The sequence below is a fragment of the Bradyrhizobium sp. 142 genome, assembly GCF_023074015.1.
Lineage (GTDB): Bacteria > Pseudomonadota > Alphaproteobacteria > Rhizobiales > Xanthobacteraceae > Bradyrhizobium.
The window spans coordinates 1-113,567 of the sequence record NZ_JADPKQ010000036.1 but is presented as its reverse complement, the minus strand read 5'-3'; the positions used below and the strand labels follow the sequence as shown (position 1 = coordinate 113,567).

General features: G+C 62.7%; 102 protein-coding genes and 5 pseudogenes (1 of these 107 running past the window's edge). 55 read left to right on the top strand and 52 right to left on the bottom strand.

Annotated features, from left to right (window positions below):
* The 6 genes in view from IVA82_RS03915 to IVA82_RS03890 are tightly spaced (at most 25 nt apart) and all read right to left on the bottom strand, a layout consistent with a single transcriptional unit that may run on beyond the window.
* Positions 1 to 193, bottom strand: partial view of a nucleoside deaminase gene (locus tag IVA82_RS03915; protein ID WP_247384791.1) — the 5' end (the start) only. Its footprint begins 293 nt before the window's first position; 193 of the gene's 486 nt are visible here — the first part of the coding sequence; it begins with the start codon at positions 191 to 193; its stop codon lies beyond the left edge, outside the window.
* Between the two features lie 13 nt (positions 194 to 206).
* Positions 207 to 1,739 carry an ABC transporter ATP-binding protein gene (locus tag IVA82_RS03910; protein WP_247384790.1) on the bottom strand — a complete coding sequence of 511 codons (1,533 nt, stop codon included), beginning with the start codon at positions 1,737 to 1,739 and terminating at the stop codon, positions 207 to 209.
* On the bottom strand, positions 1,736 to 2,419 hold the full coding sequence (locus IVA82_RS03905; RefSeq protein WP_247384788.1) for an isochorismatase family cysteine hydrolase: 684 nt from the start codon (positions 2,417 to 2,419) through the stop codon (positions 1,736 to 1,738). The genes IVA82_RS03910 and IVA82_RS03905 overlap by 4 nt, the downstream gene beginning before the upstream one ends.
* Before the next feature lie 25 nt (positions 2,420 to 2,444).
* Entirely contained in the window at positions 2,445 to 3,371 is a 927-nt protein-coding gene (locus IVA82_RS03900) for an ABC transporter permease (RefSeq protein ID WP_247384786.1), read from the bottom strand.
* A gap of 1 nt (position 3,372) precedes the next feature.
* Positions 3,373 to 4,485 carry an ABC transporter permease gene (locus tag IVA82_RS03895; protein WP_247384785.1) on the bottom strand — a complete coding sequence of 371 codons (1,113 nt, stop codon included), beginning with the start codon at positions 4,483 to 4,485 and terminating at the stop codon, positions 3,373 to 3,375.
* Positions 4,482 to 5,591, bottom strand: coding sequence for a BMP family ABC transporter substrate-binding protein (locus IVA82_RS03890; protein ID WP_247384783.1), 1,110 nt, complete (start codon positions 5,589 to 5,591; stop codon positions 4,482 to 4,484). The genes IVA82_RS03895 and IVA82_RS03890 overlap by 4 nt, the downstream gene beginning before the upstream one ends.
* A gap of 380 nt (positions 5,592 to 5,971) precedes the next feature.
* On the opposite strand from IVA82_RS03890, the gene IVA82_RS03885 reads away from it, so the two are divergent.
* On the top strand, positions 5,972 to 7,240 hold the full coding sequence (locus IVA82_RS03885; RefSeq protein ID WP_247384781.1) for an allantoate amidohydrolase: 1,269 nt from the start codon (positions 5,972 to 5,974) through the stop codon (positions 7,238 to 7,240).
* Positions 7,241 to 7,348: 108 nt separating this feature from the next.
* Complete coding sequence (locus tag IVA82_RS03880) at positions 7,349 to 8,722, top strand: hypothetical protein (protein ID WP_247384779.1); 1,374 nt, start codon at positions 7,349 to 7,351, stop codon at positions 8,720 to 8,722.
* 7 nt (positions 8,723 to 8,729) lie between these two features.
* On the opposite strand, the gene IVA82_RS03875 is transcribed toward IVA82_RS03880, so the two are convergent.
* A complete protein-coding gene (locus IVA82_RS03875) occupies positions 8,730 to 10,049 on the bottom strand; it encodes a dicarboxylate/amino acid:cation symporter (RefSeq protein ID WP_247384777.1) in 1,320 nt (439 codons plus the stop codon).
* A gap of 82 nt (positions 10,050 to 10,131) precedes the next feature.
* A complete protein-coding gene (locus IVA82_RS03870; protein WP_247384775.1) occupies positions 10,132 to 11,145 on the bottom strand; it encodes a formamidase in 1,014 nt (337 codons plus the stop codon).
* A 311-nt stretch (positions 11,146 to 11,456) separates the two neighbouring features.
* On the opposite strand from IVA82_RS03870, the gene IVA82_RS03865 reads away from it, so the two are divergent.
* From IVA82_RS03865 to IVA82_RS03855, 3 genes are read left to right on the top strand one after another with little or no spacing between them, the layout of a single operon-like run.
* Complete coding sequence (locus IVA82_RS03865; protein ID WP_247384773.1) at positions 11,457 to 12,122, top strand: TetR family transcriptional regulator; 666 nt, start codon at positions 11,457 to 11,459, stop codon at positions 12,120 to 12,122.
* 13 nt (positions 12,123 to 12,135) lie between these two features.
* Positions 12,136 to 14,010 carry an adenine deaminase C-terminal domain-containing protein gene (locus IVA82_RS03860; protein WP_247384771.1) on the top strand — a complete coding sequence of 625 codons (1,875 nt, stop codon included), beginning with the start codon at positions 12,136 to 12,138 and terminating at the stop codon, positions 14,008 to 14,010.
* 19 nt (positions 14,011 to 14,029) lie between these two features.
* Positions 14,030 to 15,436: an NCS2 family permease gene (locus IVA82_RS03855; protein ID WP_247384769.1), complete on the top strand. Its 1,407-nt coding sequence runs from the start codon at positions 14,030 to 14,032 to the stop codon at positions 15,434 to 15,436.
* A 23-nt stretch (positions 15,437 to 15,459) separates the two neighbouring features.
* Here IVA82_RS03855 and IVA82_RS03850 read toward each other — a convergent pair whose 3' ends face one another.
* The 4 genes from IVA82_RS03850 to IVA82_RS03835 all read right to left on the bottom strand — a co-directional run bounded on the left by IVA82_RS03850 (position 15,460) and on the right by IVA82_RS03835 (position 18,911).
* Positions 15,460 to 15,681: a hypothetical protein gene (locus tag IVA82_RS03850; RefSeq protein WP_247384767.1), complete on the bottom strand. Its 222-nt coding sequence runs from the start codon at positions 15,679 to 15,681 to the stop codon at positions 15,460 to 15,462.
* A 552-nt stretch (positions 15,682 to 16,233) separates the two neighbouring features.
* Positions 16,234 to 17,610, bottom strand: a complete 1,377-nt coding sequence (locus IVA82_RS03845; protein ID WP_247493164.1) for a VWA domain-containing protein — start codon at positions 17,608 to 17,610, stop codon at positions 16,234 to 16,236.
* A gap of 5 nt (positions 17,611 to 17,615) precedes the next feature.
* Positions 17,616 to 18,563, bottom strand: a complete 948-nt coding sequence (locus IVA82_RS03840; RefSeq protein ID WP_247384764.1) for a MoxR family ATPase — start codon at positions 18,561 to 18,563, stop codon at positions 17,616 to 17,618.
* Positions 18,564 to 18,710: 147 nt separating this feature from the next.
* Positions 18,711 to 18,911 (bottom strand): hypothetical protein, encoded by a 201-nt coding sequence (locus IVA82_RS03835; RefSeq protein WP_247384763.1) that lies wholly within the window; start codon positions 18,909 to 18,911, stop codon positions 18,711 to 18,713.
* A gap of 222 nt (positions 18,912 to 19,133) precedes the next feature.
* On the opposite strand from IVA82_RS03835, the gene IVA82_RS03830 reads away from it, so the two are divergent.
* Complete coding sequence (locus tag IVA82_RS03830) at positions 19,134 to 20,108, top strand: quinone oxidoreductase (protein WP_148738668.1); 975 nt, start codon at positions 19,134 to 19,136, stop codon at positions 20,106 to 20,108.
* Positions 20,109 to 20,145: 37 nt separating this feature from the next.
* Here IVA82_RS03830 and IVA82_RS03825 read toward each other — a convergent pair.
* Positions 20,146 to 20,414, bottom strand: a pseudogene (locus IVA82_RS03825) (hypothetical protein).
* 108 nt (positions 20,415 to 20,522) lie between these two features.
* A complete protein-coding gene (locus IVA82_RS03820; protein WP_247384762.1) occupies positions 20,523 to 21,131 on the bottom strand; it encodes a S24 family peptidase in 609 nt (202 codons plus the stop codon).
* 166 nt (positions 21,132 to 21,297) lie between these two features.
* On the opposite strand from IVA82_RS03820, the gene IVA82_RS03815 reads away from it, so the two are divergent.
* Complete coding sequence (locus IVA82_RS03815) at positions 21,298 to 21,831, top strand: GcrA family cell cycle regulator (protein ID WP_247384761.1); 534 nt, start codon at positions 21,298 to 21,300, stop codon at positions 21,829 to 21,831.
* A 50-nt stretch (positions 21,832 to 21,881) separates the two neighbouring features.
* Positions 21,882 to 22,457 (top strand): hypothetical protein, encoded by a 576-nt coding sequence (locus IVA82_RS03810; RefSeq protein WP_247384760.1) that lies wholly within the window; start codon positions 21,882 to 21,884, stop codon positions 22,455 to 22,457.
* Between the two features lie 42 nt (positions 22,458 to 22,499).
* On the opposite strand, the gene IVA82_RS03805 is transcribed toward IVA82_RS03810, so the two are convergent.
* The gene (locus IVA82_RS03805) at positions 22,500 to 22,856 is read right to left on the bottom strand and encodes a hypothetical protein (protein WP_247384759.1); all 357 of its coding nucleotides are present in this window, start codon (positions 22,854 to 22,856) and stop codon (positions 22,500 to 22,502) included.
* A 688-nt stretch (positions 22,857 to 23,544) separates the two neighbouring features.
* On the opposite strand from IVA82_RS03805, the gene IVA82_RS03800 reads away from it, so the two are divergent.
* Together IVA82_RS03800 and IVA82_RS03795 are read left to right on the top strand one after the other, a co-directional pair.
* Positions 23,545 to 23,730, top strand: coding sequence for a hypothetical protein (locus IVA82_RS03800; RefSeq protein ID WP_148738674.1), 186 nt, complete (start codon positions 23,545 to 23,547; stop codon positions 23,728 to 23,730).
* A 153-nt stretch (positions 23,731 to 23,883) separates the two neighbouring features.
* Positions 23,884 to 24,225 (top strand): phasin, encoded by a 342-nt coding sequence (locus tag IVA82_RS03795; protein WP_148738675.1) that lies wholly within the window; start codon positions 23,884 to 23,886, stop codon positions 24,223 to 24,225.
* Positions 24,226 to 24,422: 197 nt separating this feature from the next.
* Here the strand turns inward: IVA82_RS03795 and IVA82_RS03790 are convergent, their stop codons facing one another.
* The 3 genes and pseudogenes from IVA82_RS03790 to IVA82_RS03780 form a co-directional block, all read right to left on the bottom strand.
* Positions 24,423 to 24,740, bottom strand: coding sequence for a cytochrome c (locus tag IVA82_RS03790; protein WP_247384843.1), 318 nt, complete (start codon positions 24,738 to 24,740; stop codon positions 24,423 to 24,425).
* A gap of 255 nt (positions 24,741 to 24,995) precedes the next feature.
* The gene (locus tag IVA82_RS03785; protein ID WP_247384758.1) at positions 24,996 to 25,826 is read right to left on the bottom strand and encodes an alpha/beta fold hydrolase; all 831 of its coding nucleotides are present in this window, start codon (positions 25,824 to 25,826) and stop codon (positions 24,996 to 24,998) included.
* 151 nt (positions 25,827 to 25,977) lie between these two features.
* Positions 25,978 to 27,775: pseudogene (locus IVA82_RS03780) on the bottom strand (ShlB/FhaC/HecB family hemolysin secretion/activation protein).
* Positions 27,776 to 27,906: 131 nt separating this feature from the next.
* Between IVA82_RS03780 and IVA82_RS03775 the strand changes: the two are divergent.
* Together IVA82_RS03775 and IVA82_RS03770 are read left to right on the top strand one after the other, a co-directional pair.
* Complete coding sequence (locus tag IVA82_RS03775) at positions 27,907 to 29,124, top strand: FecR domain-containing protein (protein WP_247384756.1); 1,218 nt, start codon at positions 27,907 to 27,909, stop codon at positions 29,122 to 29,124.
* Between the two features lie 59 nt (positions 29,125 to 29,183).
* Positions 29,184 to 31,928: an EAL domain-containing protein gene (locus IVA82_RS03770; protein ID WP_247384754.1), complete on the top strand. Its 2,745-nt coding sequence runs from the start codon at positions 29,184 to 29,186 to the stop codon at positions 31,926 to 31,928.
* A 16-nt stretch (positions 31,929 to 31,944) separates the two neighbouring features.
* Here the strand turns inward: IVA82_RS03770 and IVA82_RS03765 are convergent, their stop codons facing one another.
* Positions 31,945 to 32,205, bottom strand: a complete 261-nt coding sequence (locus IVA82_RS03765) for a hypothetical protein (protein ID WP_247384752.1) — start codon at positions 32,203 to 32,205, stop codon at positions 31,945 to 31,947.
* A 286-nt stretch (positions 32,206 to 32,491) separates the two neighbouring features.
* On the opposite strand from IVA82_RS03765, the gene rocF reads away from it, so the two are divergent.
* The 4 genes from rocF (at position 32,492) to IVA82_RS03745 (ending at position 35,834) form a co-directional block, all read left to right on the top strand.
* Entirely contained in the window at positions 32,492 to 33,469 is a 978-nt protein-coding gene (rocF, locus tag IVA82_RS03760) for an arginase (RefSeq protein ID WP_247384750.1), read from the top strand.
* Between the two features lie 167 nt (positions 33,470 to 33,636).
* A complete protein-coding gene (gene soxC / locus IVA82_RS03755; RefSeq protein WP_247384748.1) occupies positions 33,637 to 34,908 on the top strand; it encodes a sulfite dehydrogenase in 1,272 nt (423 codons plus the stop codon).
* The gene (locus IVA82_RS03750; protein WP_247384746.1) at positions 34,895 to 35,437 is read left to right on the top strand and encodes a cytochrome c; all 543 of its coding nucleotides are present in this window, start codon (positions 34,895 to 34,897) and stop codon (positions 35,435 to 35,437) included. Before soxC ends, IVA82_RS03750 begins: the two co-directional genes overlap by 14 nt.
* A 112-nt stretch (positions 35,438 to 35,549) precedes the next feature.
* On the top strand, positions 35,550 to 35,834 hold the full coding sequence (locus IVA82_RS03745; protein WP_247384744.1) for a hypothetical protein: 285 nt from the start codon (positions 35,550 to 35,552) through the stop codon (positions 35,832 to 35,834).
* Between the two features lie 50 nt (positions 35,835 to 35,884).
* Here the strand turns inward: IVA82_RS03745 and IVA82_RS03740 are convergent, their stop codons facing one another.
* The 3 genes from IVA82_RS03740 to IVA82_RS03730 all read right to left on the bottom strand — a co-directional run bounded on the left by IVA82_RS03740 (position 35,885) and on the right by IVA82_RS03730 (position 38,967).
* Positions 35,885 to 37,099: a mandelate racemase/muconate lactonizing enzyme family protein gene (locus tag IVA82_RS03740; protein ID WP_247384742.1), complete on the bottom strand. Its 1,215-nt coding sequence runs from the start codon at positions 37,097 to 37,099 to the stop codon at positions 35,885 to 35,887.
* Between the two features lie 153 nt (positions 37,100 to 37,252).
* Entirely contained in the window at positions 37,253 to 38,554 is a 1,302-nt protein-coding gene (locus IVA82_RS03735) for a divalent metal cation transporter (protein WP_247384741.1), read from the bottom strand.
* A gap of 227 nt (positions 38,555 to 38,781) precedes the next feature.
* On the bottom strand, positions 38,782 to 38,967 hold the full coding sequence (locus IVA82_RS03730; protein ID WP_247384740.1) for a hypothetical protein: 186 nt from the start codon (positions 38,965 to 38,967) through the stop codon (positions 38,782 to 38,784).
* A 289-nt stretch (positions 38,968 to 39,256) separates the two neighbouring features.
* Between IVA82_RS03730 and IVA82_RS03725 the strand changes: the two genes are divergently transcribed.
* A complete protein-coding gene (locus IVA82_RS03725; protein ID WP_247384739.1) occupies positions 39,257 to 39,742 on the top strand; it encodes a hypothetical protein in 486 nt (161 codons plus the stop codon).
* Here the strand turns inward: IVA82_RS03725 and IVA82_RS03720 are convergent.
* Both IVA82_RS03720 and IVA82_RS03715 read right to left on the bottom strand, forming a co-directional pair.
* On the bottom strand, positions 39,673 to 40,683 hold the full coding sequence (locus IVA82_RS03720; RefSeq protein ID WP_247384738.1) for a hypothetical protein: 1,011 nt from the start codon (positions 40,681 to 40,683) through the stop codon (positions 39,673 to 39,675). The two genes, IVA82_RS03725 and IVA82_RS03720, sit on opposite strands and share 70 nt — an antisense overlap.
* 1,334 nt (positions 40,684 to 42,017) lie before the next feature.
* On the bottom strand, positions 42,018 to 43,580 hold the full coding sequence (locus tag IVA82_RS03715) for an FAD-dependent monooxygenase (protein WP_247384737.1): 1,563 nt from the start codon (positions 43,578 to 43,580) through the stop codon (positions 42,018 to 42,020).
* Positions 43,581 to 43,804: 224 nt separating this feature from the next.
* Between IVA82_RS03715 and IVA82_RS03710 the strand changes: the two genes are divergently transcribed.
* From IVA82_RS03710 to IVA82_RS03685, 6 genes are all read left to right on the top strand, one after another.
* Complete coding sequence (locus IVA82_RS03710; protein WP_247493163.1) at positions 43,805 to 44,008, top strand: hypothetical protein; 204 nt, start codon at positions 43,805 to 43,807, stop codon at positions 44,006 to 44,008.
* Positions 44,009 to 44,277: 269 nt separating this feature from the next.
* Entirely contained in the window at positions 44,278 to 44,577 is a 300-nt protein-coding gene (locus tag IVA82_RS03705) for a hypothetical protein (RefSeq protein ID WP_247384842.1), read from the top strand.
* A gap of 80 nt (positions 44,578 to 44,657) precedes the next feature.
* Positions 44,658 to 45,086, top strand: coding sequence for a GNAT family N-acetyltransferase (locus IVA82_RS03700; protein ID WP_247384734.1), 429 nt, complete (start codon positions 44,658 to 44,660; stop codon positions 45,084 to 45,086).
* A gap of 240 nt (positions 45,087 to 45,326) precedes the next feature.
* Positions 45,327 to 46,595, top strand: a complete 1,269-nt coding sequence (locus IVA82_RS03695; protein ID WP_247384732.1) for a CoA transferase — start codon at positions 45,327 to 45,329, stop codon at positions 46,593 to 46,595.
* A 109-nt stretch (positions 46,596 to 46,704) separates the two neighbouring features.
* Positions 46,705 to 47,934, top strand: coding sequence for an acyl-CoA dehydrogenase family protein (locus IVA82_RS03690; protein ID WP_346658727.1), 1,230 nt, complete (start codon positions 46,705 to 46,707; stop codon positions 47,932 to 47,934).
* A gap of 9 nt (positions 47,935 to 47,943) precedes the next feature.
* Positions 47,944 to 48,501, top strand: coding sequence for a flavin reductase family protein (locus IVA82_RS03685; RefSeq protein ID WP_247384730.1), 558 nt, complete (start codon positions 47,944 to 47,946; stop codon positions 48,499 to 48,501).
* Between the two features lie 25 nt (positions 48,502 to 48,526).
* Here IVA82_RS03685 and IVA82_RS03680 read toward each other — a convergent pair whose 3' ends face one another.
* Positions 48,527 to 49,435: an NAD(P)-dependent oxidoreductase gene (locus tag IVA82_RS03680; RefSeq protein WP_247384728.1), complete on the bottom strand. Its 909-nt coding sequence runs from the start codon at positions 49,433 to 49,435 to the stop codon at positions 48,527 to 48,529.
* 179 nt (positions 49,436 to 49,614) lie between these two features.
* On the opposite strand from IVA82_RS03680, the gene IVA82_RS03675 reads away from it, so the two are divergent.
* Both IVA82_RS03675 and ilvD read left to right on the top strand, forming a co-directional pair.
* Positions 49,615 to 50,598 carry an ABC transporter substrate-binding protein gene (locus tag IVA82_RS03675; protein ID WP_247384726.1) on the top strand — a complete coding sequence of 328 codons (984 nt, stop codon included), beginning with the start codon at positions 49,615 to 49,617 and terminating at the stop codon, positions 50,596 to 50,598.
* Between the two features lie 77 nt (positions 50,599 to 50,675).
* Positions 50,676 to 52,370 (top strand): dihydroxy-acid dehydratase, encoded by a 1,695-nt coding sequence (gene ilvD / locus IVA82_RS03670; protein ID WP_247384725.1) that lies wholly within the window; start codon positions 50,676 to 50,678, stop codon positions 52,368 to 52,370.
* A gap of 28 nt (positions 52,371 to 52,398) precedes the next feature.
* On the opposite strand, the gene IVA82_RS03665 is transcribed toward ilvD, so the two are convergent.
* Positions 52,399 to 52,569 carry a hypothetical protein gene (locus tag IVA82_RS03665; RefSeq protein ID WP_247384847.1) on the bottom strand — a complete coding sequence of 57 codons (171 nt, stop codon included), beginning with the start codon at positions 52,567 to 52,569 and terminating at the stop codon, positions 52,399 to 52,401.
* Between IVA82_RS03665 and IVA82_RS03660 the strand changes: the two genes are divergently transcribed.
* From IVA82_RS03660 to IVA82_RS03645, 4 genes are read left to right on the top strand one after another with little or no spacing between them, the layout of a single operon-like run.
* A complete protein-coding gene (locus IVA82_RS03660; protein ID WP_247384724.1) occupies positions 52,496 to 53,341 on the top strand; it encodes an ABC transporter ATP-binding protein in 846 nt (281 codons plus the stop codon). The two genes, IVA82_RS03665 and IVA82_RS03660, sit on opposite strands and share 74 nt — an antisense overlap.
* Positions 53,338 to 54,123, top strand: coding sequence for an ABC transporter permease (locus IVA82_RS03655; RefSeq protein ID WP_247384722.1), 786 nt, complete (start codon positions 53,338 to 53,340; stop codon positions 54,121 to 54,123). Before IVA82_RS03660 ends, IVA82_RS03655 begins: the two co-directional genes overlap by 4 nt.
* Positions 54,120 to 54,887 (top strand): ABC transporter permease subunit, encoded by a 768-nt coding sequence (locus IVA82_RS03650; protein ID WP_247384720.1) that lies wholly within the window; start codon positions 54,120 to 54,122, stop codon positions 54,885 to 54,887. Before IVA82_RS03655 ends, IVA82_RS03650 begins: the two co-directional genes overlap by 4 nt.
* A 38-nt stretch (positions 54,888 to 54,925) precedes the next feature.
* Positions 54,926 to 55,972, top strand: a complete 1,047-nt coding sequence (locus tag IVA82_RS03645; protein WP_247384719.1) for a peptidase M29 — start codon at positions 54,926 to 54,928, stop codon at positions 55,970 to 55,972.
* On the opposite strand, the gene IVA82_RS03640 is transcribed toward IVA82_RS03645, so the two are convergent.
* The 5 genes from IVA82_RS03640 to IVA82_RS03620 are packed head-to-tail and all read right to left on the bottom strand — an operon-like array spanning position 55,969 to position 61,701.
* The gene (locus tag IVA82_RS03640) at positions 55,969 to 56,958 is read right to left on the bottom strand and encodes a 3-hydroxybutyryl-CoA dehydrogenase (RefSeq protein WP_247384718.1); all 990 of its coding nucleotides are present in this window, start codon (positions 56,956 to 56,958) and stop codon (positions 55,969 to 55,971) included. The genes IVA82_RS03645 and IVA82_RS03640 overlap by 4 nt on opposite strands.
* Before the next feature lie 3 nt (positions 56,959 to 56,961).
* A complete protein-coding gene (locus IVA82_RS03635) occupies positions 56,962 to 58,050 on the bottom strand; it encodes an NAD/NADP-dependent octopine/nopaline dehydrogenase family protein (protein ID WP_247384717.1) in 1,089 nt (362 codons plus the stop codon).
* Complete coding sequence (locus IVA82_RS03630) at positions 58,047 to 59,582, bottom strand: long-chain fatty acid--CoA ligase (RefSeq protein WP_247384716.1); 1,536 nt, start codon at positions 59,580 to 59,582, stop codon at positions 58,047 to 58,049. Before IVA82_RS03630 ends, IVA82_RS03635 begins: the two co-directional genes overlap by 4 nt.
* Positions 59,583 to 59,584: 2 nt before the next feature.
* Positions 59,585 to 60,874, bottom strand: coding sequence for an acyl-CoA dehydrogenase family protein (locus tag IVA82_RS03625; protein ID WP_247384715.1), 1,290 nt, complete (start codon positions 60,872 to 60,874; stop codon positions 59,585 to 59,587).
* Positions 60,871 to 61,701, bottom strand: coding sequence for an alpha/beta hydrolase (locus IVA82_RS03620; RefSeq protein WP_247384714.1), 831 nt, complete (start codon positions 61,699 to 61,701; stop codon positions 60,871 to 60,873). Before IVA82_RS03620 ends, IVA82_RS03625 begins: the two co-directional genes overlap by 4 nt.
* Positions 61,702 to 61,894: 193 nt before the next feature.
* Here IVA82_RS03620 and IVA82_RS03615 point away from each other — a divergent pair, with 193 nt between their 5' ends.
* The 4 genes from IVA82_RS03615 (at position 61,895) to IVA82_RS03600 (ending at position 67,289) form a co-directional block, all read left to right on the top strand.
* A complete protein-coding gene (locus IVA82_RS03615) occupies positions 61,895 to 62,656 on the top strand; it encodes an SDR family oxidoreductase (protein ID WP_247384713.1) in 762 nt (253 codons plus the stop codon).
* A 43-nt stretch (positions 62,657 to 62,699) separates the two neighbouring features.
* A complete protein-coding gene (locus tag IVA82_RS03610; RefSeq protein ID WP_247384712.1) occupies positions 62,700 to 63,536 on the top strand; it encodes an enoyl-CoA hydratase family protein in 837 nt (278 codons plus the stop codon).
* A 96-nt stretch (positions 63,537 to 63,632) separates the two neighbouring features.
* Positions 63,633 to 65,984 (top strand): bifunctional salicylyl-CoA 5-hydroxylase/oxidoreductase, encoded by a 2,352-nt coding sequence (locus tag IVA82_RS03605; RefSeq protein WP_247384711.1) that lies wholly within the window; start codon positions 63,633 to 63,635, stop codon positions 65,982 to 65,984.
* 54 nt (positions 65,985 to 66,038) lie between these two features.
* Positions 66,039 to 67,289: a flavin-dependent oxidoreductase gene (locus tag IVA82_RS03600; protein WP_247384710.1), complete on the top strand. Its 1,251-nt coding sequence runs from the start codon at positions 66,039 to 66,041 to the stop codon at positions 67,287 to 67,289.
* Between the two features lie 8 nt (positions 67,290 to 67,297).
* On the opposite strand, the gene IVA82_RS03595 is transcribed toward IVA82_RS03600, so the two are convergent.
* Both IVA82_RS03595 and IVA82_RS03590 read right to left on the bottom strand, forming a co-directional pair.
* Entirely contained in the window at positions 67,298 to 67,753 is a 456-nt protein-coding gene (locus IVA82_RS03595) for a cupin domain-containing protein (RefSeq protein WP_247384709.1), read from the bottom strand.
* Between the two features lie 30 nt (positions 67,754 to 67,783).
* Positions 67,784 to 68,959: an ABC transporter substrate-binding protein gene (locus IVA82_RS03590; RefSeq protein ID WP_247384707.1), complete on the bottom strand. Its 1,176-nt coding sequence runs from the start codon at positions 68,957 to 68,959 to the stop codon at positions 67,784 to 67,786.
* A 247-nt stretch (positions 68,960 to 69,206) separates the two neighbouring features.
* Between IVA82_RS03590 and IVA82_RS03585 the strand changes: the two genes are divergently transcribed.
* From IVA82_RS03585 to IVA82_RS03575, 3 genes are all read left to right on the top strand, one after another.
* On the top strand, positions 69,207 to 69,725 hold the full coding sequence (locus IVA82_RS03585; RefSeq protein ID WP_247384706.1) for a MarR family transcriptional regulator: 519 nt from the start codon (positions 69,207 to 69,209) through the stop codon (positions 69,723 to 69,725).
* Positions 69,726 to 69,870: 145 nt separating this feature from the next.
* The gene (locus tag IVA82_RS03580) at positions 69,871 to 71,562 is read left to right on the top strand and encodes a benzoate-CoA ligase family protein (protein ID WP_247384705.1); all 1,692 of its coding nucleotides are present in this window, start codon (positions 69,871 to 69,873) and stop codon (positions 71,560 to 71,562) included.
* A 15-nt stretch (positions 71,563 to 71,577) separates the two neighbouring features.
* Positions 71,578 to 72,042 carry a RidA family protein gene (locus tag IVA82_RS03575; RefSeq protein WP_187436070.1) on the top strand — a complete coding sequence of 155 codons (465 nt, stop codon included), beginning with the start codon at positions 71,578 to 71,580 and terminating at the stop codon, positions 72,040 to 72,042.
* Between the two features lie 39 nt (positions 72,043 to 72,081).
* Here the strand turns inward: IVA82_RS03575 and IVA82_RS03570 are convergent, their stop codons facing one another.
* On the bottom strand, positions 72,082 to 72,807 hold the full coding sequence (locus IVA82_RS03570; protein WP_247384704.1) for a CBS domain-containing protein: 726 nt from the start codon (positions 72,805 to 72,807) through the stop codon (positions 72,082 to 72,084).
* Between the two features lie 200 nt (positions 72,808 to 73,007).
* On the opposite strand from IVA82_RS03570, the pseudogene IVA82_RS03565 reads away from it, so the two are divergent.
* Positions 73,008 to 74,836, top strand: a pseudogene (locus IVA82_RS03565) (alpha/beta fold hydrolase).
* Here the strand turns inward: IVA82_RS03565 and IVA82_RS03560 are convergent.
* The 3 genes from IVA82_RS03560 to IVA82_RS03550 all read right to left on the bottom strand — a co-directional run bounded on the left by IVA82_RS03560 (position 74,833) and on the right by IVA82_RS03550 (position 78,366).
* Positions 74,833 to 75,717 (bottom strand): CHAD domain-containing protein, encoded by an 885-nt coding sequence (locus tag IVA82_RS03560; protein ID WP_247384703.1) that lies wholly within the window; start codon positions 75,715 to 75,717, stop codon positions 74,833 to 74,835. The pseudogene IVA82_RS03565 and the gene IVA82_RS03560 overlap by 4 nt on opposite strands.
* 116 nt (positions 75,718 to 75,833) lie before the next feature.
* Positions 75,834 to 77,357 (bottom strand): bifunctional aminoglycoside phosphotransferase/ATP-binding protein, encoded by a 1,524-nt coding sequence (locus IVA82_RS03555; RefSeq protein WP_247384702.1) that lies wholly within the window; start codon positions 77,355 to 77,357, stop codon positions 75,834 to 75,836.
* A 25-nt stretch (positions 77,358 to 77,382) separates the two neighbouring features.
* Positions 77,383 to 78,366, bottom strand: a complete 984-nt coding sequence (locus IVA82_RS03550; RefSeq protein ID WP_247384701.1) for a zinc-dependent alcohol dehydrogenase family protein — start codon at positions 78,364 to 78,366, stop codon at positions 77,383 to 77,385.
* 177 nt (positions 78,367 to 78,543) lie between these two features.
* On the opposite strand from IVA82_RS03550, the gene IVA82_RS03545 reads away from it, so the two are divergent.
* Positions 78,544 to 79,383, top strand: coding sequence for a universal stress protein (locus IVA82_RS03545; protein ID WP_247384700.1), 840 nt, complete (start codon positions 78,544 to 78,546; stop codon positions 79,381 to 79,383).
* 70 nt (positions 79,384 to 79,453) lie between these two features.
* Positions 79,454 to 82,147 (top strand): bifunctional acetate--CoA ligase family protein/GNAT family N-acetyltransferase, encoded by a 2,694-nt coding sequence (locus IVA82_RS03540; RefSeq protein ID WP_247384699.1) that lies wholly within the window; start codon positions 79,454 to 79,456, stop codon positions 82,145 to 82,147.
* A 10-nt stretch (positions 82,148 to 82,157) separates the two neighbouring features.
* Here IVA82_RS03540 and IVA82_RS03535 read toward each other — a convergent pair whose 3' ends face one another.
* Positions 82,158 to 82,646, bottom strand: a complete 489-nt coding sequence (locus tag IVA82_RS03535; RefSeq protein ID WP_247384698.1) for a phage holin family protein — start codon at positions 82,644 to 82,646, stop codon at positions 82,158 to 82,160.
* A complete protein-coding gene (locus IVA82_RS03530) occupies positions 82,647 to 82,922 on the bottom strand; it encodes a hypothetical protein (protein ID WP_247384697.1) in 276 nt (91 codons plus the stop codon).
* Positions 82,923 to 83,085: 163 nt separating this feature from the next.
* On the opposite strand from IVA82_RS03530, the gene IVA82_RS03525 reads away from it, so the two are divergent.
* The 3 genes from IVA82_RS03525 to IVA82_RS03515 are packed head-to-tail and all read left to right on the top strand — an operon-like array spanning position 83,086 to position 86,111.
* Entirely contained in the window at positions 83,086 to 84,222 is a 1,137-nt protein-coding gene (locus IVA82_RS03525; RefSeq protein ID WP_247384695.1) for an MlaE family lipid ABC transporter permease subunit, read from the top strand.
* Positions 84,223 to 84,224: 2 nt separating this feature from the next.
* Entirely contained in the window at positions 84,225 to 85,004 is a 780-nt protein-coding gene (locus tag IVA82_RS03520) for an ABC transporter ATP-binding protein (RefSeq protein WP_247384693.1), read from the top strand.
* Positions 85,005 to 85,007: 3 nt separating this feature from the next.
* On the top strand, positions 85,008 to 86,111 hold the full coding sequence (locus IVA82_RS03515; RefSeq protein WP_247384691.1) for an MlaD family protein: 1,104 nt from the start codon (positions 85,008 to 85,010) through the stop codon (positions 86,109 to 86,111).
* 6 nt (positions 86,112 to 86,117) lie between these two features.
* Here IVA82_RS03515 and IVA82_RS03510 read toward each other — a convergent pair whose 3' ends face one another.
* Positions 86,118 to 86,435 (bottom strand): c-type cytochrome, encoded by a 318-nt coding sequence (locus tag IVA82_RS03510; protein ID WP_247384689.1) that lies wholly within the window; start codon positions 86,433 to 86,435, stop codon positions 86,118 to 86,120.
* Between the two features lie 159 nt (positions 86,436 to 86,594).
* Between IVA82_RS03510 and IVA82_RS03505 the strand changes: the two genes are divergently transcribed.
* Together IVA82_RS03505 and IVA82_RS03500 are read left to right on the top strand one after the other, a co-directional pair.
* The gene (locus tag IVA82_RS03505) at positions 86,595 to 87,308 is read left to right on the top strand and encodes a helix-turn-helix domain-containing protein (RefSeq protein WP_247384688.1); all 714 of its coding nucleotides are present in this window, start codon (positions 86,595 to 86,597) and stop codon (positions 87,306 to 87,308) included.
* Positions 87,309 to 87,789: 481 nt separating this feature from the next.
* Complete coding sequence (locus IVA82_RS03500) at positions 87,790 to 88,518, top strand: Crp/Fnr family transcriptional regulator (protein WP_247384686.1); 729 nt, start codon at positions 87,790 to 87,792, stop codon at positions 88,516 to 88,518.
* Positions 88,519 to 88,528: 10 nt separating this feature from the next.
* Here IVA82_RS03500 and IVA82_RS03495 read toward each other — a convergent pair whose 3' ends face one another.
* The gene (locus IVA82_RS03495; protein WP_247384684.1) at positions 88,529 to 89,305 is read right to left on the bottom strand and encodes a cyclase family protein; all 777 of its coding nucleotides are present in this window, start codon (positions 89,303 to 89,305) and stop codon (positions 88,529 to 88,531) included.
* A gap of 695 nt (positions 89,306 to 90,000) precedes the next feature.
* Here IVA82_RS03495 and IVA82_RS03490 point away from each other — a divergent pair.
* The 4 genes from IVA82_RS03490 to IVA82_RS03475 all read left to right on the top strand — a co-directional run bounded on the left by IVA82_RS03490 (position 90,001) and on the right by IVA82_RS03475 (position 93,767).
* The gene (locus IVA82_RS03490; protein ID WP_247384682.1) at positions 90,001 to 90,972 is read left to right on the top strand and encodes a TRAP transporter substrate-binding protein; all 972 of its coding nucleotides are present in this window, start codon (positions 90,001 to 90,003) and stop codon (positions 90,970 to 90,972) included.
* 78 nt (positions 90,973 to 91,050) lie between these two features.
* Complete coding sequence (locus IVA82_RS03485; protein ID WP_148741463.1) at positions 91,051 to 91,599, top strand: TRAP transporter small permease; 549 nt, start codon at positions 91,051 to 91,053, stop codon at positions 91,597 to 91,599.
* Complete coding sequence (locus IVA82_RS03480; RefSeq protein WP_148741462.1) at positions 91,590 to 92,882, top strand: TRAP transporter large permease; 1,293 nt, start codon at positions 91,590 to 91,592, stop codon at positions 92,880 to 92,882. Before IVA82_RS03485 ends, IVA82_RS03480 begins: the two co-directional genes overlap by 10 nt.
* 78 nt (positions 92,883 to 92,960) lie before the next feature.
* Complete coding sequence (locus IVA82_RS03475) at positions 92,961 to 93,767, top strand: SDR family oxidoreductase (RefSeq protein ID WP_247384680.1); 807 nt, start codon at positions 92,961 to 92,963, stop codon at positions 93,765 to 93,767.
* A gap of 15 nt (positions 93,768 to 93,782) precedes the next feature.
* On the opposite strand, the gene IVA82_RS03470 is transcribed toward IVA82_RS03475, so the two are convergent.
* From IVA82_RS03470 to IVA82_RS03450, 5 genes are all read right to left on the bottom strand, one after another.
* A complete protein-coding gene (locus tag IVA82_RS03470; RefSeq protein WP_247384678.1) occupies positions 93,783 to 94,481 on the bottom strand; it encodes a substrate-binding domain-containing protein in 699 nt (232 codons plus the stop codon).
* On the bottom strand, positions 94,478 to 96,607 hold the full coding sequence (locus IVA82_RS03465; RefSeq protein WP_247384677.1) for a molybdopterin cofactor-binding domain-containing protein: 2,130 nt from the start codon (positions 96,605 to 96,607) through the stop codon (positions 94,478 to 94,480). The genes IVA82_RS03470 and IVA82_RS03465 overlap by 4 nt, the downstream gene beginning before the upstream one ends.
* Positions 96,607 to 97,077, bottom strand: a complete 471-nt coding sequence (locus tag IVA82_RS03460) for a (2Fe-2S)-binding protein (RefSeq protein WP_247384676.1) — start codon at positions 97,075 to 97,077, stop codon at positions 96,607 to 96,609. Before IVA82_RS03460 ends, IVA82_RS03465 begins: the two co-directional genes overlap by 1 nt.
* Positions 97,078 to 97,092: 15 nt before the next feature.
* Positions 97,093 to 98,067, bottom strand: coding sequence for a tripartite tricarboxylate transporter substrate binding protein (locus tag IVA82_RS03455; RefSeq protein ID WP_247384675.1), 975 nt, complete (start codon positions 98,065 to 98,067; stop codon positions 97,093 to 97,095).
* 68 nt (positions 98,068 to 98,135) lie between these two features.
* Entirely contained in the window at positions 98,136 to 98,303 is a 168-nt protein-coding gene (locus IVA82_RS03450) for a hypothetical protein (protein WP_247384674.1), read from the bottom strand.
* On the opposite strand from IVA82_RS03450, the gene IVA82_RS03445 reads away from it, so the two are divergent.
* Both IVA82_RS03445 and IVA82_RS03440 read left to right on the top strand, forming a co-directional pair.
* Positions 98,302 to 100,392, top strand: a complete 2,091-nt coding sequence (locus IVA82_RS03445) for a molybdopterin-dependent oxidoreductase (RefSeq protein ID WP_247493162.1) — start codon at positions 98,302 to 98,304, stop codon at positions 100,390 to 100,392. The two genes, IVA82_RS03450 and IVA82_RS03445, sit on opposite strands and share 2 nt — an antisense overlap.
* 149 nt (positions 100,393 to 100,541) lie before the next feature.
* A pseudogene (locus IVA82_RS03440) lies at positions 100,542 to 100,871 on the top strand (enoyl-CoA hydratase-related protein); the annotation flags it as partial.
* A 424-nt stretch (positions 100,872 to 101,295) separates the two neighbouring features.
* Here IVA82_RS03440 and IVA82_RS03435 read toward each other — a convergent pair.
* Positions 101,296 to 101,499: pseudogene (locus IVA82_RS03435) on the bottom strand (transposase); the annotation flags it as partial.
* Between the two features lie 213 nt (positions 101,500 to 101,712).
* Between IVA82_RS03435 and IVA82_RS03430 the strand changes: the two are divergent.
* Entirely contained in the window at positions 101,713 to 101,928 is a 216-nt protein-coding gene (locus tag IVA82_RS03430; RefSeq protein ID WP_247384670.1) for a hypothetical protein, read from the top strand.
* A 27-nt stretch (positions 101,929 to 101,955) separates the two neighbouring features.
* Here IVA82_RS03430 and IVA82_RS03425 read toward each other — a convergent pair whose 3' ends face one another.
* Positions 101,956 to 102,903, bottom strand: a complete 948-nt coding sequence (locus IVA82_RS03425; RefSeq protein ID WP_247384668.1) for a PDZ domain-containing protein — start codon at positions 102,901 to 102,903, stop codon at positions 101,956 to 101,958.
* Between the two features lie 243 nt (positions 102,904 to 103,146).
* Between IVA82_RS03425 and IVA82_RS03420 the strand changes: the two genes are divergently transcribed.
* Positions 103,147 to 103,629, top strand: coding sequence for a DUF992 domain-containing protein (locus IVA82_RS03420; protein ID WP_247384667.1), 483 nt, complete (start codon positions 103,147 to 103,149; stop codon positions 103,627 to 103,629).
* Positions 103,630 to 103,910: 281 nt separating this feature from the next.
* Here IVA82_RS03420 and IVA82_RS03415 read toward each other — a convergent pair whose 3' ends face one another.
* Positions 103,911 to 104,774: an aldo/keto reductase gene (locus IVA82_RS03415; RefSeq protein ID WP_247384665.1), complete on the bottom strand. Its 864-nt coding sequence runs from the start codon at positions 104,772 to 104,774 to the stop codon at positions 103,911 to 103,913.
* A gap of 44 nt (positions 104,775 to 104,818) precedes the next feature.
* Here IVA82_RS03415 and IVA82_RS03410 point away from each other — a divergent pair, with 44 nt between their 5' ends.
* Positions 104,819 to 105,289 (top strand): tyrosine-type recombinase/integrase, encoded by a 471-nt coding sequence (locus IVA82_RS03410; protein WP_346658726.1) that lies wholly within the window; start codon positions 104,819 to 104,821, stop codon positions 105,287 to 105,289.
* Between the two features lie 468 nt (positions 105,290 to 105,757).
* Here IVA82_RS03410 and IVA82_RS03405 read toward each other — a convergent pair whose 3' ends face one another.
* The gene (locus tag IVA82_RS03405) at positions 105,758 to 106,789 is read right to left on the bottom strand and encodes a helix-turn-helix domain-containing protein (RefSeq protein WP_247384664.1); all 1,032 of its coding nucleotides are present in this window, start codon (positions 106,787 to 106,789) and stop codon (positions 105,758 to 105,760) included.
* 390 nt (positions 106,790 to 107,179) lie between these two features.
* Positions 107,180 to 107,563: a hypothetical protein gene (locus IVA82_RS03400; protein WP_247384662.1), complete on the bottom strand. Its 384-nt coding sequence runs from the start codon at positions 107,561 to 107,563 to the stop codon at positions 107,180 to 107,182.
* Positions 107,564 to 108,234: 671 nt separating this feature from the next.
* Between IVA82_RS03400 and IVA82_RS03395 the strand changes: the two genes are divergently transcribed.
* Together IVA82_RS03395 and IVA82_RS03390 are read left to right on the top strand one after the other, a co-directional pair.
* Positions 108,235 to 111,405 carry an autotransporter outer membrane beta-barrel domain-containing protein gene (locus IVA82_RS03395; RefSeq protein ID WP_247384660.1) on the top strand — a complete coding sequence of 1,057 codons (3,171 nt, stop codon included), beginning with the start codon at positions 108,235 to 108,237 and terminating at the stop codon, positions 111,403 to 111,405.
* Between the two features lie 264 nt (positions 111,406 to 111,669).
* A complete protein-coding gene (locus IVA82_RS03390; protein WP_247384659.1) occupies positions 111,670 to 112,404 on the top strand; it encodes a tetratricopeptide repeat protein in 735 nt (244 codons plus the stop codon).
* A 271-nt stretch (positions 112,405 to 112,675) separates the two neighbouring features.
* Here the strand turns inward: IVA82_RS03390 and IVA82_RS03385 are convergent, their stop codons facing one another.
* On the bottom strand, positions 112,676 to 112,885 hold the full coding sequence (locus IVA82_RS03385) for a hypothetical protein (protein ID WP_247493161.1): 210 nt from the start codon (positions 112,883 to 112,885) through the stop codon (positions 112,676 to 112,678).
* Positions 112,886 to 113,567: the final 682 nt, after the last annotated feature.

The window sequence follows — 113,567 nt, the reverse complement described above, 5'->3', positions numbered from 1 at the left end:
TCGCCGCGATGCGTTCGGCATGCGCGGTGCCGTCACGATCCGGCAGGTAACCGTTCTCGGTCTCGATCAGCACCTTGCCGTCCGCGCCGACGACGATGCAGCCGAAGGGATGGTTGCCATGGGTAAGGGAACGGCGGGCGACCGCGAAGGAGAGGCGCAGAAAGCGTTCGTCGCGTTCTGATGGGCCGTTCATCGCCGCTCCGCCGTCAATGTCCCGCCATGTGCCGGCCGACCACGGTGAGATCGGCGTCGCTGGTCGGTGCTTCATGCACGAATTCGCCGTGGAACATCACCAACAGCCGGTCGGAGAGTTCAAGCAGCTCGTCGAGGTCCTCGCTGACCAGCAGCACTGCCGCGCCGCGGTTGCGCGCCGCCATGATCTCGGCATGGATCTGCGCCACCGCCGCAAAGTCAAGACCGAAGCAGGGATTGGCCGCGATCAGCACCTCGACGTCGCCGCCGAGTTCGCGCGCCAGCACGGCGCGCTGGACGTTGCCACCTGACAGCGCCGAGATCGGCGTATCCGGGGTGCGGGTCTTGATCTTGTACTGGCCGATCTTCTTCTTCGCGTCGTCGCGGAACGCACCGCGGTTGAGCCACCAGCCGAGGCTTGCAAAAGGCGCACGATCGAACTCTCGGAAGGCGATGTTGTCGGCGACGCTCATGCCGGCGACACAGGCGTTCTTCAGCGGCTCCTCCGGCAAAAGCGACATCTTGTGGCGGCGCATCTGCGCGCGGGTGGCATGATAAGGGACGCCCGCGACGCGGATCTCGCCGCTGTCGGCCTCGCGCTGGCCGGCCAGTACCTCGACGAGCTGGCGCTGGCCGTTGCCGGAGACGCCGGCGATGCCGACGATCTCGCCGGCACGAACGGTGAGCGAGACGTCATGTACGGCGATGGCTCCGGCGTCGTCGAGCGCGCGCACTTTTGCCAGCTCTAACCTGGTCCGACCTGCTTTGCCGGTGCGTGGCGGCTGCACGGTCAGCTCCTCGGCGCCGATCATGGTGCGTGCCATCGCGTCCGCGGTGAGCTCTGCGACCTTGCCGTGGCCGGCGAGCTTGCCGCGGCGCAGGATGGTGACCTCGTCGGCGAAAGCCATGACCTCGCGGAACTTGTGCGTGATCATCAGGATGGTCAGCTCGCCCCTGACGACCATGTCGCGGAGCATGCCAAGCACCTCGTCGGCTTCCGCGGGCGTGAGCACCGACGTCGGCTCGTCCAGGATCAGGAAGTGGCGCTTCAGATAGAGCTGCTTGAGGATCTCGCACTTCTGCCGCTCGCCGGCCGAGATATCCGAGACCTTTGCGCCGAGCGGCACCTTGAAGGGCATCCGCGCCAAAAATGCATCGAGTTCCTTCATCTCCTTGGACCAGTCCACGACCGCCGGTACGTTGTCGCGCGCCAGCACGAGATTTTCCGCGACCGTCATCGCCGGCACGAGGGTAAAGTGCTGATAGACCATGCCAAGGCCGAGCGCGTGGGCGTCTTTCGGATTGGCGATCGCCTGCTGGCGATCGCCGATGATGATGTCGCCTTCGGTCGCGTGGTAGTAGCCCATGATGCATTTGACCAGGGTCGACTTACCGGCGCCGTTCTCGCCGAGCAGCGCATGGAACGAGCCCGGCCGTACCTTCAGCTCGACATTGTCGAGCGCCAGGAAGTCGCCGAAACGCATGGTCATGGCAATGGCGTTGACGCCGAAGGCACCCGACGGCGGAGGCTGCTCGCCGATGATCACGAAATCGCTCCGATGAAGGCGTCGGAGCTCGAGACCGCGCCGAACACGCCGCCCTGCATCTTAATCATCTTCAGCGCATGCTCGTGATTGCTCTTGTCAGTTGCGCCGCAGCAATCCTGCAAGAGCACGCATTCGAAGCCGCGGTCGTTGGCCTCGCGCATGGTGGTATGGACGCAGACGTCGGTGGTGATGCCGGTCAGCACGATGTTCTCGATGCCGCGCACGCGCAGGATCAGTTCCAGATCGGTGGCGCAGAACGAGCCCTTGCCGGGCTTGTCGATGATGGGCTCGCCGGGCAGCGGCGCGAGCTCCGGGATGATGTCCCAGCCGGGTTCGCCGCGCACCAGGATGCGGCCACAGGGTCCGGGATCGCCGATCCCGGCGCCGATCTGCCGCGAGCGCCAGCGCTTGTTGGCGGGAAGATCGGAGAGATCGGGACGATGGCCCTCGCGGGTATGGATAATGTGATAGCCTTGGCTGCGCGTGGCCGCGAGGAGCTTCCTGATCGGCTCGATCGGGGCCCGCGTCAGCGAGAGGTCATAGCCCATCTTGTCGACATAGCCGCCGATGCCGCAGAAGTCGGTCTGCATGTCGATGATGACGAGCGCCGTGTTCTCGGGGCGAAGGTCGCCGTTGTAGGGCCAGGCGTAGGGCTCGGACTTGATATAGCGCTCGGGCATGGACGACCTCGTTGCGTGCCGCGTGTTACCGTGTGATCGAGAGTTCGGCGGGGGCGCCGGTCAGCGTCCGATTCGGCGAGCAGGTGATGATCATGATCGCCAGCGTCAAGATGTAGGGCGCAGCGTTGAAGAGGTGGTAGCCGGAGGTGACGCCGACCGATTGGAGTGCCGGCCCCAAGGCCGCAGCGCCGCCGAAGGCGAGCGAGGCCCACAGGCACAGCAGGGGATCCCAGCGCGCGAAGATCACGAGCGCCACGGCGGTGATGCCCTGGCCCGAGGACAGACCTTCGTTCCAGCTTCCCGGATAGAACAGCGACAGGAAGGAGCCGCCGATGCCGGCGAGGAAGCCGCCGACCATGGTCGCGCGCAGGCGGATCAGCAGGACTGAATAGCCCATGGCGCGTGCGGCATCCGAGCTTTCGCCAGCGGTACGAATCAGGAGGCCCCAGCGCGTCGTGCGGAAGGCCCAGTACAGGATCGGGGCCAGCGCCACGCCGATCAGGAACATCACATTTATGCGTAGCGCAGCGCGAAGCTGCGGGATATCGCTCCACCATCCGAAATCGATCGCGGGCAGCCGCGGCGCGGTCGGTTCGATCAATGGTTTGCCGAGATAGAAGGCGAGCCCGGTGCCGAACAGCATCAAGGCGATGCCGACGGCAATGTCGTTGACGCGCGGCAGCGAGCAGATGCCGGCATGCAGTGCACCCAGAAGCGCGCCGGCGACGCCGGCGGCGAGCACGCCCAGCCAGGGCGATCCGGTGACGTAGGAAATGCCGTAGGCGCTCATCGCGCCCATCACCAGCGTGCCTTCGAGGCCAAGATTGATGCGGCCCGAGCGCTCGGTGATGCATTCGCCCAGGCTCACGAACAGGAACGGCGTCGAGACGCGAATGGCGCCGCCGAGCACGGCGAGCGGGACGGTCCAGAGCCCGATCGATCCGTCTGCCATCTCAGGATTTCCCCTTCAGGAAGCCGATGCGGCCGTAGAGCGCATCGCTTGCGAGCACGAAGACGAAGATGATGCCCTGAAGCACCAGCACGGAGGCATCTGGCAATCCGAGGCGCCGCTGCAACAGGCCGCCACTGGCGCTGATGCCGCCGAGCAGGATCGCGACAGGAATGATTGCGAGCGGATTTTGCCGCGCCAGGAAAGCAACGAGAATGCCGGTGAAGCCATAGCCTGCGGCGAGGTTGGCGTTGGTGCGGCCCTGCACGGCGGCAACCTCGACCATGCCCGCGAGGCCAGCTGCCCCGCCGGCCAGGAAGCAGATGGTGAGAATGAGCTTGCTGACGCCGAGGCCGACGATCTTCGCGGCGCGAATGTTGCCGCCGGCGACGCGTGCGGCGAATCCGAACACGGTGTGATAGATCAGGATGTAGGCGCCGATCGCGGCGATCAGGCCGAACACGAGGCCCCAATGCACGTCGGTGCCGGGAATCGAGCCGATCATGTTGGCGGCGCCGATCTCGCGCGTCGACGGCTTGTTGAGGCTGGCGGGATCGCGCATCACGCCTTCGACGAGATGGTTGAGGATCGCGAGCGCGATGTAGACGAGCAGCAGGCTCGAGATCGTCTCGTTGACGCCGCGGAACTGACGCAGAGCGCCCGACAGCATGATCCACAGGCCGCCGCCGATGACGCCGGCACAGACCATGGCGATCTGGACGATGAGCGGAGGCATGCCCTGGAGCGCGAGCGCGGCGCTCGTTGCCGTCAGCGCGCCGACCAGAAGCGCGCCTTCGCCGCCGATGATAACCATGCCGAGCTGTGCCGGCAGCGCGGTGCAGAGCGCGGTGAGGATCAATGGGGCTGCGCGCGTCAGTGTGTTCTGCCAGGAGAACCAGGTGCCGAAGGCGCCGTAGTACATGTAAAAATAGAGATCGAGCGGGTTCTTGCCGAACATCGCGACGAAGATACCGAAGACCACGAGCGCGCCGGCCAGCGCCGCGCCCGGGATCAGGATGTATTCGACGGTCGCGCCGTGGCGCTGGAGAAACCCCGGGTCGGCGGCCGGGGCAATTGTCCCGACCGCCTGCGTGGAATCCGCCGCCTCCGATGTCACGAAGTCGCTCCGATCACGCCCTCCGCGAGATAGTCCATCTTCTCGAGCTCGGGATCCTTCTGGCCCCGATCGGTGCCGGCGGCGATCACTGTCTTACCCTTGTTGTCGAGCAGTCCGCCCTTGAAGATGGCGTAGCCCTCCGCGGACAGGAATTTTGCCTTGACGTCGTCGGCATGCTTGCGCGCTTCGGCGGAGACCGCTTCGCCGTAGGGCGAGGTCTTGACGATCTCTTCCTTGAGGCCGCCACGATAGAAGTTCGGGATGCTCTCGCCGGCGGCGATCATCTTGACGAATTTCGGATACAGTGCCTCCCAGTTCCACTCGGCGCCCGTCAGATAAGCCTTCGGCGCAAGCGGCGACTGGTTGGTGTGGTAACCGCAGACGAAGGCGCCGCGGCGCGTCGCGTTCTCGACCATCGTCTTCGGGCCGTCGACATGGCAGGTCAGCACGTCGACGCCCTGGTCGATCAGGCTGTTGGTGGCTTCGGCTTCCTTGACCGGCATCGACCAGTCACCGGTAAAGATCACCTGCGTGGTGGCCTTCGGGTTGGCGAGCTTGGCGCCGAGTGCGAAAGCGTTGATGTTGCGCAGCACTTGCGGGATCGGCTTTGCGGCGACGAAGCCGAGCTTGCCGCTCTTGGAGGTGTAGCCGGCGACGATGCCGGAGATGTACTGGGCTTCGTCGATATAGCCGAAATAGCTGCCGGCGTTCTTCGGGTCCTTGTCGCTCCAGAGGCCGCCGCAGTGCTCGAAGCGCAGCTTCGGAAACTTGCTGGCCATCTTGATCATGTGCGGATTGTAGTAACCGAACGAGGTCGGGAAGAGCAGGGTGGCGCCGTCGAGATTGATCATCGACTCGATGGTCTTCTCGACCGCGTCGGTCTCCGGCACCTTTTCTTCCTCGACCACCTTGATGCCGGGAATCTTCTTCAGCGCCGCGGCGCCCTGCGCGTGCGCCTGGTTGTAACCGTAGTCGTCGCGCGAGCCGACATAGATGAAGCCGATGGTGGTCTCGGCCGCGAAGGCCGGGCGCGCGCCGGCGGCCGCGCCGAGGGTGAGGGCCGCGCCGCCTTGCAACAAATGCCGTCGTGAAATGCCAAAATCCATTGGATGCTCCCTTGGCGGACGAACCGCCTTCATCTCGCGGCTGCGCCGGTCTGGCGGAGCCGGAACACGATGTCGCAAGCTTCGTGCCAGAGGCCATGATTCGTTCATGTCGATATAACATACTGATAAATATCAGGTATTATGTCAGATCGAGTCCTGATCAGGAAATTGGCAGATTAATTTATGGGCAGTATTTTTCGATTGTATGCAATGTACTTGAGCAGGGTGCATGGAGGGTTTGCGCGGTCGGCCGGTCATCGCATTCGTGCTAACCACCCCGTAATTGGGACGGCGCCGGCGGCTTTCGCTGGCACCGAATTTGTATCGATTGTCGCTGGGGCCGCCGCAGCCCCAGCCCCTGAGGATGGAAGCTCGCCGAAATGGGTGTTGGTAACGCCGTTCAGAATGCATCGCTCGGCGAAGAGATCGTAGCTCGGATCAATGAGCTTGGTGAGATCTCGGAAGAAGTCGGCAAGCTGACTCGCATCTATCTCAGCAAGGAATTGCGTCAAGCCGCAGACCTCATGCTGGTCTGGATGCGCCATGCCGGCATGAGCGCGCATCTCGATGCGATCGGCAACGTCTGTGGCCGCTATGAGGGCGAGCGGCCGGGTGCGCCCTGCCTGATGCTTGGCTCGCACTACGACACCGTGCGCGACGCCGGCAAATGGGATGGGCCGCTGGGAGTGATCACCGCAATCGCCTGCGTCGCCGATCTCAACCGCCGCGGCAGGCGCCTGCCGTTCGCGATCGAGGTCATAGGCTTCGCCGACGAAGAAGGGGTGCGGTTCGCCTCGACGCTGCTCGGCAGCCGCGCGGTGGCAGGCACGTTTGATGAGAGCGTCCTGGCAACCCGCGACCGCGACGGCGTCTTGATGCGCGATGCGCTCGTGCTATTTGGCCTCGATCCCGATCATATCGGCGCGGCCGCGCGGGCGCGGCGCGAGTTGCTTGCCTATATTGAGCTGCACATCGAACAGGGACCAGTGCTGGAAGCACAGAACCTGCCCGTCGGCGTGGTCACCGCGATCGCGGGCGCCACGCGGCTTGCCGCACGACTGACCGGCATGGCCGGTCACGCCGGAACGGTGCCGATGGCGCTGCGGCGCGACGCGCTGACCGGCGCGGCCGAATGCATTGGTGCGATCGAGCAGTTTTGCCGGACCGACGAGAGCGGGCTGGTCGGCACCGTCGGTTATATCCACGCCAGGCCCGGCGCGACCAACGTCATTCCCGGTGAGGTGTCGTTCACCATCGACATGCGGGCGCCGACCGATATGCATCGCAAGCGCGCGGTCGCCGATGTCGTCCGCCAGATCGAGGCGATCGCAAAGCGCAGGCAGCTGTCGCTTCAGCTCGACGTCACCCACGAAAACCGCACCGCTCCTTGTGCGCCCTGGCTGAAGGAGCAGATCGCGCGGGCAATCGCTGCGGAGGGCCTTTCCGTATTCGAGCTGCCGAGCGGGGCAGGGCACGACGGCATGGCGATGACCGACATCGCCGATGTCGGCATGATCTTCGTGCGCTGTCGCGGCGGTATCAGCCATCACCCGGACGAGCATGTCGAGCTCGCCGATGCCGATGCCGGTGCACGGGTGCTGCTGCAGGTGATCGAGAATTTCAGGCCGCGGGAGGACCGCGCCACGTGAATTGACGGTCAGAGAGCCCGCAAGTCACCGGCTAGAGATACGAATCGGGCATGTTTAGAATGGTGACCGCCATTATCGGGATCACGAGACATCAGCCGACTTACGCACATGAACAGCGACATCTCTTTTCCGTCACATCGTGAGAACCGGTTTTATCAGGGGACGACCGCGACCTTTGCCGCCAACGCTCTTCAGGCGGTCAATTTTCTCGGCGATCGATTCCTGAGAAAATCGCATCATTCGTTGTCGGCCATCGAGGATCTTTACCGTTACTCGATGGACAGCGCCTTTTCGGTGACTGAGGCTTTCCTCGTCACGGGGGCGCCGCATGCCTCCGCCTATTATCCGCGCGACTTCGCCTGGTTCTATCCCGACGTTCTCGATCCCGAAACCATCATGGATTCGCAGGACGCGGCGCGGCGGGCGCATTTGCTCGAAAGGAGCGTGCGCCTGTTGCTGGAGGCGGTTCGCGCCGACGTCGTCACGACGACCATCGTTCCGGCGGGGCGTGCCCGGTATCTTGGCGTGAATTATTTCTCGCGCCCCTCGGATACGCTGCTCGGCATTCTCGCCGGGCTCCAGCAGATGATATCTGCCGAGGAGAGGGCGTCGTCCCATCTGGCGATGTCACAATGCGCGCATGCGGGCCGTCTGCTGCTGGCCGAACACGGTGTCGACTTGAAGCGGGCGATTTTGCAGCTCGCCAGCGAATTGGAGCCCTTCCATGACGGCGGCATCAGGTATTTGCTTTGCGACGTGAGCCGGCCACGGTCTGCGGCAACGGACACCCGCGCTGAACGCAGGCGCTTTGTCACCAATGCCTGCGTCTACACAACCTTCGTTTGGGGCGTGCAGCTCGGTGTCGTCGACGAGAATGAGCTTAAGTCGCTGCTCGGGCGCGAGCTCTCGCAATACAAGAGGGACCTGCTGCATCTGTTCGGCAAGGGCGGCTATGTCACGCATTCCCTTGATGGCCCAGCGAGTTCTCCGGTGTCCTCGGTTGCGTTGGATTTCGTCAGCGTGCATCGCGGCTTCTGGGATCTGAGTGAGGCAAGCGAACGCACGCTGTTCGCGGCGACGACGGATCTGGTCATCGCCGAACCGCGGTTTCGCATACCCGGAACATCCCACTTCCTGGTGTCGGCGGATAATCCGCGCAACAAAATAATCCACAAGATTGCGGCGCCCGCCTACCAGGGACGATCCTCCTGGCCGACGTTCAACGTCGAGTTTGCCGATCGTATGCTGGACTACGACGAATTCTCGGGGCGCGACATCTACCGGTCCTGCGCCCAAGGGATATTGAAGGACATTCGGACCGCGACCGAAGTCCACGGTGGATATCAGGAATTGTTATCGGAACAAGGCCTGAAATATCGCACCTGGGCCTACAAGGGCGCCGTAGCGCACTCCTGGTTTCCGCGTTTCCTTTCCGTTTGGAGCAGGGCGTTCGGAACGCCCTTGCTGCATTGGGGTGACTGATCCCGCGCTAACCGGCCGTCACGTCGACCAGTTCGCCACCGTCGAGCACTTTGGCTGCCTTGGCGCGGTCGAGGTCACCTTCCCAGGCCGCGACCACCACGGTCGCAACGCAATTGCCGGTGAGGTTGCCGACCGCGCGGGCCATGCCGATGAACCAGTCGACCGACAGCACCAGCACGAGACCGATGGCCGGGATGCTCGGCACGGCGTTGAGCGTCGCGGCCAGAATCACGATTGCCGAACCCGGCACGCCATGCGCGCCCTTCGACGTAATCAGCGATACGCCGAGCACGAGCAGGAGGTCGCCGAAAGACAACGGCGTGTTGGTCGCCTGCGCGATGAATACGACTGCAAGCGTCAGGTAGATCGAGAAGGCGTCGAGATTGAAGGAATAGCCGGTCGGAATCACCAGGCCGACGACGGAGTCCTTCACTCCCATCCGCTCCAGCTTCTTCATGATCTGCGGCAGCACCGCATCGGAGGAGGCGGTCGCGAGCACGATGGTCAGCTCTTCGCGCAGGTAGGCGAGGAACTTGAGGATGTTGATTCCGGCGAGCGCCATCACGCTGCCGAGCACGCCGAGTACGAAGATGCCGACCGAGACATAGAACAGCATCACCAGCGAGACGAGTTGCTTCAGCGAGCCGACGCCGTATTTGCCGACAGTGTAGGCCACCGCGCCGAGCACGCCGAGCGGAGCGATGCGCACGATCAGGCCCATGACGCGGAACAGCACGGTCGAGGCGGCATCGATGATGGACGTGACGAGCTTGCCCTTCTCGCCGCCGACGAGCGCGAGGCCGACGCCGAACAGCACGGCGAAGAACAGGACCTGGAGCACGTCATTGCGCGACAGGGCGTCGAACGAGGTGCTTGGGATCACGTTGAGCAGGAAGGAGCCGATGCCGCCGCCCTGAAGCTTGTGGGCGTTGTCGGCATAGGTGTTGAGCGCCTTGGCATCCAGCGTCGAGGGATCGATGTTCATGCCATGGCCCGGCCCGAAGATGTAGGCCAGGATGAGACCGACCACGAGAGCCACCGTGGTCATCAGCTCGAAATAGACCAGCGCCTTGACGCCGACGCGGCCGACCTTCTTGAGGTCGCCGGCGCCGGCAATGCCGTGCACGACGACGCAGAACACGATGGGCGCCACGATCATCGAAATCAGCTTCAGGAAGGCGTCGCTCAGGATCTTGAGGCTGATGGCGAAGTCTGGCACGGCCACGCCGAGGATGATGCCGAGAATGAGCGCGGCTAGAACCTGGACGAACAGCGAGGTGTAAAGCGGCTTGCGCTCGGCGGCCGGGGCCGCAGCAATGGTCGACATGGTGACTCCCCGTTTTCACGCGTCTTAGACGCCAAAGAGCAACAACCGTGCCAGATTGTCGCGGATCCCGGCCGAAAATGGTCTATTCCGCCGCCTTCGCCGTTTTGCCGAACATCCGGGTCGGTGCCGGGAAGCCACAGGACGTCCCGTCGGTGATCTTGACCTGGTGTTCCCACGGCAGGCGGAAGGTGCCTGCGACCATGTCCTGCATGAACGAATAGGGGCAGTCCATCGCGCCGTCCTTCACCGCGACGTAGCCGCGATGCCAGAGCTGGTAGATGTTGTTCTCGACGCCCCAATTGATGCGAGCCTCGCGCACCAGATCGGGCCGCACCTCGGCGGTGATGATCTCGTCGGCCCGGCCGGTTGTGCCATGTGCCAGCACCGTGCCGTCGAAATTGACGATCATGCCTTCGCCCATGGAATCGAATGAGCCGTCCGACCCGCACATGCAGACGTTTGCCGTTACCATCAGGTTCTGGAACGAATTGGCCTGGTTGGTGAAGCGCCAGGCGTCGCGGATCGGGGCGGTGTAGCCCGCGGTGCGGATCATGATCTCCGCGCCTTTGTAGGCGCATTCGCGAGCCATCTCCGGGAACATGCCGTCGTGGCAGATGATGAGCGCGATCTTCGCGCCCCTCGGGCCCTCGATGACGGGAATACCGACATCGCCCGGCTCCCACGGTTCGACCGGAATCCAGGGGTGCAGTTTTCGGTAGTAGAGCTTGATCTCGCCGTGATCGTCGATGATCAGGCCGGAGTTGTAGGGATTGCCGTGCCGATTGAACTCCATGATGGAGAAACAGCCCCAGATCTTGTTGTCGACGCAGGCCTTCTTGAAGGCCGCGACCTCAGGCCCGTCGAGCCGGCACATGATCTCGGGATTGGTGTCCATCGAGAGCCCGTGCAGCGAATATTCCGGGAAGACCACCAGATCCATGGTGGCGAGATTGCGGCGGGCCTTGCCGACCATCCAGACGATGCGCTCGGTCTGCCGCGCCAGATCGGCCGCGGTCGCGACGTTGGGCAATTGCAACTGCACCAGCCCGATGACGACGCCCTCAGGCGATTTGTTCAAGCCGCCAAGCCCGTTCATGAAGAGCTCCCTTGCTGGATCAAACGCCGGCGACATTGCCGGCGCGATCTATTGGGCGCCAAGCAAATCCGATTTTTGCGGCCGGCAAAAGGTCATTTCTCAGGCGATGAGGCAAGAGCGCGAGCATCGCGCGGGCGGAACATGCCACCGAGTGCGAAGTCGCATCTGCTGTTCCTGATCAATCTCTTGGGAGCCCCGTGGGCCTCTTGAGCGTCCCGTCGTGCCGCCCGCGAACCCCGCACATAATTGAGGCGCGAGGTGCCTCGAATGTCGCCTTGACCCGTCGCGACCGCCGATGTCAGGGTTATGACATGAGTACAGTAAGGCGACACGGCGCAAATCTTCGGGACGAATATGCCGAGTTGACGCGGCAGCGTATCGTTGCGGCCTTCGTCGAAACGCTCGAAGATGATGCCGCCGACGAGGTCTCGATGGCTGCCGTCGCCAGGCGCGCGAAGGTTGCCGAGCGCACCATCTATCGGCACTTCAAGACTCGCGCGGAGCTGTTTGCAGCGGCCGGTGAGTGGATCGAACACAACGTCTTCGGCTACGTTCCCTTTTCCTCGCCGGACCAGCTGCCGGATATCTTTCGCAAGCTCTGCAAGAGCTTCGATCGCCATCCGAATCTTGCGCGTGCAATCGCCATGACGCGGGTCGGCCGCAGCGTGCGGGCCGGCTTTCGGCGGCATCTGATCGACCAGCACAGCAAGGCGATGGCACCTCTGGTGCGGCACCTCAAACCGAAGGAGGTCCGCCAAGCCGAGGCGCTCGCGGCCTATCTCAACAACGTGCTCGCCTGGAGCGCGTTGCGCGAAGACTTCGGCATGTCGAGTGGCGAGATTGCCGATGCGATCGACTGGGCGCTCAGCACGCTCCTGAAGGATATCCGGCAGCGCGATGCGGCTGCGGCAGGGCTGCGTTCCGAACAAGGTGGCAAGCCGCCGCGGAAACGAACCGGAGCGAGAGAGCCGTCATAGGGTGGAGCAGGTCATGACAAACTCGAACGAGATGCCGGACGGCCTCTTGATCAACGCGGCCGATGAGGTTCGCATCCGGCAGGATCTGGTGTTGACGGCGCTCGGTCGCCGCCCGGCCGACCGGAGCTTGCGGGTCGGGCGTTTGCTCGACGTGCACAGCCGCACCTGGAGCGAAGATCAGGAGATCGTGTTCAAGGGCCGAAGGATCGCATGGGTCGGACCGGCCGGAAGCTATCCCGGCGAAGTCAGCGAACGCGTGCATCGTCCCGATCTTGCGGCCGTTCCAGGTTTCGGTGAAGTGCACAAGCATATCGAAAGCTCGCATCTGACGCCAGAATGGGAGGCCGCGCTGGTGCTGCCGCATGGCAATACCTGGACCTGCGAGGCGAGCCACGAATTCTCCAATGTCAACGGCGCACGCAATCTCGAGTTTTGGTTCGAGGCACGCCGTCGCGGATCGCCGCTCAAGATCTTTCCGCAGCCCGGATCGGCGGTGCCGCCCACGGCCTATGAGTGGGGCGGCGGCTGGTATGGTCGCGACGAGCAGGCGAGCTTCATGAGCGCGAGCCTGATGGTCACCGGGCTCGACGAGGTGATGGACTGGCCGGCGGTCTGGAATCCCGACAACCCATCCTACAAGCGGCTATGGGGCATGATCGAAGCCACGTTCGCGGCGCGCGGCGTCGTCGAAGGCCATGGCTCCGGTCTGCGGGACCTGCCATCCATCAACGCCTTTGCCGCGGCCGGGCTCGCCTCCGACCATGAAGTGCAGACGCCCGAGGAGACCTGGGACAAGCTCATCCGCGGTCTCTTCATCGAGTTGCGCGTCTACGCGATGCCTGAAATCGTCGCCTGGCTGCTCGCCAAGGGTTTGCAGGACTGGTCGCAGATCGCATTCACCACCGACGACCGCAGCGCCAGCCATACGCTCGAGCTCGGCGCCAGCGATCACAACGCGCGGATCGCGATCGAGGCTGGTCTGGCGCCGGAAGTCGCGATCCAATGTCTTACCATTAATCCCGCGCGGCACATGCGCATCACCCCGTTCGTCGGCAGCCTCGCCCCGGGGCGTTTTGGCGACGTCGTGCTGCTCTCTGATGTGGCCAAGCTGAGCATCGCCGAAGTCTGGGCCGACGGTGCGCAGGTATCCGAAGGCAAGAACTACCTGAGCAAGGTTCCCGAAATCTCCTGGCCCGATTGGGCGACCAGGACGGTGAATATCAAGCGCGCGATCCAGCCGAAGGACTTCGAGCTATCGGCCGAACCCGGCCGCACCACGATGAAAGCCGCCGTGATCCGCCCGTTCCATTGGCATCCGGAGTTCTACACAATCGAATTGCCGGTGCGTGACGGCGCCGTGCAGCGCGATGAGAGCGAGGCCATCACCAAATTTGCCATCGTCGATCGCTTCTCCGGCGACGGCCGGGTTGCAAAAATGTTCTGGCGCGGCTGCGGACCGTGCACGCCGGAGACCGCGCTTGCCTGCTCGGTCGCGCACGACAAGCATAACATCTGGGTGGTCGGCTCGTCCGACGCCGCGATGGCCAAGGCCGTGAACGCGCTGGTGGAGCGCCAGGGCGGGTGGGCGCTGGTCAGAGAAGGCGAGCTCGTTGCCACCGTGCGGTTCGAGGTTGGCGGATTAATGAGCTGCCGCTCGGCGCAGGCGCTCGATGCCGAGATGCAGGCGCTCTATGCGGAGGGCCGCAAGGTGGACTGGATGTATGAGCCGACCTTCCGGCCGCGCTGGTATCCCGGATTTCCGGAGCGCCTGATGTTCGCGACGCTGACCTGCGCGCCCTGGAGCTGGGTGCTGGTCGCGCCGTGCGAGCAGGCGCCGCTCGGATTTATCAACGTCCAGACCGGCGAAGCACACGCGGTGGTCTGGTGAGGCTGATGGGGAGACGGCGATGAACGAGATGACGCTGCCGCAAACGAATTCCGTAGACGCCGCGCCAAAATCCGTCGGGCCGTCGGGCCCGCAAGGTCCAATCGACCGCCTCTTCGGACTAACTGAGCGCGGCACCACTGTTGGACGCGAGGTGATGGCCGGCGCGACCACATTCGCGGCGATGGCCTATATCATCGCGGTGAACCCGGCGATCATGTCCAATGCCGGGATGGATCGCGCCGATCTCGTCAACGCGACAGCGCTCGCGGCGATCTTCGGTTCGGTATTGATGGGGCTTTGGGCCAACCTGCCGCTCGCCGTTGCGCCCGCGATGGGCTCCAACGTCATCTTCACCTATGTGATCGTCAAGCAGATGGGCATGCCCTGGCAAGGCGCGCTCGCCATGGTCGCCTTTACGGGCGTGCTATTCCTGATCCTCAGCCTGTCGAAGCTGCGCGAGCGCATAGCACGCGACGTTCCCGAAGCGTTGAAGATTGGCATCCAGGCCGCGGTCGGCACCTTGATCGTGTTCATTGCGCTGCGCGGCGCCGGCCTCGTGGTGCAGAACCCCTCGACCTATATCGCCATGGGATCGCTGCGCAGCCCGCCGGTGTTGCTGACGCTCGCAGGTCTGCTGCTTACGCCGGTGCTGGTGGCGCGACGTGTTCCCGGCGGACTCATCTTGTCCATCGCCGTGCTGACCCTGATCGGCTTCTTCGTCCCCGGTGTAAACGGCAAGATGGTAACCTCGATGCCGTCGGCGATCCTGTCATGGCCGCGCTGGCCCACCAGCACCTTCATGGCACTCGATGTCGGCTATCTCATCAGTCACTTCGTCGTGGCGCTGCCATTGCTGTTCTACTTCCTGTGCGCCGAATTCTTCTCGACTCTGGGAACGCTGATCGGGGTGACTGGTGCCGCCAATTTGCGCCGTCCGGATGGCTCGATTCCGAATGCCACCGCCGCTTTCGCTACCGATGCGACGGCATCCATCGTCGGCCCGCTCCTCGGCACATCGGTAGTGACGGCCTACATCGAGTCGATCACGGGCGTGCAGGCGGGGGGTCGCACCGGCCTGACATCGCTGACGGTCGCGGCGTTCTTCTGCCTTGCCTTGTTCTTCTGGCCTGTCTTCATCATCATTCCACCGCAAGCAACCGCACCTGCGCTGGTGCTCGTCGGCGTGCTGATGATGCAGGGCCTCGCCCGCATTGACATGACCGATCTGGCCAACGCCGTGCCCATCGTGCTGACGCTGCTGGTCACCGTGCTGACCAACAATCTCATCAACGGAATGGCGCTCGGGACGTTGAGCTATATCGCACTGGAGGTCTCGATGAGCCGGGGAGGGCGGATTCCTGCCATGGTCTGGGGTCTCGGCGTGGTGTTCATCGCCTATGCGTTCGTGACCGCACAGATATTTTGAGATGTCCGGATGTCGCGAAAAACCTAGGCCGCCAGATCGAGGAGGTGGCAAGATCCCCGCACCAGCACCTTGCGCCCTGTCGACGTCATGACGGGAACGCCGTCCCTGATCGTGACAAGACCGAACTTGACCAGGTCTTCGACGACGTAGGTCTTCGTGAGGCGACCGCGCGGCATAGGATTGCGAAGCGCTTTCAGAACCTCCCATTGGTCCGGCGAAAGATCCAAGTCGACATCGATGTTCATGTTGCCTCAAGATATATGGCCGCTCGCGTGCACCTGTTAACGGCGCTGCGTGAACACCGTGCGACGACATTGAGTCGGGAATTCGATAGCTGTTTAGAAAGGTCTCTTCACAAATTGCCGCACGTTGTTGCGTCACAATAGTTAAGATCCGCAGCGGACGAATATCGTCGGGGTCATCGATCACCAATTGATGATGTTGGCGTGATGCTGCGTCGCAAGGTTCGCGCTGCACGGGCAGTACTGCTGCCCCATCCCGCGCTGCGAGGTGCACAGGAAGGTGGGCAGAGCGTTCAAGGGTCTGTTACGCTGACTCGCGGGGGAATTGGCTTCACGCGGCAGGAGTGGAGTGCATGAACAGGCTGGTCGAAATTCGCAGTCAGGAATTGTTTTGCCGGGAGCGCGCGGCGCTGGATTCGGAGCGACGCGTTTTCTGGCTCGCGCAGGCGGAAGAGTGGGAGCAGCGTGCTCTCGACGAAATCGCGTATCACTTCCGCGAGTGCAACCTTTTTCGGGGGCCGAGCTGGCTGCCGCCTGACGCGAGCCGATCGTCGCCTACTGATAAGTCGCCACGATATCGGACACTGCGCGCTCGAGCTGCTGGGCCGTGGCGCATTGGCGCACCAGGCTGCAAAAGGTCGCGTAGCGCGGCATTTCCGAGTCGCCAAAGCCCCAGGCGAGCCGTCCTTCGGGATTGAGCCAGACCAGCCGTTTCGAGCGCTCGCAGATACGGCGCAAAATGTCGGCGCGCGGGTCGAGGTTGTTGCTGCGGGCATCGCCGAGCACGATTACCGTGGTCTGCGGCGTTAGCGTGTTCATCCACTCCTTCTCGAAATCGACGAGGGAAGAACCATAGTCGGATGAGCCGAAGCCAACCTTGGACATGATCTCGGCCATGGCCTCTTCCGGCGACTTCGATTCCAGGATGTCGCTGACCTCGATCAGATGCGAGGAAAAGGCGAAAGAGCGGACGTCGTCGACCACTTCATGCAGCGAGTGGATCAGGAGCAGGAAAAAATCGGAGACCTGCGCGACCGAGCCCGAGACGTCGCACAACGCCACGATCTTCGGCCGGTCGCGATGCTTGCGCTTCCAGGCCGTGAGAAAGGGGACGCCGCCCCAGGCCGCGTTGCGGCGCAGCGTGCGGCGTACGTCCAGATGGCCGCGGCGCTGACGCTTGCGCGGCTTTGAATAGCGCTCGCGCAGCCGCCGCGCGATCTGGCGGATGAGTGCGCGCATCTCCGCGACCTGACGCCGTTCGATGCGCGCGAGCGGCGCGTTGCGCAAGATCTCGTTGCGGAGGTTTTCGGCCTCTTCGCGGGCATAGAGCGCAAGCCCCTGCGCGACGGTGTCGCGCACGGCCTCGCGCAAGCCCTCGAGCGTGGCGCGGAGGCGCTCGGCCAGTGCCGGGTTGGTCGCGGTCAACTCGTCGAGATCGTCGCGCAGCCGCTGGAGGCCCATGGCGTCGAGGATGCGACTGGAGAAAATGCCGCGTTGTGTAGAGTAGCGGATGTCGGACAGGGACGCCGCGCCGGCGGCGCTGGCGATCGCGGCCGCGATCGCATTGCGGTCCTGCGAAAGCAGCATCTGCGCAAGCGGACCCAGTCCTTCGGACGGCTGATTCGCGCCCGCATCGCTGGTTGCACCCGAGGAGCGAGATTGAGCCGCTTCCTGCGGAGTGTCGTCATTGTTGGCCTCAGGCTGCTCTTGTCGTGGCTCAGGCTGGCTGAAGAACAGATCAAAACACTCGCCAAGCGCAAGCTTCTCATCTTGCGACTTGGCGAGGGTCAGAAGGAGGGTGTCGCGAAGAATGGCGCGATCGGACAAGCCGACCTCTGCGACCGCACGCATCGCATCGATGCTTTCAGCAGGCGAGACATGCACGCCGGCGCCGCGCGCCGCCCGAAAGAAACGATGGATATTCTCGCGCATCGGAGTCAACCGAAGACGTTGGATCGTGCTGCCTTGGCAATGAAGGTCGTGATCTGGGGCTGAGCCGCTTCGATGTCGGCCTCGTATTTCAGGAGCACATTTAGCGTGTCCTTGACCATCTCGGTGTCGAGCTCGGAAGCCTGAAGCAGCACCAGGACGCGCGCCCAATCGATGGTCTCGCTGACCGAGGGCAACTTCTTCAGATCCAGCGAGCGGATTTCGTGGATGAAGCCGACCATCTGCCTGCGCAGCGTCTGCGAGATGCCAGGCACGCGGCTTTCGACGATGCGCTCCTCCAGCCGCTGCTCGGGGAAGCCGATATGCAGATGCAGACAGCGCCGCTTCAAGGCGTCGCCGAGATCGCGCTCGCTGTTGGAGGTAAGGATCACCGTCGGCGGCGTGATCGCGAAGACCGTGCCGAACTCAGGGATCGTGACCTGGAAGTCCGAGAGGATCTCGAGCAGCAGCGATTCGAATTCAGCGTCGGACTTGTCGATCTCGTCGATCAGCAGCACACAGCCGCCGGGATGCTCGAGCGCCTGAAGCAGCGGCCTCGGCTCGACGAACTCCTTGGAGAAGAATACGTCGCCGAAATCGTGGAGCTGTTCGAGCGCGGCATGCAGCGTCTGTGCGCCACCAAGGACTTCGCCGAGCTTGTCCTTGAGGATTTGGGTATAGAGGAGCTGCTTGGCGTATTTCCACTCGTAGAGCGCCTTGGCCTCGTCGAGACCCTCATAGCATTGCAGCCGGATCATCTTCTTGCCGCGCCAGGCGGCGACCGCCTTGGCAAGTTCGGTCTTGCCGACGCCCGCGGGACCCTCGACCAGGATCGGCTTCTCGATCTGGTGCGACAAATAGACGGCGGTCGCGATCTGCCGGCTGGCGATATAGCCCTGCGCGGCGAGGCCGCTCTCCACTGCCTCGATCGCGGTCGAGGCCTTCTGTTCAGCCACGAAAGGGCGCTCCCAAAGGTCTTGCTTGAGGCTTGTTCTGCCTGCGTTCCGGGCAAAGAACAAGCCTCGTTTAGGAGGCAGCAGACCCGTGCGAACGGTGATTTTTCCGCTTCGCGCAAATACTTGCGCGATTGGCCGATCGTACGATCAGTGCCGCGACAGCTCGCGCTTTCGGATCGTCTGCCTGACCTCGGTACCGCAATCGGCGCATTCATAGACGAAGTCGATCTTGGCAAGGCTCCAGTGCGGCTCGACCTCGCGCACATACATCGGCAGGAACCCCATGCAGGTGGGGCAAATCACAGGCGCGATTTCGATATCCTGATGATGCTGTACATAAGCTGGCATCTCGGCTCTCCTTCGCAGGCGACTACCAAACCCCGTGCAAAGGTTACTGCCGGTCGCGCCGGCCTCGTCATCAACTCTTTCGAACAGAGGCGGAACGGCGGAGATTTGCGGTTAGCTGTGACATTCTTGTTACGGCTCTGGACTGTAACGGGCAGACCAAATGCCTATTTCACCTGCAGATCCGGTTCTCGGACCTCACTGCAACGAAAAGGGAGCAACCCCATGACACATGCCATTCGCTTTCACACGACCGGCGGCCCTGAAGTTCTGGTCTGGGAGGAGGTCAGTGTCGGCAAGCCCGGACCCGGTGAAGCGCGTATCCGCCACACTGCCGTCGGTCTCAACTTCGTCGACATCTACAACCGCTCGGGTCTATATCCTGCGCAACTGCCGAGTGGTCTTGGCAGCGAGGCGGCCGGCGTCGTCGAGGAAATCGGACCCGGTGTTACCGATCTGAAGCCGGGCGATCGCGTCGCCTACGGCGCCTCACCGCTCGGCGCCTATTCGGAGGCGCGGCTGATTCCTGCCGACCGGCTGTTGAAGCTGCCCGATGGTGTCGACGACAAGACCGCGGCAGCGATGATGCTGAAGGGCCTCACCACGCAGTATCTGATCCGGCAGACCTATCGGGTGAAGGCCGGCGACACCATTCTGCTCCACGCTGCAGCCGGCGGCGTCGGCTTGATCCTGAGCCAGTGGGCCAAACATCTCGGCGCGACCGTGATCGGCACCGTCAGCAATGACGAGAAGGCGAAGCTCGCCAAGGCGCATGGTTGCGACCACGTCATCATCTACACCCGTGAGGATTTCGTAAAACGCGTCGACGAGATCACCGGAGGCAAGAAGGTGCCGGTGGTTTATGATTCCGTCGGCAAGGACACCTTCCTGAAATCGCTGGATTGCCTCGCGCCGCTCGGCGTCGCTGCATTGTTCGGCGCGTCCTCCGGCGCCGTCGAGCCGCTCAATCTCGGCCTGCTTGCCCAGAAGGGCTCGCTCTACGTCACGCGCCCGACGCTGTTCACTTACGCCGCCAAGCGCGAGAGCCTGGTCGCGATGGCAGGCGAACTGTTCGACGTCGTCAAGTCGGGCGCTGTCAAGATCGAGGTGCGTCAGACCTATCCGTTGAAGGACGCCGCCAAGGCGCACGCCGATCTCGCCGCGCGCAAGACCACGGGATCGACCGTTCTCACGGTGTAGTCTCCGGCCGGACAGTGACGTGGGCCGTAGGCCTGCGTCACGTTCGTTCGTGCTTGCGCAGGTCGCGGGCGTGATCGCGGCGGATCGCCTGGAGGTCGACTTCGTCAGGCGGGATTTGGGGAAGGGCGGCCTCGGTCAGGATTGCTTCGGTCACGTCCTCGACCGATTGGTCCACGATCTCGTGAATGAAAGAGATGTTTCGATACTCACCCGAGGTGACGCAGGAGGCGACCTCGCGTCGGGTGATTTCGGGATCGACGACCGCTTCGCGGCCACGCCGCCGAGCATCACGACGAAATATTGCATGGAATGGCCCTACCGCGGCCCAAGTGGTCCGGGTCGCGATAGCGTATTTCCGAAAATCATAATTTAGTCAAGCGCGATTGCCAAAAATCGGAAATTCGCACCAGGCGCCTACTTGCTCTTCTTGCGGGGGCGCGCCGACTTGGCGCGCAGACGCTCGAGCTGACCCTTGGGCATCGACAGGCAGATCTCGCCGACCCAGTCCAGCTTGACGCCGACGATCGGCTTGGCATTGAAACTGGTGAGGTTGACGACGGAGGGAGTTTTGCCGCGCTCGATGGTTTTCAGGTAGCGTTCCCCAGTCTTCAATCGCACCGCTGCCTCTTCGCCGTAGAAGCTCGACAGCGGATGGCGCTGGTCCTTATAGACCACGATTACGTCGCCGTTCTCGTATTTGGGCAGCATCGAATCGCCGACGATCTCGAAGGCGACGGTCTCTTCCATGATGGGGAAGGGCAGCGCGATGTCGCCGAGTCCCTCAGGAGGAACCTGTTCATAATCCGGCTCGATCACCGCGCCGGCGCCGACCCGGCCCATGATCGGCGCCAGATTCAGCTCGAGGTATTCCATAATCGGAATAATTTCCGACGCCTTCACCAGGCGTTCGCCGCCGAGGATTTCCGACACCGCGCCCGGCCGCACGCCCATGGCGGCCGCGAGGCCGCCCTTGCTCTTGCCCGTCTTCTCCAGGCCCCGTTCGATCATTGCAACGTCCAACATGGTGATTTCCTTGATGCCGTGGTCTTGCCTCTTGTAATCCGAAATTCGGAATTGATGCAATTATGAATATCAGAATTTTCGATTGACTTTTGTTTCGGAATACCGGAATGTATGTTCCGCCACCCGACCGCGTGGGTCAACATGTGGCGCATCACGGGACAGCAGCATGGAACCGGGCCATTGGTCGTCGGAGCACTCCGACGCGCTTCGCGACTATTTTCTCAAAGGAATGTCCTATGCGGAGATCGGAAGACAGATTAACGCAAGGTTTGGAACGGCTTACTCACGCAATGCGGTGGTCGGCCGCGCCAAGCGGCTCGGACTCGCGGCGCCAGCACGGATGACCAGTCCGTCAATCGTTCCGTCCTTGCTCGGTGAGGCCTGTCTGCTTTCCCCGGGACGTCAGAGGTTGCCATATCTGAACCTGCCGCCGAAATCGGCACTAAAGCCGGCCGCGCCGGTCAAGTTGCGCTGTGTTGGCGTGCAGCCGCGCCTGATCTCTCTGGTTCAACTCGAACCAGGCGAGTGCCGCTATCCCTATGGCGGCGACAGGGATGGGGAGGAGATCATCTTCTGCGGTCATCCACTCCAGCCGGGCTCCAGTTATTGCGCGCCCCATCTCCGCCTGACTCGCCGGCCCGCAACCGGCTCCGCGCGCAACGCGGCTCCTGTCGTGCTGAGGCTCGTTTCCGCTGCCTGACGGGCGGCCGCAGCCGGTTCAATCGTCGATTTTCTGCAAGGAGTATTCGAGTGGGACGTGTTCGACGCAATAGTTCCTACAAGTTGGCCAAGATCTACGACCGCCGGTCGCGTGAGCTGCCGTTCAATGGCGAGGTGGCCGAAATCGAGGTCGACGATCCCATGGCGCTCGATTCCGGCGACAGGATCGTCGCTCTGCGTTCCATCCGCAGCGATCCGCTTGGCCGGCTGCATTCACACCATCAGATCGACGAGGTGCAATACCGAGGTGGCCGGGCGTTCCAGAGCGACTGGGAGAGGGCGGAACGGGGGCCTCAGGCGGTGGATCCGACCCGCGAATATGTCGATGGCGCGCGCACGCGGGAGCCTGTCACCGAAAGCCAGCGCCAGGCGGTGCTGCGGCTGAACCGGATCGAGCGCGAGCTCGGCACCGATGGTGCCGCGCTTGTGCACGACGTGCTGGTGCTGGGCCTGACGATGGACCAGATCGGACAGCGCCGCGCCGTCCGCACCCAGCGCTGGAGGGACTATTTTGCGCGGCGCTTTCGCGAATGCCTCGACCGGCTGGCTCTGATCTACGGTTTTGCAACAGAAGCCACGGGGCAGCGCCCCGAGCCGCATCGATAATGTGGGCGCCGGCGGCTTTCGCCGCTGGCGCGCCGCCGTTCGCTACGGATGCGGGACGATCTGGTAGGGCGTCGTATAGGGCTCGACGCGGAGCGAGGCGTTGGCGAGAAGCCCTATCCTGGCGGTCGGCGCCTGCTGCAATTCGCCGTTCGCGCCCCGATGCACGTTGTATTGCCAGACGGTGAGATCCCCCTTCTGCGCCAGTGCGTGCGCCACCCCGCTCGCGTCATTGCCGCCGAGCGCCTGAAGTTCCTCCGCTGACAGTCCGATGATGATCTCGTCTTTGATGGTAACGATCTTGAAGAGGTTCATCTTGGTCTCCTGCGCCCATGCGCCTGGTATCGAGAAGGTGAGAAGCGCGAGTGCGGCGCCCTTGATGAGATCGCAGCGAGAAAGCATGCCGTCGTCCTTTGGTGCTGACACGCGCCTGATTCGAGATCAGCCATGGCAGCGTGGTTTGCGTGGCCGTTCGCAACTGCTTGGTCGCTCGATCTTGAACAACGGTTCATCGGCGGAAACGCAATCGACGTGATGCAGAGGGCAGACAAGAAAGTCGATCCCAACGCGCTCGCCGCTTCGATCGGCTTCGGTGGCCCCCGGTCAAGACGCTAGAGACTAGCTGCGGGATCGATATTCGCTTTAGTCGGCGATACAACCGCTGAGATCGGACTCAACAATCGCGTGTATACCCTGACGAAACAATAGTCCGCGTCTGCCAACCTCCGTTCACCCTGGAAAACAGACGAAACGCCGTGTCGATTGGCAATCAAGCCGGCGTACGGGATTATGCAGCCTCTTGACGCAGGTGGGTGACGGCGCTCCATATTCCTGTTATCCGGAATCGCCGTGTTGCAGTGCAGATGACGCATCGCTACGCGGGCGGTTGGGCTTGCCGAAGTGGTTGTTCCTTGTCATAGTTGCAACCTATCGGGTCGAGCCGTCGCCCGGATGTGCAGTTCAGCGTGCTAACCCGCAGGTGCCCTGGCCGAGAGTTCGTCGTCGCCATGGCGCTCGATTATGGCGTTCGGTTCTCGAGCGAGGGCCTCTAGATCAGATCGAGAAAGCCGATCCTTGTCATGGGTGCGAGATGAAGAACATCGAATTCGCGGCTGAACTGCACCTCAAGCTCGGCGCGCCTGCGAGCAGCACCGTCGAAAGTCTGCGGCTGATGCGGGCATTTCTGAAGCTAGCGCCTCGGCAACGTTTCGAAGTCATCAAACTCGTCGAAGACCTCGCGACTGACGAATCGCTCCCCGAATATCCCCTGTCGTGAGGCCGAGGCGGCCGGCCGGCGTCATATTGCTCTCCCGAGCGTTGGCCCTGCCGCACTGCCGTCGGCCCGGTTGCGCCTGCCGCCTGGTCTGACGCGCTGGAAGCCAGCACGGCAAATGTGATAGTCAGTTGGAAAAAAGGGAGGAGAGCGACCATGATCGAACCGAAGCTGGAAGTTCCGGCCGAACTGCGCGACCTGGCCGAGAAGACGATCGACCAAGCAGAAAGGGCATTCGGCATGTTTTTCGATGCCGCCACCAAATCGATGACGTCGGTTCCGGGGACGGGCACGGAAGTATCGAAACAGGCGCTCGCTTTTACCGAGCAGAACATGAAGGCGGCGTTCGAGCACGCCCGCAAGCTCGTTCACGCGACCGACCTTCAGGAAGCCATGCGGATCCAATCCGAATTCCTGCGCAGCCAGTTCACCAATGCCGGGGATCACATGCGCCAGATGACCGGCAACTTCATGCAACCGGGCAAAGGCAAGTCCTGACTATCGCGCAGTTGCGTCTGCTCACAAATTGGTCTTGCGCGGCGGCAAGAGGCGCATTTCAATCCCGGTGCAGGTCCATGATGGGCCACCGGATGAGTCTCATTCGCCGTCCATCATCCTTTCTGCTGATCCCTGTCGGTTCAACCGGCAGGGATTTGCATGTTGCGGAGTGAACGCCGCGATTGACCGGCGCGATGCTAACGCAGCGATCCGATATAGGCTGCGATGTCGCTGGCTTCGGTCCGGCTCAGGGGAAAGTTCGGCATCTTCGGATGCGGATCGAGCAGGAAGAAAGCGAGCCTCTCTGGACTAAAGTCTGGTCTGCGCGCAACTGACGCGAAGGAGGGCACGTCTGCGCTGGCTTGGCTCTGGCCGTTCGTCACGACGTGGCAGCTTGCGCACCAGCGTTTGGCAAGGTCGCCGCCATGATCGCCATTGGCGGCGGATGCCACCGAACCGCCGGGGGTTGATGCCACGACGAGAAGCAGACAAATTTGCCTCAAATGCTGGTGCATCAGGCAGCCCTTACGCATTTGCCTGCGGCTGCTCATCCGCAGCACGATCCCGGAAATTGCGAGAGATCGATGCGAGCGATGATCGACCGCAGCAGTCGGCGAGCGGAGCGATACAGATGACGGACGGGCCCCGCTCTCCTTGCTGCGGGCAGGCCAAGGCTTTCGGTATGGTCCGGCACGTGTCTCTCCGACGTTGTGCGGACAGCCTATCGCACTGGGATCGAAGAGGCCTTGATCTGGCGCAAGGCAGCCGGACTAGTAATCGCCGGGATTCATGATCATCGGGCTTCTCGTATCGGCAGGCGCGAGCGAGCTGCTTGCACTGTCGCGTAAAAAGCGGTCGAGCGTCGCCTGGATCTTCTCCTTGACCGAGTCGGGGCCGCGGTCGCTCATCTCGGTATGATGTGCGCCGGTATGGACGATGTCGATGCCTCGCGCCTTGGCTTCTTCCGGCGTCGGCAGCACGCCGGGATCGGTGACGAAATGCGGATCTTTCGAACGGAACGACAAAATCTTCATCTTATCGCTGACCACGAAAGGCACCCGGAGATTGTCGAGGGTGATCACTTTCGACACCAATTCAGGATGCTGATGGGCGACATACATGGAGACATCGCCGCCGTTGGAATGTCCGACGAGGGTGACGTGGTCGTAATCGGCGTTCTCCTGCCGCCTCTTCAGTTCGCCCAGCACGAAGAGGATGTTGGCCTCGCAGCGGATATAGACCTCGCGCCGGCCGACATATGGCTGACCGACCCGGGTCATCAATGGCGGATCGCTCGGGAGGTCCTGCTGAATGCTGGTGACGAGATAGCCGCGCGCGGCGAGCACGTTGGCGAGGAACGAATACTCGGACGCCCTGACGGTGTTGCCGTTGCTGATGATCGCGAGTGGAAGCTTCCAAAGTCCGAGATTGGCCTTGGTCTCATAGTCGCGCCGCACAGCGACTTCGACCGTGATGGGCCGCTGGCGCGAAGCGTCGAACAGCGTCAAAGTCTCATGGCGGATCGCGAACCGGCTGACGACGAAATATTCGCCGACACCGAGGACGCAAAGAAAAGCCAGAATTGCACACACCCTTTTCATGGGTTCCGTCTCGATCACTTTTGACTGAAGATAGATATTGCAGACCTGTAGATCGAGCGATCGTGAGCAGAGTACGGGATTTAATTTAGGCAAGTCTGTGAAAAGGGTCCCAAAAGGGCCGCATGGGGATGCGCCGGCGAAGGCTGCGCGGCTAGAGACCCCCGGTCTTGCCGCGCTCAGGGCAGAGCCGGAAGGCGCTCGAGAGCGTAAACAGGAAGCGCGGGCTGCGGCGCTCATTGTCCGGCGCCCGGTAGCTCAAGGGGACGGCGACGCCGAAATCGGCCTGGAGGTCATCCCACAGGAACAGCCGCGCGCCGACCCCGGCCGATGTCAACGACAGGCCATCGCTGAGGCGGTACCCGTCGTTCCAGACGGCGCCGGCGTCGCCGAAAGCATAGAGCTGATAGCCGCTCCAATAGCGGAAACTGAGCTCTCTGGTCGAAGCGCAGTTCGAGCGACCCGGCAAGACCATTGTCGCCGCTGATCTCGGCCGCGCCATAGCCCCGGCCGAAGGCCGCACCACCCAGGTAGAACTGCTGTGAGATGAACAGCGGGCGCGACGCGGTCTGGCTTGCCGCGGAGATCTTGAGTGACCAGGTATCGTCGAGTGTCTGGTAGCGCGTGAACCAGAAGTTCAGCACCGAGAAGTTCGACGAAGCGCCGTCGCGCGACAGAAGGTCGTCGTAAAAATGGGAGGCGCCGAAGATGTCGAGGCCCTGCCGATAGATCAGCGTCGCGTAGCTGGTGCCGCCGAAACGGTCCTGGAGCCGATAATCGGCGCCCAGGCTCGCGAACCTGATGTGGTCATTGTACCAGGGCCCATAGATGTCGCGTTCGGACACATTGCTGAAGGTGGTGGCCGCCGTCAGGATAAGGGACGAGGATTGCGACTGGAGCGGCACGACGCTGGCCCGAAGCTCGAATGCATCTGTTGTCGTGATATCGCTGTCTAGGCGTCGCGCATCCCCCGGCCGGACCTCGCTGTGCAGCAGCGAAGCACCGAGACGCACGCCGTCGACGCCGACAGGGGCGTCATAGGACAGGCGTCCGAAGCGAAGTTGGCGGGGATCGTTCGCGGTCGCTGATAGGTTCACCACCAGTGTGTCACCGGGCGTGAGATAGGAGTTGAAAGCTCCTGTCGCATAACTCTGCCACGGGCCGACCGTCGAGGATCCGAGATTGTCCAGACCGAACGAGGTGAAGATATGCCAGGTCTTCAGAAAGACGGTGAGCCGGAAGCGACCGGTTGCCAGACCGATTTCTTCAAGCGCGGTGTCGGAGATCCGTACACCCGGCCATCCATTGATCAGATAAAGCTGGCGTTCGAGCGTGGCCAGTCGCGATGGACGCTCGGCGAGGACCGGGCCGAGCATCGGCCTAATCCCGAATTGTTCGGCGCCGTCGCCCTTGAGCTCGGTCTCTACGATGGAGCCTTCGATCACCCGGATCTGGACGTGTCCGTTCTGAATGTCCTGCGGCGGGATGATGGCCCGGGTCAGATGGAAACCGGCAGAGCGGTAGAGATCGCTGATGGCGACGGCGATCGCCGCTAGGTCCGCTTGGGAGACCTGTCTTCCGAGGTAGGATTGATAGGTCCCCGTGATGCTCTCGTGCGGAAGAGCATCGGCCCCGCTGATGCTTACGCCGCGGAGCACAAATTGCGGACGGGTGTCGGCGCGGTTGTCGGGACGCCCTACAGCCGGTAGTTTGACAGACGCTCCTCCACGGGAATTTCGGTCGGTCTGCGTGTCAAAATATTTTTCGGTCTGGCGCGGATCGAAGCCGGGCTGACTCGCCTGCTGCGCGAGCGCTTGCGGAATTCCCGCAATCGTCGGCAGCAACAGGCCCATTGCGGTCGCTAAATACCTCCATTTACGGATCCATAAGTGGGGCGCTCCGTAGTTCAACGGAGTGTCGCTGCAGGAATCGTAAGGAGACGTTAGCCTCATGATTTTTCATAGTTTTTTATGGTCAATGAATGGTTAAGGCGGCGGGTGATCTTACCGGGACTGCGGCTAATCCTATCTTGAGAGATATCCGATAACCCTCAGAGCCGGGCTACTCCGGACTGAGGATCATCATGCTTGGCAGAGATGGACTGCGGCGCGCTTTATCGGCGGCGCTGATACTGGGAAGCGCTTCTCACGCGTTCGCAGCGGAGGGCGACGCATGGTCGGTCAGCAAGGCGTCGGGAGACGTCTGGATCGCGACGGACGGTGCGCAGCAAGTCTCGCTGAAGCAGGAAGAGACCTTGAAGTCCGGCGATACCATTCGCACCGGACGTAACGGTCGCGTGCTCCTGGTCCGCGGTGAGGAAGCGATTTTGATCTCGCCCAACTCGGTGGTCGGCCTGCCAGCTGAGAAGAAGGACGGGCTCTCGACCACCATCATCCAACAAGCGGGTTCGATCCTGCTCGAGGTCGAAAAGCGCAACGTCAAACATTTCGAGGTCGAGACGCCTTATCTCGCGGCAGTGGTCAAGGGAACACAGTTCAGCGTTACCGTGAACGCGGGCAGCACCAAGGTCGGCGTGCTCCGCGGCCAGGTCGAAGTCTCCGACTTCAAGACGGGCCAGATTGCCCAGGTGTTGCCGGGCCAGGTGGCGACCGCCTTTGAGCACGGCAAGTCCGGTCTCAGCCTGAGCGGGGCTGGTACTTTCAATGCAATCGAGCAGGGTAACCCGCGTGCACCCACGATCGATCGGATCCCGGTGCCGAAATCGGGCTTATCGGCTCCCCGCAACGCCGCCAACGGTCACGCATTTCATGCCCTCGGTCAGTTCGAGAAGGGCATGAAAGGCATTAAGGCGGCCAGCGCGGGCTTGAAATCCCAGCAGGCGGCCCGCGGGTCCCATCTCCGGGCCGGCGTGATCCGCATCTCGGGCTCGCTTGGCGAGGTGAAGCTGAACGTCCACAAAGCGACGCACGGCCTCGCACGCGGTGCAACGGCGCCGGGCGCAATGAGAGGTCCGTCACAATCCCGCGCCGAGACGGTCTGGAGCGATGGCGCGACGAGCACGACGCCAACCAATAGCGCCATTCAGACCGCAACGACGACAAGTAGCGCCACAACGGGCACGAACTCATCAGGTGCGAGCACCGCCGCGACCATGGCCGGCGCGTCTAGCGAGAATGCGCATGGGGCAAACCGCAGCTCGGTCGCGGGCAATGGCAATTCCGGTGGTAACGGAAATTCCGGCAACGGGACTGCAAGCAACGGAAGCGGCAACGAAGGCGGTAGCGGCAGCGGCAATGGGGGCGACGGCCACGGCGGCACGTCGGGACACGGCAGACACTGAGGCCCTTCCCTAGCGGGAGAGAGGCGCATCCGCAGAACGTGGGTGTGCGGGAGGATCGGGTGAAACGCTTTCGACCACATATTCTGGTTGCGACTGCGCTGGCGATCGTGCTGTCCACGGGATGGCACGGTTCCCTTCGTAATGCGCTCATCGATCTGCGGTTCGCCTGGCAATCCCGTGAGGCCAGTGGTGACGTCGTCGTCGTCGCCATAGACACGCCCTCGATCGACCAGATCGGTGTATGGCCCTGGCCCCGCCGTTTGCATGGCGAATTGCTGCAACAACTCGAAAGCGCCGGCGTCCAGGACGTCGCCTTCGACGTCGACTTCAGCACGCCCTCCGATCCCGCTACCGACGAGGCCTTGGTCAAGTCGCTGCGGAATGCCGGCGGCGCGACTATTCTGCCGTCCTTCAAGCAACCAGGGCCGAATGGCGGCGCAGCTCACATCAATCGCCCACTGAAGTCATTCGGCAACCAGTCGTGGCCCGCCGTCGTCAACGTCGCGGTCGAACCCGACGGCCTCGTTCGGCGTTACCCATTCGGGGAGAAGCTCGGCGATACCTTTTTGCCCTCGATGGCCGTTGTGCTGGCGGGACAGAATGGCAGCCGAACCTCGCCTTTCCTGATCGACTTCAGTATTCGCTCAGCTTCCATTCCGCAGGTATCTTACATCGACGTGTTGCGAGGCGACGCCGCGACTCTGGCGAAGCTGAAGGACAAGAAGGTCATCATCGGAGCCACGGCGCTCGAGCTCGGTGACCGATTCAGCGTGCCCAATGGCCGTATCGTATCCGGGCCGATGCTCCAGGCGCTCGCCGCGGAATCAATTCTTCAGCACCGGACGCTGCGTCGGACCTCCGACGTGGGCATGGTGCTTGGCCTGTGTGCCATCTGCTTGCTGATGTTCTTTTGCTGGCGCCGGATCGCTTCAGGCTTTCGCGTCGCGATGCTGGTGGCGATGGGTGCCGCACTGGAGCTCGCGGCCGCTTTGGTGCAGGTCAAATGGCCCCTCGTCATAGACACATCGCTGTTCCACATCGCTATCGTCGCCTATCTGATGGCGATTGCGCTCGACGAGATCGATTTCCGCAGCCTCCTGGGACGCATTGCCGAGAGCCGCTTTCACCGCATCGCGATGTCGCTTGGCGACGGCCTGGTCTGCACCGATGAGGATCACCGCATCACGGTGTGGAATCCGGGCGCCAGCGCGATCTTTGGCTACATGCCGGCCGAGATGATTGGACGTCGGTTCGAAACGTTGTGCGCGGTGGCAATCGACGGCAGCGCGAGGCCTGCTGCGATGCGCGACGCCGCGCGCCAGGCACTTCTGGTTCCGGGAGGCGCTGTCGTCGTCGAGTTCGAAGGCCGGCGCAAGAACGGCGAGACCTTTCCCGTCGAGGCGAGCTTCTCGGGTTGGCAGGGAACGGATGGCTTCCAATATGGTGCGATTCTGCGCGACATCTCCGTACGCAAGCGCGAGGCGGAACGTGTTAGGTATCTCGCCGAACATGATGCGCTGACGGGTCTTGCTAATCGCAATACGCTGCATGCCGGACTCGCCAGTCTGATCGCCACGGCCGAGCGGCGGTCTTCGGATGTCGCGCTGCTGGTATTCGGGCTCGACGGCTTCCAGCAGATCAACGACATGCTTGGACACTCGGCGGGCGACCTCGTGCTGCGCGCCGTCGCCGCACGCCTGAAGTCCGAGGTAGGAATGGAGGCGATCGTCGCTCGACTGAGCGGCGACGAGTTCGCGATCGCGCTCGATTGCGCAGCGCCTGGCGAGCCGATTGCCGAGTTTGCCGAGCGCATCGCACGTGCATTCGAAGCACCGCTCGCAACGGGCGCGCGCCAGCATCGTATCAGGATCAGCATTGGTGTTGCGGTCTATCCGGAAGGAGGCCAGGGTGCGGACGATCTCCTTAGCAATGGCCATCTGGCCCTTTCCAGGGCGAAAGCGACCCGGCGCGGCGGCCATGTGATTTTCGAAAGCAGCATCAGACAGGAATTGGAGAACAGGCTGACGCTGGAGAATGAGCTTGCGCTTGCCGCCGATCGCGGCGAGTTCGAGCTGTTCTATCAGCCGCAGGTTCGCCTCGTTGACGGCGGTCTGGTCGGGGCCGAAGCCCTGATCCGCTGGAAGCATCCCACGCGAGGCTACGTCTCGCCCGGAGAGTTCATGCCGGTGGTCAACACTTCGGCACTCTCGGAGCGCATCGCGAGCTGGGTGATGGAGACCGCCTGCCGGCAGGCGCGGACGTGGGAACTGTCCGGTCAAACCGTGCGCGTGGCGATCAACCTGTCGCCGTCGCAGCTTCATTCCGGTGATCTCGCGCATGCCGTCGCGATACTGCTCGATGCGACCGGGCTCACGCCGTCGCTGCTCGAGCTCGAGGTCACGGAGGACATCCTGCTGCACGACGAAGGTCGCGTGCTCGATATGTTCAAGCGGATCCAGGAGCTCGGCGTCCGCGTCCTGTTCGATGATTTCGGCACCGGCTATGCGAGCTTGAGTTATCTGAAGAAATTCCCACTCGATGGACTCAAGATCGACCGTTCGTTCGTGCTCGACTTGCTCGCGGATTCCGATGACGCTGCGATCGTCGGCTCGACCATCGCTCTCGGCAAGCAGCTTGGACTCACCGTCGTGGCCGAGGGCATCGAGAACCGGGCCACGGCTGACTTCCTGATTAGTATGGGATGCGAGGAAGGGCAGGGCTATTTCTTCGGCCGTCCGATGCCTGCCGAGGCGTTTGAACGGCAATTCCTCGCGGCTGAATGCGAAGCTGTCAGCGCTGCCTGAACGGACTCGTTCGGTTCTAGCGCCGGCGCGCGACCGCTATCCCAAAGAGGAAGGCGACGAACAGACTCGCCAAAGGCGCTTCGCGGGTGATCGCCGCGACCGTCGCGAGCGGTTTGCCGGGCTTTCGAGCTTCATCGATGGCAGACGTGAGGCGGTCGACAGCTGCGCGGAGACCGCCCGCGACCTCACCTATCGTGTGAGAGACGTCGGTCGCGGCGTCGATGGCGCGCTCGGCCATGCCGGGCTGAGTCGGGGACTGCGGAATTTCCGTGCTCAAGTTTGTAAACTCCGCTTCTGATGCGGTGAATGAGGCCGACACCCTTGGCTATCCTCTGGCTATCCTCGCGAGCGTTCGTTTTGAACAGCATGTCGGACGACCTTTGGCTATCCGCGACAGGCGTGGCAGTAAACGGCGGGCGCCGGGCCTTGGATTGGCAATTCGGGCTATCGGATTTTGTTCCCGGATGCTCCTCGAGTGGCGCACTTTCGTCGAATTACCCGTGAAACGACGGGTGCGAATCTCTGTTAGGCTAGCGCAAGCTTGCTGACCTCGGGAGACTGCCGTGACAGATCGGACCAGGCCGGATCGAGGCCGGCGGATCGCCCTGCTCGGCGCGCCCATCGACATGGGGGCCTCGCAGCGCGGCACCCTGATGGGTCCCGCCGCGCTGCGCACCGCTGGTCTTGCGACGCTGCTCGATAGCCTGGACTTCGAGGTCGTGGACTACGGCGATCTCTCCGTTGCTGAAGTCAGGGATCTCCACGACAGTCCGCCGGACAAGGCCAATCACTACCGGGAAATCCAGCGCTGGACGCGCGCGCTGAGTCGTCGCAGCTATGAGATCGCCGGGACCGGCGCGATTCCGATCTTCCTTGGCGGCGATCATACGCTGTCAATGGGCTCGGTCAACGCCATGGCGCGCCATTGGCAGGAGCGTAGTCGCAAGCTCTTCGTGCTCTGGCTGGATGCGCATGCCGACTATAATACCCCGGAGACGACGATCACCGCGAACATGCACGGCATGTCGGCGGCGTTCCTATGCGGCGAGCCCGGCCTCGACGGCCTCCTGGGTGATGATCCCCGTGTGTCGATCGATCCCGACGGGCTCGATCTGTTCGGCATACGCTCGATCGACAAGCTCGAAAAGGAGTTGATGCGCGCCCGCCGGATCAGGGTTGCCGACATGCGCCAGATCGACGAGTTCGGCGTCGCCGTGCTGATCCGGCGCGTCATCGAGCGTGTCAGGGCGAGCGACGGGGTGCTGCATGTCAGCTTCGACGTTGATTTCCTCGACCCCTCTGTTGCGCCGGGCGTCGGCACGACAGTGCCGGGCGGAGCGACGTATCGCGAGGCGCACCTAATCATGGAGCTCTTGCACGATTCCGGGCTGGTGGGATCGGTCGACATCGTCGAGCTCAATCCGTTCCTGGACGAACGCGGCCGGACCGCGCGCACCGCGGTCGAACTGATCGGCAGCCTGTTCGGCCAGCAAATCACCGACCGCCCAACACCGAGCAACGCGATCGCACCGGGCGAGTGAGATTGTCGCGCGGCGACGTTTGTGCATTGCAAGGAAAGGAACTGCTCTCGCAGCCGGCAGATTTGGGTCAGCCCTGATCGAAATTGCCTGCTTTTGAAATAGCTGCCAATTGCAAATGCTGCCGTTGGAATGTTTCATGCGGGCTCAGCGCCAGCCGAGGATCCGCAATGAGCAGCACGATCAATCCCGACGATGATCCTGTGACGACCACGCGCCGCCGCTTTCTGAAAGGCGGCACTGTTGCGGTCGGAGGCGCCGTTCTCGGCGCGGGCGCTTCTGCTGCTGCAGAGACGGACAACCTTCCGCCCAACACTCCAGAATGGATGAAGATGCCGGGCGAGCCGATGGGAAGCCAGCCCTATGGCGCGCCCTCGCCGTTCGAGAAGGGCGTCGTCAAGAACATCTCGAAGACGCTGAAGCAGTACATTTCCGCCTCCGGCCGGACGCCGTTGCAGGAGCTCGATGGGATCATCACGCCGAACGGACTGTTCTACGAGCGGCACCATGGTGGCGTTCCGAGCATCGACCCGGCGCAGCACCGGTTGATGTTGCATGGCCTCGTCGATCGGCCCCTGATCTTCACCATGGACGATCTGCGGCGCTTTCCGTCGGAGTCGCGCATCCACTTTCTCGAATGCTCGGGCAATCCCGGTTACAGCAAACCTTATGGCAAGACCGCATCGGACCTCGTGGGTCTGGTGAGTTGTGCGGAGTGGACGGGCGTGAGCCTGAAGCTGGTGCTGCAGGAAGCGGGGCTGAAGCCGGAGGCCAAATGGGTCATAGCCGAAGGCGCGGACGCTGCGGCATTGACGCGCAGCATTCCCATCGAGAAGTGCCTCGAAGACGCCATGCTGGTCTACAGCCAGAACGGCGAACGGCTCCGCCCGCAGCAGGGCTATCCGCTGCGGCTGTTCCTACCGGGCTTCGAGGGAAATATGAGCGTGAAATGGCTGCGGCGCCTGCACGTGACTGCAGAGCCGGTCTATTCGCGCGAGGAGACCTCGAAATATACCGATCTTCTGCCGGACGGCACGGCGCGCGAGTTTTCCTTCTACATGGAAGCGAAGTCGATCATCACGCGTCCCTCGGGCGGCCAACATTTGGACGCGCCCGGCTTTCACGAGATCTCGGGAATCGCATGGAGTGGACACGGCAAGATCGCGCGCGTCGAGGTGTCCGTCGATGACGGCAAGAGCTGGCAGGAGGCGCGATTGCAGGACCCGGTACTCACGCGTGCCTTGACACGCTTCCGCCTGCCATGGCGATGGGACGGCAAGCCGGCAGTGATCCAGAGCCGCGCCATCGACGAGACCGGCTATGTGCAGCCGACGCTGACCGAGCTGCTCGCGGTGCGCGGCGAGAACTTTTTCTACCACAACAATGCGATCTGGCCCTGGCGCGTCGCGACTGACGGCGAGGTGACCAATGCGCTTGCGTAAGACTTGCGGCATCGCATTCGCGATTCTTCTGTGTGCCTGCGCCAGCGACGCACAGGCGCAAAGCCCCTACGGCATCGGACGGCCGGCAACACCAGCGGAGATCGCGGGCTGGAATATCGACATCGGACGCGGCGGCGGCAATCTGCCGCCGGGTCGTGGTTCGGTGGCGGACGGTCGCGACGTGTACGCCCAGCAATGTGCCTCGTGCCACGGCGAGAAAGGCGAGGGCGGCCTCGGCGACAGGCTCGCGGGCGGGCAAGGCACGATCGGCACAGCCAGGCCGATCCGCACTGTCGGCAGTTTCTGGCCCTATGCGACGACGCTGTTCGACTACATCCGTCGCGCTATGCCGCAGAACGCACCGCAGTCGCTGAGCGATGACGATGTTTATGCGGTGTCCGCTTACGTCCTGAGCCTGAACGGGCTGGTCGGAGAGAATGCAATCCTCGATGCAAAATCGCTTGCGGCCATCAAAATGCCGAACCGCGACAGTTTCGTCGGCGATGCGCGGCCCGATGTGAAGAGGTAAGTGCGTGGCTATAGAGTTCCCGCGCCTTGGCTCGAAATTTGCTTGAGAAGACCATGGAACTCGTCGGGCGCCTTTGAATTAGCCCGGGTGAGGAAAAGGTGCGGATGTTTCGATGGTAACTGATCGCTTCGCGTACTCTATCTCTACGGCGCTTCGTCATCCCGGCGTGATTGCGCTGATCGTGGCGGGTTTGACCATTGTCGCGATGTTGATCGTCGACCATGGACCATGGAACCGGGCCAAGACCCAGCCTGCGCACGTTGCGATGTACCACACCACGGGCGAGGCTGCGCGTGCTGCGGGCGCTGACGTGCTTCCCACCGAACCAAAATCGCCGATCGAGCCTTCGCGGCCTGGGCCGAAAACGTCCCCGACGGTCAATCCCGTAACGCCGTAGTCATCAGCCCTTTTGGCCGTCGGCCCTTGTAACGTCAGCCCTTTGTAACGTCAGCCCTTGCGCCCGTAATTGAGAAGCCCGCTGCTGGTCTTCGGCGGATGCGCGCGCAATGCCTCTTCGTTCGGCTCGGTTCCCCAGCCGGGCCTGTCCGGAATGACCAGATGACCGTTCTGAATCTCGGGCTCGTGGGTGAAGAGTTCGCGGTCCCAGGCAAGACGGTCGATGTCGATCTCCATGATACGCAGGTTCGGCACCGCAGCGCAGAAATGCGCGTTCATCATCGAACAAAGGTGGCCGTAAAAATTATGCGGCGCGACGTTGACCTCGAAAGCTTCCGCGGCGGCCGCAATCTTCATTGATTGCCAAACGCCGTTCCAGGGCGTGTCGATGATCGCGACATCCATGGCTTGCTCATGGAAATAGGGCAGGAACTCGCGCAGGCCGAGCAGCGTCTCGCAGGACGAGATCGGATGCGGGCTTTGCCTGCGGATGTAACCGAGTGCTTCCGGATTGAAACTGTCGATCTCGACCCAGAACATGTCGAGGTCCGCGATGGTCCGCAGGATCTTCAGATAGCCTTCGGTCTTGGCGTTGAAGTTGCAGTCGAGCAGGATGTCGACATCGGGACCGGCGCCGTCGCGGATGGCTTCCAGATGCGTGCGCAGGTCGCGCAGGATCTTGCGATCGACATTGATCTCGGGTGCAAAGGGCGAGCCGAAGCCCGGACGCCAGCCGGTCGGCTTGCCGTCGTCATAGGAGAAGATGTTGGTCTTGAGCGCGGTGAACTTCTTCTCGGCGACCTCGCGCCCGATCGCCTTGACACCGTTGAGATCTTCGATCGGCGGCTTGTACCAGGACGGATGATTGATCCGCCAGGTCGCGCAGTGCGACCAGTAGACCCGAACGCGGTCGCGGATCTTTCCGCCGAGCAGCTCGTAGCAGGGCACGCCCAGCAGCTTCGCCTTGGCATCGAGCAGCGCATTCTCGATCGCGCCGAGTGCCTGCGCCACCACGCCGCCGGCAGCCGGACGCGTGGCCGCGAACAGCTCGGCATGGATGCGCTCATGCTGGAACACGTTCTGCCCGATCACGCGGGCGGACAGGCGCTGGATCGCAGCGCCGACGCCGGGGGAGCCAAATCCCTCGTCGAACTCGCTCCAGCCGATGATGCCGTCGTCCGTCGTCAGCTTGACGAAATGGTAGTTTCTCCAGCCGGCATCGCAGGCGAGGATTTCAAGGCTTCTTGCTTTTGATGATTTTGTCATGTCGCTCCCCGTTGCCCGGCAGGGCTTTGTTTTCTTATCAGGCTTGTTTTTTTATGGCCGGAGTCGCGGAGCCCGGCCTCAGTGCCAATTGTTAGGCCAAGGACGGCCCGGCGTGAAGACTGGACAGGTGTAGCCGGGAGCACTTCCGACGCCTCAGCCGATCACGGACGAGCCCAGCAGGGCGAGCACGGCGAGCGCCATCAGCGCGGTGCCGAACCATCCCAGCGCAACCAGCCATCGGCGCGCCTTGAAGCGGCCCATGATTGCGCCGCTCGAGACGATCACCATCATCATCGCCATGATGGGAACGGCGACGATGCCGTTGAGCACTGCGCTCCACACCAGCATGTGGAGCGCGCTGATGCCGGTGAAGCCGAGGCCGAAGCCGATCAGGGTTGCGGTGGCGATGATGGTGTAGAAGCCGACCGCCTCGTCCGGCTTGGCCTCCAGCGTGGCGCGCCAGCCGAAAATCTCGGCAACGCCGTAAGCCGCCGACCCCGCCAGCACCGGGATCGCCAATAGGCCGGTGCCGATGATGCCAAGCGCGAACAGCGCAAAGGTGAAATCGCCGGCGAGCGGCCGCAGCGCCTCAGCGGCTTCGGTGGCCGAGTTGATGTTGGTGACGCCGTTCGCGTGCAGGACCGATGCCGTGGTCAGGATGATGAAGAAGGCGATGCCGTTGGAGAGCAGCATGCCGGAGACGGTATCCATCTTGATGCGGTCGATCTCGGGGTTGCCGCCGTGCTTAAGCTCCCGCAGCGGCTTGTCATGCCTGCCGTGGTTCATCTCCTCGACCTCCTGGGAGGCCTGCCAGAAGAACAGGTATGGGCTGATGGTGGTGCCGAGCACGGCGACGACCATCAGGAAATAATCGGCGCTGACATTCGCCTTCGGCCATAGCGCGGCAAGCAGCGCGGTGCTCCACGGGATCTTCACGGTGAAGGCGGTCGCGACATAGGCGAACAGCGCCAGGGTGAGGAATTTCAGCACCGGCGAATAACGCCGGTAGGGCAAAAAGACCTCGAGCAGGGTCGAGCCGGCCGCGAAGATCAGGGCGTGCTCGTGATTGAGCCCGCCGATGACCAGCGACAGCGCCTCCGCCATCGCCGCGATGTCGGCGGCGATGTTGAAGGTGTTGGCGGCAACCAGCATGAACACCAGCGCCAGCACCGCCCAGCGCGGCGCGACCTGCATGACATTGGCGGCGAGCCCCTTGCCGGTGACCCGCCCGATCCGAGCGCTGACGAGTTGAATGGCGATCATGAACGGCGTGGTCAGGAACACCGTCCACAGCAGCCCATAGCCGAATTGGGCGCCGGCCTGCGAGTAGGTGGCGATGCCGGAGGGATCGTCGTCGGCCGCGCCGGTGATCAGGCCCGGTCCCAGCCTTTGCAGCAGCGTCGGCGCGGATTTGGCGGAGGAAACGGCGCTGCCGCGCTGGGAGGGATGTCTCATGGGCGGCGGGGCCGATTCATGGAAGGTCCGAAAGGCCTACCATCAATGCGGCCGGGGAACAAAAAGTTCCGGCACTCCCGACGGGTCCGGCGTTTCTGATTATGCCAAGTACGTTTGCTCCGTCGGGTAAAACAGGTGTAGAACTATATCGTCCAAAAATTGCGCGAGCCCGCCCCGGTGTCGGTCGGCGGGCTTGATCGCACCGGCGGCGAAGCCGGTTGGCCGCTTTATTTGATGCTGACGAACATGCCCCAGGCCGCAGCGAGCGCCGCGCCGGAAAAGACGATCAGGGGATTATCGCAGAACGCGCTGCCATAGCTGCACATGTTCGTGCCGACCTGGCCAAGCTCGTGATGGCTCGCGGAGTAGAACAGTCCCGACAGCACCAATAATGCGGCGGCGGCGTAGTACATCGGCGATCTCTCCTTCGGGGGCTCCGCTATCCTTTTGCAACGCCATTGCCGGCGGTGGATGCCTCAGCATGGCGCAGACAGATTTCATTCCGCCGAATCCGATATGCGGCATTTGACTAAAGTTGGATCGGTTGGGCAAAGCAAACGCCTAACGACGCCGCCCAACGAGGCAGTCCTTATCGTGGGTTTATGGCGCGCATCTGGATTGGCCCACAGGAGGAGGGTCTGGTCATGCGTCCACTTCGGCCGCTGTCGAAACTCACTACGGCTGCAGAAGACAGAGAAGACGTTGTCGGTCGTGCTCACGCTGGCGTTGGTTGCAGCGCATCATCTCAAGCTCGGCTTGGGCCGTGGTTATGTCCAGATGTTGTCTCTTCATTTCGACGACACGCGCCTCTTGCGCTGCAAGCTGCCGCTCTCCTTCGACAACCTCGCGTTCGATCTGCCTCAACTGATCAAAGAGCGCGTCTTTGTACATAGAGCTTGCAACGGATCACCGTTCGCAGCGTTCCTTTCGGGACGGATCATCACTGGCAAGCAAAGCACGGCTGCGGGACGCCTTTCAGCCCGGCAAAACACGCCTGAAACATTGCTGAAACCAGATAGTCCTGAACGCGGCGGCCGCTGGCTCCGCCGGGGCGGCCATGCAGCGATGCAGACGATGCCCTGTCGCATGATCCAAGTGATCGAACCTCGATCGCGCGCTCAGCTGCGGCCGGTTCGTCCCCGGCGGATGAATGCAAGAGTGAGGAGGGCCAAAAAGACGACGCCTTGAATGATCAATTGGCCCACCACTGGATAATTGCGATACTGCGGTTGCGCCTTCATGTCATTCAAATACAGGAGGCTCAGGGGCAAGCCGAGCACAAGGTTGGCGACGAAAAGCCAGAGGTCTGCGGGCGCCTCATGCATGCGCACGCCGACGCCGCCCAGGATTGCTTTCTCCTTGGGGTAAACTCCGTGGCCGTCTTGTCCTCCGGGAAAGCATATCCTGCCGGGATCCGCGCCAAGAAACAGACCGCGCTTGGCCAGGAACGCGGTCATCGGTATCGCGATCAGAAAGGCGAACCCGAACGAGTACAGGCTGTGCAGAACGAAGGGCGAGATCTGATCGGCAGCGAAGTTCGCAACGAGGCTGGGCGGCAAGGGGACCGCGAACAGTGCGAAGAACTCGGTGAGCTGCTTGTACCAGCTGGGAAGGGAGGCGAGCGCCGGCAGCAGGATGGTGGTGAAGGCTGCGGTAAACTGCGGTGACTTCCAGCGTTCAATCGCGGCATCCAGGCGATCCAGCAGCGCCGATCGTGCCGTGTCGGATATCCCGTCACCGAGCAGAATTTCCTGTCGCAACCGCCGCAGCCGCCTCTGGAAATGGCTTTTCATGAGGATGATCAGGAGGGGGCGAGCGAATATCAGCGGTGCAGCCGGGGCTTCGCCGCGCCATAACCAGATCCAGACATAGTGAAGTTGCCGCAGGAAGAACGGCCGGTGCCGCCAATGTCCCGGAAAGCAGTTTCGGATCGCTATGACGAGGTTGACCGGAATGATGAGAAAAATCCCGACCACGAAGAAAAATTCAAACTTCAACGCCGCCCAGAGGAAGATCAGCATTGGCATGATGCTGACGAGGGGCAGGTCGAGGGTTCGCCGTTCGACGCCGCGATACAATCCGATCAACTGATCGGTGGCTTCAGCGAATGCATTTTCGGCGTCAGACATGGGAATCCGCCGTGTGATCTGCTGCAGGCGAACCGCTCGCCTAGCCTAGCGCGGCGCGGGAGTTGTCATTGTGAAACATCTCACACGGGCAGCGCCAAATTGCACGAGGGAAGCTCCGGATAAGCCGAAGTCCCGGCCTTGCGCGCGCAGTTGCTTTTCGACCCGCATGCCGACGCAGCGATCGAATGAAACGGCTGGGCATGGCGGCCTCCCGACGAAACACGCCTGAAACATTGCTGAAACCAGATAGCCCTGAACGCCGTGGCCGCTGGCTCCGACCAAAGGGTCTAACAGGAGACAGTCATGATCAAGGTCGGTTCGAAGGAAGAAGTTGCGTTTTTGCTCGCGTTGTTCGGCACCCACACCCAGCCCGTCAGAAAGCCGAAGTCGAAATCCGCGCGCGAGCAGGGCTAAACCGGTGCGAGGTTTGGACAAGTGCCAGAGCCTGCTCCGTTCGCTGATCTCCCGGGGAGATCCGGATGCCATCCGGCTCGCCGAAAGCGCGATCGACGACACGCTGCGAGTCACTCCGGACCGGCGGTCCTTTGGGCTGCGCCCACTATCCGGCGAGCGCCAATCAAATCGCGGGCATTGCCGAAAGTTCCTGAATCTCGAACAGATGACCCTGGAAGAGACCCCCGAACGCGAGCGTCAAATCGCCGAGCGAAAAAGGCCCCAGCTCTGGGGCAATGGGGATTTGCGAGCCGGGGCCTACAGTTGCCCTTGGGGCAGGGCGTCGGGAGAACTCGGCAAGCGGCCCGACGTTCCCAGGTATTCCAATTTGCGCCTGGCTTGTCCGACGGACTGCCCCTGAGCCGGCCTTGTTTCTTCTCTCGTCAGAGTGGCAAGCCTGTCCAATTGATTGGCCAGGCCGGCGAGGGTCCTTGCGATGTTCTTCAAACAGAATTGTTCGTTCTACGGAAAGGCCGGATGATCGAGCACCGGCCTTGTATTCATTTGCGAGCTTTTGACATAGGGCGGCGTCCAACATGTTGTTTCCCGGGGCTTCACGGCATGAAGCCAAGCAACAGCCCGCCAGTGAGGATAGTTCCTAACGCAGGCCGTATCGCGTCCCTGATACTTAAGGAAAGAGTGCGCCTCCCAAGATTCGAATCCGACTCGCAGAAGATGCGTCCAACGCTCGTTGAGCCAAGTCCAGGGGCCGAATGGCCGCAATGGATCGCTGACGCGCTTGCACACAAACCTGAGAGCCAGACTCTGGACTCGCCAGGCAAAAACGATCGCATCAGAATCAACGAGCGGCGCAACCTTCTGATATTGAGCCGCGTTTCGAAAACCTGATGTTTCAATCAGACCCGCGGGATGCCGCGGGCCTATTTGTTTCGACGCCGTCTGAGGTGTTCCTCCGCTACAGCCCCAGCCGGCCCGAACCACGCGGTCAGCGCCTCCGCAAGTCCGTGCCGGCTCGCATCACCCACCCAGGCCACGTGCCCATCGGGACGCACCAGCACCGCTTGCGGCGCGGCGACCTGTCCGATGGCAGGAAGCTGCCACGCGCCGTCGTAGCTGGCGTCGATGATGTCGACGCGCCCCGCCCATGGTGCGATGTCGATGCTGCGCGCCTCGCCAAAATCGATCAGCACGGGCCGGGCGCGATGCAAAAGCGTGAACAATCTTTGCGGGCGGCCTTCGACCACAAGGTCGAGATCGGGCATGCGGCGCCCGAGCAGCGTGTGTCCTTCGCCGAGATCGTAATGAATATCGAGCCCGGACATCATCGCGCCAACGCGCCGGCGCGGCTCGTCCATGGCGAGCAGTTCGGACATGACTTCGCGTGCGGCAATGAGGCCGTTGTCGGCGCGGCGGAGCAGGGCGATTTGCGCCATGGTGTTGCGCAGCACGCGCGCGGCAACGGGATGGCGCTCGGCGTGATAGGTATCGAGGAGGCTCTCCGGCGAAATGCCCTTGACCACCTGCGCCAGCTTCCAGCCGAGATTGACCGCGTCCTGCACGCCGGTGTTGAGACCTTGCCCGCCGACGGAGTGATGGATATGCGCGGCATCGCCGGCGAGCAGCACGCGATCCTTGCGGTACGACGCCGCCTGCCGTGCCGCATCAGTGAAGCGGGAGATCCACGCGGGGCTGTGCAGCCCGAAGTTCGTGCCGTACACAGCAATGAGAGCTTCGCTGAGATCGCGCAAGCCGGGCTCGCCGGTGTGCTCGAGTGTCTCTTCCGTCACCACGACCAGCACGCGGCCACTCTCCGATTTGCTGAGGCCGTGAAAGCCGAGGGCGTCGTGGCGCAGGCCCCAGGCCGGCTCTTCGCTCAGTTCGACCTCGGCCATGAGGTTGCTGAGCGTTGGATCTGTGCCGACGAAGTCGATTCCGGCGGCCTTGCGCACCAGGCTGCGGCCGCCGTCGCAGCCGACGAGATAGTTTGCTCGCAGCGAGCGGCCGTCCGACAGCGTAACGTCGACGCCGCTCTCGTCCTGAGTGAAGCCCGTCACCTCGCGCTCCCGATAGATCGGCACCGCGAGCTCGCTGGCCCAGCCGGCCAGGATACGCTCGATGTGACTCTGCCGCAGCGCGAGCCCGTAAGCGTGCCGGGTGGGGAGGTCGCTGATGTCGAGCCGGGTCCAGGCGAAGCCTGCGAGCTGGGTGATCTGTCCTTCAGCGAGGAAGTGGCTGGCTACGCCGCGTTGATCGAGGATCTCGATGGTGCGCGCGTGCAATCCGCCGGCGCGCGTGCCGACGAGCTCCTGGGCCGCGCGCCGCTCGACGATGGCGACATCGATATCCGCGAGCGCAAGCTCGGCCGCGAGCATCAGCCCGGTCGGGCCGCCCCCGGCGATCAGCACCGCATGGTGTGCCGGGCCGTTCGTGCCGGCTGGCTCAGTCCGGCTGCGGGACCGGGATGTCGGAGGCAATATGGTCATGTGCGACCCCCCAGGTTCGTTGCTTGGGCGGCGGGTTCTAAGGGATCACCGGGGACTTGAAGCAAGCCCCTTGCACACCACATATCAAGCTGGGAGGAGAGACGCATTCTTCCGTGCCGGGCCGCGTTTGACACGTCGGGCAAAACACTGGCTAAATGGCATCATCGAAACGAGTTTGCTTCAGCCCGCGCGGAACATTCCGCAGCGGGTTTTTTGTTCGCCGGTTGAGGTCGGACGTCGTTCCGCCGCATCGCGCGAACTCGCAGCTGGTCGTCTTTCGATATATCGCCGGGCTCGTCGGGAAGGTCGATGTTGTCGCCATCGGCGTGCACGAGATCGCGATCCCCGCTGTTGGTCTTGTTGGCGTCCTCGACAATCGCGGCTTGCTTGGCGCCCCGATCATCGCTGCGCGGCTCTGGCCGGGGTAACTCGCGCGACGTTTGTTGTGTCATTTTTTGTATCGTGGCCGATCCTCCTGCGGAGGCTAACGCGAGGACGGCCTATTCGTTGGCCGCGCTCGTTTTTCATGCCCGCACGTGACCGGGCGTTGGGATTGAATTTGACTTGCCGGGCAAAGGTCCCCGGCTTCGTCTTCAAAGACGCGCTGGCGGGATTTGCGGCGATCACTGCCAACCTCGTGGCCTCCTTCTATTTGGCCAAGCGCGGTTTTGAGAATGTTGGCAAGGATCGTCAAACGGTGAAGATGCCCGACAAGGAAATCCGGTTGATCGTCGCCGAGACATTGGCCGAACGGCACCGGCTCCAGCAGGAGAGCATCGATGCCATCGTGTTGAAGGCGACGGCATCGGTGCTGGCGTCCTTTGGGATCGAAGAGGACGACCGGAAGGAACTCAGAGCGGATTTCCAGCACTTGCGCCGGTGGCGGAAGAGCGTGGAACAGGCGCAGAGCTACGCATTCAAGGCGGTGATCACGGTGATTGCCGCCGGTCTGATGGGGGCCGTCTGGCTCGGCGTCAAGGTCGTATTGGGCAAATAGACCTACACGGCGGTGAGGCCGGCCTCGCTGGCGCTCTGGATCAGCCAGTCGCATTGGGCATGCGATGTATTGGGCATTCGATGTACAGAATTCGTACGGTCAAAGCGGGTGAAGATGAGATTGCCGAGACTCTCGGCGACCTGTACCGGCTGACATTCCTCGATGGCGCAGCCCTGCCGCGGTTCGAGCTGGGTTCATGGTGGCTCGCCTATCATGATGATCAGGCGATCGCTTTCGCCGGCGTTGTGCCGTCGACTCACGCGCGAAAGAGCGGGTACTTCTCCAGGGTCGGCGTTCTGCCCAGGCATTGGGGGCGGGGGCTCCAGCTCAGGCTGATGCGAGCCATCGAGGCCAGAGGGTGGCGCATCGGATTGAACAACATCGTCTCGGATACGACGGACAATCTGGTGTCTGCCAATAATTTTATTCAGGCGGGCTATCGGCTTTACGAACCCAAGGTGCCGTGGGCCTGGTCGCATACGCTGTACCGGCGAAAGCGGCTGCGCTGAGCGATGGAGCAGGGTTTCCCGTGATGCGGAACGTGACTCGCGTAGGGTAGGCTGGTTCGCGCGAGGCGCAGCTTCGGCGCGCCCAGACGTTTAGCGGCCCGGCAGCCTGACGGCTGCCGGGCCGTTTCGCGTTTCGAGGCGAGGTGAGTGAATCACTTGCGAAGTCCGCGGCGTCGGGCTTTAAGTTCGTTCTTGCAGGAAATTCGGCGGCCACAAGCCGATGTAAAGGGAGCACTATCGATGACCACCAAGCCTCAGTTGCCGGAACGTTCGCCGCGGACGACGGGAGCGCCAACTGCACTTGATGGTCTGCTGGTCGTCGACTTTACGCGCGTTGTGGCGGGGCCGGCTTGCACGCAGACGCTTGCCGACTTCGGCGCTCGCGTCATCAAGATCGAGAATCCGGACGGCGGCGACGACACACGCGCCTATGAACACGCTGAGATCGGCGGCGAGAGCGCAGCCTATCTCAGCCTGAACCGCAACAAGCAGGGCATTGCGCTCGATCTGAGCGTGCCGGAGGCTCGCGACGTGGTGCGGGATCTGATCCGCAAGGCGGATGTGGTCGTGGAAAATTTTTCGAGCGGAGTCATGAAGAAGTTCGACCTCGACTACGAAGCGGTCGCGCCGCTCAATCTGCGGCTGGTCTATTGCTCGATCTCGGCCTATGGGCGCACCGGACCGTTCGCTTCGCGTCCCGGTTTCGATCCCATCACCCAGGCTGAAAGCGGGTTCATGTCACTCAACGGATTTGCCGATGGCCCGGCGGTTCGTACCGGCCCACCCATCGTGGACATGGCGACAGGGATGTCTGCCTGCAATGCCATCCTGCTGGCCCTGCTTGCGCGGGATCGGCTCGGTCGCGGCCAGCATGTCGAGGTCGCCCTGTTCGACATCGCGATGGCGATGACCGGCTTCTATGGAATGGCCTATCTGATCAATGGACAAAATCCAGGTCGGTTCGGCAATTCGCCAAGCGGCTCTCCTACTGTCGGCGTTTATGAAGCATCCGACGGGCCGCTCTACATGGCCTGCGCCAATGACCGGCTCTATCGCCGCCTGGTGGTCGAGGTGTTGAAGCGGCCTGATCTCATCACCGATCCGCGGTTCGCCACGCGAAAAGCGCGGTCCGAGAATAAGGAGCTGTTGCGCGCGGCCATCGCGGAGGTCTTTGCAAGCGACAGCCTCGAGAACTGGATGGCGAAGATGAAGCTGGCCAATATCCCGGTCGGCTATCTCCGCACCGTCGAGGAGGGGTTCAATGCACCCGAAGCCCGTGAGCGCCATCGCTTGAGTCGGATCCCGCATCGCACGGCGGAATGGGTGCCCAACGTTGAGCCGCCGATTACCATGAGCTTCACCGCGGCGGTTGACCCCGTGGCTGCGCCGCTGCTGGGTGAGCACACAGAGGAAGTTTTGCGTGAGACGCTTGGTTATGACCAGGGTCGGATCATGGAGCTCATCCGGAAAGGCGCCTTGGGGCCGGCGAAACCCGGAGCGTCGACCTGAGCGAAGTGGCTGGTCCGCTCGCATGCAGCAGTTGTGCGCGCCGTCGATTTGCATCGGCTTGATTTAGTGAGGTTCCGGCCGCATAACTATCTGAAAGCGAGGGACAGGAATGGCGCCTGGTCAAGAGCCGAGCATGGGTCAGTCCATCGGGCCGGAAGCCGGCGAAAGCGCCTATGCGACGATGGTCGCAAGGGCGCGATCGCTCTTGCCGCAGCTGCGGGAGCGGGCGGCCCGGACCGAAGAGCTGAGGCATCTTCCGCCGGAGACCGAGCGGGATCTCCACGACGCCGGTCTGTTCCGGATGCTTCAGCCAAGGCGCATTGGCGGCGCCGAGCTCGACTATGTTGCCTTGATCGACTGCGCCGATTTGCTGGGACAGGCTGACGCGTCCGTGGCCTGGAACTTCGCCAACCTGGCGAGCCACCATTGGATGCTCGGCATGTTCGATGCGAAGGCGCAGGATCTGGTTTGGGGAAGGGATGCCGACGCGCTGATTGCATCATCGTTCATCTTTCCTGCCGGCCGTGCCGCGCGGGTCAAGGGCGGATACCGGCTGCACGGAAGCTGGCCGTTCTCTTCCGGCGTCGCCTCCTGCGAATGGAACATGCTTGCAAGCGTCGTCTATTCCGACGACGAGGCAGACGGCATCGAGTATCGGATCTTTCTGCTGCCGAGGAGCGATTATAAAGTCCTCGACACCTGGAACGTCACGGGGCTGCGGGGTACCGGTTCTTGCGACGTGGAGGTCAGGGAAGCCTTTGTGGCGGACCACATGACGGTCGCCGTCGGCGAGCTCGCTGGCGGTCCGACGCCGGGCAGCAACGTTAATCCCAATCCGCTGTACGCCTTGCCCGTGTTCTCGCTGTTTCCCTACGTCCTGTCGGGAGTAGCTCTCGGAAATGCGCAGGCATGCCTGGACGACTACACTGAGGTCGCCCGTCATCGCATTTCGACCTATAACCGTGCCAAGCTGAGTGACTTTCAGAGTACGCAGATCAAGATCGCGGAGGCGTCCGCCAAGATCGATGCTGCGCGTCTGGTCATGCGCTCGGCCTGTATCGAGGCCATGGAGGCCGCGCGGCGGGGCCGTATTCCCGACACCGCGACCAAGACCAGATATCGGCGCGACGGCGCTTTCTCGGTCAATCTGTGTACCGATGCAGTGTCGATGCTGTTTGCGGCAAGCGGAGCGCGCGGTTTGTTCACGACGGGGGTGTTGCAGAGGCAATTCCGCGACGCCCATGCGATCAATTCGCATCTCGCATTCAATTTCGACGCCGCCGGAACCAATTATGGACGTGTGGCGCTTGGCCTGCCGTCCGAAAATCTCACGCTGTGAGGCCGGCCGATGAATGATCTGCCGAAGCAGCCGGCCGCCCCTGATTCGGCCAATGAACTTGCGAGCGATAGCTCGCCGATCGATCCCCGCGATTTTCGCAACGCGCTCGGCTCATACGCCACCGGCGTCACTATCATCACGGCCGCGGCGCCTGATGGGAAGCCCTACGGTCTGACGTGCAATTCGTTCGCTTCGGTGTCGCTGAATCCTCCACTGGTTCTGTGGAGTCTGGTGGTCTATTCCTCGAGCCTGACCGTGTTCCAGAACGCCAGCCATTTCACGGTCAACGTGCTCGGAGCGTCGCAACAGGCGCTGGCCAACAAATTCGCCAAATCGTCCGACGACAAATTTGCAGGCGTTGACTGGACCCCCGGGCTCGGCAGCGCTCCGGTGCTTGCCGAGAGCGTCGCCAGTTTTCAGTGTCGTTCTGTCAACCGCTACTATGGCGGCGATCACGTGATTTTTCTCGGTGCTGTCGAGGCCTATACTTACAATACAAAAGAGCCACTGCTGTTCGCGCGTGGGACGTTTGGCAGGTTCTTGGCTGATGATGGGCGCAAACCGTAACGCGTTTCAGGTCGTACACGGCTGCTCAACGCTCTGCGGCTGAGAGCTTGTAAATCTCCAGTGCGTCGGCATCCGCGCCGCGGGCGGCCTTTGCCAGCCTGAAGATTTGGCCGGCGAGTGAGGCCATTGGCACAGGCGTCGATGTCGCCTGGGCGACGTCCGCGACGGTATCGAGGTCCTTGAGCATGGTTGCGATGTGGCCAAGCGGCGGCGAGTGAACGCCCTGGACCATCCTTGGCACGAAAAGCTGAAGCGGAATCGAATCGGCAAAGCCGCCGGCGAGCGCTTCGGGCAGTCGATTGGCGTCAATTCCGGCATTGGTCGCAAGACGCGTTGCCTCGGCAAGGACGGCCATCGCGCATCCGACGATCACCTGATTGCAGAGCTTTGTGGTTTGACCGGCTCCGGTGGGACCCATGTGGGTGAATCTGCGCGCCATGGCGAGGACGTAAGGCCGCACCCTTTCGATGTCCGCCGCGTCTCCGCCGGCCATGATGGCAAGCGTCCCTTCCTCGGCACCCTTGGTGCCGCCCGACACCGGCGCATCGATCCAGCCTGCGCCGTTCGTGTCTTTCAGTCGCGAAGCGAGATCGCGCGCGGCATCGGGATGGATCGATGAGAAGTCCACGACCAGTTTGCCTGCACCGGGAGCCGCTGAAAGGCCTTCGGCGCCGAAAAGCACCTCTTCTACGGCAGCGGCATCTGTCACACACATGAAGACGGTGTCCGAGTTGGCGAGTACGTCGCGCGGCGTCATCGCGCGCTTTGCGCCGGCTTCGACGAGTGGTGTGACCTTGCCGAGCGAGCGGTTCCAGACGGTGACCCGATGGCCGGCCGCGAGCAGGCGGCGGGTCATCGGCGTCCCCATCAGTCCAAGGCCAAGATAGCCCAATCTCTCGACGCCTTGCGGGTTTGTCTTGCTCGTGTCAGCCATAGGTTGCTTCCTCATGTCGTCGCGTAAACGCCGAGCGACCGCCATCGTACCATTACATCGCGCACTCCCCGGCGAAACCGGTCCGGCTGCATGGCTTGCTTGATTGTTTGAACCATGAAACATTTGGGCTGGTCGGGTTGGGTGGCGCCGGTCGGCGCTCGAGCAACGGAGTGGGCACGATGCGGACGGTTTCGAGGTGGATGCTGGCTGTAGGAGCGGCGGCGACCATGATTGCAGGCGCAACCCCGTCAGGGGCGCAGCAGACGATCCGCGTCGGTTGGACGATCCCCGCCGAAGAATCCAAATACTGGATGATGCGCAGGCCGGCCGAATTTCCCAATATCGGCAAGACCTACAACATCGAATGGACTCAGTTCCAGGGCACCGCGCCGATGACGCAGGCGTTGGCAGCCGGAGCGCTTGATTGCGCAACGCAGGCGCCGCTGTCGCTCTCCAATGGTGTGGTCGGCGGCAATCTCAAGGCCTACATCGTGGCACAGCACGTGTTCGAGAAGCCCGGCGGATTCTCGGTCTATTGGGCGGTGATGGACGATTCCCCCATCAAGACGATCGCCGACCTTAAGGGCAAGACGGTCGGGATATCCGTGATCGGCGGCGGGACGCAAGGGCCGTTCAATTTGCTCCTGAAGCAAAATGGTGTGGATCCGTCCAAGGATATCAAGCTCGTCGAGGTCGGCTTTGCCGTCTCCGAAGACGCCCTGCGCCAGGGGCGCGTCGATGCGGTCAACATGAATCAGCCGTTTGCCGCGCGCGCGGAGGCGAAGGGTGGCACCCGTAAGCTGTTCTCGCTGTCGCAGGTCATGCCGAATATCGTGCACATCCTGGAAGCCTGCCGTGCCGATTTCGTCGACAAGAATCCCGAGGCGGTCAAGGCTTATGTCCGCGACATCACCTCGGGCATGAAAAAGGCACTGGCGAACCGCGAAGAGACTTTGAAGGTGGTGTCGGAGGTGTTGAAGGCGCCGGTCCCGGTGCTCGAGACATATCTGCTCAAGGACAATGATTTCGGCCGCGACCCGGGTGCGGCGCCGAATTTCCCTGCGATCCAGAAGATGCTGGACATCTACGCGGAGACGGGAATGCTGCCGAAGCTGGATGTCGCGCAGTTCAAGCATCCGACGATCGTCGCGCCGCTACAATAGGCGGTTGGCCGTTTGTCGTATCAACCTAGTCGTAATGTCCCGCCATATGCGGGACATTGCGTGAAGATGATGCAAATATGAAGAAGTTGCGATCGCGGATAACGACTGACGGCCTTGACCGGGCCCCGCATCGCGCGTTCATGCGCGCCATGGGCCTCGATGACGCGGCGATTGCCAAGCCGATGGTCGGCGTCGTCAGCATGAAGGGCGAACAGACGCCCTGCAACATGACTCACGACTTCCAGGTGGATGCAGCCAAGGCAGGGATCGAGGAGGCCGGCGGCACGCCGCGGGAGTTTTCGACGGTTTCGGTGTCCGACGGCATCAGCATGAATCACGAGGGAATGAAGTTTTCCCTGTTTTCGCGCGAGCTGATCGCCGACTCCATCGAGGCAGTCGTTCATGGTCTCGCCTATGACGCGCTGATCGGCTATGGCGGGTGCGACAAGACGCTTCCCGGCGTGATGATGGGAATGGTCCGCTGCAACGTGCCGTCCATCTTCATCTACGGCGGCAGTTCGCTGCCTGGCCGCCTGGATGGACGAACTCTGACCGTGCTCGACTCCTATGAAGCCGTCGGCAGCTTCATGACGGGAGAGATCGATGGGGCCACGCTTGAACGGATCGAGCGCGCGTGTCTGCCGACGATCGGAGCCTGTGCCGGACAATTCACCGCGAACACCATGGGAATGGTGTCGGAAGCGATGGGCCTGACCATTCCCAACGTCTCGATGGTACCCGGTGTCTATACCGAGCGCGCGCAGATCTCCCGGCGCGCCGGACGGCTGGTGATGGAGATGCTGGAACATGGCGGGCCGCTGCCACGCGACATCGTGACGCGCAAAGCGCTGGAGAACGGCGCGGCAATCGTTGCCGCGACCGGCGGTTCGACCAATGCTGCGCTGCATCTGCCGGCGATTGCGAACGAAGCCGGCATCCCGTTCACGATCGATGACGTCGGGGAGATCTTCGCCCGGACGCCACTGATCGGAAACCTGCGACCCGGCGGCAAGTACACGGCGAAGGATGTCTACGACATCGGCGGCGCCGCCGTCATCATCCGCGAGCTCATTCAAAGCGGACACATCGATGGCGGCTGCCTGACGATCACGGGCCGCACACTCGCGGAAGAATATGGCGCGGCCAACGCACCCGATGGGGAGGTCGTCTACGCGGCCCGTGCACCGATCATGCCCGATGGTGGCGTGGCGGTGCTGAAGGGGAATCTCTGTCCCGATGGCGCGGTGATCAAGGTTGCAGGTCTGAAAAGCCAGTTCTTCGAGGGCGTGGCGCGGGTGTTCGAAGACGAGGAAGCTTGCGTCGCAGCGGTACGCGACCGCAGCTACAAGGCGGGCGAGGTGCTGGTGATCCGCAACGAAGGCCCGGTCGGCGGTCCCGGTATGCGCGAGATGCTCGGCGTCACTGCGCTGATCTACGGACAGGGCATGGGCGAGAAGGTGGCCTTGATCACCGATGGACGCTTCTCCGGCGCGACCCGCGGCATGTGCATCGGCTATGTGTCCCCGGAAGCTTTTGTTGGAGGCCCGTTGGCAGTTGTTCGCAACGGGGACAGGATCCGAATTGATGCGGCCGGCCGCCGTATGGATTTGCTGATCGGCGAGCAGGAACTTGCGGCGCGACAGCATGATTGGAAGCCACGGCCGCCACGTCATCGCGCAGGTGCGCTCGCGAAATATGCGCGACTTGTTGGCCAGGCGCCGGGTGGAGCGGTGACGCATGACGGCCCGGCCGAATGGCCCTGGTTCGAATGACGCGCCGCTCCTGTGCGAAAACGGCCGCCTATTTGGCAAGTTTCTTGCTAAGCTCGTATCGCTGATGGAGGACATTCAGCAGATCGGTTGCGCAGCATTCGCGCGCCAGTGAGGCGAGAGACGGGATGAAGGTAGTGCCTTCGAGATCGAGCGAATGGGTGAGACCGGTGACGCCACAAAAGCCGGCTTCTGCGATCATCGAGATCGACCACGTTTCACAGGTATTTCAGACCTCGTCGCGCAGGGATCATCTGGCTTTGTCGGACATCTGCTTGACGATCGAAGAGAGAGCATTTGTCTCCATTCTCGGTCCGTCCGGCTGCGGCAAGTCAACGTTGCTCTACATCGTCGGAGGCTTCGTCAGCCCGACCAGCGGCGCAGCCAAGATGAAGGGAAAGGCGATCACAGGGCCCGGCCCGGATCGTGGGCCGGTGTTTCAGGAGTTCGCGCTGTTTCCCTGGAAGACGGTGTTCGGCAATGTGATGTATGGCCCGCGCCAGCAAGGCGTGCGTACCGCTGAGGCCGAAGCACAGAGCCTGGCTCTGATCGAAATGGTCGGGCTCAAGGGCTACGAGAACTTCTATCCCAAGGAACTATCGGGTGGCATGAAGCAGCGCGTGGCACTGGCCCGGACGCTGGCGTACCACCCCGAAGTTCTATTGATGGACGAGCCGTTCGGCGCGCTTGACGCACACACCCGGACGCGCTTGCAAAACGATCTTTTGAACATCTGGGAGCGCGACCGCAAGACGGTGTTGTTCGTCACTCACTCAGTCGATGAAGCCGTCTTCCTGTCGGACAAGGTCGTGATGATGTCGAAGTCTCCTGGCCGTATCCGGCAGGTCATCGACATCGATCTGCCGCGGCCGCGTCGTCGGAGCGAGCTATTGCTTGACTCACGCTACCAGAAGTACATCGTCGACATCGAGCGGATGTTTGATGAAAGCGACGAAGCCGGATCACCCCCATGATGTCGCCGGCGGCCTTGGCCAGACGTGCTGCCCCCGTGTTCGCCTGCATCGGGCTGCTGGCGATATGGCAGATCGCGTCGCTCGCGCTGAAGAACGATAGCTTTCCGACCGCGATCGAGGCGATCCGTGCCATCCCCGACATCCTCGGCGACAAGGAGGCGCTGATCAACATTCTGGCGTCGCTCCGCCGTATGGCGATCGGGTTTGGTGTCGCGGTGTTGTTCTCCATCCCGCTGGGCCTGTTGATGGGCCGCAGCCGCGCCGTCGCGGCGTTCTTCAATCCGCTGCTGATGATCATTTATCCAGTGCCCAAGGCCGCCCTGATGCCGATCATCATGCTGTGGCTCGGCGTCGGCGACATCACGAAGACCCTGGTGATCTTCCTCGGTGTGAGCCTGCCGGTGATTTATCACAGTTTTGAGGGGGCCAAGGCCGTCGAAGAGAAGATGCTGTGGTCCGGCGCGGCGATGGGGCTCTCGCCCCTGCAGCGTTTGGTGCGGATCGTATTGCCGGCGGCGCTGCCGGAGATTCTGACCGGGTGCCGCACGGGGCTGGTACTGGCGCTGATCACAATGATCACCAGCGAGATGATCGCCCGCCAGTCCGGCGCCGGGAACATCCTGTTCAACGCGCTCGACATGGGTCAGTACGACACGGTCTTTGCGATGATCATCATCGTTGGGGCGATGGGAATTTGCCTCGATGCGGCCTTCGAGCGGATCCGCGCAAGGCTTGTGCGTTGGTCCGAGCCACAGTTCGACTTGCCGCTGAGCTTCTCATGACCTCGCGACTCCTCCCGACAAATCTCGCTCTTGGGCTCGTGCCAATCGTGCTGGTGATCGCGGTGTGGCAGGGCCTCGTGTCATCCGGCCTTGCGCCCGCAGCCTTGCTGCCGCCGCCAGGAGCGGTCTTCGGACGGCTGCTCCAGCAACTCGTGACGTGGACGTTTCAACAGGAGATCGCGGCGACTTTGTTCCGGCTGTTTGCCGGCTTCGCCATTGCGGTCGGGCTTGGCGTGGGCGTCGGCATCGCTGCTGCCGCCAATCCTGCGATCAATGCCATAGTCCGCCCGATCGTGCGGGTACTGGCGCCTTTGCCCAAGGTCGCGCTCTACCCGGCGCTGCTGCTGCTGCTCGGTTTCGGCCATGGATCGAAGATCACATTGGTGGCGGCGGACGCGCTCTTTCCCATTCTGCTGTCCACCTACTATGGTGCGTCGACTGTCGAGCAAAAGCTGATCTGGTCGGCCATGGCGGCGGGCACGCCGCGCTACGAGATCCTCTTCAAGGTGGTGCTACCCGCAGCGATGCCCTCGATATTGACGGGCTGTCGCATCGGCCTTGTCATTTCCTGCATCGTGGTGTTTCTGGCCGAGATGATCACGTCGACGGACGGGCTGGGCCATGTCCTCGTGACGGCGGCGCGAACATTTCAGGCAGTCGACATGTTCGTACCGTTGATTACGATCTCGCTGCTTGGTTTGATCCTGAACGGGCTGTTGGGAACCTTGCGATCGTACCTCTTGCGGGGCTTTCCCGAAGCGTGATCTGACCGAACAAAAAGCCACGATACCGGGAGTGAAACATGCTGGCTGATCGCATCGAGGCAAAATGGATCGACGCATTTTGCGAGATTTTCGAACGATGCGCGGTCAAGGCCGGCGATACCGCGGCGATCCTGTCGGAAACGCAATCGCGCGCATTGAACGTGCATCTGGCCGAGCTTGCTCTGCTGCGCATGGGCGCGCGGCCGTTTCATATAGTGCTGCCGACCCCGCGCAATCGGCACGTCGTCCCGGTTCGTTCGACAGGGGCGAGCGAGGCGATCCAGCGGCTGACACCGGTGGTCAGTGCACTTCAGCAGGCTGGATTCGTCGTGGATTGCACCATCGAAGGCTTGATGCATGCGGTCGAGACGCCGGAGATCCTGAAAGCGGGAGCGCGCATCCTGGTGATTTCCAACGAGCATCCCGAGGCGCTGGAGCGGATGGTGCCCGATCCCGCGCTGGAAAGGCGCGTTCGGGCGGCAGCCAAGATGCTTCGTGGGACCAAGCGGATGCGGGTTACCTCAAAGGCTGGCACTGCGCTCGACGTCGATATGGTGGGAGCTTCGACGGTCGGGGTGTGGGGCTGGACCGATAAGCCCGGCACGCTGGCGCATTGGCCGGGCGGGATCGTGGTCAGCTTTCCCAAGAGCGGGACGATCAACGGTACGCTGGTGATGGCGCCAGGTGATATCAATCTCACCTTCAAGCGTTACCTGACGTCGCCAGTGAAGATGACGCTGAAGGACGATTATGTCGTCGAGCTGGAAGGCGAGGGCGCGGATGCCGCGATGATGCGCGCCTATCTGGCGGCCTGGGGCGATCGCGAGGCCTACGCCGTGTCGCATGTCGGCTTCGGCATGAACCCCGGCGCGCGCTACGAGGCGCTGTCGATGTATGACCAGCGCGATACCAATGGTACGGAGATTCGCGCCGTTTCCGGCAATTTCCTGTTCTCGACCGGCGCGAACGAATTCGCCGGCCGCTACACGGCGGGCCATTTCGACCTGCCGATGATGGGAACGACCATCGAGCTCGATGGCGTGGCGGTGGTGCGGGGAGGCGTGCTTCAGGACGTCTTCGGCTAACGATCAAGGATTGGCGGGCGGGCAAGGCCGAAGTGCCTGAGCAGTTCGACCATGGCCTTGAGCCGTCTCAGGCGGTAGGCGTCGACGTCAAGGCCGGAATAATCGAGAAAGCCCGCCCCCGTTCGCAGGCCGATCTTGCCTTCCTGCATGTTCCGTGAAATCACCTCCGGCGCGCGATAACGATCGCTGCCGAGGGCGCCTTCGAGATAGCGGCTGGCGTAGTAGAGAATGTCACCTCCGCCCCAATCGATGAACTCCAGCAGCCCGAGCACGGCGTAGCGGAAGCCAAAGCCGTAGCGGATCGCCTTATCGATCTCCTCTGCGCTCGCGACACCTTCCTCGACCATGCGGGCGGCTTCATTCATTGCAAGCGCCTGGATGCGTGGAACGATGAAACCGGGTGTCGCTGCGCAGACAACCGGGACCTTACCGATACTCTCCAGCAACACCTTCACCTCGTCGATGATGGCGGGATCGGTTGCTTTGCCGGGCGAAACCTCCACCAGCGGGATCAGATAGGCCGGATTGAGCCAGTGCACATTGAGGAAGCGGCGAGGGTTTTCGACCGCGCCGGACAGATCATCGACGAGGATTGTGGACGTCGTCGATGCGATGATCGTATCGGCACGGACCTGCCTCGATGCGGAGCCCAGCACCTCGCGTTTAAGCTCGACGACCTCAGGAACCCCCTCAAAGACCATTCCGGCGTCGGATAGCGTCGCCTCACTGCGGCTGGTCGATACCACCGAGACCCGCGCGACGAGCGGGGCGACGTCCGCTTCGGTCAGCAGCCCTAGGCTCGACAGGCTGGAAAATGTCTTCCTGATTTCGCTGAGTGCGTCCGCCTCCAGCCTGGCGAAGTCTTCTGCGGAACGGGCCTTGACGTCGATCATGGTGACGCTGTGCCCCGCATAGGCGAATGCGACGGCGATGCCGCGCCCCATGCGGCCGGCCCCGAGACAGGCGATATTGGCGCGGGTTGCCATCGGTCAAAATCCTTTGCGAAGCAGAGTCTGCAGTTCGGTCTTGCCGAGGTTGCCAATGCCCAGCGTTTCGAGTGTTCGTCCGCCTTGCGCAAAATCCTCACCGCAGATCGCGCCGCCGATTGCCAGGAATGCTCTCGCCAGTGGCGTCGCCACACCGGCCATCGCAGCGACGGAGACCAGCAGCGATAGCCCGAGCCGCAGGTCCTCCCGCATGTAGCGATACTCGGTCAGGACGATGCGTTCACGCCAGTCGCCGGAATCGGTCAGGCGGTGATGCGAGCCGCGGCCATACATCCAGATCTCGCCTTCCTTGGCATAGTGATGAGCAAGCGGGAAATGCGGCGCGCCGTATCCGAGCGCCTCACGCACCGCGATGCGCTCGGCATCGAGCGCGTCTGTGACCCGGCGGATTGCGGCTTGCGTTCCCTCCTTGTGAATATCCCACTTTTCGAAATGCTCGATCGGGCCTGCATTCATCACGATCAACGGCGGATGGATGATGGGTCCCGCGTTCATCAGCGCGCCGGAAAGTGCGTCGCCGCACGGTTCGATCACGCCTGGGAACGCTCGTCCGATCACCTCGATCGCGTGGGATGCCTGATCGAGCGGAAACACGCCGACCGGCAGCCGCTTGGCGCGGATAGTGATGGCGACCTCGAATGGCCCGTGCTTTCGGGTCAGCCACGGCAACGTACCCGTTTCCGCAAAGCGCGCCTTGGCGCGATTGCCGGCATCCCGCGCCGCTTGCGCGAAGATCATCGAGCCGAATGTCGCCGGTGGTAAAAACACGACCTGGCCGTCCCGCAGGTGCGGAGCAAGCAGGTGGGCAATGTCGGGCTGCGCGAAAGCAGGGGCAGGACACAGGATCAGTTCGGCGCCGCCGACGGCTTCGGCCATGTCGGTCGTGACGAGTGCGAGCTTGAGGTCGTGGCGGCCATTGTGGTCCTTCACCAGGATGCGAGAGCCGGCGGCCCGGTGTGCCGCGACTTGATCTGCGTCGCGGCGCCAGAGCCTGACCTCATGTCCCGATAGCGCAAAGTCGCCTGCGGCTGCGAAAGAGCCGTTCCCGCCGCCCAGAACCGCAATCTTCAAGATGGTTCTCCTTGCGCGCGTGATTGCGCATCAAGCTGCTTCAGCAAGAAATGCTGGACCTTGCCTAGCGCTGTGCGCGGCAGGTCGGCCACGAAGACGATATCGCGCGGAACTTTGTAGCGTGCGAGCTGCGCCTGAAGGTGGGTTCTTAGTTCGTCGGCTTCGAGCCGGCAGCCGGATCGCCTGATCACATAGGCGACCGGCACCTCATCCCAGCGCGGGTCCGGTCGGCCGATCACAGCGCATTCGCTGACATCAGGATGTTGCAGCAAGACGCGTTCGATCTCGGCTGGATAGATGTTCTCGCCGCCGGAGATGATCATGTTCTTCTTGCGGTCGCGGACCCAGAAATAGCCGTCGGCATCGCGCAGGCCGATGTCGCCGGTGCGATACCAGCCGTCCTGCAACGCATCGCGCGTGGCGTCCGCATTGCCCCAATATTCGAAAAATACGTTGGGGCCGCGCACCGCGATCTCGCCTGGCGTGCCCGCCGGCACTTCGGTGCCGCCCTGATCGATCACCTTAGCCTCGCAGCACAAGCCGGCAAGTCCGGTCGATCCCGCGCGAGAATGATCGCCGCCAAGCCGCGTGTAAATTGCAATGGGGCAGGTCTCGGTCGAACCGTAGACCTGAAGCACTGGAATGCCGCGTGCGACGAAGCGATCGATCAGATGCGGTGGCACGATGGTCGAGCCGGTCGCGACAGCCTTCAGTGACGATAGATCGGTGGTAGCCCAGTCGGGATGATCGCTCACGGCCTGGATGATGGCCGGGACCATCACCGTCAGTGTCGGCCGCTCGTGCGCGATGGCGGCAAGCGCAGCCTCTGGCGTGAAGCGCGCCTGGATCGTGACTGTGGCCCCAAGCTGAAGCGCCGGTGTGGTCTGGATGTTGAGGCCGCCGACATGGAAGAACGGCAGCACGGTCAGCACGTGGTCGTCGGACGTCATGTTGTGCATGTGCTGGCTCATGATCTCGTTCCAGAACAGCGCATCCTGACGCAGCACAGCGCCCTTCGGTCGTCCAGTCGTCCCTGAGGTGTAGACGATAAGCAGCGGGCAGGAGAGGTCGGTATGCGGGTTTCGTCCGCTACCGTCACCGCGAGCCAATAGACTTTCAAATATTGCGCCGCGAAGCGGGGTGAAGTCAAAGCCGATGACGGCTGTTCCCAGCGAGGTCCGCTCCAGCTCGGGAAGAAGCTCCGCAAGTGCTTGCTCGAGTACCAAAATCTTGGCGCCAGCGTCCGAGAGGATGAAGAGTTGCTCAGCGACGGCCAATCGCCAGTTCAGGGGCACGAGCATCGCGCCGAGCCGTGCGCATGCGTAGAGCAGAACCAGATAGTCCGGCCGATTCAGGCTCAGGATCGCGATACGGTCACCCCGGCTGACGCCAAAATCGTTCTTTAACGCCGAGGCGGTCTGCGCGATGCGCGCAGCGAACGCGGCATAGCTCAGCCGCTCTCCTTCGAAGGCAATGGCTGTTTTGTCTGGCGCGAACGCCGCGTTGCGATCGATCAGACTACAGAGGTCCACCGTCAATCGTCCGTTTCGCCGGCCTCGTACAGCGCCTCGCGCCCGATACGGTCGAGGCAGAGCTCGGCTGTCCAGGGCAGCATCAGCGAACCGCAGCGGCTGTCACGATAGATCCGCTCCAGCGGCAGTGACCGAAGCATGGCCTGGCCGCCGCAGGTGCGGATGGCGAGAGCCGCGAGTTCGTTGGCGCCTTCCATCACCGAATATTGCGCGGCATAGGCACGCAGCACTTGCTCTTTGCTTGGATTGGCGTGCGCCTCGGTGACTGCCTGGAACCAGATCGCCTTGATCTGCTCGAGCTTGATCTGCATCTGCGCAACTGCAATTTGTTTGGTCGGATACATCCTGCGCTTGACCGGCGGCGTGCCGGGCAGCTCGCCGCGCAGATAGCGCACGGTGAAGTCGTAAGCTGCCTGCGCGAGACCCATATAGGTCGGGGACAGCGTCAGAAACATGTGCGGCCAGCGCATCGCGGCCTGAAAGTAGACGCCGCGCGGCATCAACGCTGAATCGTGCGGCACAAACACGTCCTTGAACAGGAGCGTCCGTGAGACCGTGCCACGCATGCCGAGCGGATCCCAGTCGCCGACGACCGAGACGCCTTCAGACTTGGCGGCGATCGCCAAGTAAAGGGTGTTGCGGCGCGAGGCCTTCTTGCCTTCCTCAATCTCGGTGCAGAGCACGCCGTAATAGTCCGCGTGGCCGGAGAGCGATGCAAAGATCTTCTTGCCATTGACGATCCAGCCGCCCTCGACCGGCCTTGCTTGCGTGCCGAAAGCGACGCCGCCTGCCGCCGCCGCACCGCCCTCCGAGAATGGCTGCGAATAGATCGCGCCGTCCTCGACGATGCGCTTGTAGTGGACTGCACGTCGCCGCTCGTGTTCCGCGCGGGTCGTGGGATCCATGTCGAGATCGTCGGCGAGGGGGCCCGACCACAGGGTCGAACACACATGCATATTCCAGGTGAGCGCCGTTGCGCCGCAATAGCGGCCGATCTCGGCTGCTGCTAGGGCATAGGTCTGGTAGGTCGCGCCAAGACCTCCATGCTTCTTCGGGACAGCAATGCCGAGCAGGCCGACGCGGTGCAGGTCGCGATAATTCTCGGACGGAAAGATAGCTTCGCGGTCGTAGGCCGCAGCGCGAGCGGCAAACACGCTCTGGCCGATCTCGCGCGCCCGCGCGATAATGCCGGCTTGTTCGTCGCTCAAGCGGAACGCGACGGGATCGAAGATCGGCGCATCCAGCGCGACCTTATCCGTGGCGCCAATGGTCTTGCTGACTTGCAGGGTCATTGTGCGGTCACCTGTGTTTTGGCCACGACAGCTTCCAAGAACCGACTGAGAGCCGCGTCGAAAGCCTCAGGGCGCTCAAGATTGGCGAGATGGCCAACGCCGGCCAGCTCGACATAGTCGGCTGAAGGAATGTACGCCGCCGTCTTCGCCATCATCGGAGCGGGGGCGTTGTTATCCTTGGAACCGGACAGCAGCAGCGTCGGTACGGAAATATCCTTGAGAGAGCCGCGCTGGTCGAATCCGATCAAGGCCAGCATCATGGCGCGATAGCTTGCTTCCGGCACGCTCGCCATGCACTCGCGTGCGAGTTCCAATCCGTCCGGATCGGGATCGTCACCGACCAGCTCTTTCACCAGTGAGGGCGCGAGCGACTTCATGGTTTCCCCTCGGTCGAGCGGGCCGAGCCGCGCAGCGATGAACGATTTCTGCCAGTCGCCATCGGTCTTGCCGAAGGCTGGGCTCGTCTGCGCCAGGACGACTGCACGTGCCAGCTGGGGAAACTGGACGAGCCACTTCTGGACGATCATGCCGCCGATCGAATGACCGACCAGAACAGGCTTGGTTGCACCAAGCTGCTCGATGAATTGCTGGAGTGCATCCGCCAGGGCAGCGATACTGACGCTCGCAAGCGGCACCGATCCGCCATAGCCAGGCATGTCCCACGCGATCGCATGAAAACGGTCGTCGAACGTGGCAAGCTGATGCCGCCAGGCCCGCGCCGCGCCGCCGATTCCATGCAGGAAGATCAAAGGTATCGCGCCCGGATCGCCTGCGCTTTCGTAGGCGAAGCGACCGTCCTTTGTTATCATCGGCGCAGGTTGCGACACGTGATATCCTTTTGCTTGGTCTGAGGATGCTAACAGGCCTGCAGGGGATGGGAAGAGATAATTTTATGCTTAAAGCAATTTTTGGGCCGAGCCTCACCGCGCGCCATTTGCGACGTCAAGTTGGGCTTCATTGCAAAAACTTGAAGGTTAAAATATATCGGGAGGCGACCAATTGGTGTCAGGGAGTCAGCGCATGTCCGGATTGCCGCATTCGACGCACGCGCTGGTGACCGGTGGCGGCCGCGGCATAGGTCGCGCGATTGCGGCGGGTCTTGTCGGTGCCGGTGCCACGGTCACGGTGCTTGGCCGGAATGCAGCAACACTCGAAGAGGCGATCAGCGTAGGGGCGGCGCATTTCGCGGCTGTTGCCGACGTCTCGAACGAAGCTGCGTTGAAGGCGGCCATCGCCGAAGCACACGCACGACAACCCATCGATATCCTGATCGCCAACGCCGGCAGCGCTGAATCCGCGCCGTTCTCGAAGTCAGACAGTGCGCTTTTCGCGCGCATGATGGACGTCAATTTCATGGGCGTGGTCCACGCCGTCCGCGCGGTGCTACCTGGAATGAAGGATCGTCCCTACGGACGCATCGTCGCTATCGCATCGACGGCCGGACTGAAGGGCTATGCCTATGTGAGCGCGTACGCTGCTGCCAAGCACGCCGTCATCGGTCTGGTACGATCCCTTGCCCTCGAGATGGCCGGCAGCAACTTGACCGTGAATGCGGTGTGTCCGGGCTTCACGGACACCGATCTGGTTGCCGGCAGTATCGAGAATATCATGAAGAAGACCGGTCGTAGCCGCGAGCAGGCGGTTGCCGAGCTCGCGAAGCACAATCCGCAGAGGCGTCTGATCGCGCCTCAGGAGGTGGCAGACGCCGTGCTTTGGCTGTGCGGCGAGGGTGCTAGCGCGATCACAGGACAGGCGGTTGCCGTCGCGGGCGGCGAGATCTAGCGCGCACAGCACGCGCGCGGAACATGGAAGCTAAGGAGATCGCATGAGCAGACTAGCCAATCCCGTGACCGTGCCCCTCGCGGACTATTCGCCGGAGCACTTCCTGTTGGCCGTCGTGGATGGGGTTGCCACCGTGACGCTCAACCGTCCCGAGCGGAAGAATCCGTTGACGTTCGAGAGCTATCGAGAGCTGACCGATTTTTTCCGAGCCTGTGGGTTCGACGATGCGGTCAAGGTCATCGTCGTCACCGGCGCCGGCGGCAATTTCTCGTCCGGCGGCGACGTGTTCGAGATCATCGGTCCGCTCGTGAAAATGGACACCAAGGGGCTGACCGCCTTCACGCGAATGACGGGTGACCTCGTCAAGGCGATGCGGGCGTGTCCGCAGCCGATCGTGGCGGCGGTCGAGGGCATTTGTGCCGGGGCCGGTGCAATCGTCGCCATGGCCTCTGACATGCGCCTCGCCGCGAGCGGGGCCAAGGTTGCATTCCTGTTCAACAAGGTGGGTCTTGCCGGTTGCGATATGGGGGCCTGCGCGATCCTGCCGCGTATCATCGGACAGTCCCGCGCTTCTGAGCTGCTTTACACCGGCCGGTTCATGACCGCTGAGGAGGGCGAGCGCTGGGGTTTCTTCAGCCGCATCGTCACGCCGGAGCAGGTGCTGCCCCAGGCGCAATTGCTGGCCAAGCAGATCGCTGAAGGTCCGACCTTCGGCAACACCATGACCAAGCGCATGCTGGCGATGGAATGGGCGATGTCGGTGGAAGAGGCGATCGAAGCGGAGGCCATTGCTCAAGCGCTGTGCATGACGACGGCCGATTTTGGTCGCGCCTTCGAGGCCTTCGCCAACAAGGTCAAGCCGGTCTTCAGGGGCGACTAAATCGGGCGCTGCGATCTACCCCATCGAATGGGGGCTTGCGCGAAAGTATTTTAGGCTTAAAATAGTTTCGTGGCCGGTTGAATTGGCGAGGCTCCCATGAAAGTCGCGATCATCGGTGGCGGACCTGCGGGTCTGTACGCAGCGATCCTGCTCAAGAAGCAGCGCCCGGGCGCCGAAATCACGGTGTATGAGCGCAACCGCGCCGACGACACCTTCGGCTTCGGGGTGGTGTTTTCGGACGCCACGCTGGACAACTTCGAAAAACATGATCTTCCGAGCTATCGGCGCATCACCCAGGAATTCGCCTATTGGGACGACATCGCCGTGCATTTTCGCGGCACGGTGCATCGGGTCGGCGGCAACGGTTTCTGCGGCTGCTCAAGGCAGAAACTGCTCCTGATCCTTCAGGAGCGGGGGCGCGAGCTCGGCGTCAAATTGCTTTTCGAAGTGGATATCGAAGACGATGCCCGCTTCGTCGACGCCGATCTGATCCTGCTTGCCGACGGCATCAATAGCCGCTTCCGCGAAAAATATGTCGACCACTTCCAGCCGGAAGTCGACGTCCGCACCAACATGTTCGCCTGGATGGGCTCGACCAAGCCGCTCGATGCGTTCACCTTTATCTTCCAGGAGACGGAGTGGGGGCCTTTCATCGCCCACGCCTATCAATACGAAGCCGGGCGCTCGACCTGGATCTTCGAGACCGATCCGAAGACGTTCGAGCGGGCTGGATTGACCGGGCTGAACGAGATCCAATCCGCGGCGCGGATGTCCGATATCTTCGGCTGGTTCCTGGACGGGCACCAACTGCTGACCAACCGCTCGATGTGGCGCAATTTCCCGATGATCCGCAGCAAGCGCTGGGTCAAGGGCAACATGGTGCTGCTTGGCGACGCCAAGGCGAGCGCGCATTTCTCGATCGGCTCGGGCACCAAGCTTGCGATGGAAGACGCCATTGCGCTGGCCGAAGCGATGCAGAATGCGTCCAGTATCGAGGCTGCGTTGGAGGTCTACGAGCATGGCCGCCGTGAGGAAGTCGAGAAGACGCAGCACGCTGCCGATGTCTCGCTGGTCTGGTTCGAGCACGTCGATCGCTTCTGGGAGTTTGATCCCGTGCAGTTCGCGTTCGGCGTGATGACGCGGTCGAAGGCGATCACCTACGACAATCTGAAGCTACGCGCTCCGGATTTCGTTGCCGAAGTTGAGAAGTCGTTTGCCAAGCAGGTTCGCGAAGGCGGCTTTGATGTCGATACCAACAAGCCAATGGTACCGCTGTTTCAGCCATTCCGCTTGCGCGAGATGGAGATCGCCAATCGCGCGGTGGTATCGCCGATGTGCATGTATTCGGCAAAGGAAGGCGTGCCGACCGACTTTCATCTGGTGCATTATGGCTCGCGCGCCATCGGTGGCGCCGGCCTGATCTTCACCGAGATGACCTGCATCAGCCGCGACGCCCGGATCACGCCGGGCTGCGCAGGCCTTTGGAACGACGAGCAGGAGGCGTCTTGGCGGCGCATCGTGGATTTCGTCCACGCCAACTCGGCCACAAAGATCTGCCTGCAACTCGGGCACGCCGGCCGCAAGGGCGCGACCAAGCTGATGTGGGACGGCATGGACCGGCCGCTGGACGAGGGCGGCTGGGACGTGTTCTCGGCATCGCCGCTGCCCTATTTTCCCGACAGCCAGGTGCCGCGCGAGCTCGATCGCGCCGGCATGAACGCGGTGAGAGATGCATTCGTTGCGGCGGCCGAGCGCGGCGAGCGCTGCGGCTTCGATATGCTCGAATTGCACTGCGCCCACGGCTATCTGCTCGCAAGCTTCGTCTCGCCGCTGACGAATACCCGGACGGACGAATACGGCGGCTCGCTGGCGAACCGGTTGCGCTTTCCGCTTGAGGTCTTTGAGGCGTTGCGGGCGGTGTGGCCGTCGCACAAGCCGATGTCGGTACGTATTTCCGCAACCGACTGGGCTGATGGCGGCATCGACGGTGACGACGCCGTCGCCATCGCGCGCGCCTTTGCTGAAGCCGGTGTCGATCTCGTCGACGTCTCGACCGGGCAGACCGTGCGCGATGCGCAACCGATCTATGGGCGTATGTTCCAGACGCCGTTTTCCGACCAGGTCCGGAACGAGGCGCGCGTCGCCACCATGTGCGTCGGCAACATCACGACCGCGGACCAGGCCAATACGATTTTGGCCGCCGGCCGGGCGGATCTCGTTGCGCTGGGGCGGCCGCATCTGGTTGACCCCTTCTTCACCATGAAGGCGGCGGCCTGGTACGGGGCGGACGGGGTGTTCTGCCCGCCGCAATATCTGCCTGGAAAAGAGCAAATTTTCCGCAACAGCGAGCGCGACCGGCAGGATCTCGAAGAGCTGAGAATTAAGGCTAAGCCCAAGACCCGGGCCGAGCTCAAGGCGGAGGCGACAAAGCCGCTTGCGGCGGAGTGACCGCCCGTGCGACGTTAACCCCATTGCCTGCGTGTATTGTGTGGAGTTAGGGCGATGAAGGCGATTGTCGTCGGTGGCGGTATTGGTGGTCTCACCACGGCATTGATGCTGCGCTCGCGCGGCATTGGCTGCGAGATTTTCGAGCAGGCCGATACCATCCGCGAACTCGGCGTCGGCATCAACACGCTTCCGCACGCCATGCGCGAGCTCGCAGGCCTCGGCCTGTTGCAGAAGCTCGACGATGTCGCAATCCGGACCGATCAGCTCTATTACCTCAACCGCCACGGCCAGGAAGTCTGGCGGGAAGCCCGCGGCATCGACGCCGGCCACGACGTTCCGCAATTTTCGATTCATCGCGGCCGGCTTCAGCGCGTCATTCATCGCGCTGTCGAGGAGCGGCTCGGGCCAGAGGCGATTCACACCGGCTGCCGGCTTGGCGCCTTCACGCAGGACGAAGGCGGCGTGACGGCCTATTTCTTCGATCGTACGGGCGCGCACATTCACACCGCGCGCGGCGATATCTTGATCGGCGCTGACGGCATCCACTCGCGCGTCCGCGAGACGCTGTTCCCGAACGAGGGGCCGCCTTGCTGGAACGGGCTGATGTTGTGGCGCGGGGCGCGCGACTGGCCGCTGTTCCTGACCGGAAAATCAATGATCGTGGCCGGTGGGCTCAATGCCAAGGTGGTGATCTATCCGATTGCCGAGGGATCGAGCCCCGCGAGCCGCCTCACCAATTGGGCGGTACTGGTGAAAGTAGGCGAGGGCAATGCGCCGCCGCCGCGGAAAGAGGACTGGTCGCGGCCGGGCCGGCGCGAAGACCTGATGCCGCATGTCGCGCGCTTCTGCGTGCCTTACATCGACGTGAGGAGCCTGATCTCGGCGACGCCCGAATTCTACGAATATCCGACTTGCGACCGCGATCCCCTGCCTTATTGGTCGTCCGGCCGCGTCACGCTGCTTGGCGATGCCGCACATCCGATGTATCCGGTCGGCTCGAACGGCGCATCGCAAGCGATCCTCGATGCGCGCTGCCTCGCGGACGTGCTGGTGCGCGCCGAGCATCCGCGCCAGGCGTTACTGGAATACGAGAAGAAGCGCCTGCCGATGACTGCGGATATCGTCCGCTCCAATCGTCGCGGCGGCCCCGAGGGCGTCATCGACGCGGTCGAGCAACTTGCGCCTGACGGCTTCGACAATGTCGACAACGTGCTGAGCTATTCCCAGCGCGAGGCGATCGTGCGCGGTTATGCCACCAAGGCCGGCTTCGCCGCAGTGCCGGGCCTTGCGGCAGTGCGCGCTTAACGCCGGCGCTAGCCGGCGGGAGGCGGCGGCAGGAAGTGGATGTTGAACTCGGCGGCCATCGCCACCACGTCCTCCGGCTTCTGTTCCTTCATGTTGTGAAGGCCCCAGAACAGGTCGAAGAGCTTGCGGGTCGGCGAGACCCAGAACAGCACCTTGGCGGTCTGCTCCGACTTATTGAAGATGCCATGCGGCACGCCCATCCCGAGACGGATCAGGTCGCCGGCGGTCGCCTGTGACTCCGAATTGCCGAGCACAAAATCGAGCTTGCCCTCGAGCATATAGAGATATTCGTCCTGGTCGGGATGAATGTGCGGCGGCACGAATGTGCCCGGCGGCAATGTCGCGTGCCAGGAGAAGCTGTGCTCGGTATTGCTCTTTGGCACATAGGTTTGGCCGAGGATGTTCCAGGAAATGCCCTGGATGCCCTCATTGGCCCGCGTGATGCCGGTGATTTCGCTTTTCATTGATGTCCTCCCGTAGCTTGACGCGCGGCCTTAGTTCGCCGCCTTGCAGTCCTTGGCATAGCGGTCGCCGTAGTTCTCAAAGACCTTCTGGACGATCTCGGTCTGAAACCTTCCGTCCGGACGCTTGGCGACCTTGGTGAGGTAAAAGTCCTGAATCGGATAGCCGTTGGCGTTGAACTTGAAGGAGCCGCGCAGCGACGTGAAATCGGCCTTCTTCAACGCGGCTCCAACAGCGTCCTTGTTGGAGAGATCGCCCTTCACCGCCTTGACGGCGCTGTCGATCAGAAGCGCGGCATCGTACGCCTGGAAGGCGTAGGTGCCGGGCACGCCGTTATAGGCGGCCTCATAGGCGGCGACGAACTTCTTGTTCTGGGGGTTGTCGAGATTGGGCGCCCAGTTCGCGCCGCCGAACATGCCGACCGCGGCATCTTGCTGCGCCGGCAGGGTCGATTCATCGACGGTGAAAGCCGAGAGCACCGGAATGCTGTCCGCAAGGCCGGCCTGCCGGTACTGCTTGACGAGGTTGACGCCGAGACCACCCGGCATGAACGTGAAGAGCGCATCGGGCTTTTGCGACGAGATCTTGGAAAGCTCCGGCTGGAAATCCAGCGTGTTCAGCGGCATGTAGGATTCTTCGACGATCTCGCCCTTGTAGTCGAGTTTGAAGCCCGCGACCGAGTCCTTGCCGGCCTGATAGTTCGGCACCATCAGATACATCCGCTTGTAGCCCCGATCCTGCGCCACCTTGCCGAGGATCTCGTGGACCTGATCGTTCTGGTACGACGTCACATAAAAGAACGGGTTGCAGTCCTTGCCGGCAAAGGTTGACGGACCGGCATTGGGGCTGATCAGAAAGGTCTTCGATTCCGTGACGGGCCGGTGGATTGCCTGGAGAATATTGGAAAAGATCGGGCCGACGACGAAGTCGACCTTGTCGCGCTCCAGCAGACCCTTGACCTTGGTCACCGCAGCGTCCGGCTTGAGCTCGTCGTCGACCACGACGACCTCGACATCCCGGCCGCCCATCTTGCCGCCGAGATCCTTCACCGCGAGCGCAAAGCCGTCGCGGACCTGTTGGCCAAGCGCGGCGGCGGGTCCCGACAGGGTCACGATCACACCCAGCTTGATCTTCTCTTGCGCGAGGACAGGGGTCACCGCGGTGCCGAGCAGCAAAGCGGCCGTGGCCAAGGTCAATTGCGTCTTCATGATCTGTCCCCGTGACTGTCGGGCTTGCGTCCCAAGCCGTGTAATCTGATCCGAGCTTATGCCGATGATGGCTTCCGCAGCAAGCAAGGCCGCGCGCGCGCCATCGCGGGCAGCTTTCATGCAAGCTGCGGGCCAATTATTTGAAGCCTAAAAGAAATTGGCTGCGGTCGATTGTTGCAGCTTTGGACTTGCGGCGACCGCCAATTTATTTGAAGCTCAAAATGTTAGGGAATCCGTGCCGGCGCCAATGCCAGCCGCCAGTGACTGCACCCAGATGCTTGATTCCGAGACCAAGGCCGTTGAAACCCCGGAGGACCATGCCGAAGAGCTGCGGCTGTGGCTGCGCCTCCTGACCTGCACGACCCTGATCGAAGGCGAAGTCCGAGGCCGGTTGCGGCAGCGGTTCGACGTCACGTTGCCCCGTTTCGATTTGATGGCGCAACTCGACAAGGCGCCTGACGGCATGACCCTCTCCGATGTCTCCAAGCGCATGATGGTGTCCAACGGCAACGTCACCGGCCTTGTCGAGCGGCTTGTGGAATCCGGCCATCTCGATCGTCGCACGTCGGACACCGACCGTCGGGTTCAGGTGATCCGGCTCACCAAGCTTGGTCGGGCTGAGTTTCGCAGGATGGCTGCGGAACACGAGACCTGGATCGCGGATCTCTTCGCTGATCTGTCTCCGAAGGATGTGCGCGAGCTGATGCGGCTCTTAGCCAAGACCAAGGCGTCGGCGCAGAAATCGGCCGGTCGCCGCCGCTCCTAGGTCCACCGGCTCCGCCCACGATCCCCATTCGCCGCAGGAAAAAGCATGGGCTGCCCAAAATCCGCTATTGCACGAAATTGTTTTAAGCCTAAAATGTTTCTAAGTTAGTGCTGCCGGGTGCTTTCCATGCGCAAAGGAGCGTGCGATGGCCAACGCCGCCAAGGTTCAAGTCTCGGGCTCGCATGACGGCAACGCCGCGACCGCCCATGTCGATACGTTTGCGCGGCAACATCTGCCGCCGCGAGAGTTCTGGCCCGAATTCATCTTCACGCGGCCGGAGCTGCACTATCCGCAGCGATTGAACTGCGTCAGCTATTTCCTCGATCGCTGGGTCGAGCAGGGGTATGGCGATGCGCCCTGCGTCATCAGTCCCGCCGTCAGCTACAGCTATCGCGAGCTGCAAGCGCTCGTGAACCGCATCGCCAATGTGCTGGTCGGCAAGCTCGGTCTGGTGACCGGCGGCCGCGTGCTGCTGCGCTCGGCCAACAATCCGATGATGGTTGCCACCTATCTCGCGGTGATCAAGGCCGGCGGCATCGTCGTCGCCACCATGCCGCTGCTGCGCGCCAAGGAGCTGTCCTATCCGATCCAGAAGGCCGAGATCGGGCTCGCGCTCTGTGATGGCAAGCTTTCCGACGAGATGGAAAAGACCAAAGCGGTCGCGCCCGCTCTCAAACGGGTCGTGTATTGGGGCAACGGCGCGGCGGGCTCGCTCGAGGCGTTGATTGCCGACGCAAGTCCCGAGTTCACGGCGGTCGATACCGCCTCCGACGACATCTGCCTGATCGCCTTCACGTCGGGCACGACTGGCGATCCCAAGGGCACCATGCATTTTCATCGGGACATGCTGGCGGTGTGCGACGGTTATGCGCACAATATTCTGCGGGCCGAGCAGAAGGACCGCTTCGTTGGATCGGCGCCGCTTGCATTTACCTTCGGTTTCGGCGGCGTGCTGTTTCCGATGCATATCGGCGCCTCCTTCGTTGTGCTGGAGAAGACGACGCCCGACGATATCCTGACGGCGGTCGAGCAGTACAAGACCACCGTCTGCTTCACCGCGCCAACGGCGTATCGGGCCATGATCGGCAAGCTCGCAGGCCGCGACATTTCCTCGCTCCGCAAATGCGTCTCGGCGGGCGAGACGCTGCCCAAGCCGACCTTCGATGCCTGGCTCAAGGCGACCGGCATCAAGCTGATGGACGGCATCGGCGCGACCGAGATGCTGCACATCTTCATCAGCGCGACCGAAGATGAGATCCGCCCGGGGGCGACCGGCAAGCCCGTTCCGGGCTATGAGGCAAAGATCGTCGATGACGCCGGCAATGATGTGCCACCGGGCACGATGGGGCGTCTCGCGGTGCGCGGTCCGACCGGCTGCCGCTATCTTGCTGACGAACGCCAGCGCAAATACGTCCAGAACGGCTGGAACATCACCGGCGACACCTATCTGATGGATACCGACGGCTACTTCTGGTATCAGTCACGCTCCGACGACATGATCGTGTCGGCCGGGTACAATATCGCCGGCACAGATGTCGAGGCGGCACTGCTCACGCATCCGTCCGTCGTCGAGTGTGGAGTCGTCGGTGCGCCGGACGAGGCGCGCGGAATGATCGTGAAAGCCTACGTGATCCCCGCACCCGGCGTAACGCCGGATGCGCAGCTCGCGGCGGAATTGCAGGAGCATGTCAAGCGCGAGATCGCGCCTTACAAATATCCGCGCGCGATCGAGTTTGTGACGCAATTGCCGAAGACAGAGACCGGCAAGTTGAAGCGCTTTGCCCTGCGGCAACTGGCGCAAGCCGCAGCGACGTCATCGGGCGTCGCGCCAGAATGAGAAAAGGATAGAAAAGTGTCCGGGACGACGCCGAAGGGTCCGCAGCTTGCGGTGCTGCCGACCGCCGCCGAGAATGAAGCCCCTTCAACGGTGCAAGTGCTTCAGCCGTCCGGCTGGCCGATGCCGAAGGGCTATGCCAACGGCATGGCCGCGGATGGCCGCATTGTCGTGACCGGCGGGGTGATCGGCTGGGATGCCGAGGAGCGTCTGGCGGATGGCTTTGTCGGGCAGGTGGGGCAGACCCTGCGCAATATTGCGGCAATTCTCGCCGAGGCCGGCGCGCGACCCGAGCATCTCGTGCGCCTGACCTGGTACGTCGTCGACATGGACGAATACATGGCGAACCTGAAGGAGCTCGGAAAGATCTATCGGACGATCTTCGGCGCACACTATCCTGCGATGGCGCTGGTTCAGGTCGTCCGTCTCGTCGAGAAGGCAGCGCGCGTCGAAATCGAGGCCACCGCCGTCGTTCCGCGCTAAGCTGCGTTCGTCGCTCTACCCTTCGATCCTGACCGCCGATCAGCTTGCCTTGGCAAGCTCGTCCTCAGGCGAGTTCAGATAGACGCCCGACATGGTGTCGACCCAGCAAAGATGGTCGTGCACCTTTTTCACGCCAACTACGTTCTCAGCTGCAACGACCGCTGCCTGCCGGGCGCGCTCTTCGGTGATGACGCCACTGAGGTGAACGATGCCATCGCGAACGATGACGTTGAGGCCGAACGGGCACCAGTCGCTCTTCTCCATGGCGTCGATGATGCGGCTGCGAATGTGATCGTCGTCGGCCGTCGGATCCGGCACCTCGCGGGCGAGACCCGCCACCGCCTGCAATAGATTGGCGCGCGACACGATGCCGACGACCTTGTCGCCGCGGACCACCGGCAGCCGTTTCACATTGTTGCGTTCCATGAGATCGACGATCTCGGCGAGTGCGGTATCCTCGGTGATGGTCACGGGCGTGGCGGTCATCACTTCCGAGACCTTGCGACCATGCTCATGGACGAAGTCGCTCGCCGACTTGCCGGGACCGAGGATGAATCTCAGCCAACGCCCGCGTTTGCGTCCGGTGCCGATTTCGCTGCGGCGGATGAAGTCGCCTTCTGAAACGATGCCGACGAGCTTGCCCGCTTCGTCGACCACGGTGAGACCGCTGACATGCCGCTGCAGCATGATGTTCGCCGCCTCGACAATGCTGTCGTCGGAGCTAACCGAGATGACCGACCGGGTCATGATCTGGTGGGCGCGCATGGGGAACTCCGCAGGTGTGGACGGTTTCGATAGGCAAAATCTAGTGCAGGCGGCAGGGCGCGGTTTGACCCAGGTCAAGCGGGGAAGGCCGGTCGTGCCTTGTAATCGGCGTGCGAAATTGATGCAGCTCAAACGCGTACGAACCGCGTGGCCATATCCTGCTGCCGACGAAGACCAGAACCGCGCAGGAATATTGAGCCATGAGCGTCGTACCGATCGTTCCGCGGACCCAAGGGCCGGCGGCGCTGACGCCCTCCGTCCAGCGCATTGCCCCTTCTACGACAAGCACCAAAAGGCAGACCGACAATCCAGCCGCCAATCCCGAGGCTCCGCCGGAACCATATCCCCTCGACCGCGCGTTCCATGCGTTGCTGGCGCGCTTCACGGGCGGGATTTCGCCGGTGGCTCTGTCGCTTGCCTGGCTCGATTGGAGTGCGCATCTGGCCGCGGCGCCGCAGCGCCAGACGGAGATGGCACGCAACGTCCTTCGCGACACCGGCCGGTTGCTGGAAGCTGTCGCACACGCGACCTCTCCGGAGCAAAAGCCATGGTCGGTGATCCAGCCGCAGGGGCGGGATCGCCGCTTTAAGGACTCACAATGGGAGACCTCGCCGTTCAATCTACTTGCGCAGGCGTTTCTGCTCGGAGAGCGCTGGTGGCACGACGCGGCGGTCGGCGTGCGGGGTGTTTCGCGCGAGAATGAAGCCGTTGTCGAGTTCTCGGTGCGTCAGATGCTCGACATGCTGGCGCCGTCGAATTTCGCCGTGACCAATCCGGAGGTGCTGGGGAAGGCGTTCAGGAGCGGCGGAGAGAATTTTGTCTTCGGTTGGCAGAACTGGTGCAGCGACTTGCGCCTGCTCTCTGCCGCAAGGCCGGCCGGCGATGAGCAGTTCTCGTCGGCAAGACGGTTGCGGCTTCACCTGGCAAGGTCGTCTACCGTGACGAGCTGATCGAACTGATCCAGTACCAGCCGACGACCGCAAAAGTGCGGCCGGAGCCGATCCTGATCGTGCCGGCCTGGATCATGAAATACTACATCCTCGACCTGTCGCCCCAGAATTCGCTGGTCAGGTATCTTACCGGTCAGGGTTTTACTGTGTTCATGATCTCCTGGCGTAATCCGGATGCAAAGGACCGGAACGTCGCTTTCGATGACTATCGCAAGCTGGGCGTCATGGTCGCTCTGGATGCGATCGGCCGGATCATGCCCGGTCGGAAGACTCATGGGCTCGGCTATTGTCTGGGTGGCACCTTGCTGTCGATCGCCGCCGCCGCGATGGCGCGCGACGGCGACAACCGCCTCGGCACGATCACGCTCCTCGCCGCGCAGACCGACTTCACCGAGACCGGCGAGCTGACGCTTTTCATCAACGAGAGCCAGGTCTCCTTCCTCGAAGACGTCATGTGGGAGCGCGGCTATCTCGATACGACGCAGATGGCGGGCGCATTCCACTGCTGCGCTCGAACGATCTGATCTGGTCGCGGCTGTCGCACGACTATCTGATGGGGGAGTCGGCGCCGCCGAGCGACCTGATGGCCTGGAACGCCGACGCAACGCGGCTGCCCTATCGCATGCACTCCGAGTATCTACGCAAGCTGCAATGACCTGGCCGAGGGCCGCTATCGCGTCGAAGACAGGAGTATCTCCCTCTCCGACATCCACGCGCCGACTTTCGTGGTCGGCACGCTGGCCGATCACGTGGCGCCGTGGCGGTCGGTCTACAAGATCCACTATCAGGTCGACGCCGACGTGACGTTCCTGTTGACCAGCGGCGGCCACAATGCCGGTGTCGTCGCGCCGCCCGACGAGCCCGGACACAGCTATCAGGTGATGATCAAGGCCGCGGACGCGCCCTATGTCGGCCCGGACGAATGGCTGAAGCTGGCACCGCATGTTGAGGCGTCGTGGTGGCCGGAATGGACCGGATGGCTTGCGTCCCGTTCTGGCGAGTTCGGAGGTCCACCGCCGATCGGGTTTGCAGACGTTGACGGCCTGCCCGACGCGCCGGGAGACTACGTCCGTAGCTAGTCGTCTGGTTCCGAATTCGGGGCGAGGTCGGAGGAACGGAAGGGCTTGGCCTTGTCCAGTTTCCGGTAGGCCGTCGAGGCGGCTTGCAACAGCTTCTTTTCGCGCTTGCGGTCGAGGAAACGCATGCCGGCCTCGAGGCCGGCTCCGTTCAGTGATGCCGCCAGCGCTTGGCCTCGCGCGTCGTCGTTCAGCTGTCCGAGCGACCGTTGCGCCTTGCGCAGCTGCTTGAGGATGGACTTCTGCTTCGTCAGCGCTCCGTTGGTGAACAGGTCCTCCAGCGACTCGATCGAATAGGTCATTCGCTTGTTGAGAAGCCGCAGCTTGTGCCGTTTCTTGACGTTGAGCTGGCCGAGCTTCCGAGCCTTCTTCAGCAACGTCCTTTCCCATCCGGCCAGCTGCGTCGTTGCGTGGTCGGCGAGCGCGCAGCGGCGCAGCCGGATGGCCTCCTTGCTGCGCCTGGTCGACCAGGGTCCGCTCTCGATCCATGCCGAGGTCTGCTCGACCAGGCGGCGATATCGCGCCGATTGCAGCGCGCGCGCCAGCAGGCGATGACTCTCGGCGCGCTTCTCGTCCCAATGCTGGAGCTCGGCAATCACGGCGAGCTCGTCGCCGCTCTCGGCAACGACGCGTTCAATCGCCACGTCGAGGTCCCGTACCATGCCGAGCTGGCTGTTCAGCCACTTCAGTTCTCTCCAGATCTCCGGCCGCAGCGCGTCGCCGACCATCGGCGTAAAGAAGCGAATGGCCGTCCGCAGATGCGTCAGCGCGATCCTGATCTGGTGCAGCGCATCCGGATCGCCACGGCAGGTGCCGTCATGTTGGGCGAGGACGGCGTCGAGATGACGGCGAGCGATGATCCGAAAGGCGGTGTCACAGGCCATGCCGGCGCTTAGCCGGCCGGGCAGGGCATTGCGTCTCGTCGCGGGCCTGGCGCGAGCGATCGCTGTCGGGGTCGTGGTGGGTCGCGACTTCCTTGCCCGCGTCAATCAAGATTGCCTTATTTGCCCTCAGCGATCGCGTCCCGGCAGCTCCGGAGCGTTTGCTCTGGTGTCCCGGATGCATCGATGGTCGTCCAACCGACATGGCCGATATTATAGTGCTCCTGCAGCGCGGCAACCTCTTGCGTGGCGTCGGATGCGTCGCCGTGACGGCTTCCGATTCGTGCTTGCCGCGTCGCCAGGTCCGCAACCAGGAATAGCCCGCTCAGCGGCGCGTTGCACTCCAGGGCCAGTGCTGACAACGCGTCACGTTCGAAATCGCGGGCAAACACGCCGTCGACGATCGCCGAGTGGCCTTGCGTCAGCACCCGCCGGGCCTGCTGGGACAACGTTTCGTAAACGCGGGCTGCGACTTCCTGTGTGTATGCTGAGGGGGGCAGCCGGTGCATTTCTTTGACCCCGAACATCTGCTTGCGGACGACGTCGCTGCGCAGCACGATTGCCCCCGGCTGCGGCGTGACGACCGGCGCGAGCGCTCGCGCCAAGGCCGTCTTTCCGGTGCCCGACAGGCCGCCGATTGCGATCAGGCGGGGAGCGGGAGGGCGGATCAGCGTCCGGGCGAGGCTGAAATAGCGCCGTGCGTCGTCAACAATACCAGGATCGCCAGAATGTGGCGGCTTCAGCCGTGCCAGCGCCACCTGGGCGCGGATCGCGGCTCGAATGGACATAAACAGCGGCAGGGCGGAGAGGGCGTCGAGATTTTCGGGCGGCGTCGCGGCGAGATATCGGTTCAAGGCGATGTTGGCTGCGAGGGGCTGATCGTAGCGCAGCAGGTCCATCAGCGTGAATGCGAGATCGTAGAGTACATCGACAGTTGCCATTTGCGCATCGAACTCGATGGCATCGAACAGCACCGGTTGTTCGTCGATCGACACGATGTTCGCAAGATGCAGGTCGCCATGGCAGCGGCGCACAAAACCCCGACGGCCGCGCTCTTCGAGCAAAGGCCGCAGGCGCAGGAACATCGCGTGCGAGTCTTTTCCGAGTTGCGCGATCTCTTCAGCTTCGAGATGATTGACGGTCCGCAGGCCATTGCTGTTTCCATCGATCAGGCCGGGAACGGAGGAGACCCATGCCTCACCGTCGGCGCGGGGCGCCGTTGCGTGCGCAGCCACGATCGCGTCGGCGGCCGCGGCGATAAGGTTCGCATCCAGTGGGCCAGCCTTGGCAAGATGATCCAGCGTCCTGCTCTCGTCGAAGCGTGACATGTCGACTGCATATTCGATGGGCCGGCCGGAGCCGTCGACCTTCACCGATCCATCCGGCTCTTCCGTGATCGCGACGACGCGGTGATAGATCTGTGGGGCCAGCGGCCGGTTGATCCTGATCTCTTCTTCGCACGCCGCCTTGCGTTTCTCGAGTGTCGAATAGTCGAGGAACGGAAACCGGACGGCCCGCTTGATCTTCAGCGCGCGAGCCCCGTCGAGAAAGACTGAAGCCGCGTGCGTATCGATCCTTGTCACGCCGGGATGCGCGCAGAGCGCTGTGAAGATGCGGTCCTGGGTAGCCGTTTCGTCCGCCATCGAAGCTGGGTGTCCCGAGATGCGGTCAGGGTCTGAGCACGGCTGCGCCGAGGATCTGTCCGTTCCGCAGCATGTCCAGGACTTCATTTGCCTGGTCGAGCGGGAATGCGGTCGTCTCGGTGTGTACGCCGGCTTGCGGGGCGATCCTGAGAAAATCGAGACCGTCCTGTCGGGTGAGATTGGCCACGGAAATCAACTGCCGTTCCTGCCAGAGCAGATCGTACGGAAAGCTCGGAATGTCGCTCATATGGATGCCGGCGCACACCACGCGTCCGCCCTTGCGAACGGCGCGCAGCGCGGCCGGCACGAGCTCGCCGGCGGGAGCGTAGATGATGGCGGCATCGAGCGGCGTGTCCGGTATTTCATCCGAAGCGCCCGCCCAGACGGCGCCGAGCCGGCGGGCGAGGTCCTGTGCGGCCGTATCGCCGCGTCGTGTGAACGCGTGGACCGATCGCCCCTGCCAAATCGCGACCTGGGCGATGATGTGGCCGGCGGCGCCGAAGCCGTAGATGCCTAGCCTGTCCGCTTGTCCGGCCAGGACCAGCGAACGCCAGCTGATCAGGCCTGCACACAGCAGAGGGGCGAGGGCCTCGTCGTCCCCGGATTCGCCGAGCGGGAACGCGTAGCGGGCATCGGCGATCGTGTGCGTGGCATAGCCACCGTCCCGCGTGTAGCCGGTGAACAGCGGCCTGTCGCAGAGATTCTCCATGCCTTCCCGGCAAAACCGGCAGTCTTCGCAGGTGAACCCGAGCCAGGGAATGCCCACCCGGTCACCCGGCGCGTGCGTTGCGACATTCGGGCCGATGAGATCGACGCGGCCGACGATTTCATGGCCTGGTACGATGGGATAGCGGATGTTGGGTAGTTCGGCGTCGACGACGTGAAGATCGGTCCGGCAGACGCCGCAAGCGCTGACCCTCACCCGGATCTGGCTTTCGCCGGGGACGGGATCGGGGCGCTCCTCCATTCGAAGCCGCGCCCGCGGGCCAGCCAATACCATCGCACGCATCCGTCTCTCCGCGGCTGACCGCTCCGATCGAACTAATAATAGAATGGCACAGTGCGGCCACTCCTTGACTTTCATCAATGCCAGCCTGTGTCCGGCTGGAAGGTCCTCCCCCCGGTTTGAGAAGGATCAAGCGTTCCGGCGAAAGACGGCCTATCTTGGCCGCCAAGGAGAATCCCGATGCCCATCAAGGACGTCTTTCTGCCACTTGTCGGCCAGCCTCGCGGACCGGCGCTTGCCGCGATCGAGAGATGCGTGGCCGTCGCCGCCGATCTCGGTGCCAGGATCACCGCGCTGGCGCTGGAGGAAGATGTTTTCGTGCGGCCGAAAGTGGTGGTTCCAGACGATCGCGATTCTGCCGAGCCGAAAGGCGTACGCGAGCTGAGCGATATGCAGCAGCTCCTGAATGCGTTCACCAATGCCGCCTCCCGCACGGGCATTCGCGCCCAAAGCCGATCGGGCAAGGTTCCGGCGGACCAGATCGCATCGACCTTGGCCGAGTATGCGCGCTTCAGCGATCTCATCCTTATCCCCGTGAGGCCGCACGATAGCCAAACTGAGAATATCATCGAAACGTTCCTGTTCGAATCCGGCCGGCCGCTGCTGCTCTGTCCGGAGCAGCAGGTGGACAATCTGCGGGCGGAATTTGAGAACGTCGTGATCGCCTGGGATCACTCCGCACGTGCCGCACGCGCGGTCGGCGACGCGTTGCCGATCCTCCAGGCTGCCGCCTCGGTGCGCGTGATCACGGTGGCGGACGACAAGACCGACGCGATCATGCAATCCGGGACGAACCTCGTCGACCATCTAAGGGAACATGGCGTCCACGGGTCCTTCGAAACGGTGAAGGGCAGCGGCAGCTCGACCGGCAAGGTGCTCGGGAGCTGGGCGCATTCGCACGCGATCGACGCTATCATCATGGGAGCCTACCACCATTCGCGCCTGAACGAGACCGTCTGGGGCGGCGTGACCAAGACCGTCATCGGCCAGCCACCGTGTTGGGTTATGATGTCGCACTAACCATGTTAGCTCGATATCCGGGCCAGCTTCGCGACTATAGGACCCGCCGCCCGGTCGGACGATTGCAATCATGTCGACCTATCGCCTGAAAAACCTGCTGTCGCCTAGGTCGGTCGCGCTCGTCGGTGCGAGCCCTCGTCAGGGGTCAGTAGGGCGCGCCGTTCTGGAGAACATTCGAAACGCCGAATTCAAGGGAGCATTCGGCCTGGTGAATGCACGCCATTCCGAGATCGGCGGTGTGGCAGCGGTCAGCAACCTGGACGAGCTGCCATTCGTGCCCGAGCTCGTCGTCATTAGCGCGCCGGCGGCCGCGGTTCCCGGCATCATCGATCAAGCCGGGCGTCGCGGCTCGGCGGGCGCTCTGATCATCTCCGCTGGGCTTGGTCACGGAGCGGGATCTCTGCAGGACGCCGCAATCATTGCCGCGCGGAAATATGGCATGCGGCTAATCGGCCCGAACTGCCTCGGCATCATGATGCCCGGCGTGAGCCTCAACGCCAGCTTCGCCGCGCACATGCCGGGGGCGGGAAACCTTGCGCTGATCTCGCAATCGGGTGCGATTGCCGCCGGCATGGTGGATTGGGCTGCGCAGCGCGGCGTCGGCTTTTCCGGCATCATGTCGATTGGCGATCAGATCGACGTCGACATTGCCGACCTGCTGGACTATTTCGCAATGGATCACAAGACCCGTGCGATCCTGCTCTACATCGAGGCCATCAAGGACGCGCGGAAGTTCATGTCGGCGGCGCGCGCGGCCGCGCGCGTAAAACCCGTCGTCGTCGTGAAGTCCGGCCGCATGGCGCAGGGCGCGAAGGCGGCCGCCACGCATACGGGCGCGCTCGCGGGTGCGGACGCCGTCTATGACGCGGCATTCCGCCGCGCCGGTGTCCTGCGGGTGTCCGATCTTCGCGAGCTGTTCGACTGCGCTGAAACACTCGGCCGCGTCGAACCGCCGGCGGGGAAGCGTCTCGCCATCCTGACCAATGGCGGTGGCATCGGCGTCCTGGCTATCGATCGATTGGTCGAGCTTGGCGGCATTCCGGCATCCATTACTGCGGACGTGCGTCAAAATCTCGATGCGGTATTGCCGCCGACCTGGTCCGGCGCAAATCCTGTCGACATCGTCGGCGACGCCGATGCGTCGCGCTATGCGGCGGCGCTGGAGGTGCTGCTTGCCGATCCTGGCAATGACGCCGTCCTTGTCCTCAACGTGCAGACTGCGGTCGCCTCGGCCGCCGATATCGCGACCACGGTGACGGAGCTCGTCGGCAAATATCGCGAGCAGCAGCGCCGATGGATGAAGCCCGTGCTCGCCTCCTGTATCGGAGCCGACCAGGACATCATCGAAACGCTGTCCGGCGCCGGCATTCCGAATTATCCGACCGAGGACGACGCGGTGCGCGGCTTCATGCATCTGGTCCGGCACCGGGAAGTCGTCGAGGAGCTCACCCAGGTTCCACCGGCTATGCCCGATACATTCGGGCCTGATGTCGCAGCTGCAAGGCAAATCGTCGCGACAGCGATCGCCGACGGCCGCAAATGGCTCGAACCTCTGGAGACCAAGAGCCTGCTGGAAGCCTATGACATCGCGATGGTGCCGACCCATGCGGCGGCAGATGTCGAGCAGGCGGTAGTCCGTGCGAACGAAATGTTTGCGCAAGGCGCAACCGTCGTGCTGAAGATCATGTCGCGCGACATCGTCCACAAGTCGGATGTCGGCGGCGTCGTCCTCAATCTGACCACGCCGGAGGCCGTGCGCGCCGCTGCGTCGGATATTCTCGCCCGGGCGAAGAAGCTGCGTCCCGAGGCCCGCATTGGCGGCATCATCGTGCAGGCGATGGTCGTCAAGGCGAAAGCACGCGAGTTGATCCTCGGTCTCGCCGATGATCCGACCTTCGGCACCGTGGTCGTATTCGGCCGGGGCGGGACGGCGGTGGAAATCATCAACGACAAGGCGCTTGCGCTGCCGCCCCTCGACCTGCAACTGGCCCGTGACCTGATCGACCGCACGCGTGTCTCTCGTCTGCTCCAAGCCTATCGGGACGTGCCCGCGGTCAAGCAGGACGCCGTCGCCTTGGTGCTGGTCAAGCTGGCGCAGATGGCGGCTGACATTCCGGAAATCCACGAGCTCGACATCAACCCGCTGCTCGCGGACGAAGCCGGCGTGACGGCGGTCGACGCACGGGTCGCGGTGGGGCCCCCGCTGCGGAAATTCGCGGGCTCGGGCCCCGCCAATTTCGCCGTTCGTGCTTATCCGTCGCAGTGGGAACGTCACCTCGCACTCAAGGACGGCCGGCGCATTTTCGCGCGGCCCCTGCGCCCGGAGGATGAGCCGATCATCCACGAATTCCTGCGTCACGTGACGGCCCACGACCTCCGCCTGCGCTTCTTCGCGCCGATGAAGGAGTTCACGCACGAATTTATCGCGCGCCTGACCCAGCTCGACTATGCACGCGCGATGGCCTTCATCGCGTTCGACGAAGCAGTCAACGAGATGGTGGGCGTGGTCCGGCTCCATTCGGACTCGATCTACGAGACCGGCGAATACGCAATTCTGCTGCGCTCCGACCTCAAGGGCAGGGGACTCGGATGGGCGCTGATGCAGTTGATCATCGACTATGCGAGGTCGGAAGGCCTGAAGACCATATCGGGCGACGTGCTCAAGGAAAATATCGTGATGCTCGCCATGTGCCGGCAACTCGGCTTCGAGGTGAAGCCGGATCCGACCGAACCCGATATTTGTGACGTTAGGCTGAAGCTCTGAGTGCCGCCGGCTACGAGCGCGCTTCAGCCGTCGTTGCCGCGTCGGCCTTCTTGGCCGACTTCCCCTGGCTCTTGACGATGATCGCGATCAGCGGCACCAGCACTGGCAGGATCGTGCTGAGCGGATGATGAATCGCGCCGGTCATCTGGGCCTGGAGCGCACGGGCCTCAAGTTGCAGGGCTTCGACGGAGGCGCCGTGAATTTCATCGGCGAGTTCGATGTCACGGCCCGACGGGGGACGCCCGGCGACAAAGAACAGGATCGCCGCAATGGCGAAATTGATCGCGCCGAGAACGGCGGCCGCCGCGATCGCACTCCAGATCTGGACCAGCACGAAATAGGCCGATAGCTCCAGCATCAGAAGCCCGAATGCGGCGATCAGCGCCGCGAAAGCGCGCAGGCCCAGCCCGACCAGGAGGTGGCGCAGCCTGATGTCCGCGATGATCTTGTCCGTGCGCCACAGCACGCGCAGATGCCTGACGACATTCTCCGTGTTCACTTAGTGCCTCCTCAGCATGAAGCCGACGACCACACCGAGCGCGAAGGCGGAGGCAAGCGAGGCGATCGGGCGCCCGGTGACGAGGTCATGGAGCAGCTCCTGCTCCTCGCCGACAGCCTCGCCGAGCTCGGCAAGTGCGGTCTTGATCTGCTGGGCAAGCGCCTCGGCGCGGTCCTTCGATCCATCGAGCATCTCCTCGCCGGCCGTGCTCAGCAGACGTGTGACGTCGACCTTCAGCGTCTTCAGTTCATCGCTCATTCTGCCGGTGTCGAACATTGCGGTCTCCATTGAATGGCGAAAGCCTATGCGAGCGAGCCCGCCAGCCATTGATTTGCGTCAAGGGACGGATCCGGCGTGTTTGAGGCAGGTCAATCGAGCGGACTTATGCCGGCCTAGAACACCATCTATCGGGGACCCATCGCCCCTTAAGGATATGAACGTGAACTCGGAACCTCTGTTGCTGGCAACGCCGTCCGGCGAGGGCATCGAACTGCGCCCCGAGGGGCCGTGGACTTCCGCCAACGTGTCGAAGCTCGAAGCGCTTTCGCAATCGGTCGGCAAGGATGTGGCCCGATCGAAAGCCGTGACGCTCGATATGACGGGTGTCAGCGAGCTCGATACGCTCGGCGCCTGGCTCCTGGAGAAATTGTTGCGCGGGGCAACCTCATCCGGCAGATCGGCCGAATTCGTCGGAGTCGCCGATAATTTCAGCGGCTTGATGGACGAGGTGCGTCAGGTCAACCGCCACGTGCCGGCGCCGGCCACCGCGCCCAACCCTGTTCTGCTGAGGCTGAGCGATCTCGGCAAGGCAACGATCGGCGCTCGCGAAGACATCACGATCTTTCTTCAGATGCTCGGCGCATTGTTTATGGCCGTGGTCGGCGTGCTGCGCAAGCCGCGCTCGCTGCGGCTGACATCGCTCGTCTATCAGCTTTACCGGATCGGATGGCAGGCGATTCCCATCGTCGTTCTGATCACGTTCCTGATCGGCGCCATCATCGCCCAGCAGGGATTCTTCCATTTCCGCCGGTTCGGGGCGGAATCCTACACTGTCGACATGGTCGGCATCCTCGTGCTGCGCGAGCTGGGCGTGCTGATTGTCGCCATCATGGTCGCCGGCCGTTCGGGAAGTGCCTACACGGCCGAGCTCGGCTCGATGAAGATGCGCGAGGAGATCGATGCGCTCTCGACCATGGGTCTCGACCCGATCGACGTGCTGATCCTGCCGCGCGTGGCAGCCCTGGTCATAGCGCTGCCCATTCTTGCTTTTATCGGATCGATTGCCGCGCTCTACGGCGGCGGCCTGGTTGCGCAGTTCTACGGCGATATGGGGCCGGCGATCTACATCGCGCGGCTACGTGAGGCCATTTCCGTCACCCATTTCGAGGTCGGCATCCTGAAGGCGCCGTTCATGGCGCTGGTGATCGGGATCGTCGCATGCAGCGAGGGATTGCGCGTGAAAGGCAGCGCCGAGTCGCTCGGCAGGCAGACCACGACCTCGGTGGTGAAGTCGATCTTCCTGGTGATCGTGCTCGACGGCCTGTTCGCGATCTTCTTTGCCTCGATCGGAATGTGATGATGCCCGAAGCGCAGCAGGAGTTCGCGATCCGCGTTCGCGACCTCATGGTCGGCTTCGGCCGCCAGACCGTGCTCGATCATCTGTCGCTTGACGTCCGCCGAGGCGAAATCCTCGGTCTCGTCGGTGCCTCCGGCGGCGGCAAGTCGGTGTTGATGCGCACGATCATCGGCCTCATTCCGCGCCAAAGCGGGACCATCGAAGTCATGGGACAGCCGATCGGCGGCACGCACGACCGCACCACGCAAGGCGCAGCCGCGAAATGGGGCATCCTGTTCCAACAGGGCGCGTTGTTCTCTTCGCTCACGGTCCGGCAGAACGTTCAGTTTCCGTTGCGCGAGAACCTCGTACTGTCGCAGGAGCTGATGGACGAGGTCGCGATCGCCAAGCTCGAGATGGTCGGGCTGCGGGCGCAGGACGGCGACAAATATCCAGCGGAATTGTCCGGCGGCATGACCAAGCGCGTGGCGCTGGCGCGCGCGCTGGCGCTCGATCCGCCGATCCTGTTCCTGGACGAGCCGACTTCAGGGCTCGATCCGATCGCAGCCGGCGATTTCGACGCGCTGATCAAGACCTTACAGAAGACCCTTGGGCTGACCGTGTTCATGGTGACCCATGACGTTGCCAGCCTCACGACGGTTTGCGACCGCGTCGCGGCGCTTGCCGACGGCAAGATCGTGGTGATCGGTCCGATGCGCGAACTGCTACAATCCGAGCATCCCTGGGTGCGCGCCTATTTCCACGGCAAGCGCTCGCAGATGCTGCAACCCCAGATGAGATGAGACATGGAAACCCGGGCTCCCTACGTGCTGATCGGCACCTTCGTGCTGGCCGCCATTCTTGCGGTGTTCGGCTTTGTTTATTGGCTGAACAACACCGCTGGCATAGGGCCGCGCACGACCTACCATGTGGAATTCCAGGGACCGGTGCCCGGCCTTCTGGTCGGCGCTGGTGTGCTGTTCAACGGCATCCGCGTAGGTGAGGTGACAGAGCTCGGGCTCGCGCCAGATAATCCGCGCTTGGTCAATGCGACAATCTCGGTTGCATCGAAGACGCCGGTGCGTGCCGATACCAAGGTCGGGCTCGATTTCCAAGGGTTGACCGGCGTGCCGGTGGTGACGCTGGAGGGCGGCGTGATCGTCGTCAAATCCGGCGAGCCCTTGACCTTGATCGCCGAAGCCGGCGCTGGCCAGAGTATGACGCAGGCGGCGCGCGAGGCGCTGCGGCGGGTCGATTCCGTGCTGGAGGATAATTCCGGTCCGCTTAAAGATACCATCGCCAATCTCAAGACGTTCTCCGACGGCCTTGCGCGCAATACCGGCAAGCTCGACGGCATCCTGGCGGGCCTCGAAAAGATGACCGGCGGTGGCACGCCCGCTCAAAAGCGCACCTATGACCTGCGCACGCCGCAGAATCTCGGGCCGGCCGGCAAAACGCTGCCGGCGTCCCTGGCCATTCCCGAGCCGACCGCGGTCGCGATGCTTCAGACCCAACGCATGCTGTTTTCGCCGGTGGGGGAGAAGCCGGGCTTTGCCGATTTTCTCTGGGCCGATAGCATTCCAAAGCTGGTGCAGGCGCGGCTGATCGACAGTTTCGAGAACTACGATATCGCCCACGCGCCATTGCGAACGACCGATCTCGGACAGGTCGATTATCAGCTCCTGATCGATATCAGACGTTTTCGGATCACAACAGAAGGTGAGACACGGGTGGAGATCGGGTTGTCAGCGCGCCTCGTCGACAGGAATGGCAAGGTGGTCGCATCACGCCTGATCGAGACCAGTGAGAAGCTCGACAAGGTCGAGCCAGCCGCGGCAGTCGCGGCGTTCGACGCGGCCTTTGCTCACATCGCGAAGGATTTGATTGGCTGGACCGTGCAGGCGGTGTGACGCGGGCTATTCCAGTGTCTTCAGGTAGGACAGGAGGTCGTGGATCTGGTCAGGACTGAGCTCAAAGGCGGGCATGTCGGCGTGGCCTGTATAGATGCCTTCGGCCAGCGCTTCTCCGAGGGTCTCGATTGGATAACGCTGGTGCAGGGCCCGCAGCGGCGGCGCGATCTTGAGCGGGCTCTCGGAGACACGATCGGCCGCATGGCAGCGCGCGCAATTGGCCCGCGCGAAGGCCTTGCCGCGCTGTTCGGCGGTCGGGGCGGCGAACGCAGGAGTGATCAGCAGCAGTCCGATCAGGCCGTGACGCAGCGTGCTTTGCAGCATGGAAGGTGATCCCGTCGAACTCTGGAAGCTGAATGCAGAATAGAGCGGTGATGTTGGTCAAAATTGATCTGCGTCAACTGCCTTTGGCTCAGTGCAGTAAAATGCAGCTCGCGCGGTGCACTCGACCTGATGCGTGGGCAGCTGGCGCTTGGGGCATGGATGAAACCTTCCGTAGTGACGATCGAGCCGAACGGGCATTTCTGTAGCGACTGTGCGGTCCGCGACTTCGCGGTCTGTTCGTCGCTAGACCCAGCCGAGCTCAGGGAGTTCGAACGCCTGGGACGCCGCGTCCATTTTGCCGCGAGCGGGACCGCGTTCTCCGAGGAGGACATCACGACATCGTTCTACAATGTCCTTGAGGGCGTGATGCGGCTGTACAAGCTGTTACCTGACGGTCGCCGGCAGATCGTAGGTTTTGCCTTGCCCGGCGATTTCCTGGGGATGAATATCTCCGGCCGCCACAATTTTTCGGCAGATGCGATCGTCGCGGTGACCATGTGCCAGTTCGCAAAAGCCGCTTTCGGGCGCTTCATCGAGACCCGACCACATCTGTTGCGGCGGATCAATGAACTGGCGATTCGGGAGTTGAGCCATGCACGGGACCACATGGTCCTGCTCGGCCGCCGTTCGGCGGACGAGAAGGTCGCGGCCTTTCTGCTCGGCTGGCGCGAGCGGCTGTCTTCGCTCGAGGGATCGTCGGAAACGATCTCACTCCCGATGAGCCGCCAAGACATCGCCGACTATCTCGGCCTGACCATCGAAACCGTCAGCCGGACCTTCACCAAGCTGGAGCGCCGCGGCGTAATCGAGATCATCCATGGCGGCATCAGCCTGCTCGACCCCGCACAGGTCGAGGCCTTGGCTGCAGCCTAAAGACCCAGTCGCGCAAGGCTCTCCATCTTTGATCCCGATCAATGCTGCCGGCCGTGGGCCGCAGATAATGCGTCACATAATCCGGGAGGTCATGATGCCGATTGACGCATTGCTGATGACAATTGCCGTCGTAGCCGTCTTTGTCACATTCGCCGCGGCTTTGGACTGGGCAGACCGACAAACCAGCGCTGTCCGGCTCGATCCGGAGTCCAAGCGCCGAAGTCTTTGAGATCACAGGACCGCGGGGTGTTTGCTCGGCCCTATCGGCTGGGCGGCAGCGCCTTAACGCAATCGCGACCGCGGTGCCCGCAACTCTGCATCGAGCGGAATGCATCGGCGCATCCTTCACGTGCAGATCCGGGCTTGACCGTGGCATTTTTGCGGCATTCGACTAAAACCGCGTGCATGCTTTACGGTTGAAAAGCCGAGCAACGTTGACTACGCAGGAACTCCAGTGCCTCGCAGTCTTAGGAGCCCCGGCGTGCCTCAGGACAAGACCGGCGATCCCCGACAATCAGCGGGCAACAAGCTATCGGTCCTGCGCAAGCACCCGATCTTCGCGGATCTGGAGCCGGATGCGCTCGATCAGCTTTGCCGCTACGCCAAGCACTCCACGGTGAAGCGCGGTGCGACCATCGCCGCAAAAGGCGATCCCGGCAACAACCTGTTCGCGGTGATCTCGGGGACGGTGAAGATATCCTCTTCGTCGCCCGATGGCCGCAATGCCATTCTCAATCTCATCGGTCCTGGAGAAATATTTGGCGAGATCGCGGTTCTCGACGGTGCGCCGCGGTCGGCCGATGCGACCGCCAACACCAATTGCGAGCTCTACATCATCGACCGCCGCGACTTCCTGCCGTTCGTGAAGAGCCAGCCGGCGCTGGCGATGAAATTCATCGAGCTGCTCTGTGCACGGCTGCGCTGGACCAGCCAGCAGGTCGAGCAGGTCATCCTGCAGAATCTTCCGGGCCGGCTTGCAAGCGCGCTGCTCGGTCTTACCGAAGAGCGCAAGTTCGACTCCGGCAGCGGCACTCTCGCCATCACGCAACAGGAGATCAGCGAGATGGTGGGGATGACGCGCGAGAGCATCAACAAGCAATTGCGCGCCTGGTCCGCACGCAACTGGGTTCGTCTCGAGCATGGCGCCATCGTCGTTCTCGATACCGAGGCGCTGCGCGAACTTGCCGAAAGCGGCCTCGGCGGCAGCTGACGGTGCGTGCCTAGCTGTCGATGATCGCAACGGCGCGGGTCCAGCCCGCGGAGGCGCGTTCGATCTTCACCGGAAAGCATGAGACCGTGAATCCGGTCGAGGGCAGCTTGTCGAGATTGTGCAGCTTTTCGAGATGGCAATAGCCGATGTGCCGTCCCGCCTTGTGGCCTTCCCAGATCAGGCTAGCGTCATTTGTGTCGGCATATTTCTTTGCGGTGAAGACGAACGGCGCGTCCCAGCTCCAGCCATCGGTGCCGGTCAGCCGCACCCCGCGTTCGAGCAGGTACATGGTGGCTTCATAGCCCATGCCGCAGCCGGAATTGACATAATCGGCTTGCCCAAACTTCGCGCCGGCGCTGGTGTTGACGACAACGATCTCCAGCGGAGAGAGCGTGTGTCCGATGCGTTTGAGCTCCCTCTCGACGTCCTCGGCGGTGGCGACGTGTCCATCTGGCAGATGCCGGAAGTCGAGCTTGATGCCGGGCTGAAAGCACCACTCGAGCGGCACCTCGTCGATGGTCCATGACCGCTCGCCGCGGTTCATGGTCGGATGAAAGTGCCAGGGCGCGTCGAGGTGCGTGCCGTTATGCGTGGAGAGCGAGACCTGCTCGACGGCCCAGCCCTGGCCATCCGGCAGATCCTGCACCTTGAGGCCGTCGAAGAACTGCAGCATGCGCGGCAGCCCCTGCTGATGGTCGATATACTGGATCGTCGGATGATTGCCCGGCGGATCGGCCGGCACGTCGTTCTGAAGCGGCACCGAAATATCGATCAGCTTTCGCGGCATCGGCGTTTCCCTCGACATATTCCCATGTTTTGCAGCATCTTGAGGGGCCGGCGCAGGCAGCGTCAAGTGACGCGCCGGCGATGTCCCGCTGACGTCTAGCGTGTCTCCCCGGCGCACTGGGCCATCCATCGATACAACTCTTGCATTGATCGATACCGGAATTGGGTTGGACTCGGAATGCCGCCCGCCCTAGGGACGACATTGGCGACTCCGCGCTGATGCAGCGCGTTCGCACAGGGATGGGGCGACCGTCTCGCCCGAACCTCCAAGCCGCAACCAATGGCGGTCGAGCATAAACGAGAGGAACGTCCATGGATGCAACGAGCATCGTTACCTCGTATCCGGCATTGGCCGACGACGTGGGGGCGATTGCGGGGGCGGCACTTGCCGCGCAGATCCCGGCCGGCGAGGGCGCGACGAAGGTCGCACTTTCCCCGGCAAGCAGAATACTGGCAACCTGCTGCGCAATCAGCCGCGGAGGCACGGCATCGACCTGCATTCCTCCGGCCGGAAGCCTTCGATCGCGCCGCAGCGCGTGGGAATCATGAAGCAGCCGAATCCGCTCGACTTGGCCGTGCAATCCTACCAAGGTGGTGCGTTTGTGACGCTTGACTTCACACGTGAAGAGGAGCGACCCAAGGCGGCCCGCAGCATCTGCCCAACGACGACATAATCAACCCAGGAGGAACGTCGAGATGAAGACAATAACCGGTATCATCGCAGCCGCCGTGCTGGCGGTCTCAGCGCCCTTGGCGACCGCACGCGATTTCCGCTCCGCCGACGTCCACCCCGCCGATTATCCGACAGTCGAGGCCGTCAAGTTCATGGGCAAGCAGCTCGCGACCGCGAGCGGCGGCAAGCTCGGCGTGAAGGTGTTTCCCAACGGGGCTCTGGGCTCCGAGAAGGACACCATCGAGCAACTCAAGATCGGCGCGCTCGATATGATGCGGATCAACGCATCGCCGTTAAACAACTTCGTGCCGGAAACCGTGGCATTGTGCCTGCCCTTCATCTTCCGGGACACACAGCATATGCGCAACGTGCTGGACGGGCCGATCGGCGATGAAATCCTCGCGGCGATGGAACCCGCAGGATTGGTCGGCCTTGCCTATTACGACAGTGGCGCCCGGTCCATCTACACCGTCAAGGCACCAATCAAGTCGCTCGCGGACGTCAAGGGGTTGAAGATTCGCGTCCAGCAATCCGACCTGTGGGTCGGCATGATCCACAGCCTCGGGGCAAACCCGACGCCGATGCCGTACGGAGAGGTCTATACCGCTCTCAAGACCGGTCTCGTGGACGCGGCCGAGAACAACTGGCCCTCCTACGAGTCGTCGCGCCACTTCGAGGCAGCCAAGTTCTACAACATTACCGAGCACTCCCTGGCTCCGGAAGTTCTCGTGATGTCCAAGAAGGTTTGGGACACGCTGAGCAAGGAGGATCAGGCGATGATCCGCAAGGCGGCCAAGGAATCGGTGCCCGTCATGCGCAAGCTTTGGGACGACCGTGAGCAGGCGTCCCGCAAGACCGTCGAGGCGGCCGGCGTTCAGGTCGTTACGATCGCCAACAAGGCGGAATTCGTCGACGCGATGAAGCCGGTCTATGACAAGTTCGCCGGCGACGAGAAGCTGAAGGGCCTCGTCAAGCGTATCCAGGACACGAAGTAAGACCATAGCAGCGTCGGGTCCGGTGTCGCCGTGAGGTAGCACCGGACGCTCGCAAGAAGAAGCCAAGGAGACGCGGGAATGACAGACCCACACGTCGCAAGCCACGAGCAGGAGGTCGCCGGACGCCGGGCTACCGGCTTGCTGTCGCGGATCAATGCCCCCGTCGCTCGCGCGGGGATGTATTTGTCCGTGAGCGGCCTGCTCGTCATCGTCACCATCGTCTTCTACCAGGTGTTCGGACGGTACGTGCTCAATTCCAGCCCGACCTGGACGGAGAACCTTGCTCTGGTTCTCATCCTCTATGTCACGCTGATCGGCGCCGCGGTGGGCGTGCGCGATGCCGGACACATCGGAATGGACAGTCTGCTGGTGATGCTTCCGGATCACACGCGAGAGAAGATCGAGCTAGTGATTCACGTTCTGGTGGCCGTGTTCGGCATTGCGATGGCCTATAACGGCTGGATACTCGGGGCGTCGGTCGGAACCGTGAAGATCCCCAATCTCGGCCTGCCTGAGGTGGTCCGCTACGTACCGCTGATCGCCTCCGGCGTCTTGATCGTCTCCTTTTCAATCGAGCACATCATTGCTCTCCTGCGCGGCGAAGAGGTCGTCCCCTCATGGAACTGATCATTCTCGGCGCCTCCTTCTTCGGCTTCCTGGTTCTCGGCGTCCCGGTCGCCTTCGCGATCGGCCTCTCGGCGATTTGCACCATCCTGTACGAAGGCCTGCCGGTCGCCGTCATCTTCCAGCAGATGATGTCGGGGATGAACATCTTCTCCTTCCTCGCCATCCCGTTCTTCGTCTTCAGCGGTGAGCTGATGCTGCATGGCGGTGTTGCCGACAAGATCGTGCAGCTCGCCAAGAATCTCGTCGGACACATCCGCGGTGGGCTTGGCATGTCGAACGTGGTCGCCTGCACGTTGTTCGGCGGTGTATCCGGCTCGCCTGTGGCCGACGTGTCGGCGATGGGGGCGGTGATGATCCCCATGATGAAAAAGGAAGGTTTCGACACCGACTACGCCGTCAACGTCACCACCCATGCCTCGCTGGTCGGAGCGCTGATGCCGACCAGTCACAACATGATCATCTATGCCCTGGCCGCCGGCGGCAAGGTGTCGATCGGCGCGCTGATCGCCGCCGGCCTATTGCCGGCGCTCGTGCTGATGGTGTGCATGCTGGTCGCGGCTTACGCAGTCGCGGTGAAGCGAGGCTATCCGGCCGGCAAGTTCCCGGGATGGGCCGAGGTTTTGCGCTCGTTCGCGGCCGCTCTGCCCGGACTTCTGATCGTCGGCATCATCCTGGCCGGAATCCTGTCCGGCGTCTTCACGGCAACTGAATCCGCAGCCGTCGCGGTCACTTACACGATCCTGCTGACCTTCTTCATCTACCGCACCATGACCTGGAGCAACTTCCTGCGCGCCGCGTCCAAGGCGGTTAAGACGACCGGTGTGGTGCTGCTGCTGATCGGCGTCTCCACCATGTTCCAGTATCTGATGGGGCTCTACGAAGTGGCCGATCTCGCCGGCGAGATGATGAGCAAGGTGTCCTCGCAGCCCTGGGTTATCTTCCTGCTCATCAATGTCATCCTGTTCGTGCTCGGCACGTTCATGGACATGGCGGCGACCATCCTGATCTGCACCCCGATCTTCCTGCCGATCGCGATGAAGGCGGGCATGGACCCCGTGCAGTTCGGCATGCTGATGCTGATCAACTGCGCCTTGGGCCTGAATACCCCGCCGGTCGGAACGACGCAGTTCGTGGGCTGCGCCATCGGCGGCATCTCGGTGGGCGCGGTGATGCGCACCATCCTGCCGTTCTACGCCGCCTTGATCGCAGCGCTCATGTTCGTGACTTATGTGCCCGCCTTCTCGCTGTGGCTGCCGCGCCTGCTGATGGGATACAAGGGATAGCTGTCGTGCGTGCGCCGGCCTTGGCCGGCGGGCCGGGCTTGCGATACTTTGCGTCACATCAACAGGGAGAATCTGTCTGTGACTGACTATCGCAAGCTCTTCGATCTCACCGGCAAAACGGCTGTCGTGCTCGGCGCCGCATCCGGCATCGGCAAATCGTCTGCGGAAGCGCTGGCGGGCCTCGGTGCCCGAATCGTCTGCGCCGATCGGGCGCTTGACGCCGCTGAGGTGACTGCCGCCGGCATTCGCGACAAGGGCGGCTGGGCAGAAGCCGCCGCGTGCGATGCCGCGAACGCTGCTGACGTTACCGCTCTGGCCGCGAGCGTGATGCAGAAATTTTCGCGGCTCGACATCGCCGTGACGACGCCCGGGCTCAACATCCGCAAGACCATCCTCGACTACACCGAGGAGGATCTCGACCGCGTCCTTAATCTCAACGTCAAGGGCACGGTCTGGTTCTTCCAGGCGTTCGGCCGCATCATGGTGGAGCAGAAGGGTGGCAGCATCATCGCCTGCTCGTCGGTACGCGCGGTGACCATCGAACCCGGTCTTGCTGTGTATGGCTCGACCAAGGCAGCGATCGGCCTGCTGGTGAAAGGCTTTGCCTCCGAGGTCGGCCGCGCCGGCGTCCGCGTCAACGCAATTGCGCCCAGCATCGCGGAGACCGCGCTGACTGGTCCGTTCAAGCAGCGGCCCGACATCTACAATCTCTATGCCGGCCATACCGTGTTCAACCGCTGGAGCAGTGCCGACGAGGTCGCAACAGCCGTTGCCTATCTCGCCTCGGATGCCGCCAGCTATGTCAGCGGCAGCACGCTGTTCGTCGATGGCGGCTGGACCGCCGTCGATGGTCCGCCGACTGGCCTCACCCAGATGAGCAAATAGCGCGATCTATCGCATCTAGCCGCCAAAGCCCGCGCGTTGGCGCAGCTCCTTCCGGTCTGCGCCAGTCAGCAGCGTGATCAGCGCGGCGGCTTCGCCCGGATGTGCGGCCCGTGCACTCACAGCGGCTGTGTACATCGTCACGAGCTCGCATCCCGGCGGCAGCGATCCTGACAGCGCGATACCGTCGGTCGCGATGATCTCGGTTGCCTGCGTGCAGCCGATCGGGCGCGCAGCGGTCGACGTCGCAAGCTCCCGCATCGCAGTTGCGCCGTTCGGAAAGATCTTGAGGCGCGAGGCGACCTCATAGGCGATGCCGAGCTGATCCAGGACTTTTGCGACGTGCCGTCCCGCGGTCGAGGCTTTGGTATCCGGAACGTAGATCGCGCCGGCGCTGCGCAGCACCTCGCGCAGATCGGCTTCGGTCCTCACCGTCACCTTGGGATCGCGGCTACGGACCGCCAGCGCAGTCTCGACCCGGCCGATATCTGCAATCGAGGAGGGGATGACCAGACTTTCCTCGGCCAGCTTTGCAAGCAGCGCCTGCGTCAGGATCGCGAGATCGGCCGGCGTACCCGCGCGCAGCTTGTCGGCCATGACGCCGACCGCACCGAACTCGCCGTCGATTGCAAATCCGGTCTCAGCCTTGAAGAGCTCGGTGAGGCCGCGCACCAGGCCCTGCGCCGCGCCTCCACTCAAAATGTTCACTGTCGTCACGGTGCAAGCTCCATGGCTGCGATGATCTTGTCGCGCGTGATCGGCAAGTCGCGCACGCGCACGCCGAGGCAGTCATGGACTGCATTCGCGATCGCCGCCGTCACGGGGCCGTGCGCGGCTTCGCCGGCCCCGACCGGCTCGACCTCGGGCCGCTGGATGATCTCGACATCCACCGCCGGCACCTCGGTGAAGGTCAGGATCGGATAGTCCGTCCAGGAGGTCGATGTGATGCGCGTCCGGTCAAAGCGGACGCGTTCCTTCAGGACCCAGCTCGTCGCCTGGAGCGCGCCGCCCTCGATCTGATTGACGACGCCGTCCGGATTGATGGTCTCGCCGACATCGATCGCAAGCGTCAGCCTTTTCACCCGGATCTCATCAGTGCCTTCGATCTCGGCGATCGCTGCGCAATAGGCGCCCATGTTCTTGTAGCGCGCAAAGCCGACCCCGTGGCCGATTCCGGATCGCTTCTGCAGCTTCCATGCTGCGCGTCGCGCCGCGGCGCGGATGACGTCCTTCGCGCGCTCGTCGCGCAGATGCTGCAAGCGAAACTCGATCGGGTCTTCGCCGCGCAAAGCAGCGATCTCGTCGAGCAGGGATTCGATGGCAAACACATTGCCTTGCGCACCCAGGGTCCGCAGCGCCGAGGTGCGCACCGGCATGGTCAGTAGCCGATGGCTCGTGATCGTCCAGGCCGGGAGGTCATAGAGCGGAACGGAATTGCGATCGCCGCCGCCGCCATTGGCCGCCGGCGGATTGGTCGAGATCATGCGGGGGTAGGGGTTCGCGATCTCGGTCGCGCCGAGCAGCGCCGGCTGTACCGCGCGCCCGGGTCGTGCAGCATGGCCATTGCTCCAGATCGCATGGCGCCAGCCGATGATCTCGTTGTCCTCGTCGAGATCGGCCTCGATCTCGATGGCCATGGCCGCGCCAAATGGCGCGTGGGACATCTCGTCGTGGCGCGACCACTGCACCCGTACTGGACGGCCACTGGCGGCTTTCGCCAGCAGCACCGCGTCGAGCGCGACGTCGTCGGCCGCATTGTGTCCGTAGCAGCCGGCGCCCTCCACGTGCTCGACGAGGATCTTTTCGGCCGGCAGGTTGAGCACGATCGCAAGATCAGAGCGCAGCAGGTAGACGCCCTGGCTGTGCGTCCAGACGTGGATGCGATCGCCGTCCCATTGTGCGATCGCGCAGGATGGCGCGATCGAGGCATGTGCGATGTAGGGACGGGTATATTGCCGGCGGAGAGTGCGGACGTGCTGGCTCGTCGCCGCTGTCGTCCTGGTGTCGATGATGGTGGTCTGGGCCGGCTGGCTCCTCAGAAAGCCCGCCAGATCATCTTCGTCGGGCAGCAGTTCGCCACCCGACCACGTCGCGCGCTTGCGCAATGCGTTCAACGCAGCCTCGGCCGCCGCCTCGCTGTCGGCAATCACGCCGGCAAAGCCGCCGTCGCGGCCGATGGCGACCAGGCCGGGAACGGTGCGCACGGGTTCTTCGTCGAGCGCGATCAATCTGGCGCCGGAGATGTCCGGCCGCAGCACGCGTCCATGCAGCAGGCCCGGCGGCGCAACGTCATGGATGAAGCGCGGCCGGGCGAACACCTTGTCGGGAATATCGACACGCTGGACCGAATGCCCGGCGACGACGCGTTCCGCGGCGCTCTTCGCCCGCGCGCCCGCAGTGGCGTCGTGGTCGAGCGAAACTTCGCCGGCCAGTTCCCAATAGCTGGTCCTGACATTGCCGGGCCCGGAGATCATACCGTCGTTGACCTCGAGCCGCGCCGCATCGACGCCGAGGCGTTCCGACGCCGCGGCGAGGAAGCGCTGGCGCACCTCGGCGCAGACGTGGCGCAGCGCGCGGCCGGATTGCTGGATCGACAGGCTGCCCGACGTGACGCCTTCGTTCGGACTGGTCGCCGTCGAGGCGCGGATCATCTCGACCCGGGACATATCGACGTCGAGTTCGTCCGCGGCGATCTGCGCCAGCGCCGTGACGATGCCCTGGCCGATCTCGACCTTGCCGGGCGAGATCGCCACGCGGCCTTCGCCGGTGAACCTCACCCACGACGACAGCCTTGGATTGGCCGTCAGGCTGATCGGCAGTTTCGGGGCAGGGGGCGGCGTCATCAGGAGGTTGCCATCTGCGAAGCCGCGCGCAGCACGGCGCGCACCATACGATTGTGCGATCCGCAGCGGCACAAGTTGCGATCGAGTGCCGCTCTCACCTCCGCCTCCGTCGGCGACGGATTGCGCTTCAGCAGCGCCGCCGCGCTGATCAGGATTCCCGAGATGCAATAGCCGCATTGCATCGCCTGCTCGGAGATGAAGGCGCGTTGCAGCGGATGCGGCTGTTCCGCCGTGCCGAGGCCTTCGACTGTGACGACGTCCTTGCCTGCGACCGACCACATTGGCATGTCGCAGGACGCCATCGCGCGATCGTCGACCATGACATGGCAGGCGCCGCACTCGCCGGCGCCGCAGCCGAAATGTGGCCCGGTGACGCCGAGCCGGCCGCGCAGCACGTCCAGCAGCGTCTGATCCGGATCGGCATCGACGGCTGTTGCGGTGCCGTTGAGCTGGAATTCAATGGTAGGCATTGTCGGTCTACGACCTCAGGACCTGTCGAACTTCTTGACGACGTCGGCCCATTTCTCGATGTCGCCGCGCAGGAACTTGTCGAACTGCTCCGGTGTCATCGACATGGGCACGGCACCTTGCTCGGTCCAGAGCTTTACGACGTCGGGGCGCTTCACCAATGCGTTCACAGCGGCGTTGAGTTTATCGATGACGGGCCTAGGGGTGCCGGACGGCGCCATCAGGCCGAGCCAGATCGTCGCCTCATAACCGGGCACGCCTGCCTCAGTCGCGGTCGGCACGTTCGGCAGCACCGCTGAGCGTTGCTTGCCTGTGGTCGCGAGCGCGCGGACCTGGTTCTCGGTGACGTTCGGTGCCATCGCCGGCACGGCGTCGATCATCATCTGCACCTGTCCACCGATCACGCCGCTGCGCGCTTCGCCGCTGTTGCGATAGGGAACGTGAACAAGGTCGATGCCGGCCATGGCTTTGAACAGCTCGCCGGCCATGTGGTAGGGCGTGCCCTGGCCGGAGGATGCGTAGTTCAGCTTGCCAGGTTGCGCCCTGGCGAGTGCGATGAACTCTTGCAACGATTTCGCCGCGACCTGCGGGTTCACCACGATGACGAGATCGGAATAGTTCACAGGCGCGATCGGCGCGAGGTCGCGCATCAGTTCGTATTTGCGCTGCGCAGGTGTCAGCAGCGATTCATTCGCGGTCTGGGTGTTGGACATCATCAGCAGCGTGTAGCCGTCGGCCGGCGACTTCGCCGCTTCGACCGTGCCGATGACCCCGCCCGCGCCGGTGCGGTTTTCGACCACAAAGGGTTGCCCAAAGCTCTCCTGGAGTGCGTTGCCGATCAGCCGGGCCGCGACGTCCGCCGGTCCGCCGGCGCCAAAGGGCACCACGATCCGGACGGCATGAGCGGGATAATCCTGTGCGAACGAGGGGGCGGCGGAAAATGCCGCAAGCAGGCCGGCCGCGAACGCCAGCGCGAATTTTCGGGCTGTCATGCCCACCTCCCTGGTATCGCTCTTGTTGGACGGCACTGTAGCGGCTGGACGCGCGGGCTGTCGACGCCTCACAAGGTCGATCGTGCCGGGAATATCGGGCCGTTTTCGATGTGACTGGCCCGCATTTCGCGCTCGCGGCAGGAACCGGCGGTGTGGGCGGCCTGAGCAAATTGCATGGGCACTGCCGGATAAATGCGCTCGGCGGGCGGGTGTTTTTTTGTTACGAACTCGGACATGAACCAGCACGCCAAGCTCGAAATCCGCCACTCCACCTGTCCGCATGATTGCCCCTCGGCCTGCGCCCTCGATATCGAGGTGATCGAGGGCCGGAGCATCGGTCGCGTCCGCGGTTCGAAGAAGCAGACTTACACGGCCGGCGTCGTCTGCGCCAAGGTCGCCCGCTATTCCGAGCGCATCCATCATCCCGGAAGGCTGACGTATCCGATGCGCCGCACCGGGCCGAAGGGCTCCGGGCAATTCGCGCGGATCTCCTGGGACGAGGCGCTGGACGAGATCGGACATCGCTTCAATGCCGCCGAGCGCGAGTTCGGTGCCGAATCGGTCTGGCCCTATTATTACGCCGGCACGATGGGGCTGGTGATGCGCGACGGCCTCAATCGTCTCACCCATGTGAAGAAATATTCGCGCTTCTATCAGACCATCTGCGCCAATGTCGCGCGGATCGGATATGCGATCAGCACCGGCAAAATCGCCGGCGTCGATCCGCGGGAGATGGCGGTCTCCGACCTCGTGGTGATCTGGGGCACCAATCCCGTCAACACCCAGGTCAACGTGATGACGCACGCGGCGCGGGCGCGCAAGGAGCGCGGCGCGAAAATCGCGGCGGTCGACATCTACGACAACGACACCATGAAGCAGGCTGACATCAAGATCATCCTGCGCCACGGCACCGACGGCGCCTTCGCCTGCGGCGTCATGCATGTCCTGTTCCGCGACGGCTATGCCGACCGCGCTTATATGGACAAGTACACCGATTGCCCTGATGAGCTCGAGGCGCATCTGAAGACGCGCACGCCGGAATGGGCTTCTGCCATTTGTGGTGTTCCGGTCTCCGAGATCGAGGCCTTCGCCAAGCTGGTTGGCGAGACCCAGCGGACCTTCATTCGGCTCGGCTACGGCTTCACCCGTTCGCGCAACGGTGCTGCGCAGATGCACGCGGCGCTCTGCATTCCCGCGGTGACCGGCGCCTGGCAATATGAAGGCGGAGGCGCCTTCTTCAACAATTACGCGCTGTGGCACTTCGACGAATCCCTCATCGAGGGCCACGACGCAATCGACAAGACCGTACGCGCGCTCGACCAGTCGCAGATCGGCCGCATCCTCACCGGAGACACTGAGGCCCTGCGCGGCAAGGGACCGGTCAAGGCGATGCTGATCCAGAACACCAACCCGATGACGGTGGCGCCGGAGCAGGCGCGGGTCGCCCAGGGATTTGCGCGTGAGGATCTGTTCGTCGCGGTGCACGAGCAGTTCATGACCGAGACGGCCCAGATGGCCGACATCGTGCTGCCGGCGACCATGTTCATGGAGCACGACGACCTCTATTACGGCGGCGGCCATCAGCATATCTCGGTCGGCCCCAAGCTGATCGACCCGCCCGGCGAATGCCGCTCCAACCACCAGGTGCTGCAGGCGCTGGCGCCGCGGCTCGGCGCCAAGCATCCGGGTTTCGAGCTGACGCCGCGCGAATTGATCGACGCGACGCTGAAGCTGAGCGGCCACGGCGACATCGCTGGTCTCGAAGCCGATCTCTGGCGCGACCTGCAACCGGACTTCCGCACCTCGCATTTTCTCGACGGCTTTGCCCATGCCGATCGAAAATTCCATTTCAAGGCCGACTGGGCCCACCCGCCGTTCGGCGTGACCATAGGCGATTTCGACAAGATGCCGGCGCTGCCGGACCATTGGGCGGTGATCGAGCAGGCCGACCAGGCGCATCCGTTCCGGCTTGCGACCAGCCCCTCGCGCAGCTTCCTCAACACCACCTTCAACGAGACGCCGTCCTCGCAGGCGCGCGAGGGCAAGGCGAGCGTGATGATCCATCCCCTGGACGCGGCCGCGCTCGACATCGCCGACGGCGATGCGGTGACGCTCGGCAACACCCGCGGCGAGACCACGCTGATGGCCACGCTGTTCGAGGGCGTACGGCGTGGCGTGCTGATCGCGGAGTCCGTTCATCCGAACAAGAACCATATCGGCGGCCGCGGCATCAACATGCTGACCGGCGCGGACACGATCGCGCCAATCGGCGGCGCCGCGTTCCACGACAACAAGGTCTGGATCAGGAAGGCGGCTGCTGCCTGAGGCACGCATCCCTGGTTCGATCGCGCTGCAAAATTGTGTCGAGGCGCTAAGGCGGCACATCATCGTAGATTGCATCGTAGATTGCGCTTGCGCCTGTAGTGCATCTGCCGCAAATGTCGGGCAAGCGGGAGCAAGGAAGCGAGCGTGCCATGACCGACACCACAAGCGTCATCACTGAGAAGCGCGGGCAGGCGTTCTGGATCACCATCAACCGGTCGGAGAAACGCAACGCACTGAACGGCGACGTGATTGCCGGCATCGCCAAAGGGTATCGGAACGCGCATGACGACAAGGATGTCCGCCTCATCGTGCTGACGGGCGCGGGCGACAAGGCGTTCTGCGCCGGCGCGGACCTGCAGAACTCCGGCGCGGCGTTCGCGATGGATCATTCCAAGCCGAATGTCGACTATGCCGATCTGTTGCGGTTGTCCCAGAACGCGACCAAGCCGGCGGTTGCGCGGGTCTGCGGGGTCTGCATGGAAGCGTGATCTCAACAAGCGGTCTGGATGGAATCCATTTCTCCGCAAAAAACAATGGCGGATCTCGGCAACGCCCTAGCTAACAAGGTTTTAGAGATCTTTTCGCGCACAGCAGAGTAAACGTCCGCAGGTGAATCTTTGCGCAGCGCCCCGAGGGCGCGAACTACTCGTGAGGGAGGGTCTCACCCGGATAATTGTCGATTGGTTCGGAAGCTGGCAGGCGGCTCGGCCGGGTAACGGGCTGGATTGGAGCCCTGCGAGGAAGGCGGCCCTGGGCCGCTGAGCGATCCGCTGGGCCGTAACAAAAATGAAGCCCGAGCAGGCCTCGAAAGTTCGAATGGCGTGCGATATTCTTGACGCGGGTTTAGCTCGCGAGCCAACCGTAATAACGGATACGGTGGAAGCTTTGCGGCAAGAACATGCATCAGGAAGCCGGATGAATTCGTGGGGTATCGAGCGTCATCAGCTTGTATCGCTCGGGACCTTCGATGAGGTAGTCCTTCCACTGGAAGGTGACGGCGCTGTCGTCGAGCGCGACCAGGCGCCGGTTGGAGATGGCATGCGGTGGGTGTAGCGCAGCGAGATAGCGCAAGACTTCCTCGGGGCCACCGAACAGCCGTTTGCTGTATACGACCCATTCGCTGCACTACTTGTACAATTGAGAAAGCCTCGGCTCTCGAGACTCACAAGGGAGCGTGAGGGGAGCGAACCCCGATAGATTAGGTCCTCGTGGATAGGTGCAAGAGCCAGCAGGACTGTCTCCCGAGGATCGGGCCCCGGATAGGACCGCGATTGCGCGATCCAGTTGAGGATCACCTAAACCCATGGAGGCCGGGTCAGCTTGGACCTCGATCGTGGGTGCGACGCCGACGCTTTCCAGCCGCTCACCGTCAACTCGCACGTCCTCGACCGCGAGCAACAGCAAGCCGCCGCCGATGAGGAATGCCGTCGCAGCGAGGACAGCTCCCTCGGTTCGGCTACCGATGACCTCTCCAAGCTGATATTTCTTGAAGCCATAGGCAAGGACCTCCTGGCCGCTGCGGGTCCCCCCGGTTGACAAGCATAGCGACGGGCTTGCGCCACTTCACGTTCCGGAGTTCGCTGGCGCCATGGTCGGCGCGCGCGTTTTGAACAAATCAAGATACTCGGGAATCGCGCCGCCCCAGCCATCGCGCAGGTCCCAGATCAGCGCGTCGGCGTCGTTCAGCGGACTTTGCGATAGAAGATGCTCGAGCGTCCGCTGATACACGGAGCCAGCGTAGCACCAGACATGAACATAGCCGATGCTTCGGCCGTTGGCCCGTATTATGCGGGCACTGGCTTTCAAGCCATCCAAGAACATGTTGGGCTCAATATCGACCGGGGTAGCGGATATTTGCATAAATGCGCCGGCGCGACGCAGGCCCAGCACGACCTCCTTGCCAATTTTGTCACGGAATGACTGTACCGGCTGAAACTGTGCACCATCGGCGAAGACGATCACATCGCCAGCGAGCAGGCCGGCTTGTTGGGCCGGCGTGCCTTCGATAACGCCGGTAATCACGCTGTGGCCCTGCATGTCGAGACGCGAGAGGACGCCAATGCCGGGATAGGAGATACGGCCACCCGGAAAAGCGCGTTCCAGTCCGCGTCGCCTTAGCGCACCAGCAAAGATATCGGAAAGCTGGTAGTACTCTGGTTCGTGCGGTGTGTGGTAGCGGGTATGCGAAGCATGCAGCTCGGAGAGCATGCTATTGATGACGCTGGCCAGCGCATCTTCGGAACTCGCCCGTGTGGCGTCCGGCAAGTAACGTTCCCGGGCCGCCGACCAATCGAGCCCGTGTAGGTGCGGATCGTAGAACCGATCTCGCAGGGTCCGCCATACCTCCTCGAACGTGGCGATGCGTGCGGACACGGCCTGGGATGTGGCCGAATCCGCTGCTTCTCGCTGCTCGGCCCACAAACCGTTGGGGCCAGGGCTGATGCCGCAGCCATTGATGTCAGCCGCAAAAATTGGCGGCGGGACGGTGCTGAAGTTGATGACCTTCTTCATCGTACAACCCTGCGATGGAGCTCGTCGCTGCTCACCAGGTTGGAACGTTATGGTGAATAAGCTCTGGGCCGACAGTCACGGTGTTTGCCCGGTCGGATGTATAGCCTGCCGGTTTCGAGACTGCATCCGATCGCTCGGACTGGTTGACAGTGAGAAGGCGGCTGCTTCGCCGGAACATGGAAGGAACAACTGAAAGGCTGACCGCGTTTTTCAAAATTGTTCCCCCTCAAGGAGGTTTGCACCATGAACAGGCCGATATGTGCATTGGCTGGTTTGGCCCTTGCCCTCGCCGCGACGCCAGCAACAGCTCAGGATTTTGCCCGCGCGCGGGTAGGCACCCTTACCTGCTCCAAGTCCCCGAGTGTAGGTTTCGTCGTCGGGTCGCAAGCACAACTAAACTGCATCTATGCTTCCATGCGGCATGGGCCGCGCCAGGCCTATGTCGGCACCGTGGACACGCTTGGCCTCGATATCGGGGCCATGTCGGGCGGCCGCATGAGCTGGGTCGTCTATGCCCCCGCTGGAGGGCGTCCCGGCATGCTGGCCGGCGACTACTCAGGCGCCGCCGCGGGGGTGACTGTCGGTGCTGCCGGCCCGGGAACCAATACGTTGGCCCGCGGACCGGATCAGGCGGTTGTCTTGCAACCGCTCGCCGTTCAGGGGCAGTCCGGTGCCAACCTTGCCCTCGGCATCTCGCACATGACGCTCCAGCCGGCAGCTCGATAGCGCGTCCGTCGCTGCGTGATTGAGACCTTTTGCTTGCCAGGCTAAAAAGGAGTGGCCCGTGTCGCAGTTTGCGTCGCGAACGGGCCGTCCGGCTTTGGAGATGGCCGCTCCTTTTTCATGCCGACGAGAATGGAGCGCGCGCGTGGTCGCCGAAAATCGACACGCAGCCGTACGAGCTGCTCCAAATGTGCCACGTCCTCGACAGCGAGAATGGTCCCGACGCGGACGTCGACCTTGTCGAGGTCAGAGGTGAAGATGATGGGTTTGATGGGACGCTGGCTTCATGTTCCACTCTTTGCTGAGGCTCGGTCGATCGCGTCGAATTCGGTCTCGCTCAAGCGCCAACTCAGTGCATCGAGATTGGCCCTGGCGTGATGAGGCTTGGTCGCGCCGGGGATGGGAATCACGTGACTGTCGCGCGCCAACAGCCAGTTCAGGGCGACCTGGCTGATGCTGGCGTCGTGCGCGCGGGCAATATCGGCAAGACACGTCCGCAGCGCTCTCGTGCCCATGCTGTCCGATGGTTCCGTGAGGCGGCCGGACGCAAGGGGAAAATACGCGACCAGTGCCACATCGACCTGACGGCAGGCTTCGAGCACGCCATTTGTTTCCGCTGCTCGTCGGAGCAGGCTGTAGTTGACCTGATTGGCGGCGAGCGGAACGCCTGCCCTTGCGAGGTGATCGGCGATGCCGCGCATCTGGTCCGCATTGAAATTTGCCACGCCGACCGCGCGTGCCTTGCCGGACTTCACCGCTTCGACGAGACCTTCGGCGAACACTCCCACGTCGATCAAGGGCAGCGGATAATGAACATAGTAGAGATCGATTGTCTTGAGGCCCAGCCGCGCGAACGACCTGTCAAGCGCGCTCATCAGACGGCGCGGAGAGGTTCGGCCCGGAAAGGGAAGGAATTTCGATGCTATCACCGCGCCGGCGGGACCGGCGCGCAAGCAGTCACCCACGACGCGCTCCGAGAAATAGATCTCAGCCGTGTCGATCATGCACGGGCCGGCATCATGAATGGTCCTGTATGTTTCCAACACGGCTCCACGATCGGCACGCCGCCACTTGTTCGTGCCGATGCCCAAGGGCAGCACATGGATGCCGGTTCGACCCAGGGGCCGCGTATCATGATCTGCGGGCATCGCTGGACCTCTTCAAGGCGAAAGCGCCGTTTGCGGTCGGTGTGATGACGCTGGCGTTTCAAGATTACGCCATAGATCGACTGTTGGTCCACATGCGGCGCTGGTACGACAGGAAGATCATCGCCAACCACTTCGTCGAGTGGCAGGGCGCGGGCGTGAAGTCGGTCAAGAACGGCTTCGCTCGTGCTGTGGAGGTGGCGAAGCTCGACCTATCGGACGGCAACGTCACGCCGCATACGCTGCGCCACACGGCGGCCACCTGGCTTATGCAGCTGGGCACTGACCCGTGGGAGGCAGCGGGCTTCCTCGGAATGTCGGTGAAGGTTCTGATCGACACCTACGGTCACCACCACCCTGACTACATGAAGGAAGCAGCTGGCGCGATCACCAAGAAGCGGGAGACGGTGCGAGCAAGGACCCTGAATCTGACGAGAGGGTTAGGGCCGCATATGCAAAATCGCCATTCAGAATACGCATCAATGGAAAGGTGGCTAGGGTCTATTTTGGCGGGTTAGAGGTCAAGCCGGGCCTATTCCAATTTCAGCCCTATGTAACGAACGCCGTGACATTTGCCTCAAGCGCGGGAGAGGATAACGACGGAAAGTGGGTAGAGACTTGGAATTTTACTCTGACTGAGAAGAATTCCGAGACGATCATCGCTTGCCTCTCGCGGTCGTAAACAATCTCGGTGAAGCAAGTAATGGCGGCAAGTTCGCTTTGTTTGCTGTCGGAGAGTTCCACCGGACGCCCAACTAATCAAAAAAGATGGAACGTACGCGGCTGCGTCGGGCCAATTGCGCCGGTCTAGCGCTCGGCTGCAAACTTCCGGTCTGTCCCTATGAACCGACATGTAGCGACACCTCGCCAACGGAAGCGATGGGCCAACAACGGACGTCGATCCATGATGATTTCTAAACAGGGAAATCTCATAAGTTGCATTATCGCGGAGTTTATGATCGGGCGCGCTGCCTCGCAGCGCAGCGTTATCTGCGCTGCCGATCGCGAACTTCCCGTGGGCTGTAGCCGAACTCGCGGCGAAATGCGCGCGCGAAATCCGATGCCAGCCTGAAGCCGTGGCTATGGGCAACCTCCTGGACGCGGCTCTCGTTTCCGGCCGCAAGCTCGGCATGTGCGGCGACCAGCCGAGTGCGCTGAATGTAGTGCGCGACCCCGCCCGCATGTTCGAACGCGCGATACAAATTGGAACGCGAGATCCGGAGCTCTTGCACCACGTGTTCCGGCGTCAGATCAAGTTCGCCCAGGTGAGCTCGGATATAACGGCGCGCCCGTTCAAACAAAACGGATTCGATGGCGCCGTGCGCCTGCTCCAGCCGATCGCGCGACGGCTGAATGCAGGCGGCAATCATTTCGGCAGTTGCCCGGCCGGCCCGCAGGAGCTCGTCCGGATTCATTCCGACGACGCGCGTCTGCAGGTTGTGCAGATAATCGGCAAGCAGTCCCACGAGGTTGCCGGACAGCACGGTGTTGCAGACCCGATCGAGATCCGCAGCGACTCCCATGAAGGCGTCGCGGGGCAAACCGAGCAGGGACGCGTCGTAATCGGTGATGCGGCCGCGAAAATCCTGATCCAGCGAAACCAGAAACACATCTCCGGGCTTCATGTGGATCTGGCGGTCGGTGGTTTCGAACCAAGCCTCGCCGGATCGCGCGTAGAACAGGCACCAATGATCGGTTGGGGAGCGGCGCACATGCTCGGTCGTCCGCGCAAAGCTTTGGGCGGCGAAATGCCCGGCGTTCAGACTGACGTGGGCCAGGTTGCACGTCATATATTCGACGTCAAACCCATCCGCGGCGCTGGTTCCGGGCGGAAGCCCCACCTCGCACATGGAGCTGATGCGGGTGTGCCATACGTCGAACTGCTCGTCGGAATGATAGGGCGCCGTCGACAGGATTCGCGGCGGCGCCGGCTTCCTGTCGTTCAGATCGCGCGGCTCGCGCGGCATCGGCTCCAGCAGCTTCACGTCGCTGGCGAGGATACAGTTATCTTGATCCATCCAGTATGGCCACGTCAGGAGCTGTCATCGAGATTTATGTTGTGATCGCCGGCGATGCCGCGACGAGTCTCGAGGGAGCGAGGTCCGCGCCGGCCCGATCCGGTTCCGGGCGGCGGACGAGGCTTGCGATGTGAGGCACACACATTACGTCTGTGCCGAAACGGGTTTCTCAATCGGGAGCTCATGACTCCGGTGGTGCACATGATGGCACTCTTCTTCTTGATGCGCATTGCTCGCCTCGGTGCATCGCCGCGCGCGCAACTTAGCCAGAACCGGCGTTCTAACAATCCGTTCCGGAAAAATCCGGAACTTCCTTGGTGCCGCGTTCGCCACGATTGACTCGAACCAGCAGCAATCAAAAACCTACATACAAATTCAGGCGAATACACGTCAAGGATGCAAGAAATACCCTGATGATTTGCCTACTCTGTTCGCAATCATCGCAAACGATAAACCTGCGGCCTTGAAAGCGGCGAGGCGATCGCGTTTCTCAACGGGCGCGGGATGCTGCTGCACCAGGCAAGGTGCAAGGCGAAGTATGCGGTACGTCTCATCCATGATGCTTTGCGTCTCAGGATCAATTCGCAACGCTGCCGCGGTGGGCACGCGACACAAATCGAGAGACAGAAGTGATTCGCGTCCTGCGCCGCGTGCGACGTTCTCGTGACGGCAGGCATCATCATCGTGAAGAGATGATGCAATGATGCACAACGTCCACCGCACGAAGCTTGGTGTCTCAGTGCTTTCCGCAAGATGATTCATTTCGTTGCGCACACAACACACCGCGCTCTGTTCCGCGCGTTGCAAGCGCAGGGATCGTTGACCGTTTCGAACTTACTCACGTAAGTTACACGTCGTTCAATCTGAGCGTGATGGTTGCAGGGCATCCGTGACGCAGCAGAGAATGCTGCCTGAAGCAGGACGTAGATGCACGTCCGAAAGACAAGAATGATGTGGAGTGCGGGGCAGTGAGAACTCATCGTCGATCTCCTTCCCGAGCAGCAAGCGAGCTGAAAACGGATTTGCGCGCCTCCAGCCCCCAGCAAAAACAAAAAGACAAGAGGGTTAGCTAGATGGGGGGGCGCAAAAAGGCATCGCCGATCGGTTCAAACAAGCTCGGCGCGACCGTTGCGGAGAGGCGCGCCGCATTGTGGATGCAGATGCCGCAGGTCGCCTCGCGCGGAATTCGCCGAACCTCCTGTCTACTGGCAGGTGTTTCCTGCGCCGCGGCGCTTCACATTGTTCGAAGATCAAAAGTCGCAGCGGATGGAGTCAGCCGGTGGCGAGTTCGTCTTCTGCTCATCCCCACGGTCCTGGGTCCCCCTTTCTTGGCGATCGTCGCGCCGGATCCCGCGCTAGCTGCCTGCACGGTAGTTGGCGGCGTTACCACTTGCGATACTGCGGCACCCAATCCGTGGACGACCAGGGTTGGAGGGGGCAGCACGGTGGCCGGCGACGATCAGACAGTCAACGTATTGACTGGCAGCGAGATCTCCGCTGGCAACGACAACGCGATTAGCATGCACAACAACGCCATCATCAACATCGCCGGAGGCGCTACCGTCCGCAACAATGCGACGAATGCTACCGGCCAATACAACACGGGCGGCAACACGATCGAGATCGCCCACGGTGGCGTTCTGACGATCGCCCAAGGCGGTCGACTGCTTGCGGAAGGAACGCAAGGCAGCGCCGAAGCTGTGAATTTCCAAGGCGCAGGCAACACGATCACCAACAGCGGCCTGATCAAGGCGACGAATTCTGTCGCCATCTGGTCTCAGAACGGGTCGGGCCTGAACACGGTCATCAATAGCGAAACCGGTGTCATCGAAGCCGGCAACGGCACGACCAGCACCGTGATCGGCGGTTCTGGTAACGGCGCTCTTGATTTCACCAACAGGGGAACGATCAGGGGAAGCATCAATCTGGCCGGCGGCAACGATACCCTGCGCCTCTTCACTGGCTCGACGATCACCGGCAACTTTAGCGGCGGCGCCGGCACCGACGCGATTTTCCTGAGCGGTACCGGCAGCGCTACATTGCTGGGCAACTTCGTCGGCTTCGAGACGCTGACAAAAAACGGCTCCGGCATCTGGACGCTCAGCGGCACCATAACGGGCGTGACCGTCGCCTTGGTGCAGGAGGGCACGCTCGTCCTGACCGGGAACAATGCGAGCTACACCGGACCGGTCATCGTCGATCCCAGCGGGACGCTTGAGGCACGAGCTCAAAGTCTGCCACCGACGGTCACGGACAACGGACTGATACGCTTCGTTCAGCCGGACGCGGGGGTCTACACCGGGACGATCACCGGGACTGGCGCGGTCGAAAAAACCGGCGTTGGCATCCTTACGCTCGCACCCGCCGCCCCGGGAAATACGTATTCCGGCGGTACGTTCTTCAATCAGGGAACGGTTGCTGTTGGTGCCGACATTGCGCTTGGAGCCGCCACAGGCGGATTGACCTTCAACGGCGGAACACTGCAGTTCAACAACAGTTTTGACCTCTCCGCCGGCCGGCCGATCACACTCAACGCAGGGGGCGGCACGATCGACACCCAAGGTTTCGCGTCCACCATTGAGCAGGGAATCTCGGGCAGTGGCGCTCTTGCAAAGACGGGCGCCGGCACACTCACTCTGAACGGAACTAACACCTATACCGGAGGCACGACCATCTTCGCGGGTACGCTGCAACTCGGCAATGGTGGGACCAGTGGCAGCATCGTCGGCGACGTCATCAACGACGGCGCGCTCATGTTCAATCGTAGCGACACGATGATTTTTCCCGGAGCGATCTCCGGGACCGGCAGCGTAAGCCAGATCGGCACCGGCACAACGGTCCTCACAGCCAACAGCATCTACACCGGAGGCACGACCATCGCCGGAGGTACGCTGCAACTCGGCAATGGCGGCACCACCGGCAGCATCGTTGGCAACGTCACCAATAACGGGTCGCTGGCGTTCAACCGATCCAACAGCATGGACTTCGGCGGCATCATTTCGGGTATCGGCGCGATCCGCCAGATCGGCTCCGGCCTGACCAATCTCACCGGCGACAATTCCGGCTTTGCGGGCACGACGTCCGTGGAGGCCGGCACGCTGGCGGTCAACGGCAGCTTGTGCGGCGGCATGAACGTGCTGCCCGGCGGCCGGCTGCAGGGCACCGGCACGGTGTGCGATACGACCAACTTTGCCGGCGGCACGATCGCTCCCGGCAATTCCATCGGGACGCTCACCGTCGCCGGCAACTACGTCGGCAACGGCGGCTTGCTGGAGATTGAGAGCGTTCTCGGCGGCGATGCATCGCCTACCGATCGGCTGGTCGTCACCGGTAATACGTCCGGGAGCACCAACGTACGGGTGATCAATGTCGGCGGTGCCGGCGCGCAAACGGTGGAAGGCATCAAAATCGTCGACGTCGGCGGGGCCTCGAACGGCGCCTTTGCGTTGCAGGGCAACTACGTGATCCAGGGCCAGCAGGCGGTAGTCGGCGGCGCCTATGCCTATACTCTGCAGAAGAATGGCATCAGCACGCCGAATGACGGCGACTGGTACCTGCGCTCGAGCCTGGCAAATCCGGATCCTGGTTCGCCGGCTCCGCCGCCTGTGCCCGCGGGCCCACTCTATCAGCCCGGTGTGCCGCTCTATGAGAACTACGCCCAGGTGCTGCTCGGCATGAACGACCTGCCGACGTTGCAGCAGCGCGTCGGCAATCGCTACTGGGGTGGCAGCGACGCCATGGCCCGCTCAGGCGTGGTCACCTCTCAGCCCGGCGGCTCGTCCGCGCCATCGGCGGTCTGGGGTCGCATCGAGGGCCGGCACGACGACCTGCAGCCTTCGACCACGACCGGCTCAACCTACAAGTCCGACCAAATGAAGATGCAGGCCGGCATCGATGGTCTGGCGCTGGAGAACGAGCGCGGCCGGCTGATCGTCGGCCTCACCGCGCAATATGGCCTGTCCACGGCCAACGTCGCCTCGTTCTTTGGCAATGGCCGGATCCGGGCCCAGGGCTCCGGTGTCGGCGGCACGCTGACCTGGTACGGCGACAACGGCTTTTATGTCGACGGCCAGGCGCAGACGATGTTTTACCGCAGCGACCTGTCGTCGGCGCTGGCCGGCAGCCTGATCCACGGCAACCAGGGCTTTGGCTACGGCTTCAGTGCCGAAACCGGCAAGCGCTTTGGGGTCGGCAACGGCTGGTCGCTGACGCCGCAGGCCCAGCTCGCTTACTCGAAGGTCGATTTTGACAATTTTACTGATCGCTTCGGCGCGCTGGTGTCGCTTGGCAAGGCCGACAGCCTGCTCGGGCGTGCCGGGCTTTCGCTCAACCATCAGAAGACATGGAATGCCTCGGGCCAGATCGTGCGCTCCGACGTCTATGGCATCGCCAATGTGCATTACGAGTTTCTCAGCGGCAGCAACGTCAATGTCGCCGGCACCGGCTTTGCCAGCGCCAATGATCGCTTGTGGGGCAGCATCGGCGGCGGCGGCGTCTACAGCTGGGCCAATGGCCGCTATTCGGTCTATGGCGAGGTCTCCTACAACGCGAGCCTGAACAACGCAGCTGACAATCACAGCTACAAAGGCACCGGCGGATTCCGCGTGGTCTGGTAATTGACCGGAATTCGCTACCGACCGCCCCTAAGCCGAGCCAGAAGCCGCCTGATCGCCAATATCATCGAAGCGATCCAGGACGGTCGCATCCACATTGAGAAAATCAACGCGCCATCCGTTGGCCGGAGGTCCGTTACATGTGGGTCAAAATGCGAAGAACTCAACCTGAGCAAATCCCGTCCGCCATGCCTTACTGAGCGGATCTCAATGACAAGGGCAGCCACTTCGCTGATGGGGCCATGAACAGCCGTCAACCCCGACGCGATGGACCTGTATTTCCAGGGCATCGCTTTCGCGAACAGGGGGACTACACCAGAGTACTTGACGCAGGCGCGCAGCTTTTTTGACGCGGCTTTGGCGCTTGACCCTCGTTGTATCGAGGCGCTGGTAGGCAGCGCAGGTTTGGATGAGGCAACGGTCACAGCCTTGTTAAGTGACGACCCAGCTCCGCACCTTGCGATGGCTGAGGCAACCTTAAACAAGGTTCTGTCGCTGGCTCCTCAGCATCCGTTGGCGCACCTACGATTGGGCATCGTCCTTGTTCTGACGAACCGCGCCATTCAAGGTATTGCCGAATGTGAACGAGCGCTCGTGCTCGACCGCAATTTGGCCCATGCTCACGCTTGGATTGGTCTCGCTAAAGTCTACTTCGGCCATGCAGCGGAAACCGAAGCCTGCGTGGAGGAGGCGCTTCGGTTGTCTCCTCGGGACGCCCGTTCTTATATTTGGCTGATGATCCTTGGTATAGCCAGGTTTCACCTTGATGCTAATGAGGAGGCAGTAGCTTGGCTACGCCGCGGCATCGAGGCTAATCGTAATCATCCCCTCGTATATTTTTGGCTCGCCGCCGCGTTGGCACGCCTTCGCGCATTTGACGAGGCGAAGCGTGCGGCGCGGGCGGCACTCGCCCTCAATCCGAGTTTCACCATTCGCCGCGCGCGCACCCACCTACCGAGCGACAATCCCGATTTATCTTGCCGGACGAGAGCGCTTCTATGAGGGGCTGGGCTTGGCGGGGGTGCCAGAGGAGTGATGTTGCAATTGGGTCAAAAGCGCCGGTCGAGGGCCGTGCCGCCAATGTCCGGTCTAGCCGATGCAGCGGACTTATGCGGCTTACAGAACTTCTTCGCCTTCGGGCCAAAGGACTAAACCGCTCGCGCGGTAGGGCGCTGCGGCAGGCGACCCGACCAAGACGATAGCGCGACGGGGCGTCCTGTCTTGAGATGAGGGGTTCGCAACCTCACTCAAGACAGAGTGTGCCGTGGAGCGATCAGGCTACAGTTCTGTTGCGACGGCGCACGATCGAAGCATGAAGATGCTCGATCTCGCGCCGAACATCCAGCAAGGCTGCATCCGCGGCGTCAACGATTTCGAATGACGAAACCGATGCAATCGGAGATGCGGCGATCCTCATCAGTGATGTATAAGATGACGTCTCGAAATAGTTTTCGTTAGACAAGCTCAAGGTCTTTTCGAGCAATCAAGCATCGGTTCGGCCCATGCGCTTCAAAGATCGCTACCAGGCGCATAACGCAGAAGTTTGAAATGTGCGCTCTTTTTGCAACGCGTAACTCTTTGAAATTACAAGAGGTGCGAAAGGTGTTTTTACCCATTCGCAACATTCATGCCAGAACGTTAAAGTTGTGCTCGCGGGGCGAACCGGCCGCCGTTGAAATTCACTCAACCTTCAGATCGCACGCCGCAGACAAATCCCCATAGAGCCCGCGGCCAGGCCCACGTACCCCTTCCCGCGATGTCCTTGTATGGGGCTTTTTTGTCAAGGAGTTCTTTTGTCTTTCGTCAGTTTCTTTGTTCGATCTCAAAGCCCGTTTCTTCGTCCCGACCCGCGGCTCGCTGACGTCGTCGCGCGCAGGAGCTGTCAAGGTTGGCCGTCGCGCCAACCGCGCGGCATGCTCCGGGCTTGCCAGGCCATACCTTGACAGCTTCGAGCACGACGGCACCGCTCGGTGCGATCGGGATGACGATCAGAGGGGAGCCCGCTTGCGGGGCGCGGATCAGTCGCGCCACAACCTTGTATTCGGTGGGTCCAAGGACCCAAACCATGATGCAGTCATGCGCATCGGCAGCGAAGCTCCGAAGCGGCGGACCCATTCTCCCTTTCGGCATTGAAAGCCAAGGAAACACGTCGGGGCTCCGCCACC

Excerpts from the sequence above, each read along its gene's own strand:
- IVA82_RS03905 (WP_247384788.1), bottom strand. The coding sequence starts at position 2,419 with ATGCCCGAGCGCTATATCAAGTCCGAGCCCTACGCCTGGCCCTACAAC.
- IVA82_RS03900 (WP_247384786.1), bottom strand. The coding sequence starts at position 3,371 with ATGGCAGACGGATCGATCGGGCTCTGGACCGTCCCGCTCGCCGTGCTC.
- IVA82_RS03890 (WP_247384783.1), bottom strand. The coding sequence starts at position 5,591 with ATGGATTTTGGCATTTCACGACGGCATTTGTTGCAAGGCGGCGCGGCC.
- IVA82_RS03885 (WP_247384781.1), top strand. The coding sequence starts at position 5,972 with ATGGGTGTTGGTAACGCCGTTCAGAATGCATCGCTCGGCGAAGAGATC.
- IVA82_RS03880 (WP_247384779.1), top strand. The coding sequence starts at position 7,349 with ATGAACAGCGACATCTCTTTTCCGTCACATCGTGAGAACCGGTTTTAT.
- IVA82_RS03875 (WP_247384777.1), bottom strand. The coding sequence starts at position 10,049 with ATGTCGACCATTGCTGCGGCCCCGGCCGCCGAGCGCAAGCCGCTTTAC.
- IVA82_RS03870 (WP_247384775.1), bottom strand. The coding sequence starts at position 11,145 with ATGAACGGGCTTGGCGGCTTGAACAAATCGCCTGAGGGCGTCGTCATC.
- IVA82_RS03865 (WP_247384773.1), top strand. The coding sequence starts at position 11,457 with ATGAGTACAGTAAGGCGACACGGCGCAAATCTTCGGGACGAATATGCC.
- IVA82_RS03860 (WP_247384771.1), top strand. The coding sequence starts at position 12,136 with ATGACAAACTCGAACGAGATGCCGGACGGCCTCTTGATCAACGCGGCC.
- IVA82_RS03855 (WP_247384769.1), top strand. The coding sequence starts at position 14,030 with ATGAACGAGATGACGCTGCCGCAAACGAATTCCGTAGACGCCGCGCCA.
- IVA82_RS03850 (WP_247384767.1), bottom strand. The coding sequence starts at position 15,681 with ATGAACATCGATGTCGACTTGGATCTTTCGCCGGACCAATGGGAGGTT.
- IVA82_RS03845 (WP_247493164.1), bottom strand. The coding sequence starts at position 17,610 with ATGCGCGAGAATATCCATCGTTTCTTTCGGGCGGCGCGCGGCGCCGGC.
- IVA82_RS03835 (WP_247384763.1), bottom strand. The coding sequence starts at position 18,911 with ATGCCAGCTTATGTACAGCATCATCAGGATATCGAAATCGCGCCTGTG.
- IVA82_RS03830 (WP_148738668.1), top strand. The coding sequence starts at position 19,134 with ATGACACATGCCATTCGCTTTCACACGACCGGCGGCCCTGAAGTTCTG.
- IVA82_RS03820 (WP_247384762.1), bottom strand. The coding sequence starts at position 21,131 with ATGTTGGACGTTGCAATGATCGAACGGGGCCTGGAGAAGACGGGCAAG.
- IVA82_RS03815 (WP_247384761.1), top strand. The coding sequence starts at position 21,298 with ATGGAACCGGGCCATTGGTCGTCGGAGCACTCCGACGCGCTTCGCGAC.
- IVA82_RS03805 (WP_247384759.1), bottom strand. The coding sequence starts at position 22,856 with ATGCTTTCTCGCTGCGATCTCATCAAGGGCGCCGCACTCGCGCTTCTC.
- IVA82_RS03800 (WP_148738674.1), top strand. The coding sequence starts at position 23,545 with ATGAAGAACATCGAATTCGCGGCTGAACTGCACCTCAAGCTCGGCGCG.
- IVA82_RS03795 (WP_148738675.1), top strand. The coding sequence starts at position 23,884 with ATGATCGAACCGAAGCTGGAAGTTCCGGCCGAACTGCGCGACCTGGCC.
- IVA82_RS03790 (WP_247384843.1), bottom strand. The coding sequence starts at position 24,740 with ATGCACCAGCATTTGAGGCAAATTTGTCTGCTTCTCGTCGTGGCATCA.
- IVA82_RS03785 (WP_247384758.1), bottom strand. The coding sequence starts at position 25,826 with ATGAAAAGGGTGTGTGCAATTCTGGCTTTTCTTTGCGTCCTCGGTGTC.
- IVA82_RS03775 (WP_247384756.1), top strand. The coding sequence starts at position 27,907 with ATGCTTGGCAGAGATGGACTGCGGCGCGCTTTATCGGCGGCGCTGATA.
- soxC (WP_247384748.1), top strand. The coding sequence starts at position 33,637 with ATGAGCAGCACGATCAATCCCGACGATGATCCTGTGACGACCACGCGC.
- IVA82_RS03750 (WP_247384746.1), top strand. The coding sequence starts at position 34,895 with ATGCGCTTGCGTAAGACTTGCGGCATCGCATTCGCGATTCTTCTGTGT.
- IVA82_RS03745 (WP_247384744.1), top strand. The coding sequence starts at position 35,550 with ATGGTAACTGATCGCTTCGCGTACTCTATCTCTACGGCGCTTCGTCAT.
- IVA82_RS03740 (WP_247384742.1), bottom strand. The coding sequence starts at position 37,099 with ATGACAAAATCATCAAAAGCAAGAAGCCTTGAAATCCTCGCCTGCGAT.
- IVA82_RS03735 (WP_247384741.1), bottom strand. The coding sequence starts at position 38,554 with ATGAGACATCCCTCCCAGCGCGGCAGCGCCGTTTCCTCCGCCAAATCC.
- IVA82_RS03730 (WP_247384740.1), bottom strand. The coding sequence starts at position 38,967 with ATGTACTACGCCGCCGCCGCATTATTGGTGCTGTCGGGACTGTTCTAC.
- IVA82_RS03720 (WP_247384738.1), bottom strand. The coding sequence starts at position 40,683 with ATGTCTGACGCCGAAAATGCATTCGCTGAAGCCACCGATCAGTTGATC.
- IVA82_RS03715 (WP_247384737.1), bottom strand. The coding sequence starts at position 43,580 with ATGACCATATTGCCTCCGACATCCCGGTCCCGCAGCCGGACTGAGCCA.
- IVA82_RS03700 (WP_247384734.1), top strand. The coding sequence starts at position 44,658 with ATGTACAGAATTCGTACGGTCAAAGCGGGTGAAGATGAGATTGCCGAG.
- IVA82_RS03695 (WP_247384732.1), top strand. The coding sequence starts at position 45,327 with ATGACCACCAAGCCTCAGTTGCCGGAACGTTCGCCGCGGACGACGGGA.
- IVA82_RS03690 (WP_346658727.1), top strand. The coding sequence starts at position 46,705 with ATGGCGCCTGGTCAAGAGCCGAGCATGGGTCAGTCCATCGGGCCGGAA.
- IVA82_RS03685 (WP_247384730.1), top strand. The coding sequence starts at position 47,944 with ATGAATGATCTGCCGAAGCAGCCGGCCGCCCCTGATTCGGCCAATGAA.
- IVA82_RS03680 (WP_247384728.1), bottom strand. The coding sequence starts at position 49,435 with ATGGCTGACACGAGCAAGACAAACCCGCAAGGCGTCGAGAGATTGGGC.
- IVA82_RS03675 (WP_247384726.1), top strand. The coding sequence starts at position 49,615 with ATGCGGACGGTTTCGAGGTGGATGCTGGCTGTAGGAGCGGCGGCGACC.
- ilvD (WP_247384725.1), top strand. The coding sequence starts at position 50,676 with ATGAAGAAGTTGCGATCGCGGATAACGACTGACGGCCTTGACCGGGCC.
- IVA82_RS03660 (WP_247384724.1), top strand. The coding sequence starts at position 52,496 with ATGAAGGTAGTGCCTTCGAGATCGAGCGAATGGGTGAGACCGGTGACG.
- IVA82_RS03665 (WP_247384847.1), bottom strand. The coding sequence starts at position 52,569 with ATGATCGCAGAAGCCGGCTTTTGTGGCGTCACCGGTCTCACCCATTCG.
- IVA82_RS03655 (WP_247384722.1), top strand. The coding sequence starts at position 53,338 with ATGATGTCGCCGGCGGCCTTGGCCAGACGTGCTGCCCCCGTGTTCGCC.
- IVA82_RS03650 (WP_247384720.1), top strand. The coding sequence starts at position 54,120 with ATGACCTCGCGACTCCTCCCGACAAATCTCGCTCTTGGGCTCGTGCCA.
- IVA82_RS03645 (WP_247384719.1), top strand. The coding sequence starts at position 54,926 with ATGCTGGCTGATCGCATCGAGGCAAAATGGATCGACGCATTTTGCGAG.
- IVA82_RS03640 (WP_247384718.1), bottom strand. The coding sequence starts at position 56,958 with ATGGCAACCCGCGCCAATATCGCCTGTCTCGGGGCCGGCCGCATGGGG.
- IVA82_RS03625 (WP_247384715.1), bottom strand. The coding sequence starts at position 60,874 with ATGACCCTGCAAGTCAGCAAGACCATTGGCGCCACGGATAAGGTCGCG.
- IVA82_RS03615 (WP_247384713.1), top strand. The coding sequence starts at position 61,895 with ATGTCCGGATTGCCGCATTCGACGCACGCGCTGGTGACCGGTGGCGGC.
- IVA82_RS03610 (WP_247384712.1), top strand. The coding sequence starts at position 62,700 with ATGAGCAGACTAGCCAATCCCGTGACCGTGCCCCTCGCGGACTATTCG.
- IVA82_RS03605 (WP_247384711.1), top strand. The coding sequence starts at position 63,633 with ATGAAAGTCGCGATCATCGGTGGCGGACCTGCGGGTCTGTACGCAGCG.
- IVA82_RS03600 (WP_247384710.1), top strand. The coding sequence starts at position 66,039 with ATGAAGGCGATTGTCGTCGGTGGCGGTATTGGTGGTCTCACCACGGCA.
- IVA82_RS03595 (WP_247384709.1), bottom strand. The coding sequence starts at position 67,753 with ATGAAAAGCGAAATCACCGGCATCACGCGGGCCAATGAGGGCATCCAG.
- IVA82_RS03590 (WP_247384707.1), bottom strand. The coding sequence starts at position 68,959 with ATGAAGACGCAATTGACCTTGGCCACGGCCGCTTTGCTGCTCGGCACC.
- IVA82_RS03585 (WP_247384706.1), top strand. The coding sequence starts at position 69,207 with ATGCCAGCCGCCAGTGACTGCACCCAGATGCTTGATTCCGAGACCAAG.
- IVA82_RS03580 (WP_247384705.1), top strand. The coding sequence starts at position 69,871 with ATGGCCAACGCCGCCAAGGTTCAAGTCTCGGGCTCGCATGACGGCAAC.
- IVA82_RS03570 (WP_247384704.1), bottom strand. The coding sequence starts at position 72,807 with ATGCGCGCCCACCAGATCATGACCCGGTCGGTCATCTCGGTTAGCTCC.
- IVA82_RS03560 (WP_247384703.1), bottom strand. The coding sequence starts at position 75,717 with ATGGCCTGTGACACCGCCTTTCGGATCATCGCTCGCCGTCATCTCGAC.
- IVA82_RS03555 (WP_247384702.1), bottom strand. The coding sequence starts at position 77,357 with ATGGCGGACGAAACGGCTACCCAGGACCGCATCTTCACAGCGCTCTGC.
- IVA82_RS03550 (WP_247384701.1), bottom strand. The coding sequence starts at position 78,366 with ATGCGTGCGATGGTATTGGCTGGCCCGCGGGCGCGGCTTCGAATGGAG.
- IVA82_RS03545 (WP_247384700.1), top strand. The coding sequence starts at position 78,544 with ATGCCCATCAAGGACGTCTTTCTGCCACTTGTCGGCCAGCCTCGCGGA.
- IVA82_RS03540 (WP_247384699.1), top strand. The coding sequence starts at position 79,454 with ATGTCGACCTATCGCCTGAAAAACCTGCTGTCGCCTAGGTCGGTCGCG.
- IVA82_RS03530 (WP_247384697.1), bottom strand. The coding sequence starts at position 82,922 with ATGTTCGACACCGGCAGAATGAGCGATGAACTGAAGACGCTGAAGGTC.
- IVA82_RS03520 (WP_247384693.1), top strand. The coding sequence starts at position 84,225 with ATGCCCGAAGCGCAGCAGGAGTTCGCGATCCGCGTTCGCGACCTCATG.
- IVA82_RS03515 (WP_247384691.1), top strand. The coding sequence starts at position 85,008 with ATGGAAACCCGGGCTCCCTACGTGCTGATCGGCACCTTCGTGCTGGCC.
- IVA82_RS03510 (WP_247384689.1), bottom strand. The coding sequence starts at position 86,435 with ATGCTGCAAAGCACGCTGCGTCACGGCCTGATCGGACTGCTGCTGATC.
- IVA82_RS03505 (WP_247384688.1), top strand. The coding sequence starts at position 86,595 with ATGAAACCTTCCGTAGTGACGATCGAGCCGAACGGGCATTTCTGTAGC.
- IVA82_RS03495 (WP_247384684.1), bottom strand. The coding sequence starts at position 89,305 with ATGCCGCGAAAGCTGATCGATATTTCGGTGCCGCTTCAGAACGACGTG.
- IVA82_RS03490 (WP_247384682.1), top strand. The coding sequence starts at position 90,001 with ATGAAGACAATAACCGGTATCATCGCAGCCGCCGTGCTGGCGGTCTCA.
- IVA82_RS03485 (WP_148741463.1), top strand. The coding sequence starts at position 91,051 with ATGACAGACCCACACGTCGCAAGCCACGAGCAGGAGGTCGCCGGACGC.
- IVA82_RS03480 (WP_148741462.1), top strand. The coding sequence starts at position 91,590 with ATGGAACTGATCATTCTCGGCGCCTCCTTCTTCGGCTTCCTGGTTCTC.
- IVA82_RS03465 (WP_247384677.1), bottom strand. The coding sequence starts at position 96,607 with ATGACGCCGCCCCCTGCCCCGAAACTGCCGATCAGCCTGACGGCCAAT.
- IVA82_RS03460 (WP_247384676.1), bottom strand. The coding sequence starts at position 97,077 with ATGCCTACCATTGAATTCCAGCTCAACGGCACCGCAACAGCCGTCGAT.
- IVA82_RS03455 (WP_247384675.1), bottom strand. The coding sequence starts at position 98,067 with ATGACAGCCCGAAAATTCGCGCTGGCGTTCGCGGCCGGCCTGCTTGCG.
- IVA82_RS03445 (WP_247493162.1), top strand. The coding sequence starts at position 98,302 with ATGAACCAGCACGCCAAGCTCGAAATCCGCCACTCCACCTGTCCGCAT.
- IVA82_RS03450 (WP_247384674.1), bottom strand. The coding sequence starts at position 98,303 with ATGTCCGAGTTCGTAACAAAAAAACACCCGCCCGCCGAGCGCATTTAT.
- IVA82_RS03425 (WP_247384668.1), bottom strand. The coding sequence starts at position 102,903 with ATGAAGAAGGTCATCAACTTCAGCACCGTCCCGCCGCCAATTTTTGCG.
- IVA82_RS03420 (WP_247384667.1), top strand. The coding sequence starts at position 103,147 with ATGAACAGGCCGATATGTGCATTGGCTGGTTTGGCCCTTGCCCTCGCC.
- IVA82_RS03415 (WP_247384665.1), bottom strand. The coding sequence starts at position 104,774 with ATGCCCGCAGATCATGATACGCGGCCCCTGGGTCGAACCGGCATCCAT.
- IVA82_RS03410 (WP_346658726.1), top strand. The coding sequence starts at position 104,819 with ATGACGCTGGCGTTTCAAGATTACGCCATAGATCGACTGTTGGTCCAC.
- IVA82_RS03405 (WP_247384664.1), bottom strand. The coding sequence starts at position 106,789 with ATGGATCAAGATAACTGTATCCTCGCCAGCGACGTGAAGCTGCTGGAG.
- IVA82_RS03390 (WP_247384659.1), top strand. The coding sequence starts at position 111,670 with ATGGACCTGTATTTCCAGGGCATCGCTTTCGCGAACAGGGGGACTACA.